The organism is Pseudoalteromonas sp. AWH4_217 (genome assembly GCF_056161105.1).
The window spans coordinates 115,344-230,686 of the sequence record NZ_JBSWYM010000008.1 but is presented as its reverse complement, the minus strand read 5'-3'; the positions used below and the strand labels follow the sequence as shown (position 1 = coordinate 230,686).

Genomic DNA, 115,343 nt, shown 5'->3' with positions numbered 1-115,343 from the left:
TGCAGCTGGGTATTTCACCGGACTTGTCTCAGGCGGCATATCGGGTTGGTGATTCCAGCTCAAACATCATTACCCCGCTGATGCCTTATTTCCCGCTGGTGGTGGTGTACTGTCAGAAGTACGTTAAAGACACGGGTATTGGTACATTGCTGGCACTGATGCTGCCATATTCAATAGCCTTTTTGGTTGGCTGGAGCTTATTCCTGTTGGCATACTGGGGTTTGAGTATTCCTTTGGGCCTGCAATCTAGCTACATCTATCCTGCGGGTTAATTACCTCTCAGGTAAAACTTACTCGCTGCTGGATGGGGCCGCTGCGCCTCATCCTTCCCTCACATCCTGCTTTGTTTTAATTCAAGCTAATATTCTGTTTGGCAGTCACAAAGAAAAAAGCCGACGTCCGCCGGCTACGTGGATTTGCTATTGGTTGGGCCAAAAGCACCAAGAGAAATTGTACTGCCTCTGTGCAGTAAATATTCAAGGGAGGCTCAAAAATCAAAGTAACCAAAAAGAGCACACATTGGTCAAGAGCGAGCGCATCATACCCATATTAAATGACTAAATTATGACAATTGATCTATGTTCAGGGGTTTAATTTTGCGTGGTCTATTCAGCTGTATGCTAACTGCACAGAAGCCGCACGCAGTGTGTGTTGATAGAGAAAAGTACTTGAATAGATTAGAATAGTTACAGGCACAGGGCCAGTACGGTCAACTAACGAGGAAGGTGAAATGTTACGAGTCACGCTTGAGCAGTGGCGTATGCTTCGCGCTGTGGTAGAACATGGCGGTTTTAACCAGGCTGCCAAGGCTATCCATAAGAGCCAGTCGAGCATTCATACGGCCGTTCAGAAAATAGAAACAGCCCTGTCAGTTAAGTTGTTCCAGGTAGAAGGACGTAAAACCCGGTTGACTGAGGCGGGCGAAATGATGTTGCGACGTGCCAACTATTTGCTGGATGAAGCCGAGAAAGTTGAAGCGGTCGGTCAGACTCTGGCCAAAGGCGTAGAAAGCCACCTGCGCATTGCGGTAGATGAAATATTTCCTCAGACATTGCTTTATAAAGTGCTGGAGGCGACTTCTCAGGCCTATCCTTTGCTGCGCATTGAACTGGTTGAATCTATCCTCTCAGGCTCCTTTGAGGCACTGCAGCACGCCAAGGTCGATATTGCAATTTCACCTATGGTATTGACTGATGGATTCAGCGAGCAGCTGTGTCAGGTTGAGTTTGTGGCCGTTGCTCACCCCAAGCATGCCCTGCATCAGTTAGACCGTGAACTGACGCTGGAAGATCTTAAGTCTTTCAGGCAGATAGTGGTCAGAGATTCTGCGCTGGGTAAAGGCACAGACAGTGGCTGGCTGGGGGCTGATCAGCGTTGGACGGTTAGCCACTTGCGCACTATGGTGGATATGGTAACACAGGGGCTGGGCTTTGCCTGGCTACCCAGAAGCGCGATAACACAGCAACTCAGTAGCGGGGCACTGCTACCATTAAAACTGACGCACAATCGTACGCGTCTGGCGCAGCTTAATCTGATCTTTAGAGACGGAGATACACTGGGACCTGCAGCCCGGGCGTTTATCGGTGAGCTCAGATACCAGTGTATGGCGCTTGAAGCGCAGGAAAAGACTTAAAGTTCCTGCATTTGATGTGTTTTGGCGAGTACCTGCTCAACCGCAACCGGACGGCTAAACCAATAGCCCTGAAACTCTTTAACGCCCAGTTCAAGCAGCTTATTTAGCTGCTGCTGGGTTTCAACGCCTTCCGCCAGCGCGGCAATCCCCAAGTTATCACACATAGTGAGGATCCCCAGCAACAGCGCTTGTTGCTTTTGATCTGAGGTGATCTGAGTCACCAAAGAGCGATCCAGTTTGAGGCGTTTAATGGGCGAAGCCAAAACCCGGGCGATGTTAGAATACCCTATCCCAAAGTCATCGATACTGAGGCTGAATCCCATTTTATCCAGCGCTTCCATGATCTGATTGTGATCGTCCGCAAAACTGTATTCTGTCAGTTCAAATTCAAACATGCGCGGGCTCAGGCCGTAACTGTGCACAATGGCGAGGGTTTTACGGGCAAACTGCTCACAGGCAATATCCCGGGAGCTGATATTGATGGCAATTGGCACGTGAATGTCCGGGTGGCTCTGAAGTGTATAACAAACCTTGTGCAAAATACGTTGCGTCAGCTGATTGACCAGGCCAAACTCTTCGGCAATAGGCACAAACTCACCGGGAGACACCCATCCCAGCAGTGGGCTGTGCCAGCGCGCGAGTGCCTCATAGCCAATCACCGAGTGGGTATTGTCGTGCTTACTTTGCAGCACAATTTGTAATTCGTCATGTTCCAGCGCTTTTTCCAGCAACAGGGCCATTTCATGGCGGGCAAGTGTCTGGCGTCGGGTGCCGTGATCAAAAATGGCCAGGTCATCGCCCGGACTGCGCAGTTCGCACGCCTGCTGCGCATTTTTTAATAAGCGCTCAGGAATGTAGCCATGCTCTGGGTAGGTTGCAATGCCCACGGCGTAGCGCGCATGAAATTGATGCTGACCCAGCTTAAGCCAGAAATCCAGGTGTTGATGCCAGCGCTGCGCGACTTCCAGCACAGGCGCGTCGGGTTCAATGATAATCGCCAGTCGGCCCGCACCAATATAAGCTATCTGGTCGAGCAGGCTGGGGTCGTGTTCTGCAACCTGGTTAATATGGCCATACAAATGTTTATGGAGTTCACCATCAATCAGGTAGTCCAGTACGTGTTTGTTGAGGTTTTCGGCGATCAGCAGAGCAAATGGCCGCCCACGGTCAATATGCACTTGTAACTGCTCAGTGAGCCAGGTTTTATTGGGCAAATTGGTTCTGGCATCAAAATACTTAGCTTGCTGATGCGCAACATCCAAAGCCAGCAGATCCTGCTGAAGTTGGTGCTGATCGGAGACATCGTTAAGGTACCAGGCACATAGCTGCTCGGAGTGATACTCCCGCGAGGCCAGTTCAATGGTCCGCTCGCCCACACGAAAGACATTCACATCTGCATCAAACAAATCGTTGTTAATAAGCAGGTAGCTCAGGTCGTCCTGTGTGACACGGGCAAAATTACAGGGCAGGGGCTGAGTCTGGATCCCCAGTAAACTGCGCGCCTTCTCATTGGCTTCTACAATATTCAAGTCTTGGTCAACTAAAGCGATGGCGTGGAAAGATTTTTGAAAGAAGCGTTGGTAGATTTGTTTTTGAGAGGCAAGCAGTTCGTTGTTACTGGCCATGTGCAGGTTGAGTCGGCTGGCCGCCAAACTGGTGCGCCACACAGCCAGTGGCACGGTACAGTTAAAAAAGAAAAACAGCAAAAAGTGAATATAGATATCGCCATCGACCAGCATGCGCTCACCCGGCGGGATCAGCGAAACATTTACCTGTTGCACTATCATCAGAAACGGCGCGATATTCAATATGGCATAAAAAATCGCAGTGCGCTTACCCAGTAACAACAAAGCCAGAATAGGCGTAATATAAACAAAAATAGACCCTAATTGAGCAAGGGGGAGCAGTGGAATAAATAACTTGATGGCCACCCCTGCGGCCACAATGGCAATCATTAGCAGGTGCGCGCACAGTTGATAGGCACTACGGCTTAGTGTAAGCAGTACACCTATGGTGAGCGTAAAGCCAGATGTCAGCGCCAGCACATAGTCAAGTTCAAATGCCAACGCAGCAGGCAAGCTGTTGACGAAGATCCCCAGACACAATAACAGTCCTGTCACCAAAATGATGCGCAGCGCACTAACACGCCAGTTAGGCACCTGACCTGGTGATTGGGTTTCTTCTTCTAGTAAGAAAAAGCGGCTTAAAGAACTCAAAACGTTACAGTTATTATTATTGTTTTTCCCGATACTAAGGCCATAAGAGCTGCAATTCAATGGGTAGAGGTAGTAAAACCTGCGCTAAATCAGCTTAACTGCGGTTTTTTTCAACATAGTGGAGGGGAATTAGGCAAACAACCTCGTAATTTCATTAACAATCTTGTCATCTGGGACGCGTGTGAGCTGAGATCTACCCAAGTACATGGCAGCAGACTCTTGTTGCGGTGAACGTGACATACGCACTCGTTGTATCATGCACAGTTCCAACTAATCACGTACCCTCTGTCATCACGGACGCATGCGAGCGGGGAACTACCCAAGTACAACGCAGCTGTATCTTGTTGCAGTGAACGTGACATACGCCCTTGTCGCATCAAGCATAATGCCAACATATCATGCACCCCCTCGTCATCCCGGACGCGTGCGAGCCGGGAACTACCCAAGTACAACGCAGCTGTATCTTGTTGCAGTGAACGTGACATACGCCCTTGTCGCATCAAGCATAATGCCAACATATCACGTACCCCTTCGTCATCCCGGACGCGTGCGAGCCGGGATCCGTCAAAACACGGCACGTAGTTTCTGGTATTAGTTTGAACCTTGGAAATACGTTTATAAAGTAACGTAACTTGATGGACTTACTATTTTCCCCTGCGATTGCCGATATTAGTAAATCAAGTTGCTTAGCATCCATTTGAGCACACCTTTTTGTTTATATCAGTTAGGATAGAGGGGGTGTGTATTAAAACTGAAAATGACACACAAAACTCAAATTTTGCTAGGCGCATGGTTTAGTTTCAATAGAGTCGCTTTGGCTTGAGCAAAGCATACAGTGGTGGTAGTTTATTGTTATTTAAAGTAATAAATGCTCGAAATGATGGTTTTTTTGAGTAAGGCGTTGAGTGGCTTTTGTATGTTTAGATTCAGTTTTTTAATCTTGGTTCTAATAAGTTTTAGCAGTATGGCGCTTCCGTATGGAGGGTACTGGAAGCCTGAATTTAAAAAGTCTGTGTGTATTCTATGGCAAAATTCAAGTGTTGAAATTTCACCGGAATTAAATGTAAGTATCTATTCCAGCTTCACTTTTAAAGGGGAAGGGTACGAGTTGTCTGAATTACAAAAAAGCAATGGTTTCCAAAAGGGGCAACATACTTTAGATTTCATTATTTCTGGGGTGGATAACACTGCATTCGTTAAAGGTGACTATCCATTTGAGCTCTATGTTGATGGAAACGAGCTCAACAAGGTAGAGAGCAAAGATGCTCAGTACTTTTATTTAACAGGGAAAAAAGTGTCTGATATCCTAGCGCGAGCTGAGAGAGGTGATGATTTTGTTGTGGCGCTGAAGTCAGCCTCCGATGAAGTTTTTACAGTAAAATTTAATAGTGAGCAAATTTCTCTGGGTACAAAAATGTATTTTACTTGTTCTGAAAACATCACATAGAAAGGGTGAAAATTTGCTTGGGGGAGCTTTCATAATTGAGGTCTCCCAGCAAATGTATCTAGCATATAAATTTGTACTTGCTTCGTTGCCAGTACTAATGAAATGAAGCGTTTTTAGCATGATTTTGAGGACACTCCAGAGGTGGGCGTTGGTAATCTTTGGTATGAGCAAAATGGTAGCACTCTCTATATTCCTACTGAGCTTTTCGGCAAATGCTGAAACTTGGCTTCAATACGATGAAAAAATTGAATGTCCCGATGTGTTAGAGCTAAGTGGTAATAACTTTATCATTTTTAATGACTGCTACGGTTTGGACCCAAAAGAACCAATAATCGAAACTGGGAAAGTTGAAATAGGTAACAACTATTTCTTTTTCTTGGATCGAAAGATTAAGCAGCAATCTTTTTTGCAAGAGAATGCCAACCGGCAGAAGCTAAAGGTTTTACTAAAAACTAAAGATGAGCTGAAGCTTCAAAGTGGTACAAAAGTATTCATGTTTAAACGTATCAAATTGCCAAACTAAACAACTAGCATGGCAACGTAAGCGCTTCCTTTGATTGCGGCACTGGTGCAGCCCCCATATTAAAAGTCCCTCAAGCATGTGTTATTATGGGGGACAATACGAATGCTTCTTTAGCTTGGAACAAATCGACGTAAAATTGTTGGCTAACACGTTTGTTATCTATAGCGGCAATCTCCGATATCCCTTTGTCAGTTAGATAAGTAAAAGTCGGTAGGCGAAATTAATGTCTATCAGGCAAAGCTTCAGTTGTCTGCACCCATGAATTAAGGCGTCTGGCATAAATCCGACGGCAGCCTTTACTAAGCATGGCGTATTGGATTGAGGCTTCTCGCATAGTATTGTAATTTGGTCAGTATTTGGCATATTAAATGGTGTTAAACAATACCATGTGCGCTTATCACGCTGACTTGAAATATTGATATCATAGGACGCCCAGAAGCAAGCGATGTATGCCATTTTAGATATGAGAAAAATTTTATTACTCTTTATTGTATTAAGCTTCAATACGTTTTCTGGCACAGTGCCGAATTGTTCTGAAAGTGAACTGTTCGGTGGTAAACTGTTTGAGCTGGAAGTCGTAACCTCTTTTCATGGCAGCTATAATTTCAAGTTTTGCTTTGATGAAACGAGTTACGTTGTGTCAGAATATATAGAGCCTGTATCAACTCGTGGCCCTTTAAAAACTACGATAACACATGAGTCATTGGCCAGGTTAGACGTCAAGACCTCCCAGTATATCAAGGATCTTTACAGAGCCGTTCAAGCTACATTAGTAACCGATAGTGTGCGTGGCATGGACGGGTCTACATGGTGCTTTAAGCCGAAAAGTGGACGCTCATATTCTGAAATCTGTCTTTGGGCACCCAACGCAGCTTGGGAAAGAAGGAATCTCGGTAAGCTAGTTGAGCTTGGTGATAAAATTTTTGAAATATCAAATTTTGCTAGTCTAGAAAACAGTGGTTAGGAATATAACAAGACACTATGGCGTTAACAGCTAGGCTCCTGTATTTGCCGCTTCTTCTCTTTTTATCAGGTTTATGTATGGCTACAGATAATAGCTCCCCACCAGAGGGGGTGTCACAAGAGGATTGGACTGCTTACCTTAATCACAAAAAAGAGTGGGCTGCAATGCTCAGACAGAGATATGACGATGAGTTAAAAAATTCGCCACCAATACCGCCTTGGGAGAAGTATCCTGAGCATGAGCCGGGTAGTCTTTTTTGGCGGATGGGTATTGGAGAGGAGTACTTAACGGACTATATCGGAGTGTATTTTGAGCACTCATCGCAAGCAGAAATTAACGCCTATAAATTAAAATACCCTGAGCCACCAGATTGGGCTGGCTGGTATAAAGACCAATAAGTTAACTTAAATAGTAAATGTAACACACCAGACAAGAGCGGCAGTGACACTCAATTGAGCCCGGTAGTTTGCGTTTCTCATGGCGGTGGTGGCAATTTTATCATTTAAAGGCGTTTTGGGTGGAAGAAGTACTAATTAGTTCTTGTTTGGTTGGAAATAAGGTGAGATACAATGCCAGTTACACAGAATCTGTTACAGGGCCCAAGTCAGTTGAGTAAAAGGAGGTCAATAGTTGCTTTGTTGGCCGTGGTGAGTTGATAGCTGCTGGCATCAATATTTACCTCCTGACGAGCTTTTACAACATTTTCAAATGCTCCAAAGTTAAAACTTGCCCAAACGTTTTCTTTGCCTGGATGGTATTAGACTCATGAAAAAGCTACTACTTTATTTAATTCTTCTCTCAATAATTATTACAGCACTCTTTAAGACTATTTATTATTGGCCTGAAACTAAGGTGAAACATTTAGTCTATGTTTACATTTACTCACATCAATATATTGATGCAATGAAGGAAGTTGAGAAAAAAGGATATGTTTCCATACAATGGTTGGGTAAATCGTCACTAAGAGAAGAGAGTTCGCTAGCTTGGGTAGCCGGCGAACCTAAATATAAAAAAGTGGACAACCCGGACTTAAGCAGAATAGTCAAGCCATTTGAAGATTCCGCTATTCATGCTCTCTGGCTACAAAATTATGGAGGGGCGTGGTTAGTTAGGAAAGCTTTTTCATACAAAGGTGAAAACGGTATAGGTGAAGGTATGTATGCGTTTGGTAACGTAAACCCCAAAGATGTTTGTTTGCCTAATACTCACTGTGTAGAGCACCTTTTTGGTCAGTGGTACGTTATAAAAAATTAGTACGAAAAAACTCAATATATAAGGCACAGTGTGTGCTTAAAAGAGCATAATTGTTATGTCTAACTGAGAAGGCTGTGGGATGCTCGATGAAAAAGTTATGATCCATGGGCAGGAATGGCTGTATTCTGATATTGAGAAAGAAGTATCTTGGTGTAAAGCCTTGGTTTGGGATTACCAACAATACCGAAAAGAAAATGACCATGAACACTGTGTAATTTGTTATTGGACTATTTTTAAAACTCACGATGTGGTTTCGGGCTTTGCATATAGTGCAAACGGTCATTGGATCTGCCAAGAGTGCTTTGATTATTTTATAAAGTAAGGCAACCAGAAATGAGGTTAAAGTCTGTGTTGAAGCCATTTGCTCTAAAACCATGGGTACCTGATAAGTAGGAAATAGCCAGGCCTAATAATGTGCAATATAACGGTTGTGTGGCTAAGCCGACTGAACGGTGTTTTCAGGTAAGAGCCGATATGGCTAGAGGCTTACGTAGGTTCGAGGCAGCGAGGCTATAAGCAAGGAAGTATAGACGGAAAATTCAAACATAATGTCGTTAATCTAGTAATTTCAACATTGGCTATCTTATGCGCTTACTGCATCGAACTGGGTAGTATTTTGTTTTGTTTTGGTTTGGGGGACTGCTAGTCATTCCTGCAATCGCCGTTTGGTTTCAGTTTAAGTTTGCGCTTTTTTGACATTAATCTGTGTACTGATTTTTAGTTAATTTACGCAAGGTTGCTCCAATCATGGGTTGGTTTAACTACGCTGTTGTCCACATCACACTCGAGATTTATCTCTCACGCTTTACCTGGTGGTTATCCGCTCCTTTAAAGTGTGGATAAAACTACGTGAGACAGGAATTCGTACATCCGTTCCTGCAAGTAGCACAAAATGTTTGCGGGCGTGATATTTAAGCTCTAAAAGCTGCGTGGCATTGATGATATAGCTGCGATGTAAACGATAAAATTGTGAACCAGGCAACTGAGTGCAAAATCCATCCAGTGTTTGCTCTGAAATAATGGTGTCTGTGCTGTGGATGCTGGCGCCTTGCGCTGTTAAATGTACTCGTCGATAACGGCCAATACTTTCAATGTAACAGATATGCTCAAATTCAATGATTTTTTGTTGTGCATGATCGCTGAGGATCAGGCGCTCTGATGAGCGCTGTGACTGATTGTGTATTTGCTGGCGAACAATTTTGCCAATGCTTTTGGTGATAAGTTCTGGCCTGGCAGGTTTAACTAAGTAGTCTATGGCATTGGTATCAAAGGCTTTCAGCGCATATTGCTCGTATGCCGTCATGAATATCAGCTGATAGGTTAAGCCTTGCGTTGCCTGTGCCACATCAAAGCCATTGAGTTCTGGCATTTCAATATCGAGAAAGACAATATCCGGGCGCCAGAGCATAATCTGTTCTATGGCCGACTTGCCATCCGCGGCCTCTGCAACAATATTTAGCTCATCAAAGCCACTTATTACATCCCTCAAGTGCCGTCTGGCAGCCTGTTCGTCATCGACGATGATCACGGTTTTTTTATTCATTTGGGGCTCGTGTGCTTACCGGGGCAGCGCGATGAATGCGCTGGTGCCCTCGTCGGTGGATACCAGTTTAAACGTCGCTTCATCTTGATAGTGCAGTGCCAGGGTTTCGCGCGTTATGCGCAGGCCTTCGCCCTGACTCACCAGAGTGTCATCGAATGGCGCGCCTGTATCCTGCACTTCAATCAGCAAAGAGCGCGTAGTCGCTTCAACAATGATACTGATATGACCTGCCTGTGAATAAGGTGCAATGCCATATTTTACTGCGTTTTCTACAACTGGCAGTAACAGTAGAGAAGGAACCGCAAGTTGCTCTAATTCACTTTGGCAATCTAAATCAAACGTGAGTCTGTCTGCAAATCTTTTTTGTTGTAACACAAGATAGAGTTCAGCCAGCTTTAGTTCTTGTTCAAGCGCTACAAATTGGTGTTTTGTCAGCTCAATGGTTTGGCGCAGTAAGTCACTCAAGTCATAAATCAGCGCCTTAGCCTTGTGTGGTTCCAGGGTGACTTCACTGGCTATCAGGTTGAGGGTATTAAACAAAAAGTGCGGGTTAGACTGCATTTTCAGCATTTGTAATTCTGCTTTTTGCGCTTGCAGCTGAGACTGAAAATAATAGGTCTGTTGTTTAAACATCAGCATCACCGCAATGTAAACCGACGTCTCGAGCAACATAATGACAATAGGCAAAAATGTAACCTGAGCAGCTAGATTGGTGGTGGGCAGGTTGACGACAGGGCCTATCAGGATGTAAAGCAGAATGATGGAAAAGGGTCTGAGCAACCAAATATTGTGATAAAGCTTTTTTGGCAAATATCGAGAAAAGACAGACTCACACAGGTTAAACAACAGATAACCTGCACAAAATCCTCCCCATATTTTTACGATAACCTGAGCGAACAAGGGCAATGTGAACAGCTCGAGTAGCAGTAACACACTGGATAACAGCAATATATTGAACCAGGGCCAAATCAGCAAAAAGATCCAGGCCTGCGTTGTTCTTTTGTTATAAAGCCCGGTTTGACTCGGTAATATTTGCTCTGTATTCACTCGGAGTTCCCGTTGTCGCTAAGTTATTAAATGGTACAAGCAATCTTGCCCTGATGATATGCCGCCAAAACACCATTGAGACAGACTTTTACACCATCTGCACACCGGGGGCTACGTTGTACTCGTATGCGGTGTTATTCCTATGCCTCAACACGACAAGCAATTGTTATCTGATACATAAGGAAAACGACTATGGTTCACAACATCCGAGAAACACAATTTAAGTTAAAGCAGTCGGTTATGAGTTTGCGTAAGGTTATTGGTATCTGTCTGCTTAGTGGCATTTTAGTGGCATGCAGTGATGGCGATGATGAAGAAATCAGTGTTGAAGATACGGTGAGCTCTGAGACATCAGCAGAGGCTCGGCCCGAAACAGGCCCGCTGAGCGCTGAATGTCTGGAAGCTGATATCGTGACGTCGAGCACAGCAAAAGGCGTAGAGTTTATCCGGACTCCGGATGCGTGTTTTGATGATTTACCCGACTATGATTTTGCAGCGAACTATCTCGATATTGAAGGACTGAGGCTGCATTACGTCGACGAAGGGCCAAAAGATGGTGAAGTGATACTCATGCTGCATGGTCAGCCGAGCTGGTCATATTTATACCGTAAAATGATCCCCATTCTGGCTGAGGCTGGCTATCGTGTGATTGCGCTGGATAATATGGGCATGGGTAAATCAGATAAACCGCTTAATGTGGCGGTGCATCAATACGAACATCATGTCGCCTGGACCAAAGCATTTATTAACCAGTTGCAACTCACCGATATCAATTTGTTTGTGCAAGATTGGGGCAGCCTGATTGGATTGAGAGTGGCTGGGAATATGTCTGAGCGCTTTGCCAGAATAGTGGTCGCAAATGGGGATATGCCCATTATTCCGACTGGTACTAACCCTTATCACGTGCCCAGCTTTGAGATAGATGAGTCGCAACCAGCAGATGCCAGCACCTTTTTTGATACCCGTTCAAGCGATCGCGTCGAAGGGTTTCAGCAATGGATCGATTATGCCGCCAGTGTACCGGAGCTGATGGCGGGGGATGTGGTACAAAAGCTCTCTGCGATTGAACTGAGTGAGGCAGAAGTCACTGCATACAATGCGCCTTACCCCAATGTACAGTACAAGGCAGCTATCCGTGCGTTTCCTTCCATGCTCTCAGGGATAGAAATGCAAACTTTACCGGCATGGCAAACACTGGGCGCTTATCATAACCCGTTTATGTTCAATGCAGGTGAATATGACACGGGACTCGGCAGCGAAGCCAATCAGCGCAAGTGGGTGGACCATGTACCAGGCTCAGACGGGGTAGATCACAGACGCTTTCAGGCCGGGCACTTTATCCAGGATGATGTAGGAGAGGACCTGGCGCTGCATGTGTTAGATTTTCTGCAAACGACCGCGCCACAGTCACCGCTGGTCACGGGTGGGCCAAGCTACAACATGCGGTATTGTGAGATCTTATTGCCTTACCTGCAAGATGACAAAATAGTTGCTCAGGTGTGGGGGACGCCGGGCGTCGATATGTGTCGCCAGGCTCAGTGGGATGCCATTGACTTTGAAGACGTTGCCGCAGAGCACGGTGCACTAAGTGCGATCCCTAACGGTCCACGTTTTTTTGTGGTGGACGAAAGTCGTGGCGCGGAGGTGATAGCGCAAGAGGCTGAAACGCAAATTCGCCAGTTCGGTGAGATAAACATGCGTTTATTAACCACCGCTGATCTGAGTGCTGAGCAGGGCGAGCAACTTCCTTACGTTGCCGGTGAGGTGTCGAGAAGCAATACCTGGCACTTTTATAAAGGCAGACGCATTTATGAGCTAACCGATAACACAGGTCAGGTTTTTGTGATGCAGTCGTTCAGTCGTATTTCGGACGTCTCATTGCAAATGGATGACCTGGCAAACCTGGGAGAACGGCTCACGCTGCCTGAAGGCTGGACGTTTTCCAGTCGTATCCTGGCGGAACCACTGGATATGACGCCTGCAGAGGGCATTGCTTATGTATTGCAGGATGAATTAGGCAATAGTTATCAGCTGGTGCAGTAGTCACCCCGGTCACCTCTTTGCTAGGGGAGGTGACCATTTGCTCAAAGTGTCTGACTTGCCTCTCGCGCATTAGCGCGGTTGTAGTTTCGGGTAAAGTTCCACATAATGATGTGGCTAATTTTGGAACGGTTATGCTGCGCATGTTTGCCAAACGCACAGGTATAAAACAGCCAGCCGAGTAATTATATTTATAAGGGCCATATGAACCGTTTTATTGATTTCAGAGTACTGAAAGTGCTCATTTTTATTCCGCTCCTTGTTTACTTCTTTTATGCCATTGCTGAGGTGTTCTTCTGGCTAGCGGCATATGACTTTATGTATACCAATAATTTTACAGACGCTGAAATGGATGAGGCAATCATTAGCTCTCCTTTGATCATTGGTGTCCTTCTGTTCATTATTGGCTTTTTCAATGCGCTCACCGCTTATCTTGTGGCAGGCTATCTGAAAGGCAATTTCGTAAAGTCTGCAGTGTTAACAATTATTGTAGTTGAAGTGATTGATGTGCTTGTCATGTATGTTTTACCAGCCGATGATACCGTCTACCCGCTCTGGCGAGATATGGTCTTTTTCGCTGTTGGCTGGGGAGCGATTGTACTTGGTGCATGGGCAGCGTGCAAACAGAGTTTACGACATGCTAAAGATCAAAGATGAACACAAATCTTAAAAATTAATCTTTTAAGTTAAAATTAATTAGCCATTGAAGTGGTCACTGATTTAGTGCTGAAAACCAACAGCAACTTTCTTTCGCATGGAAGTCCAGAATTCAAAAAAATGCCGAAAGTAGTCCCAATTTATCGCCCTATTTGTTTTACTTCCTCCATATATGCTGAAAACAGTAGCGCCCCCACTCTGGCTCACATATAATTGTACCGATTAATTAAACTTTATATCTAACTAAATTAAAAATAATTTAACAACAGTTATCGGAAGCTAACTTAATAAAATAACAAGGAGACTGTATGACAGCGATTCTACGTGCCGTCATTCTAATATTCACTGTGTTTACTTTGACCGCTTGTGGCGGTGGAAGCAGCGGTGGTGCGAGCGCAAACAACCCTTCGGAAAAAGTCGAAAAGCTAGATACAGATGGTGACGGTATCGCGGACAATACCGACAATGACGATGACAACGACGGTATTGAAGATGCAATTGATGCATTTCCACTTGATGCAAAAGAAAGCGTCGATACTGACGGAGACGGTATTGGGAACAATGCAGATAAAGACGATGACAACGATGGTGTCGAAGATGCAAATGATGCTTTCCCACTCGATCCCAATGAGAGTGCAGATTCCGATGGCGATGGTGTGGGTGATAATAAAGATGCCTACCCATTTGATAGTGAGCCTGTTTTATGGTCTACCTTTCAGCAATCAGAGAAACACCGAGGCAGTATCAAATTCGCCGTTGACCCCCAGTATTTTTCTGAATTATGGAATGTTAATTTTTCAGATAGCTGGGGCAGTGAAAAGGCGTTTCTTACGGCAAGTGAGCGACATATATTCAGAACAGTGGGTAGGCAGCTGTATACGCTCGATGCCCACACAGGCGAAGAGCTTTGGAGTGTTAGTTTCTCTACTCGGGATTCTTTAAATCCCCCTGCCTACGCAAATGGCAAAGTGTACGTGCAGACTGGTGGGCATGATAACTCATATTTATGGGCGTTCGACGAAATTGATGGCAGCCTGATCTTTAACTCTGAATATGGGAATCAGTGGAGTGAATACTATGCACCGACCATAGAAAATGAGATTGTTTACATGGCTGGTGGTTACTATGGGGGGATGTACGCATTCAGTGGTTCTACTGGTAATCAATTATGGTTTAAAGATTTAAGCCAATACGATAAGTTTACGCCGGCAATTTCAGGTGATTATGCGATTGCCTATACGGGTCCTGAATTAACCGTTGTCGATAAGCTGACGGGCGAAGAGATTTTCTCTGTGACAGATCCCGGTTACAATTGGTGGGGTTGGAGTACGGATGCTGCCCCAATTATTGGTAACCAAAATAATGTTATCGGCTATCAAAGAGGACGTCTGGTTAATTTTGACTTAAAGCGACAAAGTATTAGCTGGGCGATCAGTGGTAATTTCTATGGTGATCCTGCGGTATCTGATGCCGGGGTATATGTCGTCAATGGCAATCAAATCGAGTTATTAGATGAAGCAGATGGCAGTATTTTATGGAGCTGGCAGGCTGCTGAAAATGTAACTTTAACCGGTCACATCATTCCTGTTATTGATCATATCTTTGTCTCTACCGATAGTACGGTAGAACTTATTGATATCAAGACCAAACAAACAGTCTGGCGCTACAGTGAGACCGGAACACTCGCTCTGAGTAATGGGATCTTATATATCTCAGCCTCAAATAGAGTACATGCTGTAGATGTAGAGGGGGATCGAGATCAGGATGGCCTGCCTCAATGGTGGGAGCGTCGCTATGGTTCAGATGTTGACCCCGCTTCTGATCAAGATGGAGATGGTCTGAGCGCAGTGCAAGAGTACGCTGCAAATACGTCTCCTGTGTTGGCTGATACCGATGGAGATGGTTTGTCTGATTCTCAGGAAATTAATGAATATGGCACTTCTCCCACTGTTGCCGATAGTGATGGTGACGGTCTTAGTGACTCAATAGAGGTGCTGAAGTGGTTCACCAACCCGTTGTCGATAGACTCTGACAATGATGGTCTCAACGATCTAGCAGAGCTTAATGCTGGCCTTAACCCCAGGGATAAGGAAGATGCAGCTCTGGACAATGACAATGATGGCTATACCAATGCACACGAAGTGTATGCAGGCTCGGACCTGAATGACGCACAATCTATTCCAGTGATTGGGGACTGGGGGATGGTACAAGGTAATGCCAGCCATAATGGTTATCAGGCCATGATGTTAAATGCTGCGGATTTTGCGCCACGATGGTTACAGTCCTTTGATTATAGGCTGTCTTTACCGGCCATTGCAGCAGGCCAAGTGTTTGTGAGAGGTAATGGCAGGGTATTCTCTCTGGATATAACAACAGGAGAAGAGCAGTGGTTTAATGCTGCCGTTTCAGGTGGAATCAGCGCGCCAAGCTTTGGCAATGATCTTGTTTATGTGCACACAGGTGGACATGAAGACACTGCATTGTGGGCATTCAATGCTCAAACGGGTGAACAGGTGTTTCGTGGTGAGCATGGCTCGCAGTGGCCAAATTACAGCGCACCGACAATCTTTAAAGAGCGCGCTTACATGAATGGTGCCTATTATGGCGGTATGCAGAGCTTCAATGCATTGACAGGTGAACATTTATGGCAGGGTCCGGCTGAGTGGGCTGATTACTGGGAGCCTGCAGTCAATGAGGACTATGTGTTTGTACCCAACAATGGCGATATTACCGCGTTGGATCATAACACTGGTGATATCCTGTTTTCGATTGAAGCCAACACCAGTGCACAAACTGTTGTACTGGGATCACAAAACAATGTGATTACTTATGGAAATACGTTGGCGAGCTATGATATTGAGAACCAAAAAGCTCGTTGGACGAGCTCAGCGTCAGACATTACATATGAGATGCCTGCTGTTGGTAATGGTCTAGTGGTGGCACTCCATGGCGGTTTACTTAAAGTTTTCAATGAATTTAATGGTGAGTTGGTTTGGCATTGGATGCCAGCACAAGCTATAGAGTCGAATATTGTTTTGACCGCAAGTCATATATTCGTTGCTTCATTGAGTAAAACCTACGCTCTGAACCTGAGAACACAAAGTGTCGATTGGGTGTATGATCTCGGTGGTCAGCTTTCATTGGGTAAAGAAGGGGTGCTAGTGATTAGCAGTGATACACAGATTGCGGCCGTTGATCTTGTATCCAGTAAATGATGTTGATTAAGACTAGGGCGCAGCATGCGCTCTGAATAATGTGTAAAGGTGGTAAGAGTAGCCACCTTTTTTATTGGCGTGCTTTCAGAGTTGGTATGGCCCCAAGCCATTGTCTTTACTCGCCCGGGAACGCTTGGCAATCTGCGTATCTGGCTTGAACACAAATTTGTCGAGTGGTTTCTCCCTGGTATTTTTCCCATTGCGATTTTCATCCTGCATTGCGTATTGCAATAACGCCATTTAGTAAAATAAAAACCTTTTAAAATCAGTGTTATAAAATTGGCCTCATGCTTGCAATCTCTCTAACAGCAAATCAAAACGTTGGAGAGTCACATGAAAAAGATATTGTTCGGAGCCTGCGTGTTTTCCGCAGGACTATCAGCCGCCCCGTTCGACACATGTCCGTCCAAGGCCTTTTTGGTGCAGGGCAACACAGCAACTATGTATGGCGTTAACCTGGTCTCGGGTTCGTATACTACGTTCGCTGAAAATGTTGGTACCAATAACAAGCTCAATGGCATCGGGTTCAGCGTCCACGACCGTTACATTTACGGCTGGGACTACAGCAGTAAAGACATCGGTCGGGTGGGAAAAGACTACGTGCTTGAGCCCATCATGACATCCGGATTCCCCGATACCAACTTTTACGTGGGTGATGTCGCTATTCACGAGAATGCATTTTATGTTTACAAGAAAGGCAGTAGCTTAGGCCTGTATCGCGTATCGCTCGACGAAAACAGCGACGACTATTTGCAGGCAGAACGCATTATTGATGGTAGCGCGTTGAACCTGAATATCTTTGATATGGCGTTTGCGCCAAATGACAATGCCAGCCTGGCTTACAGCGTAGACAGCAATGGTAATCTGCACCGCATTGATGTTTCTAACGGCACCAGCACCAACCTTGGCAACGTGGGCCAGTCCGGGACATTCGGTGCCGTCTATTTTGATGTGGAGAGTAATTTTTACATCAGCAGAAATCAGGACGGACATGTTTATAAAATAGATATAAACGATACAAATAATACCCAGCTTTTCGCGTACGGTCCGGTTTCCAATACTAACGACGGCGCACGCTGTGCAACGGCCCCGATTATTGATGATACAGAAGACCCAACCATAGACTATGGCGACGCACCGGATAGCTATGGCACTTCGCTTAACGCCAATGGCGCGCGTCATAATGTGGGTGACTTATTTTTTGGCCAGAGTGTCAGCGCAGAATATGTACCTAAAGCCACAGATGACGACAACGGCATTAGCTTTTTAACTAACCTGGAAACAGGCTATGAAACGCTGGTTTCGTTCACGCTATCAAAATCAGGGTATGTGAATGCCTGGATTGACTGGAATGGTGATGGCCAGTTCCAGGAGTCAGAGCGTGTGATCAGCGAGTACCAGGGGGTTGCCGGTGAAAACCGTGTGCTCATTCCTGTGCCTGTTGATGCTGTTGCAGGCAGCACCTGGGCCAGATTCCGGGTCTCGAACACCAGTGATATTGCACCACTGGGCGGGATTGATAACGGTGAAGTGGAAGATTTGAATGTCTCTGTTGTTGCCAGTAGCCTGATCCAGAACTCGACCTCGTGGAAAACCGCCGCGTTTGAAGACTTATGGCCGCAAAAAGGTGACTATGACTTTAACGACGTGGTGGTTCGATATCGTGTGACGACCAGCCAGATTGGTAACCAGGTTGTGCGTTACAACATTGAAGGCGCGCTGATTGCAGTCGGGGCCGGTTATCACAATGCCTTTGCCATTCGTCTGAAAGACATTGCCCGTAAGCATGTGGATGAAGCCCAGGTTGAACTGACTGTTGACGGCACGTTACAGGATGGCAGTCCGCTGGAAGTCAACCGAAATGAAGCCATTGTCGTTATATTTGCCGATACCAGAGAGATGGTGCCGGTTCAGCCAGGCTGCAAGTTCTTCAGAACTGAAACAGGCTGCAGTGATATCCAACGAGCACCTTATCCGTTTGAAATCACTATCCCCTTAGCAACCAGCTACAACGCGAATATCGCGACAAACAGTAAGGTTGACCCGTTTATTTTCGCAGTAGATGGTCATTACCACGGACCATTCGTAGACCAGAACAATGGTCGAGGCTGGGAAGTCCATCTTAAAAATCATGCGCCAACGGAAGCGTTTGATAGCAGCTATCTGGATCAGGGAGATGACACCTCTTCAACCAATGGTTACTTTCAAACGTCAACGGGTTTGCCCTGGGCACTTATCATTAATTCTCAGTGGGACCATCCAATGGAGCGCGTTGATATGTCACTTGCGTATCCTCAATTTGTGGAATTCGCCCAGTCAGCAGGCGCTCAGAACGCAACCTGGTTTGAGAATCCAGTATCTGACTATCAGTACACCATCAGCAACGCAGCGCAAAACTAGGAGAGCATCATGAACAAATTAATCGTAACTCTAATCACTTTATTATTAACGGCTTGTGGTGGTGGTTCTGGAGACTCACAGGGGCAAACTCAGACAAATAATACTGCATCAAGTGCTATCAGTAACCTTGGGCAAAGTAGTGCTGCCAATACCGAGCAAACGCAAACAACTAACGCTGCTGAGCAGGATAGCAATAGCGAAACGCAGGAAGGCTCTGCAGAGGAAGCGCAGAATGACGACACGCAACCAGCGCAGGACAGTGGTAGTACAGAAGGCATGGAGGCTGTGATCGTTGATGAAGCTTTCGACTTTCTTACTGATGTGCCCGTGGCTGTGTCAATTGCGTCCAATGTTGTGAATAGCCGTGCATTTATTAATATTTGTCAACAGGATGCCCCATTAACGGACGACGACACGTGTTTTTTAAGAGCGCCTGTCGATAGTAACGGTCTTTTTGTTCAAATTGTGTTGCCACACTCAGAGCAAAAGCTCAAAGCCGAAATCTGGTATTACAGCACCGATGTTGAGCCGCTGGTGTATAATTGGGAGTTTGACGGGTCGCAACAACAGCAAACATGGGAAATAAACTAATGTGCACTAAGTAATTCATATTGTGGTGACTCACAATAATCCAACGCAAAGCATATCCCTGCCCAGAGATATGCTTTTTTCTTTAATTGGTTAAATATGCAGCTTTCAGCCCTATGCCATATACATTAAAAAGTTCATCATTCACAAATGAATTGTTGTCTGAGGCGGTAACTATTGGGTGATGGTTTTTGTTCAGTTACTATTTATTCTTACAAAGTTTAGCTAGATGATCAGCCTGAACACTTAAGCCTGCTAACAGGCGGTTAAATATTGAGGTAATAAAGGACAATTGTATGAATGACGAACCATGGGTTAATAGTGAGCTTTTTAACGGGGAAGCGATCACAGGTAATAGAGCGGGTCTGGAAATGCTGAAGGCTGCGATTGAACAAGCGCTAGGCAATACCTCTGGCTCTCAGTGTCACGATGTTTGTACCGAGAATATTGTTGTTCATCTAGCCGATAAAGAAAGCTATTACAATCAACTCAATCTGGATGAGCGCTCTGTACTTCAAAAGTTAAGGGATCAACTACTCGCAGTTACTTTTGTTATTTGGTTTTTCTTGTTGCCTTTTATTGCCGTTGGCTTAATGATTTACAACACCTATTTTGAGACAGTGAGTGAATGTCGTTGCCTGATACCCGCTCAGCCAATTCAGGGGCCCAAAATGCCCTGGTTACAGTAAATCAGGTGAGTGCTTTATGGGTTTAAAGAGAACTGTAAAAATCAGTGGAGTGATGTTACTGGCTTCACTATGCTTCGTCGGGTTTTTGATGCCTGAGTTTATCAATAAAATCGACTGTAAACGCGATACCAGCCAGCTGCATTTTCGACAACTGGGTGATGCATTAAGCATGCATAAGTTACAAACCGGCCAATATCCAACTAATAGGGAAGGGCTTGCGCATCTGACCTCTGCACACACCCATGGACATCAGGGGAAATTTATATCTACACTGCCCCAGAATAGGTGGGGGAACGACTATTATTACTTTAACCTTGAAGAGCGCCTTATTTTACTTTGGGATTTGGGGGCTGATTCCTTACCTGGTGGTGCAGAAGGAGGTCAGGACTTATGCTACCTCCTAAATCAGCATACAGATAACCCGGAGTTAACCTCACATATTGAGGCCGTTTTAGCTAAGCTACCTAAAGAAGCTGCACCTGTTTGCACCAAAATTTACTCGGGTGTTGCTCATCACTATTAACAAGAGTGCAAATAAAGCTTATCTGCACTCCTGGTCTTTCTAGAGTTTAAAGCTTTCCACCAGTTTGATGGGCTCTCCATCGACGTCCAATACAGCGACAACCTTCAGTACCCCGTTTTTGAGCTTTTCAGGCTGGCGTAAGTGCGGTTGCCAGCGCTTTTTTTCGTATGGAGATAGGGTGACGTCCTGCTGCCAAAGTGCTGGTTGAGCTGCCGGGCTCTGGTAGGGAAGAAATTGCACCGACAGTTTGCCATGTGTGTCTCCGGAATAGGGTCCGGTCAGACTTATCTGCAGATCCGAGTTGCCTTTGCTGAGCTGGGCATTCAAATACACGCCATCAAATTGCTGATTTTCCAAAGTGATTTGACCCGTTTGTGTTAGGCCCTGCCAGCTCAGGGTGTAGCCTGCCTGGCTCTGAGTTACCGACAACGGCAGTTTGTGTCTTCCCGGCGTTAAAGAGTAAGATTTTCCGCTTTGAAGCTTAATGTCGGCAGTTTGCTGACTGGGGTTGTTTACCGAAATAAAAGGCACGTCACCGTCAAACCGCAACGAGAGTTCGATACCACTGAGCGCATACAACGCATCATCAGAGAGCTGTTGTTGCCAACTTTCGAGCATGTTTTGTAAGTTTCGGTTCAGTGCTGAGTGCAGGCTTTGATTGGTTTGTTTTGCCAGCTGAGTGTCCAGTGTGGCCATACAATTCGGCAGTTGAGCCGAAAATGCGACACAGGTATTGAAGGCTCTGTGTGCCAAATCTGCGCCTGCAAAATACCAGGGGTTAGCTGTGACTATCTCAAGGTCTGGTACTTCATAGGTATGACTATACAGATATGGCGTAACAGTGTGATTCATGTTGCGACCCAGCAGGGCGACCTGTTGGAAGTCGATTGCACTCAATACGTTGTCAGGTACTGTAAAGGCAACCTTTTGTGTGCTGTTAGCTGATTTAATCTCAACTTCCAGCCCTGAACTGGTTGTGCGCAGATTGAGACCCAGTTGCAAGGTTTGTTCTACACTGCTGAGAATTGCCGGCGTGAGTGCAACCTCCTGTGTGGTGCCGCTGGTAGTGTCAATGACTGATAGTCGCGTGCCATCATTCAGTAGCACTTGCAACATCTGGTCCTGAGTAAAATCAGCTTTTTCAGTCAATCCAGCTCGTTGTGCAAGGCTGTCATTGCTAAGCTTGGTTAGCAAGCCTATCCCAATTTCACCTCGGGTCCGTTGTTCAGGTTGCAGTGTTAATAAGGCCGCGAAAGAATCTTTGCTGACCGGGTTGATTGCAGGGTGTGGCTGAGGTGCGGGGAAATCCAGTACCGGGTGGCGTGTGCTACGAAACGGCGTAATATCTAAGCGTTGAAGGGCTTTTTCATCGTTGCTGCGCAGCCAGTAGCCCGGGCCATTTTGCTCCCAGGGACCTCGTACAATATAAAAGCTCGGCTTTGCTGTTTGAACGAACTTGGCAAAGTCGTGCTCCAGCTGTGGCCAGTCTGAAAAGGTGGTTTTCAGTAAGGCATTGGCGGTTGGCAAGGTAGCGTCAGAATCTGGGTTCAATGCCATCAGGGTGCGCAGGTAGCGTTTAAAGTACTGATAGCGCAGTGGGTCACTTAACAAAAAATGCACGATGAAAAAGTTAAGGCCACGGCGCAATTGTGGGTCATCATTGATCTGCTCAAAGCTGGGTTGTCCATTCTTATGATACTGCGCCAGTCCCATGATCTGGTAGTTCATAGGGGCACGGTCGAATACCATGACTCTGAGCTGTTTTTTGTCGCTGTCATAGGTGTGGCTCGCGATTGCGTCGGCCATGCCTTCGGTGATCCAGCTTGGTGCCCAGGTTGCATGACCATTGAGCGCCATATGAAAAGCGTGCATAGTTTCGTGGATCACAATATAGCGTTGATGGTGATGTCGGTGGCTTGGAAAACTGTATCCGGCACGGTTGTAATACATGGTTTCGCCCCCGGCTGTTTTGTGTACGCCACGCAAAAAACCGTCGTCCAGCATGGCTTCACGTACACGCTCACGAGAGCTGCCGTAGACGACAGCAATGCGCTGATTATCAATGTTCGCGGGTGCCATACCAAACAGCTCAACGTAGTGGGGGTAAGACATTTCCAATAGCTCGAGATAGAGGCGGACTTTTTCCTCGCTCAAATCGCTTTTGAGCGCAAAATGTTTGCTGACCCACCAGTTATAGCCTCGGCTATTGGTTATCTTGCCATCGCTGTATGTACGCGGTATTTGTTTACCGACATAGGTAATGTCAATGTGATTAAGCGTGCTGGTTCTGCCCGCTACGTCAATATCCACACGCATCTGGGCTGGGCTCGGGATTGTCTGTTCTATCTGGCCAGAAACTCGATCCACCTGACTCTGAGGTGGTTTTTCTAACGACTGGCAGCCGCTCAGGAGTGCCAGCGCAATTAAACTCAATCGTAACATTTTGACTTTCTCTTATAGGTGTTTTATGTATATTGTATACAATAATAATCAATAGGATCCAAGTCAATGTCGATAAATACATCAACCGGACAACGAGATACAGGGAGGCAAAGTGCAGATGCTTCTGAATCAGGGTTTAGCCGTGCATTTTATGTCGCTAACCTCATGGAAATATTTGAGCGGTTAGCCTGGTATGGCTTTTTTGCGGTGTCTTCTGTGTATATGACCACGCCCAGTGCTCAGGGCGGGGTCGGATTTACCGATCTTGAGCGCGGCGCGGTACAAGGGATCATCCCGTTTTTTCTCTATCTTTTGCCGGTACTGACTGGCGCACTGGGCGATCAGCTTGGCTATCGAAAAATGTTTTTGCTGTCATTCGCCATTATGGCTCCGGGGTACTTTTTACTGGGTCAGGCGCAAAGCTTTTGGCCGTTTTTTGCTGCACTAAGCCTGGTTGCCCTGGGGGCTGCTTGCTTCAAGCCTGTGGTAGTTGGCACTATTTCTCACAGCACTAACGATAGCAATCGCGGCCTTGGGTTTGGCATTTTCTATACCATGGTTAATATTGGCGGTTTTCTTGGGCCTTTGCTTGCTGGAGCGCTCAGGGCGATAAGCTGGGATGCTGTGTTTATGATGTCGGCATGCTGGATCTTGCTGAATTTTATTCCTGTATTGTGGTTCTACCGTGATCCGCCGAGCCTTAAGCGTGAGAAAGTGTCGCTTCGTGATGTTTTGCGAGAAGCTCAGTCCGTGCTTGGTAATGGCCGTTTTGCGTTGACGTTGTTAGTCGCCGTGGTGCTCTTGATGTGTTCAGGAATCGAGGCCCTCAGCTATATTGAAGCGTTTTCACTCATTGGGCTCTGGGTGGTTATTAATGTGATTTGGGATCAGACCGCCCGCAGAGTCACGCAGAAGAAAGCTGTCTGGTGGGCACAACCCATGAGGATCAGTAATATGCGATTTGCAGTGTATCTGGCTATTCTTGCTGGGTTCTGGACAGTGTACAATCAGCTGTTTTATACCTTGCCTTTGTTTATCCGTGACTATGTAGATACCCGAGATTTACTGAACTTTATAGCCTTTTTTGGCGAGGATGTCGTTGCTTTCTTTGCATATGTAGATAGCGCGCAGCTACAAAATGCGGTTCAGGTATTACATTCACAATTACAAGCGGGCACTGTACCAGCCGTTGAAGCCCTGCGTTTGGAGTGGGTTCACCTTAAAGTAAATGTACCAACCCACGAATTGACAACCCTGATGGCTGATTTGAAAGCGTCAGAGACACTGACGAGCGCAAAGTTGCAACAGACCACGCTCGCGCTGCTTGAATATCGACAAATTAATCCCGAGTATTTGATCAACCTGGATTTCGCAGCCATTGTATTGCTCCAGATCCTGGTTAGTTATTTGTGTCAGCGGATAAAGCCGTTTTATGTACTGACAGCAGGACTGGTTGTTATGTTTGGGGCCTTTTCACTCATGGCTATAGAGCTGACAGCAACGAGTGGGGCATTAATGGTTACAGTGATCTTGTTAATTGCATTGGGAGAAATGCTGACCTCACCTAAAAGTCAGGAGTACGTAGCCAGTATCGCTCCGCCTTCACAGGCCGCCTTGTATATGGGCTACTATTTTGTGTCTATGGCTCTGGGCTTTTTGTTTGCCGGCTTCTTATCTGGGTGGAGTTATGCCACCTTGGTCCAGCAAGATGGCCGACCTGACCTAATGTGGGGGTTGTTTGGTGTATTGGCACTGGTGACGGCTATTGCTTTATACCTGTTTAACCGTTTTTTGATTCAAAAGCCTTTACAGCAGGTCTCAGTAGAGGAACAAACCGCTTTATAACGCTGTTTGTTCCGACGTTTGGCGAAGTTGGTCGCACTTAGGTTGCCTTTGTAGTCTTGCCATGACTAGACTGAGTCGACTAATTACTACAAAAAAGAAGCGAATATGTTGAAAACAACTCTGATCAGCGCCGCAGTGCTTATGGCCTGTGGCAATGCCTTTGCCGACACATTGGTACTCAATGCCGACGCTGCACTGGATGTTAACACAGGAAAACTCATCCGGCCCGCCACTGTGGTAGTCGAAGACAACACAATCGTGTCGGTATCGCGAAGCAACCGTAAAGCCTACCCAGAAGATGCCACTGTGATTGATCTCAAAGGCCATACACTGTTGCCGGGGTTGTTTGATATGCATGTGCATCTTACCGGTGATGCACAAGTTCATGGTTACAAGCGCTTGCAGCGTACTGCACCGCGCTCGGCAATCACAGGAGTGCGTAACGCCAAGCGCACGCTTGCAGCAGGGTTTACGTCTGTGCGTAACCTGGGCGCTGGCGGCTATGCTGATCTGGCGCTGCGTGATGCCATCTATGATGGTGATGTACCAGGACCTCGCATCTTCGCATCGGGTCCGGCGCTGGGGATAACGGGCGGTCACTGCGACAATAACCTGTTTACCCACGAGCACAAGGTGGTAGCGGAAGGGGTGGCCGACGGCCCCTGGGCAGTCAGACAAAAGGTGCGTGAAAACATCAAATATGGTGTGGACGTAATTAAGTTCTGTGCAACTGGAGGTGTATTATCCAAAGGCACTAAAGTGGGTGCACAGCAATATTCGTTTGAGGAAATGCAGGCGCTGGTAGCAGAAGTGCATTTACGTGGCCTAACCGTGGCTGCTCATGCGCATGGAACAGATGGCATTAAGTCAGCTATCCGTGCCGGGGTGGATTCAGTTGAACATGTTAGTTTTTTGGATGATGAAGCTATCAAGCTTGCCAAGCAACATGGTACTTATTTCTCAATGGATATTTACAATACCGAATATATCCTGAGTGAGGGAGAAAAAGCCGGTATTTTACCCGAAAGCCTGGATAAAGAACGAAAAGTTGGCGGCACTCAACGAGCCAGTTTTACGAAAGCCGTTAAGGCCGGTGTGAACATGGTGTTTGGCTCAGACGGTGGAGTGTACCCTCATGGTCAAAACGGCAAACAATTTAGCCGTATGGTCAAATTTGGCATGAATGAGCTTCAGGCGCTTCAGGCCGCGACTATCAATTCTGCGACCTTGTTAGAGATGCAGGACAAGCTCGGTTCTCTGGAAGCGGGTAAGCTGGCTGATATCATTGCTGTACCGGGTAACCCGTTAAAAGATATTCAGGTGATGGAAACCGTGACCCTGGTAATCAAAGACGGCAAAGTGGAAGTGGATAAACGTCAGTAAATTTAATTACGCCCAATTGAAAGCGGCCTGTGCGGTTTTACCCGCAGGCCGCTTAACCATACTCCAAAGGGCGAACTAACAAGTTAAGACGCTGTGTTGTGAGGCTGTTTTTTTGCATTGAGTGGATACAAGATGAGCAATGGTAGCATGAGTGCCAGCATCCACAGGTAAGCGCCAATATGTAACTGCAACAAGACCACACTTATGGAAGAGCCAATCATGGCAACGGGGTGGACGAAAAACACCACCATAATCACGGCAGTACAGAACCCCGCAATGCGACCTGATAGTTTTTCAATTCGCCTTGAATAACATGGCGTCTATTTCAGCTCGCTGGTTGCCCCCCTTAGCTGTTTCCAATATGCTACCACTTGTCGTTTTTATGTTTTTGAGAGAGCTTAAATGAGTGTGTTAGGCACGCTGATCTACTCCAGTATGCTGGGCATGCTGCTTCTGGCGTTGTTGCAGGCGGTTAATAAACCCCGGCAGAGACAAACTACTTACCTGATAGCGTTACTCGCCTTACTGATAGTTCATGTGTGCGGTGAACTGGTGGTGTATTCCGGTGCATATCGTTACGTACCGTGGCTGGTGGGCGCGCAGTTTCCCGTCCGTGTACTGTTAGGTCCGGCACTGTATTTTTACGCTTGTGCGACCATGTCTCCTAATCCTGAATTTTCGAAACGGACTTATGCATGGGCGCTATCTGGCCCGATTTTGGTGATGGCGGTGATGGCACCGTTTGTGTCCGGCCTGAGCTCTGCTGAGAAACTGGCACTGGCGGACCCGGCAACCCGAGATCCTCAGCACTACAAGCTGGCTTTATTCTCTTGCTTTGCCTCAACGCAGATCTTTGTTTTGTACACAGCGGTTTATTTTATTAGCGCTTTAAAACTTCATACCCGTCACCGGCAGCAATTAATGGAGCGTTTTTCTGACATTGAGTCGCGTTCAATCAGTTGGTTTGCCGTCATCTTATTGCTGTGGGGCTTGGTTTGGCTGTGTTATGCCACCGGTTACATTTCGGTGTTCTTGGGTTGGCGCTGGTTTGGGCAGGGGGTGATACTACCCATTTTTGAGGCTTGCGTACTACTTGCCTTCGCCTGTCTGGCACTTAAACAACCGATTTTGACTCCGGCCGACAAAGGAGAGCCGAGAGCCCGGCAGCCTCGTACATCGACAGTAAGCCTGGATAGAATGCAACGTATTTCGGCTAAACTGGAAAAAGCGATGGAAGAAGAGCAATTGTTTATGGAAGAGGATTTGTCTTTGAATAAACTTTCCAGTGCAATTGGCGTAAGCGAAAATCACATTTCAGAAACTCTGTCTCAATTAATGCAGACCAACTTCTTCCAGTTTGTAAATCGCTATCGAATATCACAAGCTGAAAAATTACTCAAAGAAACAGACATGCAGGTGTCGAGCATTCAGTTTGAAGTGGGTTTTAACTCTAAGTCGACCTTTAACACCGCGTTTAAGAAAGCCACGGGATTGACTCCTTCGTTATATCGTAAGCAACAGCATAACTGATTAGAACAGCTGAAATAAATGCCACTAAACATACTCTGGTGCTTTTGAATTGCCAGCTTTGCGCTTGACCGATTCTGTATAGGATTAACCCTGTGATAATCACGGTCGGCTCATAGAAATACCTGGGAGGTAAATCAAACGGAAAGAAAAACAGACCATGGATCAGGCGACCAAGTCCCGGAGGCAGCAGCATTACAGATGCAAGCAGTATCCAGTGTGCGTGTTTGTGTGAAGGGCCGGCGCTGAAAATTGCCCGATACATAAAGAATGCGAAGAGCGGGAAAAGGGCAATATCAAGACTCAACACCAACCTGAATATAACGCTGGTGGTGATACGTTCCAGGTATACGGTGGTGTATAAAACCACCGTTGAGACAATAAAAGCCAGCAAGACAAAAGCAAGGCAGTATCCAAGTGTTCGGTGCGGTATCAAGTGCTTTTGGTAAACCAGCGTTGCCTGGCTGAGCATACCGGCCACCCAGACAAAGGACAAAGCGCCGTGCCAGTGATGCATCGTAGTCAGTGATGAAAACTGCAGAATATAACTGGGGATAAACCCCAGCAAAATTATCAGCCCAATGACCCAAAGCCAGGTTATATAGAATGCAAAGGGTAAGTCAGGGGTCTGCGTCTGTGACGGATATTTATAATCGATTACCCAACCCATTAGTTGTTTTGCCGTGTATGGATATTTATGGTTACTTTACCATCCAATGCCTTGAGCGTGCATTGTCCGCCAATGGGAACGGTGAAAATAGGTGTTGTATGACCAAAGTCGAGATTGCACACGACTGGGCAAGATGTCAGTTGCTCAAAACTACTCAGGAGCTCTGTCAGGTCGTTAAGGTCTACTTTGCTGTCGGCTTGAAAGCGTCCGACCACTAAACCGGCAATATGCTCAGCGCCATGATGAGACAACAAAGATTGCAGGTTGCGTTCAAATTCCGTCAGGGTCAGGTCACCCAGCAGGTTATCTTCTTCGACAAATAAAACCGCTCCGGTTAAATCTGGCATGTAACGGGTACCCTGCAATAAATTGAATGAGCAAAGGTTGCCACCCAAAATGGTGCCTTCACACGTCCCTTTGTTGACAATGATGGGGCCCGGGTTGGGTATAAAAGTGCGGCTGGTTTGATCGATAAACCAAAGATCATCAGACCAAAACTCGCTGGCGCTAAGCGCATAGTCCGTGCCACCCAGTAAGGCGAGCTCAAAATGTCTGAGGGTAAATTCCAAACCCTGTTGCATGCCAAAAGAGGAAAAATGCGGACCCAGATAAGTAATCTGGCCTGTTATGGCATAAATAGCGTTGAGCAGTACGGTGATGTCGGAGTATCCGCAAAGCGGCTTTGGGTTATCCCGGAGTATGTCCCAGTTTAGATGGTCGAGCGTCCTGTTTGCGTTGTGGCCGCCAATGGTACTTAAAATGAGCGCAACTTCTGGGTCTGCAAAGGCGTCATTCAAATCTTTTGCTTTATCGAGTATCAACTGGGCTGTTGTAACTTCTCGGTGTATGTAATGGGGGGCAAAGTCGCAATGGATACCCAGCCCAGCCAGTGTTTCAATGGCGGTGGCCGTTGTTTCTCGGGACAAGATCTCAGCAGATCTGCTGGGGGATACAATGCGTGCCCGTTTTTTATATTCGTTCATATGTTTCCTTATACCTGATTACACTGCATGTTAGGGTGTCTGATTTGGTTGCAGAAAAAACTGCTGGATGATGGGGCCGACCAGCGCCGGTAACTCCTGATGAGCGGCATGGGTGGTGAAGGGAATATTTGCAAAGCTGACGTCTTTAATACGCGCTTTGAGTGCAACGGCCTCTTCCAGAGAAAAAAGAAAGTCATTGTCGCCTCGCATGATCAGGGTAGGGCAATCAATTTGTGCCACCAAATCACAAGGGTAGCCAGACTCCCTGGTATCAAGCCAGAGCGTTTTTACTGCCTCAACCAGGGCAGGAAAGTTCGGGGCTGGGTTCGATGCCTGATAATAAGCGACTCCCTCAGGAAACAGCTCAGTCCACATTTCAACGGTTAGGCCGCGCAGTGTTTCAACCGCCGGATCACCTTCTTCCAGACGCCAGGATGATCCCAGTGTCAGCAATCGAGTAACCTGAGCCGGGTTTTGCGCCGCCAGACGATAGGCGACTATCCCGCCATCGCTGAAACCAAACAGAAAGTAGCGTGAAATATCCAGCCAATCAAGCAATGCTTGCACGTCGTTTTGGTATTGTGCATAGCTCAAAGGTACATTGCCCAGGCTTGATTTTCCCTGGCCTCGCAAGTCAATGGATATCAGTCGGAAATGAGTAACCAGATACTCAGTGAGTACATCCAGATCCCGGGTTGAGCCCAAACCTCCGTGCAGCATGACCAGAGGAAAACCGTCCGGATTACCACTTTGCTCATAGTGAATCGATATGCCATTGATATCTGCATAGGCTGACTGTTTTGTCATGATAGAGTCCTTTATGTGGGGTATTGATACTGTAGCTTGTGAACAGTTTTATGAGTGGGTTCGATCTTCCACTTCGTCAAAGGTTTCAACGGAAATTCGCTCAGCCAACAGGCGCATCTTATGCATTTGTTCGGGGTTGCTGTTATCCCAAAAATGTACCCAATCTGCACGCGAACGCCATTTGGCTATAGTTAGCACTTTATTTGGGTCATCAGAGCTTTGTAGCATAAAGCTGCCCAGCGCACCCTGAACGGACTCGTGAATTGCATCCGTTGTCGCGCGCCATGTTGCCTGAAACTCGGCGATATTTTCAGTGGGTACTTGCCACCGATAAATTACCCTAAACATAGGTATGTCTCCCTGAGTTAGCCTGCTCATACTAGCGTAATATTGACACTGATATTGGTTATATCTTTGAGTTTTCAGACTATCATCAGGCGTATTGATGTGCTCGCATTTTTTGTAGGTGTGCCTATATCTGCTGACAGAGTGTGTCACAGGGCGCTCTAAATTTGGCACGAAACAGGTTACTCGGCATGCAGGGCGATACAGTTTCCTTCAGAATCTTCAAACTCCGCAACCCAGCCAAATCCGCAAACGGATGTTTTAGGGTAGAGGGTTTTACCTCCCAGAGACAGCACCTTAGCCAGTGTTGCATCGATGTCATCGGTATGAAAATACAGCCGCGTGCCCGCTTTAGATGGCACATAACTGTCTCCTGTAACCAGTGCACCGGTTATGCCGCTTGCCTGAGCATTAGATGGGAATAGTGCCATATCATGCCCATCGATGACGGCATGTTCGAACTGAAAACCAAATACGGCGTGGTAAAACGCCATCGCGCGATCCAGATCTGTGACTGGAATTTCAAAATATCCAACTGGGTTGTTCTGTGGCATTTCTTTTTTCCGCTTTTTAAAGGGTCAATTTAGTATGGCACGTTTGTGCCATACTTTTATCCTAAGCTATGTGATCACATACTTAGCTGTTTTCTCGTCAGACATACCATTGCGTCATATGTACCTGAGCGTTACTTTAATTTGGCAGTATTATTTTACTTTTTGGTGAATATCCGGGCGGTAATTAAGCTATTACTCCCTTATGGCGTCTGCCTGAAAAACGAACTGACCTTTGATATTGTTAAACCCAATCGACTCGTAAAAGCGATGTGCATCTTTTCTTAGCATGTTGCACCTAACTCTGACTGTACCCCGGTGTTGCGTACGCACATGGTTAACCAGCTTTCGGCCTATTCCTTGTCCTTGAGCGTCAGGAGATACTATTAGCCCTCCGATTTCATAGAAGCTGTCAGATGCCAGTCTTCGTGCGTAGAATACATGTACCCAGCCCACGATTAGGCCATTGCGCTCTGCAACATAGAGCTTGTCCTGAGGAGAGTTGAGTAGTGCATTCAGGTTTTCGTATGCCTCTGAGGGAGTTAATTCGGTATAACCCAAATGGCCAGAGACTTGGTGAATTGCCTCTGAGTCTGGTGCCTGCGCTTCTCTGATAATTACGGTCATATGGTTTTTCCTTAAAGTTTCAATTTCACAGTGTGATACCTGCCGTAACAGCTGCATGTTTTTATCGAGTATTTAAACATTGAGTGCGGGGAACAGGCTAAATAAGGCATAGTTAAGGATGCACCGCTGCGCCTCCAAAGGCTTCTGCCAGATAATTAATGATTGCTTCAGGTTGTGTGAGCGTTTGCTCATCGTCCAAAATAAGCACAGGCAACCACTGATTGTCCTCGCCAAGAAGTTCAACTACAGGTTTTCTTGGTTTCGCAAAATCAACGCGACGTACATCCACTTTGTCTGCCCAGTGAGGGTTTACAGTCAGTGCACCTTCAATCATGGCACAGTGGGAGCATATCCACATTTTTCCGGGCCCATCTTCAAAGGGCATGCTGAGTACAAACAAAATGGGTTTCACCTAAACTCCTTACAAAAGGTTTTATTTCGGGGACAGAGTACATCAACTAATGTCAAAAGTGTCTGTTTATTCGACGAATGACGAGTTAGGTCTTGCATCCATGATCTATTACTCATGGATTAAACAGTCGATGTAGGTGAGCAACTTAGCCAACACGACCAGCTAGCCAATCCAGTCTTGTTAAAGGAGAGTCAGTTTTGTGGCGCCTGTTAGCTGCTGAGTTTATCCAACAAGGTAGCAACTGTTTTGTGGTTTCTGGTGGTGGCTCTGACCTTAAGTTTGCGCTCAAAAAAATTGGTGTGTATTTTAGTTCTGCCATACCCGTTGGGGCAATAAACGTAAACCATAGTGCCACAGAGACGGTATTGATCTGGCAAGAAGGCTTGGTCGTCCATCTGCTCAGTCAGTTTGGTGTCAGGTATGTCATTGAGGAAGGTAAAATGGCTTTTACTTACATCCTGATCAGAAACAAATGTAGGCATCTCATCGTAAATGGCTTGCAGTGCATCAAAGTTAAACAGGAACAAATCGACATCCTGATAGTCGTAGGCATCACCAAGCAATTGTGTGATCGTGGCTTTGATCTCTGAACTGGTCAGCGAGGTGTCAAAGAGCAGATTACCAGATTGCAGATAATAGCTGACATTATCCATCCCAAGTTCAGCGAGTTGCGTACAGAGCGTTTTCATGTTTACTTTACGCTGGCCGCTGACGTTAATTCCACGCATCAGGCACACATATTTCATACGATTGATCCTTTTTTACTTATTGTTTTTAAATGGCATACCCCAATGCATGCTAACCCCGTGCATCCCTGGAGTAAATAGCCGCTTCCGATGCTGTGAAGTTAGTCTTAAATGTAAAGGCATAGGGAGTATCTCCCTCTTGTCTCAAGTGCATCAGACGCGCCAATGCTTCTTCTTGCGTCGGGATATGATCTTCCTCAATCCACCATAGCACATAGGTATCTTCGGCCAGGCGATGAAACCATTCGCCTTTTCTGCGCATAAAGTCACGATGGTGGGTCCGGAACATGAAGTTTTTAAGCGCATCAACCGACTCCCACACCGACATATTGACAATAATACTGGGGTCGTCAAACATCTGAATGTGAGTAGCGTCGCCCGATTCGTCTTTCAGACGCCAGACAAATCCCTCACTGTCTTCAGCAATACCATTGACCAGCTCTAAGTTGTCGACAAAATCTTTTATCTCGGGGGCATCCAGCGGGTATTTTGCTTTAGCTATATTTAACTGGGCCAATTTCATGTGCGTGCTCCTTGAGGTTCCTGTAAGCCTTAATGTGGCGGTTGATGTTTTTTTATTCACGACCAATGGAGGATATAAGGTTGTTTTTCAGGAACACAAGGGCGAATATTTTGGGGCCATACCAATACTGTTTTTGTAGGATTGTTAAGCAAGACAATAAAGTGGGTTGCACTTGGCCGACGAACTATTCGGGATCAGCACCGTTCAAATGCGCCAATGTTTGCGTTTATTGCATTCAGTATAGTCTGCAGTTGCTGGTTTATTATGCGAATTCAAAAACAAAGAGCTGGAAGGCACTTTGGTCTAACTGGCAAAAGCACCATTATTTATTCCTGCTTTATATAGATCTGAGGCGAGTTGTTTTATATCAGGGGCCATTGTAATGGATTCTCGCCAATCTGCTGGAATACCATTAAATCCATAAAATGCGCCGGCAATTTGACCACATATTGCTGCCGTTGTGTCGGCATCATTGCCAATATTCGCAGCAAGTAATATAGATTCCTTAAAATTATTACTATGGTAAAAGCACCAAAGAGCGGATATCAGGCTGTCGATGACATAGCCACTACCCGTCAGCATCGAGTAATCCAGCTCCTTAAAGTGAAAAGTGGTCACTGGGTCCAGTTCGCTACAGAAGTGACCGGGTATCTGTTCGAAGATGTCATTTTTACACTGAGACGTGAACGCTTTGTGGATAAGGAAGCTAAACAGCCTGCATGCATCCAGACATAGTGGGGAGCCATGCGTAGTACGAGAGCTTTCTTGTGCATATAGCATGCAAGTGCTGATATCTGAGAGGTAGTAAATCGGAATAGGTGCCAATCTCATGATTGAACCATTGCCTGACGAGTATTTGTCTGTGGCGCCACTGAACGGGATGTTAGTGATCTGGTACTGTCGCAAGGCACGGGATACTGTCATACCAGTATCAAAACACGTGCCAGTGCTGCTCATGTAACCATGGTTATGCCATTTGCAGTAGCGCTCCATTTGATCTTTTGCATCAAATCCTTGTTTTTCTAGCAGGCTATGGGCGAGACACAGTGCCATTGACGTATCATCAGTCCATTGCCCTTTATTGAGGTTAAATGGGCCACCGCCAATCATATCTGTTAATGGTTTAAATGTTCCCTTGGTTGCAAATTCCAATGTAGTCCCTACAGCATCGCCGCACGCTAGACCAACTAGTGAGCCAATGACTCTATCTTGTAAGTTATCTCTTTGTCCCTGCATCAAATTTACTTCCAACCAACGCGAATCCCCTAATCTATATGGGGATTAAATCCACAAATACCTAGGCCTTAGCCTCGTCTATTTGATGCTGTTGTAAAATAACCTTTTAGCAAAGTCTTATGTAATGAGTGGCAAGCCTTACGCCAACATAGCGATAAAAAGTGGCGGACGTAGGTCACTACCTTCGCTGGTAGGTGCACTGTAATTAAAACAAAATCCCGGCTCGGTGGCCGGGATGAGGGTATGGCTGGCTACTTGGTTTTGGGTATCACTTTATAGATCCCGCTGCCATCTATTCCCAGGTAAAGATCACCGTTGGGGTGGGTCGCTATGCTGCGCACACGGCCGGCGCCTTCGAAGATCTTACTGTGACCAACCACTTTATTGCCGTCAAGTTCAACCAGTACCAGATGGGCGAACTTCATTGAACCGACAACCAGATGGCCTTGCCATTGCGGGTATTTGTCGCTGGTAATAAATTCCATACCGGATGGTGCGATAGAAGGAACCCATACCCAGTCAGGTTGTTGCATGCCATCTCGGGTGGTTTCGTCGGTGATCTTTGTTCCGTTATAGTTAATTCCGTAGGTGATCACAGGCCAGCCGTAGTTCAAGCCCGGCTTGATGATATTGATCTCATCGCCGCCCCGAGGGCCATGCTCATGGGTCCAGATCTCGCCCGTTTTGGGGTGCATAGCCATACCCTGCGGGTTGCGGTGGCCATAGGAATACACACTTTTACGCGCATCCTTTTGTTTTGCAAATGGGTTTGAATCGGGGATAGTGCCGTCGGCATTGATACGATGAATTTTACCTGCATCATGATCTAAGCGCTGCGGGTGCACGTCCCGGTTGCCCCTGTCTCCAATCGAAAAGTACAGGTAGCCATCTTTGTCGAATTCAATGCGAGAGCCGAAATGAAAAGAAGGCTTGGTATTTGGAAAACCATCAAATATTAACTGTTTATCAACCAGCTTCATATCTTTGAGGCGAGCACGCATGATAGACGTATTGCTGCCTTTTTCTTCGCCTTCAAAGCCGGAATAAGAAAAATAGATCCAACCGTTTTCGCTATAGTCAGGGTCTATCTCGATATCCAGCAGGCCACCCTGGCGCTCAGCATGTACCTCTGGCACACCTTCGATCGGTTTGTCGACCAGCTTGCCCTCTTTGATCAGGCGAAGTTGCCCCGATCTGTCGGTGACCAGCAGCTCTTTGTCGTTTAGCCACACCATTCCCCAGGGGATCTGAATACCCCTCGCAACCAGTTCCAGTTGATAGTTATCAGCGCTCTTTGCAACCGGAATCGTTTGTGGCTCGACCGCCTGGATGCTCTGGGCAGAGATAAAAAATAAGCTTAATGCAATGTTGTTTAATGTTTTCTTCATGCTTGCTCAACTTAAGTCGACAGAAAGAGGATCACAGATTAGCGCGTTTTGGTCAAAAATGTCACCGGGTGCGGTAAGCGGCAGGTTGCCAGCGGTCAGAGCGGGTGAAAATTGTTCGATCAATTCTTCTGGGCTAAAAAGGGCTCAGAATTGCCAATAAACCGTTTACTGGTAACTATTCGCTAACTTTAATGAGGGCGGTATCTCACGAGGGGTATATAAGTAATTGATAATTAGTTTTATTCTTCTTGGTTCTCTTGATGTTTTAGGTAAGAAGATAAAACAGCATAACTGCATTTTCACTACAGAATTTACAAACTGAAACCTCCATTGCACAGTGTTTTACATCCCTTACATTCGGGCGAAATTCTTTAATTTGAACGTGTCAGCGTTGTCATATAGGCTTGCGCGAATTTTTTAGCTTTACCCCGGAATGTGTCTTTATGTCATTTAGTTCCCGACATACTATTTTGCTTTCGAGCTCCCTGATCATTGGCTCTGCCTCCTTTAATATTAATGCGACAGAGTTAGATACGCTTAAACGTGAACTTGTTCATTTGCAGCAAAAAGTGGTACAGCTTGAAGCACAACAAGAAGCAGACAATAAACCTGCTGAGCAGGGCGTAAAGGTAGGCGGTGCTATTCGCTTTAACTATGGTATGAACTCCTACGATCAGGACAGTGAGCGTCGTGGTGGTGACATCGACTTTGACCTGGCTCGTATTAATTTGTCAGGTAAGATTGCTGATATCGGTATCAATGCGGAAGTGCGATTTCATGACTACATGCGCGTTGTGAAGTATGCCTATCTGGACTACGACATCACGCCGCAGTGGCAGGCTCAGCTCGGCCTGGCTCCCGTACCATTTGGTAATACGCCGGTTGCATCACACAGCTACTTTATGACACCCAATTATTTTGTTGGCCTGGAAGAAGACTACGATTTAGGTCTGGTGTTTAAGCGTACTATGCAGGATAACTGGCAACTGGATCTGGCTTTTTTCAAAAACGACGACCACGGTGGCATAGATGGTGCGGCGGAAGATCGCAAAGACCGGTACTCGGTGGATATCGTTGGTCTGCGCACTGCGGGTGAGGGCGTTTACGACACGCCTGAACAAAAGCTGGCTGAGTATAACACTCTCGCAGGGCGCTTTGCATATCAGCTGGATCACGCTTTTGGTACTACCCAGATCGGATTCTCAGCACTGCATGGCGGTCTGGACAATGGCATCTCCCGGGCCGGCAATTATCACGCCTGGGCTATGCATGCGTCTAATCGATATCATCAGTGGTATGTCCATTTTCAACACACCGAGTATGATTATCAGGTCGATGAATTTACCCAGATTGCGGTTGCTGCAAATGCGATGTACGACACCATAGCGGCAAAGGCTTCGTCGACGACTATGGGCGTGTCCTATGACTGGCAGGTTGAGTTTGGACCGCTAACTGAGCTGACCGTTTATAATGACTTTGGCTTGATGCATGGCAAATCTGATGACAGCGCAAACACCTGGATGAACATCACCGGTATGGCTGTGGCGGCAGGCCCTGTATTTGCCTATGTCGATTTGGTACATGCCAAAAATCAACCTTTTGTTGGTGGCACGCTTGTAGGTGACAGTGAGGGTTTTGAGCGCCGTTTTAACATCAATGTAGGCTATTACTTCTAATCCCGAACACTACTGAACCTCTGAGTATTCAGCTCAGAGGTTGTGCCGTGCAGACTGAATTACAGCTTGCAGTAATCCCCAGAGCAAGCCAGTTTTGAGCACTGCTGCGAGCAGTCCACCAGCGATGTAATCACACATAACACGCCTGCAGAAATAGACGCAGCTTGCTGACCGCCAGCAACCTGAGGTGTGGCGTGCTTTGCCAATCCAGCGTGTTTATCCGATAAACGTTTTAGTTGGGTCTTTTTAACCTTTAGTTTCATGATAATTCCTTGTTGATATGGGTATGTAATCGTCTCGGGCAGCGTCTTTTTTTGGGTTGATTGGGTGCGCCGCCCACTGTATTTAATCGCATACAATTTAATTGGTCAAATATTTTTACTAAATAAAAGTATATTCAATGAATACAAAGCAGTAGTATATTTTTGAGTGAGTATTTCACGGAAAGTTGGTCGACTCACAAAGTGATTGGGAAAATCATTTACCATGACGCATTGTTTTTATTTGTGTTTAATCGCTCAATGCCATTTGAAGTGAACCTGTGTTGAGTGCGAAGACGTGTATTGATTAAAATAGGTTGGTTTATGGCGGCGCCGTTTGGAGCACGGCGCCTGAAGTTGATTAGTTACTTAACCCAAATGGATCGTCGATTGAATGTGCAGGTTGGGTAAACCACTTTGGTCCGTTCGGCGTCATATAAAAATGATCTTCCAGTCGGATGCCAAATTCACCCGGAAGGACCAGCATAGGTTCATTAGAAAAGCACATACCGGCCGCCAGCGGCTGCGGATTGTCTTTTACCAGATACGGCCATTCATGAATGTCCAGACCAATACCATGACCGGTTCGGTGTGGACAGCCAGGTAACTGATAATCCGGTCCCAGTTCTTGTGCTGCGAGATAGCTGCGTGCGGCAAAATCGACATCGCCACAAGGAGTGCCAATTTGCGCGGCCTCGAATGCGGCGAGCTGGGCATTTTTTTCGTGTTGCCACATGGTGCGTTGATGTGCTGTTGGTTCACCGAATACATAGGTCCGGGTAATATCACTCAGATAGCCATGGAGCTTACAGCCAGTATCTATTAATACAACATCGCCCTGTTTTAGCGTCTGTGGGTCTTTTACACCATGCGGAAAAGAGGTGGCTGTGCCAAATAACACAATGCAAAAATAACTGCCGGTTGCCCCCACTTTACGGTGCGCTTCATTGATAAAGGCTTCCACCTCCGTGGTGGTGATCCCTTCATGAAGTATCGAGGCCGCTGCTTTGTGCACTGCGAGCGTCATGTCCATTGCCCGCTGGATAAGGGCCAGTTCTGAGTCAGACTTATGCATGCGACAGTGGGCCGTGACGCACTTGGCGTTGATCAGGTTGAGCGCCGATCCGGCCTGACGAATGCCATCGGCGATAAAAAAAGCGGCGCTTTCATCAATGCCCAGCGTCGCATCCGGTGAAATGCCCAGATCAGTCAGCACCTTGGTCAACAGGCTGTAGGGGGACTGCTCTTCCTGCCAGGTATGCATAGGGCCTTCTATCACCTGATAGTCCTTGACCGAACCGACTTCGAAAAACGGTACTATAAATTGTATTTCGCCTTGCGCTGGCAAAATGGCGCCGACCATACGCTCGCTCGGATACCACTGTAAACCCGTAAAATACTTTAAATTGGTGCCAGCATTCAGATAAACAGCTGCTATTTTGTGCTGACGCATATAGGCTTGCGCTGTTTCTATGCGATGCAAATACTCCTCGGGTTTAATAGCAACCACATCCTGCGTCATATCTGTCAGTGCGGCCAGTGCGGCTTCACGATTTTGGTAACCTATGCCTTTCATAATGATTCCTGTTTATTTTTCGTTATTGAAAACGCGCAATACTGTAGGGGCCAATATCCAGCGTTGTTGGTTGATTTGCAATGCACTGTGCGATGAGCTCACTGGTGATTGCGGCCTGAGTCAGGCCCAGATGCTGATGTCCCAGGGCAAAGTAAATGCTCGGATGATGCGGAGCTTGTCCTATCACCGGCAAAGAGTCGGGCAGTGAGGGCCGCGGTCCCATCCAGTGTTCGCCCTGTTGCAAAGTGTTGTTGTCCATGAGTATGGCCCGGGCATGGGTCAGTAACATCTCTGCACGCTCATAATTAGGGCGGGTGTTCAGGCCTGCAAACTCCACGGTCCCTGCCAGACGCAGACCATGTTGCATGGGGGTCATGATAAACTGGCGATCGGCAGAGGCCACCGGGCGGCTCAGGCCACAGGAGACCGATAGCATAGTGTGGTAACCACGCTCTGCTTCGATTGGGAGTTTATAGCCAAGCTGAGCACACAGAGTTTTGCTCCATGCCCCGGTGGCCAATACAAGCCGGTCAAAAGTGCGGCAACCTTGTGTCAGTGTGGTTAGCTTTACCTGAGCCAGGTCAGGGCTGCTTGAACACTCACCCTGGGGGGTGATTGCACATACTTCGGACTTAACGAAGGTTCCTCCCAGTGCTGTAAACTGCTCAAATAAAGCCTGACTTAGCTGATAAGGGTCGGAGGTATGGCCCACTTCGGTAAAGTACAGCGCGTAGTGAATACTGCGACTCAGGCCTGGCTCCAGCGCAAAGAGTTGCGTGCGGTCCAGCAACTCAACGGCAACCCCTTGTTGCTGGTATTTATGCTGTATGGCGCGGATCTCTTTGATTCTGTCATGTTCAAAGGTCAGCAGGCTGCCACGCAGGCTGATGTTGTTCTCAAAGTCCTCCTGCAAAAGCTGCCTGAACGCCGGTAAGGCTGCTTCGTTTAGTGCCCGCAAAGCCTGGGTATGGCGTTTAAACCGGCCCGGCAGCATATTCAGGCAAAAGCGGCTCAGCCAGGGAAGTGCTTTAATAAAGTATTTGTGATCAATGCGCAGGGGACTGAGCTTATCGAGCAGCATCATGGGTAAGCGAGGCAGCAGGGCCTTGTCAGCCAACGGAAATACTTGCTCGGTTGCGAAGTGACCGGCATTACCTCGCGAACATTGCTCACCAATACCTGCCGGGTCATACAGCGTGACACTGTGTCCCTGACGGGCGAGTTGTAAGGCATTACACAAGCCAATTACACCAGCTCCCACAACTGCAATTTGAAGTGAATGTGTCATTGTTATTCTCGTTTGTCAGATTGCATGTTATCAACCAGATGCCACTGTAAAGCTAACCAAAAAATAAACCGTATAGTTTTCATTGGTTTACTAATTTGTGTGCCGCAATTTTTGACGTTCTGGCAATTTTCTTAAATTTGGATATTGATTATTGTATACAATATACCTATGATGGCAAGCACAAACTAAGCAGAGGACTTATCATGAAAGTAGATTGGCAGGGTGTTTATCCCGCAGTAACGACCCAGTTTAATGACGACGAAAGCATCAACTTTGACACCACCAAAGCGATGATCAACACCCTGATTGAAGAAGGGGTGCACGGTATTATTGTATTAGGCACAGTGGGTGAAAACTGCTCGCTACGTGCTGAGGAAAAACGCGATGTATTGCGTGCAGCAAAAGAAGTGGTTGCAGGACGAGTACCCGTTATTTCGGGTGTGGCCGAAACGACCACAGCACTGGCTGTTGAGTTTGTGCGCGACGCTGAAGAAATCGGTGTTGACGGTTACATGGTACTGCCTGGCATGGTTTATCGTTCTACAGAGCGAGAGGCCATCCACCATTATCAGCAGGTTGCACGCAACACCACCTTGCCTGTCATGATATACAACAACCCGGTGACTTATGGCGTGGATGTCTCAATTGAAGGCATGAAAACCCTTGCTGAAGAAGCCAATATCGTGTCTGTGAAGGAAGCAACAGAAGACACTCGCCGGATCAGCGAATTGTTCTCGGCCTTTGGTGATCGCTATGTGGTGTTCGGCGGGGTAGATGATATCGCACTGGAAAGTTTAATGCTGGGTGCAACCGGGTGGATCTCTGGCCTGACAAATGTATTTCCCCGTGAATCCGTTGCTATCTACAAGCTGGCTCAGCAGGGCCGTTACGAAGAAGCGCGTGAGCTGTGGCGCTGGTTCTTGCCTTTGCTACGTCTGGACACTATCCCAACTTTGGTACAGTGCATCAAATATGCAGAGCAACTGGCTGGACGCGGCAGTGAAGTGACTCGCTCTCCGCGTTTACCGCTGACCGAAGATGAGAAAGCCTATGTTCGTCGTTTGTATGATGAGGCACTGACTAACCGGATTGATTTAAGCAAGTTTAATCTGGATTAAGCCTATGAATAAGGGAACATTTTTCTGCATTGACGGGCACACCTGTGGCAACCCGGTACGGCTGGTAACCAGTGGACATCCACAGCTTCAAGGCGCGACCATGAGTGATAAACGCCAGCACTTTTTGGCCGAATTTGACTGGATCCGTCGTGCACTGATGTTTGAGCCCAGAGGGCACGACATGATGTCGGGGTCATTCTTGTATCCACCTACCACAGCAGACGGTGACGTAGCTATTTTGTTCATCGAAACCTCTGGCTGTTTGCCCATGTGCGGGCACGGCACCATAGGTACCGTGACATTTGCGCTGCAGCAGGGGCTGGTAACACCAAAAGAGCCAGGACGTCTCAGGTTAGATACCCCTGCCGGGCGGGTCGACGCTTATTATTCGATGCGCGATGGCAAGGTGGAATGGGTCAAGCTGTTTAATGTTCCCGCATTCTTGGCACACAGGAATGAGGTGGTCTCAGTTCCCGGAATAGGGGAGCTGCAGATCGACATTGCCTATGGGGGGAATTTTTACATAATTGTTGAACCTCAGGGCAATTTTAAAGGCACGCATGCGACGAGCGCCGCTGAGCTGCTGGCGATGAGCCCTAAAGTCCGTGATGCCGTCAATGCGCAGATTGCCTGTGTACATCCACTCGATCCGACGGTATGCGGTGCCTCTCATGTGTTGTGGACAGGTGACCCCAAACAGCCTGATTCCAGTGCCGCCAACGCGGTGTTTTATGGTGACAAAGCGATAGATCGCTCTCCGTGTGGCACCGGTACCAGTGCGCGTATGGCTCAGCTGTTTGCAAAAGGCGCACTGCAAAGTGGCGAGGACTTTATTCACGAAAGCTACATTGGCAGCCAGTTTATTGGTCGCATCGAGGGCACCACAGAAATCGCCGGTCACAGTGCCATATTGCCCAGCATTCAGGGTTGGGCCCGTGTGACAGGGCATAACTGTATTACCGTGGATGACGACGACCCATACGCATTCGGGTTTCAGGTGCTTTAACCGTGAACAGGCTGATGCTAGCCTGTTCACACCATTTGTCTTAAGGAGACAGCCATGACTTTGACAGGACAGAGTTTTATTGCCGGACAATGGTGCGGCAATGCAGACAATGGGCAGTTTTTTGCGTTTTGCCCGCAAACTAATGAAAGACATCATCAGCCATTTTTTAATGCCGATCATGCGCAGCTGAACGACGCAATTTCCAAAGCGCAAACCGCATTTAAAACCTATCGCCGTATCGCGTATGCACAGCGTGCAGCCTTTTTACGTAAAATTGGCGAAGAGGTCCTTGCGCTGGGCGATGGTCTGATTGAAACCACAATGCTGGAAACCGGGCTACCCAGAGCCAGACTGGAAGGCGAGCGGATGCGCACGGTAAATCAACTCAACGCATTTGCAGCAGCGCTTGAGCAGGACCTGGCACCACTGGCACTGACACGTCAGGACCCCGCAGATCCAGACCGAGCACCCTTACCTAAACCTGCCACTGAGTTGCGTTATTTGCCTGTCGGCGTGGTGGCGGTTTTTGGTGCATCTAACTTTCCTTACGCTTTTTCGACGTTAGGTGGTGATACGGCCGCTGCACTGGCCGCGGGTTGTCCAGTGATTGTGAAAAGCCACACCGCACACCCGGGTACCAGCGAGTTAATGACGCGCGCCATTGAGCGTGCCATTCGCGAGTGCCAAATGCCAGATGGCGTGTTTTCGATGATCCAGGGCGCAGACTATGCACTCTCCCATCAACTGGTTGGTGCTGCGGCGGTTAAAGCGGTCGGTTTTACCGGCTCGCTGAATGTGGCAAAAGCTTTGCTAGAGACCATTCATCAGCGTGAAGAAGTGATCCCCCTGTATGGTGAATTGGGCAGCGTTAATCCGCAACTGATTTTGCCTGAGTATGCACTAGAGCAGGGCACAACACTGGCCACAGCATTAGTACAGTCTTTGCTGATGGGTAATGGTCAGTTCTGCACCAGCCCGGGACTGTGGCTGCTTCCTCATGGACAAGCTCAGTTTGAAGCGACGGCCGCAAGGGCAATTGAAGCCGCACCATCGGATACTTTGTTAACGCCAAGAATTTTGAGTAGTTTTGACAAAGCCATGGATGAATTGAAGCGCAATCCTCATGTCAGCACACTGGCTTGTGCTCAGCAGAGCCAGCCTTTTCATGCCAACGCCCATTTGTTTGCCTGTGAGGCGGAAGACTTCATCAAGGATGCCAGCTTGCACGAAGAAGTGTTTGGTCCCAGTGCTCTGATCGTTCGATATCGTGATGAAGCACAGCTGTTGCGTGTTGTGGAGCAACTGGAAGGCCAGTTAACAGCCAGTGTGCATGCCACTAAGGCGGAAGCCGCGGTGCAGGAAACGCTTTTGGATGAATTGAGCTACAAAGTAGGCCGTCTCATCTTTGGCCAGATGCCAACCGGTGTTGAGGTGTGCGGGTCGATGAATCACGGCGGACCGTATCCGTCATCGACGGATGTCCGTTCGACTTCTGTCGGGATACAAGCGATGACGCGGTTCTTACGACCATTATGTGTACAGAGTTAGGCAATCACAGAAGATAGAACGTCTGTAACCCCCGTGGAGTGCGGTTGCATAAGCTTGTTCCTTAGCTTGTGCAATCGCCTATTTGATCATGATATCATCTCATAGAGCGCGAACTATGTGCCTCACAGCGTGCAATTTATGGCAATGCACGTATAATGTATCCCAATGATAATAATTAATTAACCCTATGGCGATTGTACATAAAACCCGAACTCAACTGGTTGCGGAAGCGATCCGAGAAAAAATCCTTTGTGGCGAAATTAAAGCCGGAGAACCTTTACGTCAGGCCGCACTGGCCGATGAACTGAATGTCAGCCGGATCCCTGTCAGAGAAGCACTGTTGCAGTTAGAAGCGGAGGGGTTGGTAAACTTTGAAGCACACAAAGGGGCTACCGTGACCCGATTGAGCGCAGAGCAAATTGATGAGATTTTTGATTTGCGCGCGATTTTGGAAGCGGAGTTACTGAGCCATTCAATTGAAAATCTGACCAAACGAGACCTGCTTGAAGCTGAAGCCATTTTGGCCGATCTGGAAGAAGCGACCGATGCTGGTGATACGCAGTTGGCAACGGGTAAACTCAATGCCGAATTTCACAGCAAACTGTATAGCCGAGCTGAGCGCCCTCAGACTCGTGAGCTGGTCGACGTGTACAGTAAAAATTCAGAACGGTATGTTCGTATGCATATATTGCTTGCTGGTGGTTTGAAAACGGCGCCAGAAGAGCATCGCACTTTACTTAAGTTGTGCCACGAAAAAGACAAAGCCGGTGCCTGCGAGTTTCTGAAAAAGCATATTATAGGTGCCAAAGACGACATTAAAGCCCTGCTGTTGCGCCTTGAACAGGAAGCGAAGTAAGTCCACAGACATTTAACCCAGCACTTAGCGGGTAAGCAAAAGATGCACTCTAGCCAGGGCACTATGCACGCTGGCTAGCCTTCATATTCAAGTCAGAATAAGATCCCTTGTTCATTAAGAAATAACTTGGCTGCATCGGTATGAGGCGCAAAGCGTTTCCAGCGCCCGATTGCCCGGCGGTTGAGTGGCTCTCGTACTTGTACTTTACTGGCCGTCGATACCGGCGCATCGTTAAGGTGAAAGTGCATACAGCTGTCTTGCCAGGGGAGCTCGCAATAAGCCAAAAGCTTTGAGATTTCTTGCTCCGGATTATCGACCAGCGATTCGTACTGCATCATATAAAACTGCTCGCCATGGAGCTGTTTCCAGTGTTGCATTAAGTGATTAAAGCGGGCATAGAATCGTGCCGTATCCATGAGATCCAATGAGTAGGCGTAGTAGGGGTTATTGATGGTAAAAAGCTGGCGGAAATTACCAATACAGGTGTCCATAGGATCACGCATCAGACAGACTATTTTGGCATTAGGCAGTGCCCGGCGGATCAAATCAACATAGAAAAAATTAAAGGGTAACTTGTCAACAAAATGGGCGTGACTACCTGTGACTACCCGGGTCGCATCCAGATAAGTTTGTCCAAGTTGCTGCGCACAGCATTTATAGGCCTGCTCCAGGGTGATGGGATCCAGTACGGTTTGGCTGGTCGTCTGAGCCAGACGTTTCACACTGATCCCAAAATCTTGTAGCTCACCGGCTGACATCACCTCACTGTGACTGGACAAGATCCGCTCAACCAGAGTGGTGCCGGAGCGCGGCATACCCAGTACAAAGATGGGCTCACGGCTTGAGTGGCCGGCGTTCTGATCATAGGGCTCAGCCTGACTGAGACTCTGAATGCGCTCAAAGAGTGCTTCATTGCCTTTGTGGTCAAATGGGCGTGCCGCATGCAATGCTGCTTTGCCCTGCTGTAGTGCATGATAGGCGTCATTAAATTTGCCAAGATCCTGATACTCTTTGGCCAGAGCATGACCCAGGTGCAACCTGGATTCAGGGGAGCTTGCCCGCTCGAAGGCTCCCTGTAAACGTCCAATATGATGTGCATCAGGGGTCGCTTTTTTTAGATCTGACAGCGCAAAGTGGGCTCTGTGGTGATCAGCGTTCAGTGCGAGTGCCTGCTCAAACGCTTGTTCAGCCTCATTAAACAGTCCGACAAATTTCGCACTTACGCCAAAGTTATAATAATACTGGGGATTATTCTGGGTCAGTTGCAGAGCCTGGCGGAAAAAGGCCAGTGCGTTTTCATGCAAACCCACATGGCTGAGCGCCACGCCAAAGGTGTCGGCATCGAGTGCTCGGGTGAGTGACCCCGGGTTTGTCTGCTCTGCGGTTTTGCGGGCCAGCGACAGCTCTCCTTGTAAGGCATAACATTTAGTTAATTGCGCACGGTACTCATCGCTGCTGTGCAACCCCAGGGCTTTTTCAAACAGTCTGACAGCCTTTTTTAACTGCCCGACCTGAAGGTTGATCACACCAAGCAGAAAGTATCCGTCGGCATAGTCGGGTGCATCGCGCAACAGGTGTACAAGGTGCTGATGGGCCGTTTCCAGCTGGCCCTGATTCAGAGCTGCCACGGCGCTTTTATGTCGTTGCTGGATTGATATCATCCTGATTGGTCACTTTTAATAACATAAAGGCTCATCACTATGGATGAGCCTGGGAGTGGGAGAGTTAAATTTACTAAAGTTCAAATTGATAGTCGAACTTAATCCCGACTGTCAGAGGCTTATTGAGGTAATGGCCATAGTTACGCTGGATCTCAGCACCATTGGAGGTGGTGATATCCCGAACATCCCGGCGCACAGAGGTAAACGCATACTTATTGAATAAATTGTTTACGTACAAAGTGGCAGACCACATATCGCCGGTCAGCTTGGCAGAGAGGTTACTGATCCCATAACCAGACAGGGTTTCGCCGCTATCGCGCAAACCAACTTTGGAAATGATATCGCTCTGTGCGGTTAAACCATAGTTGATATCTAAGGTCTTATCGCCCATCACTTCTGTTGAATAGTTTACGCCCAACGAGAACTGATGTTCCGGAGAACCTGGCAGCCTGTCGCCATCTTTGGCGCCATCTGTGCCGTCGACATTAAACAGGAAAGGTGCATCTGCGGTTAACTCAGCCTTAGTGTAGGCATAGGTTGCATACATACTGATAAAATCATTCACAATAGCACGCGTGGATATCTCAACCCCTTTGGCATTGGCAGAACCTGCATTGGATGTATAAGGTAGCTGCCCGATAACAGTAGCACCAGAGATTTGGGCATTGTCCCAGTCAACGTTAAACAGTGCCGCATTAAAGTGTAAGCGGTTTTTTAACCAGGTACTCTTCAGACCCACTTCATAGTTTGTTGTTGTGTCAGCTTCATAGAGCATCTCATTTGGCATAGCACAGCCAACCTGAGTTTTAGAGTCACCTTCTTCACAAGCCGAAATACCATTAGAGCCGCCAATTCTAAGCCCTTCACTGGCAGTAATATAGGCCATGACAGAATCTGTAAACTGGTAGTTAGCATTAAACTTGAACAAGTTACCGCTATCATCTTGTGGCGCAACCGGATTAACGTTTATCTCGATTGTATTGGGATCTGCGCCGTTAAATAAGGTGTTACTCAGCGGAAAATCAACCCCTGACTCTGCACTGACCTTATATTTATAAGCACGCGCCCCAAGGGTGATTGTTAATTTGTCGGAGACCTGATAGCCAACTTCACCAAACAGTGCCTGTTCGGTTACTTCACTTCGGTCAATAGAAAAGTACTCGAGATTGTCAGGACGGGTTTGCTCACCACCAAAATTGGCAACGGCAAATTCACCAAAACCTGGGGTAAATTCTTTACTGCTGGCATCACTTTCAAATTTGTTGTAGAAACCGCCAACAATCCAGTTCCAGTCGGAGTCGCCCTGCGATACCAGGCGGATTTCCTGAGTGAAGGTATCTTCCTTTTCTTCTTCGCGGGTAAATGCTGAGAAAGAGGGGAATTCTTCATAGCCGTAATCAAGGCGGATCAGCAAGTCAGTTTGATCGCGTTGACCGTCGGCTTCAAAGCTGGACCAGCCTGATGCTGAGACCAGCTCTGCAAAGCCCAGATCGGCTTTCAGCTCCAGGCTTAGCAGATCGTCTTCTTTGTCTCTGGGCTCTTCATAACGATAGCCAGATTCGTACTTACCGATACGATCATTCAGTCCGTTTGCTGAATTGAGCGCCTGATAATGTACAATAGAGCGGCCTTCACTTTCTTGTTTCTGATAAAAGTAGTTGAGCGTGCCGTCAAACCAGTCGTTTGGTTTCCAGCGCACAGAGATGCGCCCTGTGGTGGTAGTCTCGCCGTTTGCGTCGGCAACCCGTCGAAGGTTGTTATCTACCGCACTCTGATCTGTCCAGTCGGGATCGGCTTTTGATACACCGGCTTCGCGTACCACATAGTTGTAATCGATAAACCCCGGGTCGTTATAGTGATTCAGGCTGGCACGCAGCGCCAGTTCATCTTCGATGATGGGAGCATTAAAGACAAAACCGCCTTCACCACCTACAGAGTCGCTTTCTTTGTTCTGAAACATATCACCATACAGCTGAACCGTGGTGATATCTAACTCAGGGGCTTTAAGCATGTAGCGAATGGCACCACCTAAGGTGCCCGCGCCATACAGGGTACCCTGCGGGCCGATCAATACTTCGACTCGCTCTACATCAGTCAGGCGCATATCCAGTGACACCGGTATTTCATTGATATAGGTAGCAACTGTGCCGCCATCTGAGCCGGGGCCTGATGAGTTGGTGTTGAGACCTCGTACTATGATAGGTGAGCCTGAACGACCCCCCTGATCCGTCACTGTCAGCCCCGGTACCCAGCGTGCAACATCGGCCAGCTCACCGATGTTCTGATCTTTCATAACGTCCGCATCAAGCGCAGTAATGTTGAGCGGAGCTTCTTGTACAGAGCCACTGCGTCGGGTTGCCGTGATCTGAATAACTTCGAGTGATTTTTCTTGCACACCGGCTTCGTCGGCATTAACTGCGGATGACAGCAGCAGCGAGCCTGGCAGCGCACCGGCGATGGCCAGAGAAATGAGTTTAGGTTTTAGCATTGTAGCGCATCCTGAAATGTACTGGTTGTTGTTTTTATGCAAACTAAGAAAGCATAAAGTGAATCAGGTAACAAGATCATTGAAAAAGGTACGTGAATTAATATTTATTATATTTGCAAATATATTCACTATCAACGGGTTTTTAGGCGAATTCATGCATGAAATTTCAATAAAAAAATTTTCACGATAATTTGTGATTTTGTGGGTTTGTTTATCTTTTATCTGGTCTTTCTATGCAGTTATTTGAATTAATTATGCGATTTATGTTTTGCTTGTTTGTTGTTCAGTCTTTGTGTCAGCGGAAAAGTATGCACTGAGTGTAAAACCTCACCGTTTCACATACATTGTTGAAAGGCTTGATGTATGGTTATGCCAGCACAAAAGGTCGCGGCTGGTTTAGATGGTTAATTTTAAATGAAAGGTGAATAAGTATGCCAGCGAGTGCGCCTGCGTTAGCATTATTGCTGAATAGGATTGCAAAACGACTATGCACGTTAGGATGAGTTGGGAGGCAAGGTTGTACTCAGCTGACTTTGCTCCTCTGACGTCAGCGTATCGCGTACATGGGCACTGTCGTAAAAAGAGTGGATCTGACTAATGGTCCCATTTTTGACCGTCAGCCAGTCACAAGAAGGAATAACCCCTGCTGGAGTGTGGTTCTCGAACCAGATGGCAGACTTATCTGGTCCGGCAATCACCGAAACTATGGTCAACTTTTGCACACTTTTAGCCGCCAGAGGTGCCACTGTGTTCAGGTAGTGATCGCGACCAGCTAACCGGCCAAATGGACTAATATGCAGAAAGTCTGGAGCAAGATAGGTGTTCAACCACGCCATATCCTGGTCTATCCAGGCTTGTATCCAGCCGCGCGCTAATTGCTCGGATGTAAGCGTGTGTGCCATAGCATATGCTTATTGTGATTGTGTTCGAAAGTGGTGTCCCAAGTATAGTCGGGTTTTAACGGCCTGCATCAAGTGAGCATGCGAATAACACGACAAAGACTTGGTTGTATTGATATTTGGCGGCATACTGAAAATCCGTGTTTCTATTGATGATCTTACTATGCGATGTCTATTTTTATGTTTGCTCATTGTCTGTTCCTTTCATTTAAAAAGCGCCGAGCTCTACTTTGGGGCACCCGCAGCAGCCAGCGACTACGCGTTTTTGATAGGACAATGGCAGTGCCGGTATGAGCAGCTGGACCCGCAAGGGAAGACACTGTTCTCAGCGCCATGTCGCTGGCATGCTCACTATGCCTTTGACAATAAAATGGTAGTGGACGATTTCAGCCTGCTGGATGAACAGGGCAAGGTAACCTACGCAGGCAGAACACTCAGAACCTTTTCACTTCAGGACAAACGCTGGCATCAGGTGTTCTTACCCGTGCAAATGAGCGCAACCCTGAACCCATTTACTGCACACAGAGATAAAGAAGGTGTTCACCTCGAAGTTGAACAGCGCCTGCCAAACGGCGAGCTACAACCCGCACGCTTTCGCTTTAGTCAGATAAGTGACAAGGGGTTTGTTTGGGAAAGTAGCAAGCAGCTTGAAGGTAGCGACAAATGGTATATTGATATGCGGATAAGTGCGCATTGACTACCTTTGAACTGAAGAGCGAATGAGTGATCGTCATAAGCTTAAACGATGTTGCTGATATTCATCGCGAGTTAAAGAGACGTTGAGTGTGCACGCTCAAATTAAGGCAGAAAGGCAGCGACTGCTGCCCTTGAAAGAACATTGAGGGTATTGCGTATCAATGTATCACTTGGGTATTACACTTAGCGCTAAATCATCCAGCAGGACAGTTGCATCTTGTTGACTTTGAGTATAAATAAACTTCAAGTTCACAAGTTTCACCGTTCTGGTCTCGTCCAATGGTAAGTGGACGTCAAATGGCGTCACGGCATTACCGTTCCCAGATAGCGTTACCCGCTCATAAGTGTAGGGGTACTTACCGTCACGCTGATAAGTGACATGTGCTTCTGCAATCACAGATTCAGTGTCAAAACCGGAAAGCATTTGTAAAAGCCCACTAAAATTCAAACTCTTTAAATTGGTATTTTCAGGAAATACGTAGGTATAGTAGTAAGGGCTGTATACACTAAAGTTTGTAAATTGAACTTGTACACTTTGTTCACCACTAATGGGTGCTTGGTTTGTTAAATGGGCAACGCCATCACTGTTTGATGGAAATATAAATAAATTTTCATTTTCGAAGTCGCCGTGAGGAATTAGATTAAGGCGCTCTTTATGAACGACATGAAGGGCAAGTTCGTCAAGAAGCACGGACATGTCTTGGCTGTTTTTGTAGTGCATGAACTTTAAGTGTACCAACTTGATCTTTCTTGTTTCATCCAGTGGCAGGTTAACACTAAATGGCGTAACTGCGCTGCCATTTCCGGATAGTGTTACACGCTCATAGGTATAAGGATATTGATCGTCTCTATGATAGGTAACATGTGCTTCAGCAACTATAGACTCAGTATCAAAACCAGCGGTCATTTGTATTAGACCACTAAAGTGTAAACTTGAAAGCTGTGTGTTTTCTGGGAAAACATATCTGTGGTAGTAAGGGCTATAGACACTGGAATCAGTAAAGTGCACTTCTGCACTTTGTTCGCCAATTATAGGGGACTGGTTGGTTATATAAGCTGAACTATTACTATTTGAAGGAAATTTGAATAAGTTTTCACTTTCAAAATCACCATGAGGGATCAAGTTATCATACCCTTTGGGAACTGTATGAAGTGCCAGGTCATCAATAATTACAGACAGGTCGCGTTGATTCCTGTTATGCATGAATTTTAAATGCACCAGTTTGATCTTTCTGGTTTCATCCAGTGGCAAATTGACATTGAAAGGTGTGTTATAGTTATTGCCACCGGAGAGTGTTACTCGTTCATAAGTGTAAGGGTATTGTCCATCGTTATGATAAGTGACATGAGCCTCGGCAATTATAGATTCTGTATCGAACCCGGAGATCATTTTTATTAAACCACTGAAGTGTAAGCTTGAGAGCTGGGTATTTTCAGGGAAAACATATCTGTGGTAGTAAGGGCTATAGACGTCAATGTCTGTAAAATGAACCTCTACACTTTGTTTTCCGCTGATTGGAGTTTGGTCTGTTAAATAGGCAACGTTGCTGCTGTTAGAGGGGAATCTGAATAAATTCTCACTCTCAAAGTTACCATGCTGAATTAAGTTGCCCAGAACCTGAGGTTTTAATAGATTACTACTACTTTCATTTCCAGTTGCATATGAAATGGAGGTGAAAATAGCAAATATTAGGGTTATAAACCTAGCTAAAATCATTTAAACTTTCCTTTTTGGTTGTGGTTATAATAACCTTTTACTCAATATGTATTTTGCGTCTAATAAATTATTTATCAATCAAATAGGAGTGAACTCCGTCCAACGATAGTACCTAAATTGTGTGGTTATGTAACCAAAAAGTAAGCAGATTTTTTCAACCAGTAAAAACATTCGTTTGGCAATTTCGTATATCACTTTCGGCAGCTCCAGCCCTGAGCGCAATATTCTTACTCCATATGTACTTTTGTTCGAAGTTACCCATGCTACCATGCACTATGAAACGGGTTGGTGTATCAGGGACTGGGGATGAGAACTTGAGTTTTAAAGGGTAATGTCAAAGGTAAAATAAACTATTGGCGTATAGAATCGTTACAGTCCATTGAACACTGAATGAAAGCTCGCTCTAGTGAAGCCTCAATAGTAACGCTGAACCAAAGTTTGCATTTTACTGTGGCTGACGACGATAAATGCAAATTGCGCGTTGGTACCCTCCGCCACTTGGTGATAAAATTTGGCCCACAAGCATTGAGGTCACCATAAGCACAAACTGTGACCAACACTGAGACCAAAAAGTAAGAAAGAGAATGTCTCAGATTAGTATTATGATATTTAAAGGCTTTTTATTCTATGTGTGAACTTTTGGGCATGTCTGCCAATGTACCCACAGATATTTGTTTTAGTTTTTCCGGGTTGCTGGAGCGTGGAGGGAATACCGGGCCGCATAAAGATGGCTGGGGGATCACGTTTTATGAGGGGAAAGGGTGTCGGACGTTTAAAGACCCTGAGCCAAGCTGTCAGTCGGAAATTGCTAAGCTGGTTAAAGCCTATCCGATCAAAAGTGTGTCGGTGATCAGCCACATTCGCCAGGGCAACCGGGGCAGAACCTGCCTTGAGAATACCCACCCTTTTACCCGCGAGCTGTGGGGCAGGGAGATCACCTATGCTCACAACGGCCAGTTGTCTAATTATAAGGACCTGACTACCGAGTTTTATAAGCCGGTGGGCAACACCGACAGCGAGCTGGCGTTTTGCTGGATTTTGGACAAGATCCGTGAAAAATACCCGAAACGGCCAAAAAACATGGCGACCGTATTTCGCTACGCCGCTAAGCTGGCAAAGACCCTGATGGACAAAGGAGTCTTCAATATGCTGCTGACCGATGGCGTATTTGTACTGGCGTATTGCTCTAACAATCTGCACTGGATCACGCGTCGTGCACCTTTTGGTAAGGCAACACTCATTGATGCGGATATGGTGGTGGACTTTCAAAAAGAAACCACCCCGGATGACGTAGTGACCGTGATTGCCACCCGGCCACTGACGAATGATGAGCAGTGGAATAAGATGGAACCTGGAGAGTCTGTGTTGTTTAAGCTTGGAGAGAAAATATAGCGCCGACCTGTCGAGCCGGCTTTCTGAATTAACGACACAAAAAAGCCCTGACTATCAGGGCTTCCCATGTTACTGAGCCGGCTGCTCTGCATCAAAGCTTTTTAGCTGGATCATAAACTGCTCCACGCCATCTTTACCTTTAAACATTTGCACAACCGAGTAGTGGTATGCTGGTGCCAGCCACGCCATGGCCTGGCGCTTGTCATTATCGTACAGACGCTTAATTTTTATGGTTTCTACATTACCGATAGGCAGTGTGATGGCCTCGGTGCCAAGCACTTCAAAATCATAGCTGCGGACATTGCCATTTTTATCCACAATGGGGTAGCTCATTTTGGTTTTACCGGCTTTCACATCATTGCGCAGCGCTATCTGGTATGACAAAACATCCTGGCGCTTTTCGTTCCAGTCGGCATTGATGGGATACTTTTCATCGTCTTTAAAGAGTTGCTTATTTTCTCTGTCAAAGCGGATCTTGTAATTTTTATCGGGGCCAGTGCCTTCGCGCTTTAGCGTATACAACAAAGGTTTTGGCACTTTATCATGATAAGTAAACAGAGAGTTTTCAGTTCGCTCGTCTGAGAAGATCATCCATTCGATATTGCTTTCGTAGTTGAGTGAGTAGGTGTCGTTTGAGACTTTCGAAAGCTCTCTGATGGCGTTGCCATGAACCTCGCCTTTGCGCAATACGTCATATTCAGCGCGGTAGGGTACAATGTCACTGGCAAATAGGGAAGATGAACAAACAGCGCTTAAACCTAATAGTAAAGCGCTGTATTTTTTATTCTTCTGGGTAAGTTGCGCCTTGAGCTGGAAGGGGTTGATTGTCAAAAACGGCATAGTCTGCTTCCATCGTTAGTCTGTGTTCGCTGAACCACTTGACCACCAAAGGATAGATTATATGTTCTTGTTCATGAACCCGCTGTGACAGCGTTTGCGCAGTATCATCAGCCAGGATTGGCACCTTGGCTTGTACGATGACCGGTCCACCATCTAGTTCTTCTGTCACGAAGTGAACACTGGCGCCATGAAACGTTTCTTTTGCATCAATCGCTCTTTGGTGGGTATTCAGCCCTTGGTACTTAGGCAACAAAGAAGGATGAATGTTCAACATTTTTCCTTTAAATTTTTGCACTAAGTCTGCAGTTAGAATACGCATAAATCCAGCTAATACAACTAAATCTGGATTATAAGAGTCAATTAATTGCGCCAAACGTTGGTCATAGGCTTCGCGGCTGTCAAAGTCTTTATGACTTAACACTTGCGTTTCAATGTCCGCTTGTTGGGCTCTTTGCAGCCCGTACGCGTTGGCTTTATTACTGATGACGGCACAGATCTCGCCATTGATGTCGTTGCGTTGACAGCCATCCATAATGGCCTGTAAATTGGAGCCACTACCAGATATCAACACAACAATACGAATTGGAGATCGGTTGGGTGCCATTACTCGGCACCACCCAGGATTTCAACTTGTTCTTCGCCTGCATTTGCAGCCTGAATTTCACCAATGTGCCAGGCGTTCTCGCCCTGTGCTTTTAGTATCTCCAGACTCTGCGTTAGCTTGTCGGCTGGTACTACCAGGATCATACCAACACCACAGTTGAATGTACGGTACATTTCGTGGGTGCTGATGTTGCCGTTTTCTTGTAGCCAGTTGAATACTGCAGGCCATTCCCAGCTATCGCCTTTTACAACTGCTTTGGCTGACTCTGGTAATACGCGTGGGATATTTTCCCAGAAACCACCGCCTGTGATGTGTGACAGGGCATGTACGTCTACCTCTTTCAGCAGTTCCAGAATCGGCTTAACGTAGATGCGTGTTGGCTCTAGCAGGTGTTCAGACAGGGGTTTGCCTGCAAACTCTTCGCTGGTATCTGCACCAGATACTTCCAGTACTTTGCGGATCAGCGAGTAACCGTTTGAGTGTGGACCGCTTGAAGCAAGTGCGATAAGTTGGTCACCTTCGGCAACTTTAGTACCATCAATGATCTTAGACTTTTCTACTACACCGGTACAAAAACCAGCCATGTCATAGTCTTCGCCTTCGTACATGCCTGGCATTTCAGCTGTTTCACCGCCGATCAGGGCGCAGCCCGCCAGCTCACAGCCAGTACCAATGCCTGTGACCACGTCGGCAGCAGTGTCAACATCCAGCTTTCCTGTTGCGTAATAGTCAAGGAAAAATAGGGGTTCAGCACCTTGAACTATCAAATCGTTTACACACATGGCAACCAGGTCGATACCTACGGTATCGTGCTTTTTAAGATCGATGGCCAGACGCAGTTTAGTACCCACACCATCTGTGCCAGCAACTAAGACAGGCTCTTTATATCCGGTTGGTAGTTCGCATAATGCACCAAAGCCGCCAATACCGCCCATCACTTCAGGGCGACGTGTCTTTTTAACTACCCCTTTAATGCGCTCAACCAATGCATTGCCCGCATCGATATCAACGCCTGCGTCTTTATAGCTAAGAGACTGTTTTTGTTCGCTCACAGGTTTTCCTCAAAAATAACAGAATGGATTTGCTTAGAAACGCGCGTATTTTACATCAAATGCGCCAGTGCGGCTAGTCGATTTGGTTGGCATAAGTATGGATAACCCAGGTAGCTGATGGTGCTAAATATTCACTTGTCAGGTCGATGTACCTTGTATCTGCAACGCGCGATAGTGATTTGTTCACTATACTCAGTACATTTCAGTCAGTGTGAATGTGGTAGATGTGGAAAACCTGAGCTTAGGCCTTATTTTGACTGGGTTCCTGCTGTTGGTAGCAGCGTTATTCCCTGCAACACATATCTGTCGGATTGCGCAAAACAGAGGCTGGCAGGTGTTATTTGCGTTGGTGTTATTTTTTATCTGTGGTTATCTGGCCTTTGCACATCAAGTATATCGCACTGAGAACGACTCCCCTTTGGTATTAGGTTTGTCAGTGATCCTGATGCTCGGTGCTGTCTTTGTTGTTGTGGTGGTTCGGCTTAGCCGTGCCAGTCTGCTTCAGCTTCAGGATATTGCTGAGAGTGAACGCTATCAGGCCCGCCACGACTCTCTGACACAGCTCGAAAACCGTCAGGAATGTACCAAGTACATTGAGCAGTGTATTGCCAAAGGTAGTGCATTCAGTGTGTTACTCATGGATATCAATAACTTTAAACAAGTAAACGATGCGCTCGGGCACTTTTTTGGTGATAAATTACTCATTGCATTTGCAGTCAAAATGCGGTCTTTGAATCCCCGTGGGTGCAAGGTCTTCAGAATGGGTGGAGATGAGTTTGTCATCGTCACGCATTCGGCAAGCGAGACAGAGTTATTTGGACTCAATAATGCACTGCTCAAAACATTTAATGACGGTCTGGTGATTGATGATGTTCAGGTCGACGTATTCTACAGCGCAGGTGCCTGTATCTTTTGTGTAGAGGAAAAGCTCTCCGTTACCCAACTGCTTAAGCACGCCGACATCGCAATGTATGCAGCTAAAAGCAGCCGTCAAAGCCTGGTGATATTCGACCAAACTTTACACGATGACGTGGAAGCCGAGTTTGAATTGTTTAACGCGCTAAAAATGGCGCTTAATAACAATCAGCTCGAGGTGTACTATCAGCCACTGGTGTGTGGGCATAATAATGAAGTGCATGGACTAGAGGCTTTACTTCGCTGGCGCGGTAACGATGGCGCTTTTATCAGCCCGATGACCTTTATTCCCATTGCCGAAAAAAACAATTATATAAAACAGGTCAGCGCATTTGTGATTGAGCGTGTATTCAGCGAGTTAAGCCACTTTCTGACCATAGAGCCAAACGTGACTGTACATATCAATTTATCCTGCCAGGACTTTCATGGTCGTTATCTCATTAATCAACTTGTTGAGCTTCAATCAAAGTACAATATCCGAGCAAGCTGTATCGTATTTGAGTTAACAGAGAGTATGGTTATGGTCGATGTTGATCAGGCTAAGTATATGATAGGCATGTTGATTGATATGGGGTTTTCAGTCAGTATCGATGATTTTGGCACTGGATTCTCGTCTTTTTCTATGCTCAGGGAGTTGCCGATCTCTCAGATTAAAGTAGACCGTTCATTTATTACGAATTGTCTGAGTAACGACAAGGATCAGGCAATCGTTGAGACGACCATTTATCTGGCGAACCGACTGGGTTGCTCTGTGGTGGCTGAGGGAGTTGAAGATAGCAAAACCGCGGCCTACCTTAATAGTAAAGGGTGCCAGTACTTGCAGGGGTATTATATTAGTGAAGCGCTTGAGCGAGAGAGCGCAAAACAATGGCTGCATTCTCACCGGGTGGTTAAGAAAGTACTTAAACGTTAAATAGAGATCATCTGTGCGCTTCTGTGCACACTGGGTTAACCTGACCTGTTCCTGAATTTGAACGATTTCCATACACTTTTTCACACACTCAACATGACTTTAGCGTTACAGTTAATAGCACACCATCTGACTCTATGCTCTGCGCTGGAGCTAGACCAGGAAGTCAACTAATAAAAGTATCGAGGAACGAACGTGAACAAATTACTTGTCGGAATTTTCTTATTGCTGTTTTCATCCCTGACATGGGCCTCTAAAGCACCCTTGGCGCTCATCAATGAGGTGGGGGAAACCCTGTTTTCAGATATCAAACAAATCAATCAGGATGGTCAGGCGAGCCCACAAGAAATGCGTAAATTAGTGAGGGCACACCTGATGTCACATATTGATATTCGGTTTGTGTCCTATAAGTTGCTGGGCAAACACATTAAAGGTCTTACAAAACCGGAGGCTGTTGCGTTTATTTCGGCGGTTGAACATTATCTGGAAGTGAGCTACGCAAGCGCGCTGATGCAATACAAAGGCCAGCAGGTAAAGTTTGAGTCTATGCCCATGGATGAACAAAGCAAGTATGCAACCGTCAAAGCGATAATTAAGCAACCTGCGGGCCCTGATATCGATATCCATTTTAAGTTTCGCAAAAGTAAAAAAGGGCAATGGCGGGTGTATGACCTGGTTGCGGAGGGAATTTCTTTACTAAGTGCGAAACAAAAAGAAATCTCGGTGCGTATTTCACAGGTCGGTCTGGCTGAGGTGACGGCTGAGCTGAATGCCAAAAGCTAATTGAGTAGCCATTGCTAGCTACTCAGGCTGATATAAATTTGTATGACGTTAGAAATCTCTCGGGGAGAGAAACTCACCATTGCTGATCTCTTCCCAGGTTTTTGCGGCCAGAGTATCCAGAGCACCTAAGTCTTTGCCGCTTGAGGAAAGCTTATGTTCTACCGGCAGAATATCAATGTGTTCAAAACCAGATAGCTGCGCCACGCGGGCAAAGGTGTATGCATGCTTATATTTCTGCTGCTTATAAAAAATACTCACCAGGCTGGCAAATACTTCGGGATCCGGTGTTTCTCCCGCTTTATTTAGCTCAAGCACTCGATACAGAATATCAATGGTTTTATCGTCGTCAATTTTCGCGTAAAAAGTAGCAAGAAAAAGCTGTATTTCCGGGTCGCTTTTTACATTGTCCTGATCTTGCATATTCAGTAGCTTGTTCAGCGCAAGTCGATTGTTCCGTCTGGACCAATGATAGTAAAGCAGGCCGGGGTGCTCCGTGTTGATTGTGTCCTGGTAGATACGAGTCATTTCCTTAAGGCTGGTCAGATGACCTTCAACGCGTGACGTGGTTTTTTCTTTTAGTTTGATATGCTCAATTTGCGCGGCCAGAGAAACACACTCGTTATATTGTTCAAAATTTTTCAGCAAAGTGTATCGATTGTCATCTGTCGGCGCTTTGTATTCTTGATAACGCGCAAATATCACCTCTGCGCGCTCCTCTTTACAATGGCTATCTTTGTTGAGATCTTCACAAAACCCAGGGGTCTCAGTGCAGATTTTATTCAGCGTGATTGTGTCATCGCAGCCACTGAGCAACGCTGTCGTAATACACAGGCCTGATATTAGCCACCACCTCATTGTTGTACGTACTCCAAGTCTTTGTTGTTGCGCGTGTATAGTACCAATTTCGACAATTCTGGCCACCCTTTATTTACCTCAAGTGTAGCAAGGGATTGCAACCAAAGCGCGTCTCAGCTGTTTTTCTTATATTTTAATGCTCATGTGGCAGGTCAATCTGTGTAAGGTAAACTGTGGAGTTAATTTTACAGTAACAATTCTCAGTAAGTGGTGGAGAATTGCAGCCATTTCAATTAAAATGTCGCTGCCTTGGGGCCTGTTGACTCTCAAATTATGCAATACATCAGGCTCGGTTAGGCTATCCGTTCAAAAATTGTTTATTAGGCAGAAAAAATGACCTTATCTCACGAGCAAGAATATCAAAACAGCTGGCAAGAACGTCAAGACTACGCAGAAAGCATGCAACCGATCATTGGTCGTTTGTACCGTAATCTGGGTGTTGAAATTGCGGTTTATGGCCGTCCTCTTGTAAATACCAGCACCATCGATGTTATTAAAGCCCATAAGACAGTCGCACGTTTCGAAGAAACTAAACTGCGTTTGCGCGAGAGCTTTCCTTTCCTGGAAGCCATCAGCAAGATGGAACTGGCTCCTGGCCGTGTTGACTTAGGTAAACTGGCATATGCTTACATTTATAAAAACGCAGGTGAAGGTCGTTCAATCGAAGAATACCTGAACGCTGAGCTTGCTGATCTGCTTAATACAGGCAACCGTCCGGCCCCTCGCGACGTTGTTCTGTATGGTTTTGGCCGCATCGGTCGTCTGTTGGCGCGTTTGTTGATTGAACGCGGCGGTTCTCACGCTGACCTGCGACTGCGTGCAATTGTGGTACGTGGTGGTCGTGATGGTGACCTTGAAAAACGCGCAAGCTTACTTCGTCGCGACTCAATTCACGGTCCATTCAACGGTTCAATCACTGTTGACCATGAAAAAGGCGCTATTAAAGCAAACGGTAACTACATTCAGATTATCTATGCAAACTCTCCTGAGGAAGTGGATTACACTCAATACGGTATCGAGAATGCACTGGTTGTAGATAACACGGGTGTATGGAAAGATGAAGACGGCCTTGGCAAACACCTGAAGTCTAAAGGCGCTTCTAAAGTACTTCTGACTGCACCAGCTAAAGGTGACATCAAGAACGTGGTTTATGGTGTTAACAATGGAGATATTCTGTCTGAAGACAAAATTGTGTCTGCTGCAAGCTGTACTACTAACGCCATCACGCCTGTACTTAAGGCACTAAACGACAAGTTTGGTATCAAGAATGGCCACGTAGAAACAGTTCACTCTTACACCAACGACCAAAACCTGATCGATAATTACCATAAAGCCGAGCGTCGTGGTCGCAGTGCCGCACTGAACATGGTTATCACTTCAACAGGTGCTGCTAAGGCTGTAGCAAAAGCATTGCCTGAGCTAGCTGGTAAACTAACGGGTAACGCAATCCGTGTTCCTACACCAAACGTATCAATGGCTATTTTGAACCTGAACCTGAATGCTGAAACAACGGCTGAGGAACTAAACGAGTTCCTGCGCGAAACATCTTTGCATTCTGAGCTTCGTGACCAAATCGATTACACTGCGTCGACTGAAATTGTATCAACTGACCTGGTTGGTAGCCGCTACGCCGGTGTGGTTGACTCGCAAGCGACTATTGTTGACGGCGACCGTGTAGTACTTTACGTATGGTACGATAACGAATTTGGCTACAGCTGTCAGGTTGTACGTGTAATGCGCGATATGGCTGAGGTGGAATTCCCGAGCCTGCCGCGTTAATTCACGCTTTGTCCAAAAAAGCCAGCGATTGCTGGCTTTTTTTGTTTTTGTCTCGCACCAGGTGTGTTAGGCTTGCAGCAGATTTATTGCTACAAATCACTAACAAAAATCATCAAGGTTAAAACAAAATACCTTGACTGTGTGACGTGCCGTCAGGCGCTTTGCTCATAACATCTGGCGCAATGAGATGGTTTTTTTATTTAGGGTATATGATGAAGATCACCAGTAATTTTGACAGCGGAAATATCAAAGTAATTTCTGCTGAGGCTCCACTAGATATTCAGCTGGAAATTAACCACGATAACGATTCTGAATTTTTTCAATGGTTCCACTTCCGTCTTGAGTCGACGCCATTTGTAGAACACAAGCTTCATATTAACAATCTGCAAAACTCGGCTTACCCAGAAGGGTGGGATGACTATCAGGCTGTGGCCTCTTATGACAGACAAACCTGGTTCCGGTTGCCGAGCACCTATCAGGATGGTCAGTTGGTGATCGACTTTGAACCTGAGTGTCATCATACTTACTTCGCTTATTTTGCTCCGTATAGTTATGAGCGTCATTTGGATCTGGTGTATTGGGCACAGAGCCATGATGCATGTCGCGTAGAAACACTGGGTGAAACTCTGGATGGCCGTGATATCAGTTTGCTGTGTGTCGGTGAGCCGGGAGATGAAAAGAAAAAAATCTGGATCACCGCACGTCAACACCCTGGTGAGACGATGGCAGAGTGGTTTGTAGAAGGCCTGCTGCACAAGTTGCTGGACGACGAAGATCCGCATGCTGCAGCTCTGTTGTCGAAAGCGGTGTTCTACATTGTGCCAAATATGAACCCGGATGGCAGCGTGCGCGGTCATTTGCGTACCAATGCCAAAGGGGTGAACCTTAATCGTGAGTGGCAAACGCCGTCGCTGGAAAACTCGCCTGAGGTTTTTCATGTGTTAAACAAAATGCATGAAACCGGCCTGGATTTGTATCTGGATATTCACGGTGACGAAGCGTTGCCCTACAACTTTGTTGCAGGTAGCGAAGGGATCCCAAGTTATGATGCCCGTCTGGCTTCGCTGGAAGAGCAATTTAAGCAGGCTTTGTTGACTATTACACCAGAGTTTCAGGATGAGTTCGGCTACCCGAAAGACGAGCCAGGTCAGGCTAACCTGACTGTTGCATCTTGTGCTGTGGGCGAAGCCTTTAAAGCCCTGGCATATACCATTGAGATGCCATTCAAGGACAATGCAAATTTACCTGATCCACATTATGGCTGGTCTGATCGCCGTTCATATCAGTTTGGTCAGGATACGTTAGCGGCCATCGTCAACGTGGTCGATAATCTAAGATAATCATCATCACAGGCAACCTCATGGGTTGCCTGTTTGCATATAATAACAACGAAGAAGAGGAAGAGTCGTGGACGCGTTAGGAAGTTTTCTGGATAGTCTGGATGCCTTGTTAGGGGGCTCCTGGTGGTTCCCCTATGTATTACTTGGAGTGGGTCTGTTTTTTACCCTGTATTTAAAGTTCCCACAGATCCGGTATTTCAAGCATGCCTGCAAAATTGTCACCGGTAAATACGATAAGAAAAGTCATGAAGGGGACACGACGCACTTCCAGGCCCTGTCAACTGCCCTGTCAGGGACGGTTGGTACTGGTAACATCGGTGGTGTGGCACTGGCAATTTCAATTGGTGGTCCGGCTGCCTTATTTTGGATGTGGATGACCGCATTTTTTGGTATGACGACCAAATTTGTTGAAGTTACCTTATCGCACAAGTACCGTACTAAAGCAGAAGACGGCACTATGGCCGGTGGTCCCATGTACTATATGGACCGTCGTCTTAACATGAAGTGGCTGGCGGTATTGTTTGCAATTGCAACCGTGATTAGCTCATTCGGTACAGGTAGCTTACCGCAGATCAACAACATCGCACAGGGTATGGAAGCCACTTTCAACATTGAACCTATGGTCACCGGCGCGGTGCTATCTATCTTACTTGCCCTAGTTATTCTTGGTGGTATCAAGCGTATTGCAGCGATCACCTCTCGGGTCGTACCTTTGATGGCGGCTGTTTACATCATCGGCGCATTGGCCGTTATTCTGTATAACGCTGAGAATATTATCCCGTCTTTTGCTGCAGTATTTATGAATGCATTCAGTGGCTCAGCTGCTGTGGGTGGCTTCCTGGGTGCCTCCTTTGCTTATGCCTTTAACCGTGGTGTAAACCGAGGTCTGTTTTCCAACGAAGCCGGTCAGGGTTCAGCACCCATTGCACACGCGTCAGCCAAAGCTGATGAGCCGGTTTCTGAAGGTATGGTGTCTATCCTGGAGCCCTTCATTGATACCATAGTGATCTGTACGCTGACCGGTTTGGTTATCTTGTCCTCTGGTGTGTGGACAGAGAAGTTCGAAACGACCTTTGAGCGTTCATCAATGACCATAGTGCACGGCAACTATGTTGAATCGAACGACAGTGACCGGGAAGAATTATACAAATACCTCAATGGGATTGATGGTCATAGTGTTGAGGCATACAGTGGTAACATCCGTGTTGTCGAAGGTGTCGCGGTCAACAAAGACTTTACTGTCATTCACTCGCGCTCAATCGGTGAAGATATCCGTTTTGGGATCACGGCGAAACACCGTTATACCGGAACTGTTGAAGTCGACAAGGGCATGTTGGTCGATACCAGTATTAGCATTAAAGGTAAGTCACTGGTTCACTCTGCTGAGCTGACAACCAAGGCATTTACGCGAGGCTTCTTTGGGGAAAATGGCCAGTATATAGTTTCTATTGGTCTGCTGTTATTTGCATTTTCTACGGCAATTGCCTGGTCATACTATGGTGACCGAGCAATGACGTATTTGTTGGGCTCACGCTCGGTAATGCCATATCGCGTTTTTTATGTAGCCGGGTTCTTCTGGGCATCATTTGCAGATACAACCTTGATCTGGAAGTTGGCAGCGGTCGGCATTGTCGTAATGACGCTGCCAAACCTGTTCGGGATCATGTTGCTGCGTAAAGAAATGAAAGACTCTGTTGATGAGTATTGGGACAAGTTCGATAAAGAGCAGAGCCAGTCTGAAGGAAATACCAGGGTACAAAAAGACAATTCAATGCATTTCCAAAAAGACAAACCTTAATAAACCAAGTAGAATAGGGCGCCACATGGCGCCTTATTTTTTGGTCTTACTCTTTATGAAGCAGTCGTACCACAGGGGCTTACTATTGCTTGATTTGACAGCAGCTTTTTGCTCAGTCAGCGCGATTCTAAGTACTCAGGTATCAGCACTCTAAAGGTGGCCGGCGTGTAAATGCTAGTTTTTCGTTAGGAGTCACTCGAGTATGGCAATTGCCCAATGCCCCAGTTGTAACAAGCCCATTTCTTCTATGCACAAAACCTGCCCAAATTGTCATTTTGATCTTGCGAATATGGATGAGGAATCTCTGCACAGAGAAACAGTTCGCAGACGAATTAAGAAGCAGCAAACTATTATGAATTATTCATTTTTGGCGCTGATCTTATTTCTCGGAGGGTTCTTATACCTATACTGGCAGCAGCCTGTAGAAGGGACATGGGAAATGTTGGCTGCCAAGGGCGCAATTGGTGTTGGCCTGGTTTGGTATTTGGTAAACCGAGTGATTTTAGTGGTACTGAAAAAGAAAAAGTGAACATGAATATAGACAGTTTAGTTAAAAATATAACGCCGGAACTTTATGAGCGACTACAGTATGGCGCCGCTACCGGACGCTGGCCGGATGGTACCGAGCTCAGTGATGCGCAAAAAGAACAAACCGTTCAGCTGGTCATGTTATATCAGGCAAAAGTGGCCAAAAGCACAGAGCAGTTCACTATCAATGAGCAAGGTGAAATGGTGCAAAAATCCAAACGCGAGTTGCAACAAGAATTTAAAGCAGACAATGAAATAGCCAGGTTTAGCGAAAATGATCTTTAAAAACCTTTTTACCCCTAAATGGAAGCACCCGAAAACACAGGTGCGATTAGCCGCTGTGGACAAACTGGACACAAGCAAAGACGCCGACGTGTTACAAACACTCGCGCTGGAAGACGACTCAAGTCAGCTCAGGAAAAAAGTCCTGGATAAAATGAATGATTTGAGTTTGTGGTGGAAGGTGTATAAGCAAGATCAGGAATTGAAAGAACTGGCAGAGCAGCACATCTCTCAGGCTGTGTTATCAGGTTCCAATTCCCTGAGTCAGGAGATCCGTGACGAGTACATTGACCGTTATGCACCCGCAAAAACGTTGGAAAAAGTCGCTTTCAGTGATATCGCTAACGAGCAAAAGGCAAAACTACTCAAGCGCCTCGCCAATGCAAAGTTGATTGAAAAAGCATTTAAAGAAGGTGGTGAATCATTACAGGTACAGTTACTGCCCTTGATCGCTCAGTACCAACTTGAAAAGGCTGTACTTAAGGCAGCCTCAGGGGAGGCGCGTACTGCGCTTGAGCAAACGCTGGAGCAGCAACGTTTGAGCCAGATTATGCCAGCACAGGTGACTCAGGAGGCCAAGTTGGTTCTGGCCAAACTGAATGCGCTGCGTGACAAACAGGATTATGAAGTGGTTGCCAGCCAGTCTGATACATTGACGACACAATGGCAGGCGCTTGAAGTACAGTGGCTGAGCGAAGAAGCACGGCAGGCTAACCAGGAAAAGTTTGAATCTATCTTGGCAAAACTGAGCAAGCACCGTGCGGTATTGCAGCGTGCGTTTGAACAGGCACAGCAGCAAGCTGAGCAGGCTGAAGCGAAAGCGAGCGCAATAAATGCGTTTGAAACTGGGTATGACGAGTTAGAGCAGGCACTTTCTGATGCAGTGACAGCTCTGGACCTGACCGCTCAGGATAAGCTGCATACACAGCTGACCCAGCTTAAAAGTGATATCGAAGCGTCTGACTACCATGATGAGCCTGAACTAAAGGCGTTACTTGATAAGGTGCGTGACAGTGCCAGACAGCTGGAAAGTTTACCTGAGCTTGTAAGCGCAAAGGAACAATTCGATAAGGCATTGAGTGCACTTAAAGAGGTTGCGCCAAGCGAAGAGCTGGCGCAGCTTGATACTGTGTTGGCAACTCAGAAGCAGGCTTATCAGCATGCTCAAACACAACTTCGCCAATTACCTGCGGCTTTGAAGAAGCATGCCTCAGAACAACTCAGGGAAATCAGCACTCAGTTCAATCAGACTATGAAACCTTTGGTTGATGTGCAGGAAAAACATCTCAAAGAAGCGCGCAAAAAAGCGCGTGATGTACAAAGATTGCTTGACCAGGGTCGTTTTAATGTTGCGTTTGGCGTGTTTAATGGCTTTATGGAAAGCTATGAGCAGCTGAGTGAAGGCTTTAAACAGCAGCTTGCAAAACAGTTCACAACTTTGAGCGAAGCCCTGCAGGAGCTTAAAGACTGGCAAAAATATGCGTCACAACCTAAGCGTACTGAGTTATTGCAGCAGCTAGATGAGATGCTGACGGAGCAGGAAGTCGATCCTAAAGCCCGTGCAGCACAGGTTAAATTGTTGCGAGTGCGCTGGAATGAACTCGGACGCGTTGAAAGCGACGAGGAGAAAGCGCAGGCAGCTCAGTTTGATGAGAAAATTGAGTTGTTATTCGCCCCTTGTCGTGCTTATTTTGCTGAGCAAGATGAACAACGTAAAAAGGTAATTGAACAGCGCGAAGAACTCGTCGGACAGATGGCCGCACTCATCTCGTTGACGCAACAGCCTGAAGCTGACTGGCGTCAGGTCGAAAGTGTGTTCAATCGGGTCAACAAACAATGGCGCGGTGCAGGTAGCCTGGATGCGGCAACCTATCAGGCACTCAATAAACGTTATCGTGACGCTTATACTCAGGTTAATGAGCAATTGAAAGCCCGTCATCAGGCCAATGCACAGTTGAAGCAAAAGTTGGTGGCGGAAGCGCAGGAGCAACTGGAGCTGGAAGATGTCGGTCAAGCCTGCGATACGTTGAAAACCCTGCAAAAACGCTGGCAAGAAATTGGCTTTGCCGGCACTAAGCAGGAGCACACCTTATGGCAGGAATTCAGAAAGCACAACGATGCGGTATTTAGCAAACGTCAGGAGCAGAAAAACGCGGAACGTGAACAGGCTCAGGCGCAGGAAGCACAGCAACGTCAGTTGCTGGCTGAATTGGACAGCCAAATGATAGATGCTAAAACTCAGTCAGAGCTGCTGTCGGTCAAAGAGGCAGTGATTAGCACAGAGGTGCTTGCATCGCTGAGAAAAACCAAACAGCAGTTGTTAGAACAGATAGAAGCAAAGTTGAATGAGCTATACTCGGCGCAGAGTCGCGAAAAGTTTAATGAGCTGGTTGAGGCCGTTCGTGCCGGAGATACACCACCAGGCAACTGGCTGAGTGGGAATGATTCAGGACTAACTGCTGAGCAATTATTGCTGCGACTTGAAGTGATGACGAACAATGATTCTCCTGCAAGCTTTCAACAAGCTAGAATGGCAGAGCAGGTAGCGTTACTGGAAGCCAAGTTACAGGGTGGCGCCCAGTCACTGGAGTATTACCTCACTTGCTACCTGTCACAGGTCGTGAATGATACTCAAAATGTTGAACAGGAAAGACTCATTAAAGTTTTGACTGCATAAGCAGGCTTATATGTAAAAAGCGCCGTAAGGCGCTTTTTTATTGTCTGCAATAAGCCAAGTTATACCTCTTTGCTCCTCAAATTGAACAGGCATTAAGTGAAATGCGTATTAATGTAAAAGCTGCTGTAATGCTTCTTCAAGGTTTGGATAACGAAAACGGTAGTTGGCCTTGAGCGCGCGTCTTGGCAACACACGCTGGCCATAAATAAGTAGCTCTGACATCTCACCAAACATAGCTTTAAGCACGAATTCAGGCATAGTAAACATGGCCGGTCGCCTGAGTGTCAGCGCCAGACGCTCTGCAAATTCTTTGTTCGACACGGGAGCCGGGGCTGTGGCGTTAAATACGCCGGACAGCTCCTGATGCTTGAGTAAGAATAAGAGTAACTGCACCATATCGTCGATGTGGATCCAGGACATCATCTGTGTTCCGCTGGCCATCGGACCGCCCATCCCAAATTTAAATGCGGGTAACATTTTTTTCAGGGCGCCACCATGTTTCGACAATACTATGCCCGTTCTGACAATACAGACTCGCGTTTTTTCGCTCTGAGCATGATTAGCCTGTTCTTCCCACTCCCTACACAGCCGGTGACTAAACTCCTGGTAGGGCTCGTCGAAATCTTCCCCCACTTTGACGGTTGCACTTTGCCTGCCGTAATAACCAATGGCGCTACCTGATATAAAGGTATGTGGTGGGGTTTGGCAGTCTCGGATCCGCGCACTTAGTTCACGCGTCAATAAAACTCGACTGTCCACAATGCGTGCTTTTTGTTTGTCCGTCCAGCGTTTGTCTGCAATGGGTTCTCCTGCTAGGTTAATCACGACATCCAGCTCATTGAAATTAACCTGATCCAGGCTATCTATGGGTTCAATCTTGCTGTCCAGCTTGCGTCTGGCTCCAGATACATTACGTGTTAAGACGATTATTTTGTGTTTGTTGACCAGGAACTTGCAAAGTTCTGAGCCTATCAGTCCGGTGGCGCCGGTAATTAATACATTCATGTATAACCCATTTTTAATAATTTAGTCTCTTATACTCAGTGCAGTGTATTGACGATCAATTTAATAGTTGTGCGTGCTTTGATGTAAAATTCCGTTACAATGAAGCACCCGGACGGCCATTTTTTATCAGAAATTGCCCAATGCCCGGGTCATATACCGGGAATAATCACCGGTTTCGCACAGTTAATGTAAGGAAAAGTCGTGTCTTCATTGTCTGGGATCACTAAAAGCTTAGTCGTTATCGCATCATTGTTCATTGTTTTAGCCGGAATAAAACTGGCCAACGAAATTGTTGTCCCTTTTGTTTTGGCAGCCTTTATTGCCATTATTTGCAATCCACTTTTGAAGTTTTTCGCAAATTACCGGATCCCTAAGGGGCTGGCAATTGTCCTGATTATTATGCTGGTCATGCTGATGGGCATGAGTTTGACAGGTCTGGTTGGCCAGTCGCTCAATGATTTTTCCAGCCAGCTACCCCAATATCGTGAAGCGCTGAGAAGCAAATTTATCTGGTTTGTCGATATGGCGGCTCAGTACAATATTTTGGTAGACAAACAACAACTGATTGCACTTTTTGATCCGGGAAAAATGATTGATGTTGCAACCAATATGCTCACTGGTTTTGGCGGCGTCATGGCCAATATTTTCCTGATCCTCCTGACTGTGGTATTTATGCTCTTTGAAGCACCAATGATCAGCACTAAAGTGCACCTGGCGCTGGATGACCCGGATATGAAAATGAAACAGATTGACCGCTTTCTGGATTCCATCAACAGTTATCTGGCAATTAAGACCTTGGTATCACTGGCAACGGGCGTGTTGGCTGCGGGCTTTCTGTGGGTACTTGATATTGATTACTTTATCTTGTGGGGCGTCTTTGCATTTTTACTAAATTATATCCCCAATATCGGTTCTATCATCGCCGCTGTTCCTCCGGTATTGCTAGCGCTTGTCACTCACAACCCTATGGTCAGCGCCATAGTTGCAGCGGGGTATATCAGTATTAACACCATTATGGGCAATATTATTGAGCCTCGTTTCATGGGCAGAGGTTTGGGCCTCAGTACTTTAGTCGTGTTCCTGTCTTTGATTTTCTGGGGGTGGTTGCTCGGCACGGTAGGCATGCTACTGTCTGTACCACTTACTATGGTCGTTAAGATAGCGCTAGAGAACAGCGAGGACGGTCGTTGGCTGGCGACTATGTTAGGTGGTGAAGAGCAACATAATGCCAGATAGCGAAGGCTATCTGGCAACTCAATCAACTTAAAACCAATCTTGAAGCAAGGATATGTTGATTATCACTATCCGATACAGGCTGGCCTGTACTATGAGTTTTGGGCAAAAGAGTTAGGGTTACTGGAGCAGAAAATCTGCTTGTAACTCATGTGTATGCTGTTTAATAAACTCGATTTTACAGCGTTTATAGACTTTTGCTGCCATGGTTGCGTTGGGCATCTGTTTTAAATAGCGCCAGCGGCAGGCATCTTCCATATACCGTTCCTGATTGATAAAACTACGTTGAATAATGGGCAGCAACTGGGAGTTGCCGGTTTCTTTTTGCAGGTTTTCGGTGTCCATCACCAACTTGGTTATCCAGGTTTTCCTTTCGCGCTCAAGCAACTCAATATTACCATCCAGGCACATTAGGTAACGTTTGGCTTTTTCAGGGTGATCTGAATTGAGGTGGTCGCACTGCTGCAGGGTTAGCCTGGCGGCGTGTGCAGACACGCTGAGCGTTAACAGGGTAAAAAAGCACAGTGTTTTATTGGTTCTGTTCATAACTAAATTCTATTGTAAACTGAGCGCCGCCCAGCTGGCTGTAATCAATGTCTATGCTTCCATGGTAGGAAGAGACGAGGTCAGACACAATGGCCATCCCTACACCATGACCACTTTCGTAGGTGTCGAGTCGTGTCCCTCGTTGTAGCAAGGTCTCTCTGTTTTGTTCGGGTATCCCGGGACCGTCATCACTAATGATAAAACGTACACCTTTGCTTTGATTATATTTCACTTCTATATCGACCTGAGAATTACAGGCTTTACAGGCATTGTCGATCAAATTGCCCAAAATTTCCATCAGATCGGTCTTATCTCCCAAAAAAGCCGCCTCTTGCGGGCACTCAGAGCTAAAGTTAATATGCTTATCGTGATAGACCTTGGTCATAGCATTTAGAATAGAACTAACCACAGGCTGTACGCGAGTTTGCTTTTTCCAGGCATCAGAGGCGCCGGATGCCGCCCGCTTTAACTGGTGTTCAATCATAGCGTTGATACGGTCAAGCTGTTCCTGAGCCTCATCGTTCTTTGCCATCGGGCTCGATTTTAGCACTGCCAACGGGGTCTTAAGCGCGTGCGCCAGATCGCTCAGTGAGGCACGGTAACGTTCTTTCTGGCGTCTTTGCGAGTCCAGCAGTAAATTGAGATCCGCTTTAATGGTATTCAATTCAACCGGGTAGAGGCCACTGATCTTATCTATTTCACCGGCTTCAACCGCCTTTATTTCCCTGTCCAGCCTTTGCAGTGGGCGAGCGCTCCAAATAAAACCAAACGCCATCAGTGCCGCGATCATAACGCCCATAACCAGCATCCAGTTCACCAGGGTGTTGCGAAACTGCGCCATTTGCGCAACCAGAGCCGAATTCTTCTTTAGAAGTATAAATTTAGCTTGTTGTGAATGGCTGGCATTGCCAAGAATGACGGTCATACTCAGCTGCCAATAAAGCTCCTGGTTGTATTCAACCCGCTCGAATTCCGCCGCCCCGGCTTTACTTTGCGAGATGTCTGGCGTTACGGTTAGATTCATTGCTGACTCTGAGTGCCATACCAGCGCATTCTGCTGATAAATAAGTGCGTAAGTATCTGAGTTAAGACGGTTCAGTTCAGGTGCTAGAATGCTGTTTGGCATTTCCATCGTCACAAAGTCGACTTCGGAAATCAATGAGTAGAGGTGGGCTTCCAGCGTTTTTTCTGTGGCGTCTACCAAAGTGGCATAGTAGGCACGGCCAATCGAGAAAAACAACGCGGGGAGGGCTACAATTAAAACAAAGACAAGGATAAATCCTTGCCTTATTTTTAGAGAGATCTGAGCGCGATTTACCACTGGTTTTTAAACCTATAACCTCGACCTCTGAGTGTTTCTACTGGGTTCAGTGTGCCGTCCGGGTCCAGCTTCTTCCTTAACCTGAGCACGAAGACTTCAATTACATTCGAGTCCAGATCAAAATCCTGATCGTAAATATGCTCAGTCAGCTCCGATTTTGAGATAACCTTGTGCGGGTTGACCATCAGGTATTCAAGCACCTTGTACTCATAAGCTGTCAGTGTCAGCTCCCGATCTTCTACCCAAACTTGCTGAGAGCGAGTGTGGATTTTAACCGGGCCAATACTAATCTCAGGATTCGCTTGTCCGGCACTTCTGCGGATCAAGGCATTGCACCGAGCGATCAACTCCTCTGTGTGGAATGGCTTAGTAAGATAGTCATCGGCACCGGCATCCAGCCCTTCGACTTTTTCCTGCCAGCGATCCCGAGCGGTCAAAATTAAAATGGGTAATTTAATATCTTTTGCTCGTGCTTGTCTGATGAGTTCAATGCCATCGAGCTTAGGTAAGCCCAGATCAACCACTGCCAGATCAAGCGGATATTCAGTTAAGTGAAAAAGACCGTTTTCTCCATCGTGGCACAGGTCCACACTATATTTTTCTTTCTCCAGCGCGGTACGCAGGTTCTCAGCCAGTTGTATATCATCTTCTATTACAAGAATTCGCATTGTTTAGTCCTTCTTCACTTCGCCCGTAACCTGGTGAACTTTTAAATCTATGATCCGACCATCGTCGCGTAAAATGCGCACAATGTAATAGTCTCCCTGCTTGGAGATTTTGAGGGTTTTACCCGCATACTGATCGATTGCAAGTTTAACAGCTTGTTTTTTGCTTATTGTGTCTTGCTTCTCGGTGGCCTGCGCAGAGTGTAACCCCAGTAAACAACAGACCAGCGCTGTAGCAAAACATCTTGGCAACTGCATTTAATAAGCTCCACGGTTAGGGTTGCTTAACATCTTGTAGCACAGGCTAAGGCTGATCGACTTAACCCATGCTGAACTTGTTAAGGCAGTACTTTTTTGTATGGTTTAACCACGCTGTTAGCATAGACACCAGCTGCGATGTAGGGGTCTTCCGCAGCCCAGGCTTGGGCCTGTGGCAGGGAGTCAAATTCAGCGATGACCAACGATCCAGTGAATCCGGCTTCACCCGGATCCGGGCTGTCAATGGCGGGCAACGGACCTGCTGCAAACAAACGTTGTTGCTGTGCAAGCTCGTCTAGTCTTGCCAAATGCGCAGGGCGTGCTGCCAGGCGCTTCTGTAAAGAGTTTTCAACGTCAGTTGAATAGATCATGTATAGCATAAGGTGCTGGGGATTATTGAGTAATTTGAGGCTATCATAGACCGAATCTCCCCTTGGTGTAAATGCTATGCGCTCTTGTGAAGTATTAACCAATAAGCTGTCTGGCATGGATAAGGCCATTCGGTTTACGCTTCAGCGCGACGGATTAGACGTTTATACTTGAAATTCCTTGCGGATGGCTGGTAGAGTCCTTCGACTATTCTTATAAAATAATAATAAGGTTTTTCTTGTGAGCGCAAATCGTGAGCACTTCAGCTCGCGGCTAGGATTTATCCTTGCCGCAGCGGGTTCCGCAGTAGGGATTGGTAACCTGGTTGGGTTTCCTGTGTCCGCAACAAAAAATGGGGGCGGTGCTTTTTTGCTGACTTACGCCCTGTTTGTTATCTTTATCTGTTTGCCAGTCATGATGGCAGAAATGGCGATGGGTCGAAAGGCACAAAAAGACCCTTATGGCTCTTACAAATCGCTGACGCAAGGTGATAAAAAGTGGTCTCTTGCGGGAGCAATCGCTGTACTAACGCCGTTTATGATTGCGGTATTTTATATGGTGATCACCGTCTGGATTTTCGGTTATTTGGTACAAACAGTAATAGGTAACCTCGACCTGTTAGCAAATCCGGGCCACTTTGATGCATTTGTGAACCAGTATTCTATGTTCATTTACATGGTATTTGTTGGCATTATTGTCAACTTAATACTGATGGGGGGTGTAAAAGAGGGGATTGAAAAAGCTGCCAGGTTTATGATGCCGGCACTATTCGTCCTACTGATAGGATTGGTCGCTTATGTACTGACACTGGATAATGCCATGGTCGGGGTGCGTTACTACTTGGTGCCTGATTTTTCCAAAATGAATGCCAGCGTACTCAATGGTGCCTTATCTCAGTCATTCTTTTCATTGTCTTTGGGCATGGGTATCCTAATCACTTATGCGTCATATATCTCCAAAACAGATGACATTGTTGCCAGTTCTAAAATGGTTGCGATTACCGACTCTTTTGTTGCATTTATTGCTGGTCTGATGGTTCTGCCTGCAATCTTTAGTTTCAACCCGAATACGGATCCCGCGCAATTAAGCGATTCATCTGTATCAATGATTTTTGTTTATTTGCCAAAGTTATTGCTGGCACTGCAATCTGATATCGGTTACTTCGGTGCGTCTGCGGTGGCTTCAGTGTTTTTCTTGTTAGTGTTCTTTGCTGCAATCACTTCGTTAGTGTCCATTATTGAAGTACCAACCGCGGCGCTGATGGAAGAGAAAGGCATCAGTCGCAAGAAAGCACTGGGTCTGTTGGCGTTGACTACGGGTGGCTTAACCGTGTTATGTGCCATGTCTTTTGGTATGGTTGGCTGGCTGACTGATTTTATTAATTATGGCGGTGCCAGCAAGAGCATGTTTGCGTTGGTTTCTGATGTATTCTACGAGACCATTTTGCCATTTAATGGTCTGCTGGTTTGTTTATTCGTTATGTATCGCTGGAAAAAACACAACCTGTCTGAAGAGTTGGCACAGGGCTCTCCCAATTATAAAGGCAGTTTAATGGAAAAGTACGTGAACTTCTCTCTGTCCACCTTTATTCCGGTTATCCTGTTGCTGATTTTTGTTAACACAGTAACCACTAAGTTCCTCTCTTTCAGTCTGTTTGGTTTTTAATTACAGGCGCGACATTCATTCTCGGGCGTCAGCAAAAAAGTGGCGCCCGAACTCCCTAGAAAGTGATTCCTGAATCCAGGTAATGACCTAATCCCAGTGTAAACACCCACAGGCCCCAGAGGCTATGCTCAAGCACGCATACCGCTAAAGAGCGACTGTGTGCATAGGTATAGGCAAACAACAACCCACCTGCAAAAGACAGTGCTATCGCAACCCAATTATCATAGACACAGTGAGCCAGGGCGAAGACAGCGGCACTGAGTACAACCCGAGCAGTTTTCTGAGGCAAAATGCGTTTATAGCGGTGGAAAAAGTAACTTCTAAACACGAGTTCCTGGGGTAGCACCGATAAAATTGGATAAGCTATCAAAAGTATCAACCAGTCATCGGTGGAATTGAGTGGCATATCAAACCAGCTCTCCTGGTTGACCAGACCATAGAACATAGCCGAAAACAATGCCCCGATAAAAAATGTTGAAAACAATCGCCGTTTAACCGTCGAGAAGGTTCCGAGGCTGGTGAGGCGAAAACGTTTGAAATGAGGATCGGTCAGCAACAAATATGTACACACAGCTGTGAGTATAATAAGTGCCGGAAATAACCAATTGGCGAGTTGATGGCGAAATGCATAGGCAATAACGGGTAACAGAAAAAACACCAAGAATAGTTCGCACCAGCGATATTGGTTTGCGTTCAATGTGACCTCTGGGTAAGTCTGAAAGCGTTAGCCTAACTATAGTCAAGGCAGCTCAACTCGGGTATGGCAGGGCAAGGAAAACTTTGTTTAATCCGCTCAAGATTGACATTTGTGACAGAAGTCCTTAGCCTGCCTCGCTTTGTTGTATAAAGACGGATTGCATGATGAATAAAAGTGAACTGGTTGCTGCCATGGCGGCACATAGCGAATTGACCAAAAAAGACACTCAGGCGGCACTAGGGAGTCTGTTGAAGCTTATCACCAAACGTCTGTCCGAAGGGGATCAGGTCCAGCTCAATGGAATGGGAACATTTACTTTAAGTTATCATCCGGCTAAACCGGGCAGAAACCCGAGAACCGGCGAAGAGATCATGATTGAAGGGCAAAACAAAGTGCTGTTTAAGCCAGCCAAAGCATTCAAGGATGCGCTGGCTGACAAATAACGTGTTAACGCTGGGTCGCGGCTTTCATGTCGCGCACAAACGCACATAGCGCCTGATACATAGCAGGTTTGTCATCCAGGTGCTGTTCAATGATTTTGACTACGGCAGAACCAGAGATGGCACCTGAGGCACCAGAGTCCAATGCGGCTTGGACATGCTCCGGGGTTGAGATCCCAAAACCAAGCAAGGCCGGCGCAGCATGGTATTCGGTGAGTTTGGTAATGATCTCTCCCGTGGGCATCTGTACCTGACTTTCTGTGCCTGTAACTCCGGCGCGAGAAAGCAGGTAAGTATAGCCTCTGCCATAACTGGCACATTCACGCAGTGTATCGTCACTGGCATTAGGCGTTGCAATGAAAATCGGCTCAATACCGGCATCTACTGCTGCTCTGCGGAACAGTTTGGATTCATGTAGTGGCACATCAGCAACCAATACTGAATCGACACCCGCGGCTTTGGCTTGCTGGTAAAAACTCTCCAGACCTCGTGCGAAAATCAAGTTAGAGTACAATAACAACCCGATTGGAATATGGGGATATTGCGCTCTGATGGCACTTATCACCTCAAAACAGTCCTCTGTGTTGATGCTTTGCTCCAGCGCACGAATATTTGCGGCCTGGATCACTGGACCATCGGCAATGGGGTCTGAAAATGGGATCCCTAATTCCAAAGCGTCAGCGCCGCCTTCAATCAGGCTTTTAATGATCGCCAGGCTAGTTTCCTTGTCGGGGTCGCCGATGGTCACAAACGGCACAAAGGCACCTTGTTGCTTGTCTTTTAGCTGCACAAACATGTCATTGTAACGGCTCATAGCTCACCTCGCGCTTCTAATACCTGATGGACATGGGCCAGGTCTTTGTCGCCGCGGCCGCTTAGATTTACAACAATCACAGTATCCTGCTCCTGTGCTTCTGCATATTTCAGGGCATAAGCCAGAGCATGGCTCGACTCCAGCGCCGGAATGATCCCTTCGTGTTTGGCCAGTGACTGGAACGCCGCCAGCGCTTCATCATCGGTAACGGCAACATACTGTGCACGGCCGGTTTCATGCAGGTAGGCATGTTGAGGGCCGACCGCAGGGTAGTCCAGACCTGCCGATACAGAGTAAGACTCTTCAATCTGACCATCCGGATTTTGCATAATGTAAGTGTAAGCGCCATGCAAAATGCCTTTAGTGCCTTTACACAGTGCAGCACCATGCTCTTCGGTATCCAGGCCTTTCCCGGCGGGTTCGATACCAATCAATTTAACACTTGTCTCGTCAATAAAGTCGGCGAACATACCAATGGCATTTGAGCCGCCGCCGACACAGGCCATTACCACATCTGGCAATTGACCTTCAGCCTCCAGGACCTGTTGCTTCGCTTCTTCACCAATCATTTTCTGGAACTCACGCACCAGCGTTGGGAAAGGGTGGGGACCTGCTGCCGTACCGAGCAGGTAGTGGGCCGTTTTATAATTGGCAGACCAATCGCGCATGGCTTCATTTACAGCATCTTTAAGTGTACCAGAACCCGCAGTAACCGGAATGACTTCGGCACCCATCAGGCGCATGCGGAATACGTTCGGTTGCTGACGTTCAACGTCTTTTGCGCCCATGTAAACACGACATTTCAGACCCAGCAGCGCACAGGCCAGTGCTGTTGCAACCCCATGTTGTCCGGCACCCGTTTCTGCGATAACTTCCGACTTACCCATACGTTTGGTAAGCAGCGCCTGACCCAGTACCTGGTTTGTTTTGTGGGCGCCACCATGCAATAGATCTTCACGCTTGAGGTAAAGTTTCACTTTCGGGTTTTTAACCAGATTTCTGGTCAACGTGAGTGGGGTCGGACGCCCTGCAAATTCATTCAGCAGCTGATAGAACTCTTGCTGAAAAGCCGGATCGTTTTGTGCCTTGTTAAACTCCTGCTCAAGCTGTTTGAGCGCAGGAACCAGCAATTCTGGGACAAACATGCCGCCAAAATCGCCGTAATAGCCTGTATTAATCATTTCCACCTCAGTATTTACGAATTGTGTTAAAAGCTTTGTTCAGTTTATCTGCGCACTTTTTGCCTGGGCTGCTCTCCACGCCAGAATTCAGGTCGAATCCGGCAGCGCCCAGGAATGTCGCGTGTGTTAAATTGTCTGCGCTCAGGCCGCCCGCCAGCATAAAATCGCCGGACGTATTGCTAAGCAATTGCCAGTCAAACGTTTGACCTGTACCACCAGTCTGACCTTTGACTTTGGTGTCGTACAGGTGTTTGTCGACGCCTTGTAAAGGTTCTGGCAGGCAGTCCGTGATCCCCTGTGCTTTCCAGATCTGGCAGTTAACGGGCAGCTGTTGACGCAATTGTTCGATATAAGTTTGTGACTCAGTGCCATGCAGCTGTACAGCACTGAGTGTAAGAATACGGACATGTTCAACAACGTGATCAAGCGGCGCGTCAACAAAGACACCCACATAATTTAGCGGTGCGCTGTCTACGACGGCTTTGGCGCAGTCAATGTCCACATAGCGCGGTGACTTGGGATAAAAAATTAACCCACCATACACGGCACCGGCCTCGTAAGCAGCAATGGCATCCTGACTGCGGGTCAGGCCACAGACTTTGTTTTCTCCGAGGATCAGCTTGCGGCAGGCAGTTTCCAGGTCCTGCTCCGCCATCAGCGAGCTGCCAACCAGGAAGCCGTTGCAGATAGGGGCCAGGCGCTTGACATCGGTATGCGTGTAAATACCAGACTCGGAGATCACGGTTGTATCGTCAGGGATCAACTTGCGTAAACGCTCGCTGGTAGCCAGGTCGGTACTTAAGTCTCTGAGGTTACGATTGTTGATGCCAATCAGCTGAGCGTCCAGTGCCAGTGCCCGATGTACTTCTTCTTCGTTGCTCACTTCAGTCAGCACGGCCATGTTCAAGTTGTGAGCCAACTCTGCCAGTGCCCGGTAACGCGCATCATCAAGTACAGATAGCATGAGTAAGATGGCGTCACCACCGCTTAAACGGGCAAGATAAACCTGATACTCATCAATAAAAAAGTCTTTGCAAATGAGTGGCTGAGAAACCTGAGTGCGTACATAGCTAAGGTAGTCAAAACTACCTTGAAAATACTTTTCGTCGGTCAGTACACTGATACAAGAAGCGTAACGGCCATAGACGCTGGTGATCTCGTCCAGATCGAAATGCTGACGGATCAAACCTTTCGACGGTGAGGCTTTTTTACACTCCAGGATAAATTGGGTGCCGGGCTGGCTGAGTGCGCCGTAAAAATCACGATCACTTGGTGTTATCTGCTCAATAAAGCTAACCAGAGGGCGAGTCTGCTTTCGTGCCGCGACTTCGACTGCTTTGTCTGCAACAATTTTTTCTAACACATTAGCCATGACTGACCTCCACAATATCAGCGAGTTTTTCTACGCAGCGTCCCGATGCCAGTATTTGTGCAACCCGGGCGCTGGCTGATTTAAGATCCGATGCTTTATTTGTCATTACCATCAGTGCGGCCACATTGGCAATGATAGCCGCATTGTGTGCCTCTTTGCCGTTTCCACTCAGGATATCGCGCGTCGCTTTAGCATTAAACTCGGGTGTGTCGCCGGCGATGGCATCGAGCGGGTACTGTTTTAGTCCAAAGTCTTCCGGTGTGAGAGTATATTCTGTCAGCACTCCCTGGTTTAGCTCAGTCACCAATGTTTCGCCGTGTAAGGCAATTTCGTCACATCCTGAACCATGCACCACCATAGCCCGTTGTGTGCCCAGCTTGTTCAGCGTTTCGGCCATGGGGCGACACAAATTGGGGTCATACACACCCAGCAGCTGTACCTGAGGTTTGGCAGGGTTTGCCAGCGGCCCGAGAATATTGAACAGAGTACGGGTTTTTAATTTAGTGCGTACCGGCATCGCGTGTTTAACACCTGTGTGATAGTGCGGCGCAAACAAAAAGGTAAAATTGGTTTGTTGCAAACATCGCGCGCCTGCCTGTGGGTCCATATCCAGATTAATTCCGAGCGTTTTTAACAAATCGGCAGATCCAGACTTACTGGACACACTGCGGTTGCCATGTTTAACCATAGGTATGCCACAGGTCGCAGCCACGATAGCCGCCGTGGTGCTGACGTTAATGGTGTTGGTACCATCGCCTCCTGTGCCACAGCTGTCGGCGCACAGCAGGCCTTGTGTATCAAATGCGATGGCATGGTCGCGCATCGCTTTTGCCGCCCCGGCTATTTCTTCGGCTGTTTCGCCTTTGATTTTCAGCGCGACCAGGGCTGCAGTGAGTTGTACTTCATCAAGTTGCCCTTGCATAACGGCGCCAAAGAGCTCAGTGGCGGCGGTAAAATCCAGCGATTTTTGTTCTAGTAATAAATTTAAACTTTCCATGTCTACTCCTGGGAAGTGAGGTAGGCGATGCTTTGCTTTAATAGCTGGGCGCCGCATGGGGTTAAAATTGATTCGGGGTGAAACTGATACCCGATCACCTTATCATTCGGGTGGAAAATCGCCATGGGGATTTCTTCATACTGGGCGATGACCTCTAGGCAATCGGGGACCTGAGTCGCCATCAGTGAGTGGTAACGCGCTACCGGAAACGATTTCCCCAGTCCGTCAAAAACAGGGTGTGGCGTCACGGAAATATGAGATGACTTGCCGTGCACTGTTTCTCCGGCGTGGCCGATTGTGCCGCCATAGCTTTGCGTTAGTGCCTGCTGGCCCAGGCAGATCCCCAGCATGGGATATTTGCCTTTGCACAGGGCTATCAGCTCAAGCAAACAGCCTGCATCTTTCGGCGCTCCCGGACCCGGAGACAATACCAGGATCACCGGGTCGGCTTCTTGTTCCATCTTTGCAAAAATAGTTTCGGCGTCCAGGTGATTACGATACACCACCAGTTCAGCGCCAAGGAGCGACAGTTCATCCACCAGGTTGTAAGAGAAGGAGTCAAAGTTATCAAGAAAATATATCTTAGGGATCATGCCTGCTCTCCTACATAAGTCGATTGAATTGCTTTGATCACGGCGCTGGCTTTGGCGCGGGTCTCATCGGCTTCGGCTTGTGGGGTTGAGTCATAGACGACACCAGCTCCGGCCTGTACCAGAGCCTGGCCGTCTTTTACAAAGGCTGAACGGATCACAATACATGAATCCATTGCACCATCGCCTGTCAGGTAGCCAACCGCGCCGCCATAGCTGCCACGTCGCTGCTGCTCTGTATGTCTTACCAGCTCAGCCGCTTTGACTTTTGGTGCGCCAACCAAAGTGCCCATGTTCATACTGGCCTGATAGGCGTGCAGTGCATCCAGATCCGGCTTAAGCTGGCCGACTACACGAGAGACCAGGTGCATCACCTGAGAATAGCGGTCAACTTTAAGCAGTTCTTTGGCGTGGCGGGTGCCCGGTATGCTGATCCGCGCCACATCATTACGAGCCAGATCTACTAACATCAGGTGTTCGGCGCGCTCTTTCTGGTCGTCTCTGAGTTCCAGTTCGATACGGCTATCCAAATCCGGGTTAATGCTACCGTCGGCAAATTTTCCGCGTGGGCGCGTGCCAGCGATAGGGTAAACTTCAACCTGATTGCTTTTTTCGCAGTATTTCAGTGCAGACTCGGGAGAAGCACCGAATAATACAAAATCTTCGTCACGCATGTAGAACATATACGGGCTTGGGTTTTGTTGCTTGAGCGCCATATAGGCCGACAAAGGATTTGCACAGGGCAAAGTAAATGTTCTGGAAGGAACAACCTGAAAGATGTCGCCATCCACGATATGTTGCTTCAGTTTGATAACCTGTTCTTTATACGCTTCATCGCTGATATCAACATTGACGTCGCAGTGGCCTTTGACTGGCTCTGGCGCAAAGGCTTGTAGATCATCGCACTGACGGTTAAGTACTTCCAGCTTACGGCCGACTTCAAAACAGTTGGCGTGAACATCAGGCCCATTAAACACATTGCCGATAAGCTCTGTGGTTTGCGCCTGATGATCTATGATCAACAAGGTTTCAGCAAGGTAGAATACATAGTCTGGACAGCTGTTGGCGCCATCGGCAACGTCGGGAAGTTGCTCGAAGTTGGCCACCATATCGTAGGCAAATACACCACCCAAAAACAGCGAAAACGGTGTTTCTGAGTTGCACTTTATTTGGTTTATACAGGTTCTGAGTGCACTAAATGCGTTATCAGCCTTGAGTTTCGCGTATTCATCCAGATCCGCCGGTGTATCCTGGTAAGTAATAGTTAGCACTGAGTTACCAAGTTTTACATCACAGTTTTCGACTTCCTGTGCCAGGTAGGGCAGCAGTTGTTCACCATTATTTGATAGAGCACGGACTATCACGCTTTTACCCTGGCACTCAAAGCGCAGTGCCGTGTCGACCAGAATAATGCTTTTCACATTATCCTTGGAGTCTATTTCGGCAGACTCCAGTAACAGCGAATTGGGTTTGTCCAGCGCGGCGTACAGTGACAGGGGACTGGCGATATAGTCTCGCCGTAACCGAATGCTGGTTACTTCCCCGGGTTGTGTCGTTATATGACTAAAAATCACACCTCATTCCTCGTAATTTTTATAAAATAAGCCAAAAAAAACCCCCGTAAGCGGGTTGCTTGCGGGGGTCTGTTTATTAGATACAACAATGCCGTCCCGCTAATTCAGGCACCACCACCAAGACATAGATACTGTGAGGTTTATTGTATTGTTGCTCATTTTAAAACTCTTAATTAATCGAAAAAAAACTATAAAAAAACCCGCGGGTTTAGCGCGGGTTTATAAAATCTTGCATGCACAACGATTCACCCGCTAATTACGAGTGCCACCACCAAATGTTTAAAGTTGTTTGCGTTTTCATTTGTTAAGTCATCGTTATGTCAATTCAGTGCCAACAGTAAACCGTACTAAGGGACAAAGTGTCAAGGGCAAAGTCGAAAAAATCCACTGTGTACCTAAAAATGGTTATTTTGACTGACTAATAAGCTGCTATCTCGCCGTTTGGTGTCATGAGATAAACACACCTGACAGTGAAGAACATGATATACTAAAACCTGCAAATTTTTATGAGGTTATGAGAGTTTGATAAAATACGACTTACACAGTCACAGTACTTTTTCGGATGGTCGTTTGGCAGTGAGCGCTTTACTTGAACGGGCAACCGAAAGAGGTGTGGACGTACTGGCCATTACGGATCACGACACGGTGGCTGGTCTTGCCCCGGCGCGTGCCTATATTGCAGATAAACAGCTGCCGTTATCTTTGGTCTCGGGCGTTGAAATCTCAACCAAATGGGAGAGTTTCGAAATCCACATCGTTGGTCTGAATATCGATGAAAACGCTGATGGGTTAAACACACTGCTTGCCAGTCAGCAGCAAAAGCGCCGGGAGCGTGCCAAAGAAATTGGTGCGCGGCTTGCTAAGCGTGGCTATGAAGGCATATACGAAGAAGCACAATTGCTGGCCGAAAACGCCGAAATTACCCGCGCTCATTTTGCCAAAGCGCTGGTGGACAGAGGCGTTGCCAAAAACATTCAGGGCGTTTTTAAGAAGTATCTGGGACGTAACAAAATTGGTTATGTCCCCAGCAGCTGGTGCAGCATGGCACAAGCCATTGAGGCGATACACAGTGCCGGTGGTGTAAGCGTACTGGCGCATCCCGGACGCTATCAAATGTCGAATAAGTGGCTCAGAAAGTTACTGGACGAATTCAGTGCAGCCGGCGGAAAAGCAATGGAGGTGGCACAGCCTCAACAGGCACCCTCTGAGCGGCAGTTTTTGGGTCAGTTGAGTCGGGAATACAACTTACTGGCCAGCCAGGGATCTGACTTTCATTATCCAACAAACTGGTTGGATCTTGGAAAAAACCTATACTTACCAAAAGATTGCCAAGGGGTTTGGCAGTTCTGGGGCGCGACAGAGGAGTGACAGCGTGAGCCAATTTTTTCATATTCATCCCGATAATCCACAGGGCCGTCTTATCCGTCAGGCCGTTGATATCATTCAGCAGGGCGGAGTGATCGTCTATCCAACTGATTCGGGCTATGCCATCGGCTGCAGCCTGGGCAATAAACAAGCCAAGGAGCGTATCGAGCGCATTCGTGGCATCGAAAAGCACCATAACTTTACCCTGATGTGCCGGGATTTATCTGAGTTGTCGACGTATGCACGCGTCGATAATCAAATGTTTCGGATGATTAAAAACAACACCCCTGGTCCGTATACCTTTATTCTTAAAGGGACGAAGGAAGTACCGCGACGTTTGCTCAATGAGAAGAAAAAAACCATCGGGATCCGGGTGACTGAGCACCCTATTACGTCCGCTTTACTGGCCGAGTTGGGTGAGCCTTTGATGTCTTGTTCGCTGATCCTGCCTGATGAGCAATTTACAGAGTCGGATCCGGAAGACATCCGGCTGCGTCTGGAGAAGCATGTTGATCTGATCATTCATGGTGGTTATCTGGTAGAGCAAGCGACCACGGTAATTGATATGTCTGACGACGAGGTGGTGATCCTGCGCCGTGGCTGCGGTGATACGGCCCCGTTTGAATAATCATGGGTGACCAACCAGCTCAAAAAAAGCTGCCACTGGCATTTTTACACGGGGAGGCCGTACTGGAAAAGCCGGAGGATCTCTATATTCCTCCGGACGCGCTGGAAGTGATACTGGAAACATTTGAAGGTCCGCTTGACCTGCTACTGTATCTGATCAAACGCCATAAATTAGATATTCTCGAATTGCCTATTCTGAGCATCACACAACAATATGTGCGGTATGTGGAGATGATGCAGGATATACAGCTTGAACTGGCCGGAGAGTATCTGGTGATGGCTGCTTTGCTGGCACAGATAAAGTCTCGTCTGCTATTACCTGTACATGAAGAGCTGGAAGACGAAGAAGACCCTCGCGCGGAGTTGGTCAGAAGACTTCAGGAATATGAACAGTTCAAAAAAGCCGCCGAAAACTTAGACCAGTTACCTCGTGTTGATCGGGAAATTTTTGTTGCTCGCGCTTTGATGGAGGAGTCTGAGGAGCCTCAGGCGCGCCTGCCGGATATAGAAATGGCAGAGCTGTTGCTGGCGCTCAGTGACGTTATGGCCCGGGCAAAAACCTTTGAGCATCACCAGATCAGTGCTGAGGTGCTATCCACTCGGGAGCGTATGGCGGCCATCCTTCAGTTTTTGTCGGAACAGTCGGAGCCAGTAGAATTCACCCGGCTGTTTACTCTATCAGAAGGACGTAGTGGCGTAGTGGTGACGTTTATCGCCATGCTGGAGCTTTTAAAGGAGCAGTTAATTAATTGCTTACAGGTAGCACCAGCCGTTACACCTGCCAGTGCAATTTATTTGTCATTAAAGCTACAAGAGTGACGCGGGCTCTGTCATAATACGCCGCTTTAGACTAGCCTTATCCTACTTGCATGAAACGTCGTATCAGTGATGAACAATTGGTTGAACTGGTGGAAGCTGCCATATTCGTTGCTGACAAGCCTTTATCACGCAAACAACTGAAAGAGACCGTTTTACTGGACATCAATGTATCGGATAAACGGCTTCGTGATGCACTGGACACCCTGAGTGAACACTATCAGACCAGAGGCGTCAAACTGGTTGAAGTTGGCACCGGTTATCGTTTTCAGGCTTGTGCCAGTTTAAGCCCCTGGCTCAGTAACTTGTGGCAGGAAAAAGCACCTAAGTACTCCCGTGCCACACTTGAAACATTGGCCCTGATAGCTTATCGACAGCCTATTACGCGGGGCGAAATCGAGCAAGTACGTGGCGTGACCGTCAGCTCTAACATCATTAAGAGCTTGCTGGAGCGTCAGTGGATAAAAGTGGTGGGCTATAAAGAGGTGCCGGGCAAACCGGCATTGTATGCAACGACCAGACAATTTTTAGACTACTTTTCGCTTAACGGGCTGGATATGCTCCCGGAGCTGCCGCCACAACAAGGCGAAAAGCTAGATCAGATGTTAGATGATCCTTCTGTGAGAGAACCATCAGAATGAGTGAGAAGTTACAAAAAGTTTTAGCACGCGCAGGCGTTGGCTCGCGTCGTGAAATGGAAAAATACATCGAAAGCAACCGCGTCAGTGTTGATGGCAAGGTGGCTAAACTGGGTGACCGCGTAGAAGAAAACGCAGTGATCCGGGTCGATGGTCATATTGTTAAGGTAGAGCAACAGGAAGAGCGTATCTGCCGTGTGCTGATGTACCATAAGCCGGAAGGCGAGCTGTGTACACGTAAGGACCCTGAAGGGCGTCGCACTGTGTTTGATCGCCTGCCGCGCATTGAAGGTGATCGCTGGATTGCCATAGGTCGTCTGGATATCAACACGTCAGGTCTGCTGTTATTCACCAATGATGGTGAACTGGCCAATCGCCTGATGCACCCCAAATACGAAGTAGAACGCGAGTACTCAGTTCGGGTGTTTGGAGATGTCACCAACGAGCACCTGCGCAATCTGAAAAAAGGCGTAGAACTTGAAGATGGCCCGGCAAAATTCCTGAAATTGGTGCCTCGCGGTGGTGAGGGTCTTAACAAGTGGTTTAACGTCACACTAACGGAAGGCCGTAACCGTGAAGTGCGCCGTTTGTGGCAATCACAGGAGCTGGAAGTATCCCGTCTTATTCGCGTTCGTTACGGAAAGCTTGAGTTAAGCAAGCGTTTGCCTCAGGGCGGCTGGGAAGAGCTCAAGCTGGAAGATGTAAACTATTTGCGCAAGTCGGTAGGTTTACGCCCTGAGACTCAGACCAAACTGTCTGTGATGCCTGAAAAGCGCAAAGATAAGCGTGCTAAAATCAACCGCATTCGAAAGGCAGTAAGTAAACACAACCAGCGCCTTAAACAGAGCAAACGCCGTTAAAACAGAAATTAAAAAAGCCGCTTTTTGCGGCTTTTTTAATAGGTATATGTCAATTTGATCTTTCAAATTGAACAGGTATCAAGTGAAATTGGTATCACTTAGGTTGGGCGTCGAGTGACTGGCCGTTGACCTGAGCAGAATCGTCAGACATCAGGTAGAGATAAGTCGGCATCAGATCCTCTGGTGTTTTTAACTTATCTTTATCTTCACCCGGATAGGCGGTAGCACGCATGCTGGTGCGAGTGGCACCCGGGTTAATACAGTTTATACGAATGTTGGTTTTGCCCACTTCCGCCGCCCAGGTTTGCATCATGCCTTCAGTGGCGAATTTAGAAATTGCGTAAGCGCCCCAAAATTCGCGGCCCTGACGACCTACGCCTGATGAGGTGAACACAATAGACGCACTGGGTGCTTTGCGCATCACCGGAAACAGGTATTTAGTGATCATTGCCTGTGCGGTCACGTTCACCTTCATGATATTTTCGAATGTAGAAACACAAAAGTGCTCAAGCGGGCCCAATGAGCCCAAAATAGAGGCGTTATTTAACAGTCCGTCAAGCTTGCCAAATTGTTGTTCGATCGTGGCGGCAAGGTCGCGGTAGTGTTGTTTTGTGGCACCTTTCAGATCTAAAGGAACGATGGCAGGCTGTGGGTACCCTGCGGCAACGATTTCATCGTATACACATTCCAGTTTCTTGGTGGTTTTACCCAGCAAAATTACCGTGGCACCATGTCTGGCATAGGTCAGTGCAGCAACACGGCCAATGCCATCTCCTGCACCTGTGACCAAAATCACTTTGTTTTCTAAAGCATTCTCAGCTGCTTGATAAGTATGCATTGTGAACCTCTGAACTAAATTTTCAGCATATTTTACCACATACCACAGCCAAGTTATCGAATTTATTGTAAATATGGCTGGCGAAACGCTACACTTTGCGTTAACTTAAACTGGTCTAATGTCTTATTAAAAGCAGATTTACCTTTAAGTACCTTTTTGCAAAGGTTTTAACTAAAAATTCTCTGATCGCTCAATTTATCAGCTAAATTAAGCAGTTAAGTTGGATTCAGGGCTAAGAATAATAATAAGATTATGTCGGAGCCAAATAAATGAAAAAAATGCTACTCTCACTCGCGGTTTCTGCAGCCTTAGCTGGTTGTGGTGGCGGTGAAACCCTTGATGACGTAAAACAAGAAAGCACGGCTGTAACGCCCAGCGCCTCGATTAAGTTCGACCCCTCAAATGGCGTGATCTCAGTGCCTAACGACTTGCTGCTTAGCGGTACAAAAGACGGCACACTCAATATTCCAGGAGAGCTCAATAGCGACGGAGCTCCTAATCTCCAGCGCGCTCAGTATGCCGACCCATCTTTTGCGCTGGGAGCTCTGGATGGCTGGTCAACGCAAATGCCTTTTGCTATTGACTTGACCGTTCCTGCTGGTGTTGAAATTGATGCTGCCAGTGTTGCAACACCTGGCTCCGTGCGTATTTTTGAAGTGGTGATGGGCGCAAGCCAAACCGTTGAAGAGTGCGCTCAGGTGCCAGCAGGCGCTGCTTGTAAAGCTGTCGCTGAACTAACCTTCGGTCCAACCGGTGACTTTGTTACTCAGTTGGGGGCTGATGGTAAGAGCATCAATGTTATCCCAATGAAACCGCTCAAGTCGGCAACAACTTATATTACGGTGTTAACAACGGGCTTAAAAGACAGCTCGGGCAGTGTTGCGCCTTCATCAACCTACACGCTGCTTAAGCAAGAAGCGCCGCTGGTTACACCTACGCAAAAGAGCTTGCAGGGTGTGATCAACAGTTATGAAAATGCTGTAACGGCGCTGGGAACGGTGACGAAGGAAGAAATCATATACTCTGCAGCGATGACCACTCACTCAACTTTTGAAGTGATGGGAGCGGTTAAGCAGTTGTTGGCAGGTTCTTTGACAACTGCGCAAAGGCCTGTTTTGAGTGTGGGTGAACAACCTGCGGACGGCTTAACAGTCGCCGATATACTGGGTGATGCTTTGCCAGAGCAGGTACGTCCTTTATATCGCTCGGTCCGATACCTGAAAGGCAGCATTTTATTACCTCGCTACCTGGGAGAGCCACAAGCAGCAGCAGATACAGCGCTGGCGGACACCTACTGGCAGGCACAGTGTGACAATGCGTTGGCTGTCATTGCGTACAAAACAGCAACAGGGACAGATCCTGACGCAGAGCCAGGCACGAACGATGAGCTGTGTAAAACCTTGTCCAAAGATAAGCTGAGAGACTTTGGGCTGGATCAGCAGAGATTTGTCAGCAGATACAACCCGCTTCCCAAGGCTCAGGGAGTGAATAATATCCCTGTTCAGATAACCATGCCTGCCGATGAAACAAACCGTCCTGAAACAGGCTGGCCGGTTGTTATTATGCAGCATGGTATCACCAGTAAAAAAGAAGATATGCTGGGTCTGACGCTGGCGCTAACCCAGGCTGGTTTTGCAACAGTTGCAATCGACCACCCGCTACATGGTGAGCGTGGTATCGATGTAGACGGCGACGGTGAAGATGACTTCAATGCGTCGACTAAGAGTGTACTGCATTATATGAATCTGCAGTCACTGCTGGTTGCACGTGATAACCTGCGTCAGTCGACCGCTGATTTATTAGGTCTGCGTTTGGGTCTGAACTTTATCAACCAGGCAACAGCGGTCCCATTATTATTCAACACGCAGGATGTAAGCTTCATCGGCCATTCTTTGGGTTCTGTGGTAGGCCCGGGCTTTATCGCTATGGCAAACACACCATTGGATGAGCAAGTTGATGCTTTGTTCAACGTAAAAGCAGGCGCCTTATCAAGTGGTGGCTCAGGTATTGCCAATTTCCTGGTTGAGTCAGCTTCATTTGGCCCGGTAGTGAAAAGTGCGGTGCTTTCTGCTGCAACCGACCTTGCGGTATCTAAGCAATTTAACGCTTACATGACAGAAGGTGCGATTAGCGACTGTGGTCAGTTTGCAACAGATGCTGGCGCATTTACCAACTGTGCTTACTCGACCTTTACCGCTCAGCTTGAAGCAAATGGTGATGCGGTTGCACTTGGCGCGATTAATGCGACAGTTACGCAGTTTGCCTACGCTGCACAAAGTGTACTGGGCAGTGCTGATGCAGCCAACTTTGCTGGCGCGGTGAAAGCACTGGGCACACCTATGTATATGGGCGTGGTTGTGGGTGGTGAAAACGGCAACAAGAAAGATCAGGTCATTCCGCCGTCAACTGAAAGTAACCCGCTGTCGGGCAGCTTGCCAATGGCAGCACTGATGGGGCTGACGCCGGTGAGCGAGTCTCAGATGTCGACCGATGGCACTCCGGGCAGCTATGTTGTTAGCTTTAGCCAGGGCCACCACAGTTCATTACTCACTACGGGCTTTGATGAGCGCTCGGGTGGTACTGCTGAAGGTCATGCGGCAGCAACGATGGAGATCCAGCAGCAGCTGGCCACCTTCCTGGCATCTAAAGGTCTGACGCTACCGATCACTAACGATGCTGTTATTGCAAAATAATCGCATTTAAGAGATTATGGAAAAGCCGCTGTTTCAGCGGCTTTTTTTTACTTAAATTTCAGGAGTAGAAAGTTGGCATTTTTATACGAGTATGGATTATTTTTGGCCAAGGCTGTGACACTGGTCGCTGCGCTTGGCGCAATCATCGCAATGATTGTTGCTGCAAGCCATAAACCAAAGTCTCAATCAGGTGAAATCGAGCTGACGGATCTGTCAAAGCGTCTGGACGAAGCGAAAGAGCAGTTTCTGGCGCAAACACTAGACAAAAAAGCGCTCAAATCTCATGTCAAGCAACAAAAAAAGGCTGAGTCGGAGCAGTCCGGTGATATCCAAAAGCGGGTCTTTGTGGTTGAATTTTGCGGCAGCATGGATGCCCATGAAGTGGAAAACCTCAGAGAGGAAATCACTGCGATTCTGACCATTGCTGATACTAAACAGGATCAGGTGGTGGTGAATCTGGAAAGTGGAGGCGGGGTTGTACATGGGTACGGACTGGCAGCTTCTCAGCTTCAACGTGTAAAAGATGCTGGCCTGCCACTGACAGTGTGCGTAGATAAAATTGCCGCTAGTGGTGGCTATATGATGGCCTGTGTGGCGGATAAAATTATTGCCGCACCTTTTGCCATTGTCGGTTCTATTGGGGTAATTGCCCAGATGCCAAACTTCAATAAGTTGCTGAAAAAGAACGACATCGACTATGAGCAGATTACGGCTGGTGAGTTCAAGCGGACCCTGACTCTGTTTGGCGAGAACACGGACAAAGGACGCGAAAAGTTTCGTGAGGAAGTTGAACATACCCACGGCCTGTTCAAGCGCTTCGTCAGTGACAACCGTCCCGATATGGATATAGATAAAGTAGCGACAGGTGAGCACTGGCTGGCCAGCCACGCCCATGAGTTTGCTCTGGTAGATGAACTGCGTACCAGTGATGACTTGTTGCTTGATCTGAATAAAGCGCATCAGCTTTATCAGGTACGTTTCAAGCTTAAGAAGCCACTGGCAGAAAAGCTGGGTGTAGGATTAAGCCTGAGCCTCGAGAAAGGGGCAATGCGCCTGCTTTCTAAGTGGCAAAAATCAAGTTATTAAGTGTCGTAAGCGCCAGATTAGCACGCTGCGATTTGGCGCGATAAGACGGCCCTTCATGCGAACTCTGTTTGCCAAAAAGGGCAAGTGGCAGACGTGTCATGCTCAGAGCAGCATATTTCTAAACTACTTTTCAGGGCGAAAGATAACTTGCTGCAAAGAAACTGTGTCTGTCGCCAGTTTATGCCACTTCGTTACTGTTACCTGTAACTCGATGTAACCTGCGGTCACTATGTTATCGAACTGGCCCGTAATCAGGTGATTAACCAGAATCGTTATAGCCGGGCTGTGGCATACTACTGTGACGTCATTACACTCATCGGGTAACAGGTGCAGGCAGTCCATCAGGTCCTGTGCGTCAAAGGTATAGAGCGCCTGAATTATTTCAATCGGTTTAGTCATATTACAGTGGGAATGTAGTATGCGAGCAGTGTCTTGGGCACGCTTTGCCGGGCTGGTAAAGACATGCGAGTCAGGCAGTGGACCCAGTTGCCGGGCAAGTGCCTGGGTGCGACGAACACCCTTAGGCTTGAGCGGGCGGTCAATATCGTGCAGTGTTGGCTCCTGCCAGCTCGATTTAGCATGGCGAATAAGTCTGAGAGTTTTATTCATAGAAGCCCTGATCGCATATAAACCCAATTTCACTCAATAGCTTGTTCAATTTGACGGAGCAAATGTGACGCTAACTGTGTTAAAAGCTTCTCATTTAGAGCCTATACCTTAGATATACTCGCCTATATGGACGCAGCTGCTTCAGCGCCAGCAGGATGCGAGAGCGGTGTTATCGACCCTATTTGCTCGCCTCAAAACAGAACACTTAATTAAGCAAGTTAGTATCACTTTTTCTAGTGTAGCCTATGGTGTGGCAAACAGCTGGTTTTCGAGTGTATTGCCGTTGATCAACTGTTTATATACCCAGCCGTGATGATGGCAAAGTTCAAGTAGCGCGATATCCAATGCTACTTGGTGAGTATCGTATTCAATGACAAACTCATCAGGCTGTGACTGACGAACGTGTTTCACACCGTCTAGCCGGGCAATATGTGACTGCATCTGGCTGTCTGGTTGCTTCACTTGCAAGGTTAGGTATGCGGTGTCTGAGCCATTTTGTCCGTACCTCTGGTGACTGGTGAGTTTTCCTTGCTTCAGATACAGGACTGTATCGCACAGGCGTTCCAGTTCGCTCAGGTCATGAGAGCTCAGTATAAACGTCATGTCTTTACTCAAATCGGCGACCAATGTTCTGATTGCTTTAGCATTGATGGGATCCAGACCCGCCGTTGCTTCGTCCAATAGTACAATTCTAGGCTTCCCAATCAAAGCTTGCGCAATACAGATGCGTTTTCTCATACCGTGGGACAGCTCTGAGGCTTTTGCATTGATTTGATTGCTGAGGTCGACTTGTTCGAGGACCCGTGCTGTCTCATGCTGAGCTTGTGCACGACTTAAGCCCTGTAACTGGCCATAAAACGTTAACTGCTTACCCACTGAAAAACGCGGATCAAGTTGAGCATCCTGTGGCAAAGCACTGAGTACACCAAACAAGGAGCTATCGCCGGGTGTGTGGCCCAATACGCGAACGGCCCCTGAGTCAGCTCTTAAAAAGCCGCACAAGATACTAAACAGCGTGGTTTTGCCTGCTCCATTGGGACCAACCAATGCAATAGTATGGCCCTGATCTATGGTGAAGCTCACTTTATCCAGCGCACACTTGCTGCCAAAGTGCTTGGTCAGTTCGTTGACTTCAATGACGAATGACGTTGACGTACTCATAGATCTTTCCTTTTCATTAGCCAGTATGCGGCGCTCAGTAGTGCCAAAGATTGCAGCAGAGGTATCACAATGGCGTGCCAATCGATATTGTGCCAGGGCGCAATACTACTGATATGCACTCCGGGCAGCAGATAATATAACCAGCCAGCCAGTTCAATGTGAGATGCCAGATATCCAATCAATAAGTTTCCTACCGTGAATAACAAACTGGCATAGATGATACTCAGACGTGCAGAGCTTGCCAGCAGGTTGAGTAAACTCATCAGGGCGATAAAGGGCAGTGTGGTCAGCACCAGAAGCGCGATAATTGAGGTCAATTTACCGAGTCCACTGAACGCCAGCGCAGTGTCTCGTGTTAGCATAAGGACCCAGGTTGCAAGGGCTGAGGTCAGGATTAATGCCAGTAGAATGAGCGCCTGTCCTGCAAATCGACCGAGCATGATTTCACTGCGAGTGGCCCGTAATGTCAAAAATCTGAGCGTACCACGCTTGCTGTCTTCTACGGTCTGATCAGCGCTGACGAATAAGGTAAAAACCGGAAAGCTGAACAAAGCTATGATCCAGTAGACCGACAGCTCTGCCTCGGGCCAGCGTGCGAGCGAATATAATCCCACTGAGCCGGCTATTTGAACGGCAATATCGGAAAACTCGGGGCTATTTAGTACTGAAACCGAGTGATAGATTGGGTAGCGTAAGATCATCAGCCACACCATAATAAAGGCCGCCAGTGCCAGCCAGCCACGTTTTGTGGCAAACAAGCGCGTCAGTTCAAACTGACTTAATAACATGATTCTTTTTAGTGACATAGTGCACTCCTTTTGCGGATACCTTAACGCATAAGTGAGTGATTGGAAAAGCTGAGAATTGTTTCAGAGTGTGGCGCGTTTAAAAAAGGAGCCGATTGGCTCCTTTCAAAAGTGTTTAAGCTAACGGATTACCAACCGCACTGGCGGTTTTTGTTTTGCTCATCCAGATAGGTCTGAAGTGGTGCAAAGTAATCCAGGATTGCGGTGGCATCCATCTGCTGGCTACCAGTGACGCTCTCCAGCGCTTCCTGCCATGGACGGCTGCTACCCATTTCGAGCATCGCGTTCAGGCGCTCGCCAGCTTCTTTTGAGTTGTAAACAGAGCAGCGGTGAATGGCTTCTTTGTTACCTGAAATTTCGCACAATGCCTTGTGGAATTCAAATTGCAGAATATGCGCCAGGAAGTAACGTGTGTAAGGGACATTACCCGGAACGTGGTATTTTGCACCTGGATCAAAGTCATTTTCAGTACGCGTAACTGGCGCCTGAAGACCTTGATATTTCTCACGTAATTCCCACCAGGCTTTATTATATTCAGCCGGGCTGATCTCACCTGAGTATACTTTCCAGCGCCATTGGTCAACTAGCAGACCAAAAGGAATGAAGGCAATTTTGTCCAGTGCCATCTTCATCAGCAGACCAATGTCTTTTGACTCGTCAGGGACTTGTTCCAACAGGCCGATTTCTTTTAGGTAGCCAGGTGTAACCGACAGGGCAATCGTATCACCGATTGCTTCATGGAAGCCGTCGTTGGCACTTTCCTGATAGTACAGTGGTAGCTTGTTATAAGCGCGTTGATAGAAGTTGTGTCCTAACTCGTGGTGGATCACAGAGAATTCTTCACCAGTGCGCTGGATACACATCTTGATACGCAGGTCGTCTTTATTATCCAGGTTCCAGGCAGAAGCGTGACACTGTACGTCGCGATCCTGTGGCTTAGTGAACAATGAGCGCGTCCAAAATGTTTCAGGCAGTGGTTCAAAGCCCATCGAAGTAAAGAACTTCTCTGCACCTTTAACCATTTTGATTTCGTCGTAATTGTGCTTTTCAAGCAACTCGGTCACATCATAACCCGGATCAGCGTTTTCAGGCGCAACCAGGTCATAGATGTTGCCCCATTGCTGGGCCCACATATTGCCTAGCAGGTGAGCCGGAATAGGCTGATCCTGAGGGACTTTATCTTCACCATATTTTTCGCCTAACTTGGCACGTACATGACAGTGCAGTGAGTCATAAAGTGGTTTGACCTGGCCCCAGATACGATCTAGTTCTTTGGCAAAGTCATCAGCAGGCATATCGTACTTGCTGCGCCACATGGCTCCCGTATCACGATACCCTAGTTCCTGTGCCCCTTCATTTGCTAAAGATACGAGATCTTTATAAAGCGGGCGCATTTGTGGAGAGACCTGGCGCCAACCTTGCCAGATATCCAACAGTTCTTCGTAGTTACGACTGTTAGCCATTTTAGAGGTCATGTCACCCAGGCTCATGCATTTGTCGTCTTTACAATACTTGCCCTTACCGTACATGCCGTCAAGCTCAGCAGATAGCTTAGCGAGATCGGCTGTTTTTTCTGCATCTTTAGGGGCTGGTAAAGTCAGGTTCAGTTTAAGCTTATCCAGTTTGCGACGGTTATCATAGCTCAGCTCCAGCTCATCAAACTTTGCAGCTTCATTAGCCAGTGCAACCAGCTTTTCGGTGTACTCCTGACTAACATCGGCTGCCAGTGACGCGGTGTCTTCGGTGATAAAGTTAGCGTAGATCCAGGCTGAACGTGCACTGCGATAGCTTAAATCCTGGAGCTCTTTTTCTGCTTTGGTCAGAAACGCTTTCGCGTCTTTTTCCGTTAAGGTTGAACTGGTTGTTGAGTTACATCCACTCAGAGAGAGTGCCCCGGCAACCACTAAGGCGCCCAGGCTGAGTTTGAATTGTAGTGCCATCATTGTTCCAATTATCGTTATTAGAATGTTGATGATACCAGTGTCGAATGAATGCGACAATTCACACCAGACAAGCGGTGTAAAAATATTGAGATAAGTGGCATTTGTTCCATACTTAAAGCGCCATTAACTGGAAGGTGCTCATACCATGTGGTTACTGATACTCGTCATTGTTGCAGTGTGTTTCATTTTTTATATCAAGGAAGTCAGGCTGAAAGTCGTGTCGGGCCCGGCCATGGCGTACTTCAAGCGTGCGCTCCCACAATTGTCACAAACCGAGCGCGAAGCGATGGAAGCCGGGGATACCTGGTGGGACGCCAGTTTGTTCAGTGGCAAACCAAACTGGTCGCACTGGTTACAAACGGGTAAGCCTGCACTGAGCGAACGGGAGCGGGACTTTATCGAGCATGAGCTGGCTGAACTCATGACGATGTTGGATGAAAGTCAGATCTGCGCTGCTGGCGACTTGTCGCCAGATGTTTGGCAGTTTTTGAAAGAAAAAGGCTTTTTTTCTTTTATCATTCCCGAAAAATTTGGTGGTAAAGCGTTCAGTGCTCAGGCAAATTCGGCCATTGTCGCGCAAATTGCGACCCGAAGTTTATCGGCGGCAGTGACAGTGATGGTGCCCAACAGCCTTGGGCCTGCTGAGCTGCTACTTCATTTCGGTACAACGCAGCAACAGCAGAGTTGGTTGCCCAGGCTTGCCGATGGCTCCGCCTTGCCTTGCTTTGCACTCACGTCGCTGGAGGCGGGATCCGATGCTGGGGGGATCACGGATTTTGCTGTTGTGTGTAAGCAAGAATTCAATGGCGAAATGACCTTAGGTCTCAAGGTAAGTTGGCAGAAGCGTTATATTACGTTAGCACCCGTGGCGACCGTATTGGGACTGGCTTTTAAAGTATACGATCCCGACCAATTGCTGTCTGAACAAAGTGAATTAGGTATTACCTGTGCTCTGATACCGACTGATCATGAAGGTGTTAAGGTTGGCCCCAGGCATGATCCTATGGGTCTGGCGTTCATGAACGGCACGACTGAGGGGCAGGGGGTGTTTATTCCGCTAGACTGGGTCATCGGTGAGCAAGAGGGCATAGGAAAAGGGTGGCGTATGTTGGTGGCTTGTCTGAGTGCAGGGCGGGGTATCTCTTTACCTGCGTTGAGTGCCGGTACAGCACAACTGAGCGCCAGAGCAACGACGGCGTATTGCAGTGTAAGGCGACAGTTCAAACAACCTTTATGTCGATTTGAAGGAGTTCAGTCAGTCTTAGCCCGAATTGCCGGGCTGAGTTACAGCATAGAAGCGACGCGGCAAAATACTGCTTTGGCGATTGATTTGAATAAGAGCCCGGCGGTCATTACGGCAATTGCTAAGTACCACCTTACTGAAATGGCACGGATAAGTGTCAATGATGCAATGGACTTACATGGCGGCAAGGCGATTCAAAGAGGCCCTCTAAACTATCTGGCTCTGCATTATCAGGGTATGCCAATTAGCATTACGGTTGAAGGGGCAAATATCTTGACGCGTAACCTGATGATTTTTGGTCAGGGGGCGACCCGTTGCCACCCTTATGTGTTGAAAGAAATGGCGGCAGTACAAGAACAAGATGCGGAAATAGCGTTGCAGCAGTTCGATAAAGTTTTGACAGATCATCTGGCACACAGTTGTAAGACATTTCTTAAAGCGTCTTTTAATGGGCTGACCTTAGGTTTCTTTGCAACGTCACCCGTTGGCGGCGAGGTTGCGACGTACTATAAGACTTTAACCTGGTATAGCCAAATCTTAGCGATTCACAGTGATCTTGCGATGCTTGTACTCGGCGGCAAGTTAAAACTACAAGAAATGCGTTCAGCCCGATTAGGGGATATGCTAAGTCACCTCTACCTGGGTTCTTGTGCACTGAAAAAGTTTGAGGATGATGGTCGACAGTGTAGCGATTTACCTCTGTTGCATTACGCGATGCGCTATCACCTGAGTGCGTTTGAGCAGGCCTATAAGGGCTTTGTCGGCAACTTTGCACCAGACGGACTTAAAACAATTGCAAGAAGGTGGTTTATGCCTTTTGGTAGTGGTTTTTCGGGGCCTTCGGATAAGCTCGTGATTGAGTTGTGTGACAGCTTGTATCGCAATAAACTGACTCTTGCTCGCGTTAGCAGTTTGTGCAGTACCTCTGGACATGCCGGGCTGGATGCACTAGAGCAGGCGTTTAAGCTGTTTCCAAAATGTGAGCAAGGGTTACACAAGTTTGAACGTTGGCAGAAAGCTCATCAAACAAATTTGCTGGCTTTAAGTACCGATGAACAACTTGCGATGGCAGTCGCTGAGTGTGTTCTCGATGAAGAAGAACGCGAATTACTGGTCGATTGGTTTCGATTGAGTCGCAAGGCTTTGAGTGTGGATGAAAACGTCTGATGCAGTTAGCTGCGTGGTAACCAGACTATGTCATTACTGAATTTTTTTGTGTGGGCCACCTTTGTTGGACTCACACAAATGAAACTGTTACCACTTGATAGCGAAATTAAGTTGAAGTAGTGAGTTAACGGGCAAAAGGGTCTGCATTAATTTTATCAACGTACCACTCGCCCTTGCGCCTGATAAGTTGAACGCTGCGCATGTCGTCAACCTGCTCTCCATGTAACATGCCGGTGAAAATCAGGTTGATCCTGGCTTCATTACCATACTGTTCTCGCAGGCTCTGGTTGGTCATATCCACCTCTATGGTCACCTGATCGTACTGCATGTTTACCAGATTCCTGGCAAACTGAGATGGCGTGCCGTATGAGCGCATAATCCTGCCCATACGAGGGGTGGAGCGACTTAGCGCCAGTTCCATGTCTTTCTTATTGTACAGTGCGTCAAAAAAAACCGTAGCTGCATATCCCGGGGTATTTTTATCTCCACGCGCCGCATCATCATCACCACAGCCGGACAACATCAATAGGATTACAGTTGAAAAAGTAAGTAGTAATTTCATATTAGTAGTGATTAAGGTGATTATGACTTTAGTTTGTCTTCTAATCGGACTTTTGTAAAGTATTGGTCGGCAAAATACAGCGTGTATGAGAGGGAATCGCAACAGATCAGAGACTGGTGATAAACAGTTGCGGTATTTTACCGCAACTGTTTGAAAGATAACTTACTCAATGTCGCAATTGAGAATATTGACGTCTGTTCGGTAGCAGACTTCACGGCTAAATAAAGTTAAATCGCGTGGGAATGCATCTTCAATTAGCCTGGTCTGAGTCTCGCCGTCATAGCATGCGATGTCCTGATTGCTTGCCAGGCAGGTATGTGTGTCGTTTGCCAGAACTTTGTGAACGATAGCGTGTGCAGCCAGTAACTCAGTGAGTTCAGTGCCCCGACTTCCCCAGCAACGCCAGCTGGCATCACTTAACTGAGCACACACGTTGCTGGCATCAACGGCATTGAGCTTTGTGGCAAGCAATTGAGCCGGTACGTATTTTACTGGATTATCGCCTTTGGCATTACATACAATCGCTCCATAGTTGCCAAGTAAGCAGGCATAATCTCCCCGCGTAATTACTTGCTTGAGTTCTGCCGGGGCGACCAGATGGAGGTTCCGAGTGGATCTTCTCTCCCGACAGTATTCCAGTTTACTGTCTGAAATTTTACAGTAATAGGTATCACCCTGGACCAAGAATGTATTGTCAAACTTCAATCTGACTTCGCTTTGTGATGAATTGTCGTACTCATCTGTTGCGTGAAACTCCAATGTCACATTGCCACTTGTGTCACCACCGTATTTTACGATGGTGCTGGTGTCTGAAACTTGCTTAAGTGTCACGCTATCTTCGTAGCTCCTGATTTGCCAGTGACTTGGCATGTCAGTCTTGTCATTAAGGTGAAATACCTGACCAAAGACCTGTGCCTCACTTCCCAGTACGTAGGTTTCATCTACACCGCCATAGGGGGCCACCAATGCGCTGTGAGTCGTTCCCATGATGAAACTTTCACGCACAACGTCACCAGCTTTGGCTGTGATACGAATTGAAGTCAGCCCTTTTCGGGTGATTGTTTTTTTGCGCAACTTTAGTGTCAAATACTGGCCATCAAGAGACCATTCAAGACTTTCATAAGGGTCGTTGTCATTACTTGTGACTGTTACTTCATCGACATCAATGGGGCCGCTAAATTCCAGAACTAATGTGGCGCTCAGATCTGGGTAAAGTGAAAATGGGTCGGGATCTTTAATCTGCAAGAGGCTTTTGGCTGCTGAACTGCTGATGTAGCCGAATTCGGCAAATGCTGTTTTTTCTGAACCATCTTTAAGCGTTACTGTATATTCTATTTGTTTAGATGTTTGGAAGGTGCTTTCATCAGGTATGGTAATAATCAGTTTATTATTGGATTTTTGTAGTAAATCGTCACTAAAGTCGTGAATATTCCAGGAAACGCTATCTACATCATCAAAATTGGTTAAGCTAGAGGTCACAGTGATTGTCTGCCCGGGCACAGCTGACAAGCGATCCATGGTAAGTTCAATGCCATTCAGATCCGTAACATTTTGCACTGTTACAGCTGTCTCAGCGGTTTTTTTGATATTACCTTTCATGGTCACTGTGAGCAGAAGTTTAAACGTTTGGCTTTCGTTCACTTCAGGTGCTTTGAATGTATAGTAAAGCTGGCCCTGAGTGTGCTGAGAAGGCTGAGGGGTTCCTTGCCATTGCCACTCATAAGCGATGATTTCATCGCTATTGGCAATATCCGGCTTAATGGTGAGTGAGCTTCTTTCTTTGACGCTAAACTGCTCAGGCAGAGAAACACTCAAAGCGGGTTCAGTACTCGATGATAAGGTCACTTTAATGGTTTTACTGAGTACTTTGTCTGAGGTTGTGATTTCAAATTCGATGTCAAACTGCTGAACCTGTGATACATCAGGTAAATCAATACTAAATGTACTGCTGCCCGCGCGCGTGTCATGGTTAGAACTGGTACTCTGGTTAGCCAACTCAATGCCGTTTGTCCGCCACTCAATTTTCTCTATATCTGATGACATAGCAAAGTTGGCAGTGATGGTGGCATGGCCTCCACTGTAAAGTGTCAGGGTGTCGGCAAGTTCTATGTATCCAGCTGTAGAGTTGGGCATTACAGTGACTTGCCAGGTTTTACTGACTCGGTTTTCGTGACTGTCTGTCACGGTATAGGTCAATGTGACCTCCGTTTGTTCATTAACATCCGGGAAGATGACATGATGTAAGGTATTGCTTGCTGCGACGAACTTCACACCTGGTAGTGAGCTTGTCCACTCCCCAGTGACTGTATCGTTTTCTGGGTCCGATACTGAGGTGGTGAGAGACAATGTGTCACCGGCATTAATAAGCGTGTTGCCTTGTAGGCTGATTGAGGGGGCTTGATTGACGCTTGTTTGTGCACGGTCTGAAGTCGGGGTTTTTTCGCTGCCAGATGAGCCGCCACAGGCTGCAAGGATCCCAAATGTAGAGAGCAGTAGGTAGTTTCGCATTATTCATTCCTTTATATTGCGTTTTTATGTCGCAGATAAGTCTAAGCGAGAACGGTGCAATTTTAGAAACGTTAATTTGTTAATTTGTGTTTATATTCTAATCGACAAATTTAAACGAATTTGCTGTCAACTGACGTGAAAATAAAAGCCCAGTGCAATACCGGGCTTAGTTGGTTGGGTAGAACTATGAATTGTGATTGTTAGTTTTGCTGCAACGCTTCCGTGTTTGTGGGCTGCTTTTTGAAGCGTTTCATCAGGCGCTTAAGATCTTCCAGCGCGACGTATTGGCAGGGGATCAGAATTAACGTAATCACCGTTGCGAACAACACGCCAAAAGCTAAAGAAACAGCCATAGGTATAACAATTTGTGCCTGCAGACTGGTTTCCAGAAGAATTGGGACCAGGCCTATAAAGGTGGTCAGTGACGTCAGTAAAATTGCTCTGAAACGTCTGCAGCCAGCCTCAACTACAGCTTCTTTAATGCTCATACCTTGCTCACGAGCCTTATTCACAAAATCAACCATCACCAGTGAGTCATTGACGACCACACCTGCGACAGCGATGATGCCGAAGAACGACAGGCTACTCATGGTCATGCCCAGTACCATATGGCCAAATACCGCGCCAACAACACCGAATGGGATCACAGACATGATCAGTATCGGCTGAGAGTAAGAACGTAAGGGGATAGCCAGTAGTGCAAAAATAATCATTAATGATAAAGCAAAATCACGAATTTGCTCGGCTACACTGTCCATTTCTTCCTGAATACGGCCTGCAACACTGCTGCTGACACCCGGGTAGTTCTGAAGTAGTGATGGCAGGTATTCATCACGGATCTCTTCAGCTATTTTGAATGGTTCAGCCTGATCTGTGTCAACGGACGCCCAGACATTGATGGTACGTTTAGCATTTTCACGACGTATCCGGTTAACCCCTTCGACCAGGTGGATATCGGCGATTTCTCCAAGCGGCACTTCTGCGCCACTTGGCGTAATGATCCTGACCGCCTGAATATCGCTGATTGTGTTACGCTGTTCTTGCGGGTAGCGGATCATCACTTTGATTTCTTCACCACGGCGCAGTATACGCTGTGCTTCCAGACCGTAGTAACTGAAGTTTACCTGAGAGGCAACATCAGCCAGTGTCAGTCCCATGCTGTAGGCCAGTGGTTTAAGCTCGAGCTGTACTTCTTCGGTGCTCGATTGCATCGAGTCATTGACATCACCAACCCCTGCAATCGTACGTAGTTTCTCTTTAAGTTTGCCCGCTACTTCCTGTAAAGTTTCTTTATCTTTACCCTCCAGGCGGAAGCTGATATCACCGTCATCCCGTCCGCCATTCATAATGCTGTCCTGAATGTTTAGCGACTTCACACCTGGCAGGGGAGGCATGTTTTCACGCCATAAAGCACTGAGCGCAAAGGTATCGATTGGGCGTTTGTGGGGTTCAACCAGAATAGCCATGATAGATGCCGTAGTACGCCCGCGCAGGTTCACAGACAGATCTTTGATCATCTTAGTGCCATATTCAGCCTCAAGCTGTTTCTCAACATCCAGAATTACCTGCTCAACTTTTTTAGCTGTAGCCAGTGTTGCTGACTCGGAAGATGACAGGTTCATATCAATTGTGATGCGAGGGAAGTCATGGGGGATTTTCGGGTTCGCAACGAACTTAACCAGACCGCCTGCAAACATACCACCACTCACAATGATGATAGACAAAAATGCCACAATCACTGTGTATCGGTAATGAATACATTTTTCTATAAACGGGCGATAGAGATTTTCAATGAAGTTTTTCAATGCACCATCTATGAGTGCTCTGGCGCGATGTAAAGGGTTTTTCGGATTGTCGGGGCGGTCCTTCATGGCTGCAAGGTGTGCTGGCAGGATTAGTTTAGACTCAACCAAAGAGAACAGCAGGCATAAAATGATGACGCCGCCGATGGCCTTTGAAAATGCAGCCGCCGGGCCCGTTGCAAAAGTCTGAGGTAAAAATGCCGCGACCGTGGTCAGTACGCCAAATGTGGCTGGGATTGCTACACGCTTCACACCCCGAACCACATTGTCCAGACTGTGGCCGTGTTTCTCAATCTCGGCATGAGCGGACTCCCCGACAACAATCGCGTCATCAACGACGATGCCAAGCACCAGAATAAAGGCAAATAGAGAGGCAAGGTTAATTGTGACGTCCAGCATGCCCATTGGCATAAACAAGAACGCCCCCAAAAATGATACAGGCAGGCCCATCATGACCCAGAAAGCTAAGCGGACACGTAAGAACAAAGCCAACATTAGCATCACCAGAATACCACCCCACATCATGTTTTCTATCATCATGTTGAGGCGGCCTTCGAGATAGTAAGTCAAATCAATAAAGGGCTCCAACTCAACGCCCTGGGGTAGTTGGGTTGCTTTATCAGCCAGGTAAGTTTTCATGACCTGAGCGACTTTGGTGATATCTTGATCTTTTGACGCCCGAACCTCGAATACCAGTGAATTTCTGCCGTTATAGCGAGAGTAAAGCAGGCCTTCCTCAAAGCCGTCGGTGACTTTCGCAACATCGCCTAATTTAATTTGTGCGCCATCTGCAAGTGTCAGTAAAGGGAGCTGTTCAAACTCATGCCCACGGTAGGCCTGATTTTCAACCCGCATAGAAATATAACCATTGTCAGAGCGGATCTGTCCGGCGGACATGTTTGCTGAAAAGTTTTTAACAGCTTCAGAAATATCTCTGAATGTCAGGCCATACTCACGCAGGCGATCTGGACTGATTTCGATACTGATCTCGTAGTTCAGGCCGCCATTAAAGTCGACCAGGTTTACGCCCGGCAGGGCAAGCATCTCATCGTGTATTTCGTTCCCCAGTTGTTTTAGCTGGTGGAAATTCATCTCACCATTGAGTGACAGCCACATCACTTCCTGCTCAAACTTATCACGTCGAACGATAGGTCGTTCCATCCCGGCCGGAAAGGTCGAAATGGAGTCAACCTGCATTTTTACTTCATCCAGCACTTCCTGTGGATCATACTTTTCTTCGACTTCGATCCAGGTTTGTGAGAATCCGCGGTTGGAATAGGTGATCAGGCGCTTGATGCCTTCCAGCCCTTCCATGGATTCCTCTACTTTGATGGTGATCCCTTCTTCCACTTCCTGTGGCGCAGCCCCTGGGTAGACTGCCTGCACACTCAACCAGTTATTCTCAAACTGGGGAAACATTTGCTTGCGGATAGTAAAGGCGCTGAGTAAGCCACCCACCAGAATAAAAATCATCAACAGGTTGGCTGCAACTGGGTTGCGAGCAAACCAGGCAATTAAGCCTTTTTCGCGAGAGCCTTCCATAGGTTACTCCTCCTTCAGTGCCAGTTGTGTATCTGGTGCAATGACAGGCGATGAGTCAAGACGCAGCTGCATTCCCTCTGAAGGGTATTCCAGTGCGGATGTGATCAATTGCTGACCGTCAGTCAGGCCCTCAGTTGCTATCGCATATCCGTCGACTTCGCGGATAACAGAAATGGGCTTAAAGGTAAGCTGCTGGTTGTTGTCGAGCAGCGCAACTTTCCCTTCGTGGATCAGATGACGTGGAATACGCATTGCATTAGCCACGGAGATCCCCTGAATTTGCGCTGTCAGGTAAGTGCCAAAGCGCAGCGGCTGTGCCTGATCCTGATAAGGCGCATTCACCTGAGCAACCAGATAAGTCATCCGGCTTTTGTTATCAACAACGCCTTCGCTACGTACGATTTTTCCTTGCCAGGAAACGGGTTGCCCAGCCACTTTTGCAGATAAAGTTACCGCAGCATCAATGCCATTGTTATTCAGGTACCTAAGTTCATGGTCTGCAACGGGCAAACGGATTTCTGCCACTGATGTTGCATTCAGGACACCCAAGGTACTACCTGGGTTGACAACACTACCCAGACTTAAAGAACGGCTGGTAATAATTGCGTCATAAGGGGCTTTGATATAGGTGCGCTCAAGGTTACGTTTTGCTCGTTTAACACTGGCCTGAGCTGCTTTGAAACGTGCCAGTTTTTCTGCCAGCTGTGGTTTACGCAAATAAAGCTCAGAAGGGATCGTAGATTGCGCATTGTCTTTAATACGTTGCCACTCTGTTTTTGCAACATGTGCCTGAGCCTGTTCGATTTCCAGCGCAGAATGCGCCTGAGCCAGACTGGCCTCGGCCTCTATCAGCGCAGCCTCATAGTCATTGGGGTCAATGCGAGCCAGGGTTTCTCCTTGTTGCACAAAGCCGCCTTTGACGAATTTGTCTGACAGTGCAATAAGCTGCCCACTGACCTGAGCGACCAGCTCGGTACTGTATTTAGGAGCAACGAGCCCGTATGAGTCCACCATCAATTGCATGGGAGCCATATCAATTGGCTGGACTTCAACCAATGGATGAATGACTTTTTCGGGTTTTTCTTCGGGCGGTTGCTTCATTGCTGAAAATGCAAAAGCGGTAGCCAAGCCACCCACGAGCACCGCAACGGGTAATAGGATTTGTTTTTTACTAGCCACGAGTTATTCCTTCCATCAATAACGGTTGAATCGATTTCTCTAACCTGATTAAGGATACGCGAACAGATGTGTCTGGGTGTTTTAAACATTTCAAATTGTGTAACAAGGCATTGCAAGGATGTCAGCTTGCTTACGTCTGGCAAGATAATGACCTTAGTGTTTTAGTTGATGAGTTGTCGTATAATGATGCGCTTTATTATTCACCAAAACTAAATTGTGAAGGGTCAGATGGAGTGTCGTTTAGGCTGTGGAGCCTGTTGTATTGCACCAAGTATCAGTTCGCCAATCCCAGGGATGCCGCAGGGCAAACCTGCGGGAGAGCGCTGTGTACAACTAAATGATAACAACTTGTGTAAATTATTTGGCGATCCGCGTCGGCCCAAAGTATGTGGTGACTTCATGCCCTGCGAAGATGTCTGTGGTACGGATAACGCGCATGCTATGTGGCTTATTACTGAGCTTGAGCAGTGTACTTAGCACCAATCAGCATGAGCAGATAATACACACTAGAGACTAGCTCTCTAGCTAATTGCAATAGATGCTCCCTTCTTGGACCAAAATCAGCAAGTTCTTCATTTGTAATGGCCTGCACTCAATGACCTCTGGGCTGAGGTTTAATTGGATTGACTGATATTGGCTAACAAATCCGCTGCATTTTCCTCTTCTCTGAGGGTCAGAACATCGCATCCGCCGGGCGTCACCAGAATAGTGTGTTCTGCCTGAGCCGACAATGCGCGATCTCGTGTCACTACGGTCCAGCCATCTTTGAGTGTCTTAACTTTGTGACTTCCCTGATTGAGCATAGGTTCAATGGTGAATGTCATGCCTGGAACAAGCTTCATCCCAGTGCCCGGTCGTCCGAAATGCAACACCTCTGGCGCCTCATGCATCTCAGTACCAATTCCGTGGCCGCAATATTCCCGCACGACACTCAAGCCCTTAAGCCGGGCGAAGTCCCCAATCGCATAGCCAATATCGCCTAGGGTAGCACCGGGTTTCACCTGATTGATCCCGCGCCAAAGTGCGGTGACGGTGTCGTTCACCAACGCCCGGGCCGCGTCACTGGCGTTCGGCATCACATACATTTTACTGGAGTCAGCGATATAACCTTGGTGCTTGAGAGTGATGTCTACGTTCAGAATGTCCTGTTCGCTTATGATGTGACGTGCACTGGGCATACCATGGCAGACGACTTCATTCACCGATGTGTTGATGGAGTAGGGGTAGCCATATTGCCCTTTGCTTGCAGGTATAGCTCCCAATACGTCCACTATATAATGTTCAACAAACTCATCCAGTTGTAACGTTGTCACGCCGGGTTTTACTTGCTCATCCAGGGCTTTAAATACTTGTGCTAACAGCGCACCGGATTCGCGCATTTGCGCGATCGCTGCCTTATTTTTGATCGTGACCTGAGTCAATGGTGTCACTCCTTGCGTGATTAAGCTGCTGTTTGATTATTTGTGCAAAGGTCTTGTCGGGATTCAGTTCTGCCAGCCGACCCATTTTGATCCAGAACTCTGCTTGTGCATTGATAGAGCGGGACATAACCTGACTTGCCTGTCGCAGCTCTTCGTGTATTTCGTCTGAAATTTTAACGATACCCATGGTTAATTATTGTGTATATGTTTCGTATATAAATCATATAATGATATTAAGCAAAGACGCAATACTATTCTTCGTGGTTCTGATTGTGACAGATGAAAAGCAGGTTGAGCTTAGTGTCAGCACCGAGTTCATTGGGTGGATATTGAGATAAAAAGCAGCTGGTGTTAGAGCTTGTTGTGGTAGACGCAATTCCGAGTGTAACGAACAGTCATTTTTGTACAATCGTACAGATAAAAAAACGCCCGACTCTGTGTGAATCGGGCTTAGGGAAAGGCTCAAATTCGGAGCCGTGCGCTAACTTAAAAACACCTTCTAATTACAAGGGAGAAGTAGAAAGTCATTTAAGTGTAGCTAAGGCTTCATAAAATTTACAAACATTTGAAATATTAATTATTTCAATAAAAACAATGCATTAATTTCATATGAACGAATCGTCTTAAAATTATCAAAACCTTTTGTTCAGGTTATACCCAAGTTATCAACTGGCCATTTAGGACTAAATCCCGCGGAAGCTTGTTCTTGATTTTAGCCTTCTGCCATTTGCCAAGCCCGACAGGTGCACCACATAGCGTAAGTACCACCTCACCTTGGGCAGGACCCACAGCGTCAAGACGAATATCCTGTCCCTGAAAGTAAGCCTTTGCCTGACTGGCATTCAGTGCGAAAGTGTTGTTGGTTGCCAGGTGGCCCAGGCACGTAGCGAACTCATGCTCCAGTTTTACGCCATTTTTGTGAGTCGTGGCGACTTTGATGCCAATACGAGAGTACTTTATCTTTTCCTGTAACGTTTCCATGCATTGTGGAAACAACCATAGCTCTTTATCCCGGCTCATCAGTTGCCCCGGCAGGGCTTTGATCCCAAACTGTTGTTTGATACTGCTCTCAAATACTTGTAAGTCTTTCTTGGCGCAGGGCGAGAAAGGGAATTGTCCTTTCTTTTTCTTCTGTTGTGGGTTTACAGCACTGGCTGTTTTTTTGAATTTGGCGATGAAAAAGCCTTCACTGTCGTAGATTTGAGGCCACACATGCAGATAACCTTGCTCAGTCGCTGCTTTATTGGCCTCGGGGAACAGGTCATGGAGTGATATGATCTCGACATCGCCTGCGAAGGTGTCGAGCAGATGATCACAGACCTGCTGGTTTTCCAATGGGGTCAGGGTACAGGTCGAATACACCAAGGTTCCACCAGGCTTAAGTGCCATAAAAGCGCTGCGAATTAGTGTTTTTTGTACCTCCGCAATCTCCTGATTGGATGCCAGCGACCAGTTTTTAAGTGCGTCAGGGTCTTTACGGACCGTGCCTTCTCCAGAGCAAGGCGCATCGAGTAAGATATGGTCAAAACTTTCATACATGTAATCACCAAACACCTGACCATCAAAATGCGACAGTGCACAGTTTGCAACGCCCATACGTTTGAGGGTAGCAGCCAGTGTTTTCAGTCGGGATGAGGAAAGCTCATTTGCGATCAGTATTCCCTGGTTATCCATTAAAGCGGCCAGCTGGGATGTTTTTGACCCTGGCGCTGCCGCCATATCCAGTACAGTGTCTCCGGGTGTCAGCGATGTGGCCAGTGCCATAGGAGGTAGCATGGAGCTTGCCTCCTGAACATAAATACAGCCGCTAAGGTGCAGCGCTGTATTGCCGATAGGCAGGTTCTTTTCTTCTTCATCAGGGCGGGTCAGCCAGTAGCCGTGTTCACACCAGGGGATAGGCTCAATTTGCCAATGCAGTTGTGCTGCCTGATGTTCAAATTCTTGTTGTGACATTTTCAGCGTATTGAAACGAATCGCACGTCTTAAGCCCTTGCGGCAGCTGGCGATGAAATCGTCCATAGTCAGATGCGCAGGTATGTAGCTGGCGACATCATCAATAAATTCATCGGGAATATAAGTTTTATTGTCCAAAGTCATTATCTCTTGCACTTTATGTGACTAGTTTATCACTAATTGACATCACACGGGGATAGACTCATCTCTACAGGCTATATTCTTTGTTGCGAGGATGTACTAGCCTATTTGTCTTGAATATATGAAAAAACATATATAATATAATTCGCATATTTAGAAGTATGGGATCTGAGGTTTCTTCTGAGGGGGCTTAGAAGAGGTCAGCTTTATTAAAAAAGGTAATTCACATGACTATTAAAGTAGGTATCAATGGATTCGGACGCATGGGCAGGCTCACCATGCGAGCACTATGGCAAACTACAGGCATTGAAATTGTTAAAATCAATGACCCAGGCGGCGATGCGTACACACTGGCTCACTTGATGACTTTTGATTCAGTGCATGGCAAATGGGAGTGGGAAGCCGAGGCCAGCGATGAGAAAACCATGGTGATTGCAGATAAACGCATCGCGGTGGAGCAGCAAACTCAGCTGGAAAAAATTGACTGGTCAGACTGTGATTTAGTGATTGAAGCCAGTGGTAAATTGAAAAGCAAAGAAAAGCTGGCTGGCTATTTTTCTCAGGGTGTAAAGCAGGTGGTTGTAACTGCGCCTGTGAAAGAAGAGGGGGTTCTGAATGTCGTGATGGGCGTTAACCATCAGCTATTTGATGCTGACTCTCACCCAATTGTCACAGCGGCCTCATGCACGACTAACTGTCTTGCGCCTGTAGTTAAAGTTCTGCAGGACAACATCGGCATTAAACACGGCTCAATGACAACCATCCACGACATCACAAACACCCAGACAATTATCGATGCGCCACATAAGGACTTGCGCAGAGCGCGCGCCTGCGGCAGCAGTTTAATACCGACAACAACAGGGTCGGCAACAGCAATTACCCATATTTTCCCTGAGTTGAAAGGCAAGCTGAATGGTCATGCCGTTCGAGTGCCACTGACTAATGCATCAATCACAGACTGTGTGTTTGAAGTCAATCGTGAAACTACAGTGGAAGAAATCAATGGCTGGATGGAGCAGGCTGCACAAGGGGAGCTTGCAGGTATTTTGGGCTATGAAACGCGCCCTCTGGTGTCTGTCGACTATAAAACAGATCCTCGCAGTGCCATTGTAGATGCACTGTCTACCATGGTTGTAAATGGTACTCAGGTTAAACTTTATGTGTGGTATGACAATGAATGGGGTTACGCCAACCGTACCGCAGATCTGGTTCGCCATGTCATTGCACTGCGCTGGGGGTAAGCGTGTTACAGCAGCTTTCTGCGCCCATTAAGCAGTATCTGGTTATAACTGGCAATTATTGGTCGTTTACCCTGACCGATGGGGCATTACGTATGCTGGTGGTGTTGTATTTCCATCAGCTGGGGTACAGTCCTATCGCAATCGCCTCGTTATTTTTACTTTACGAAGTGTTTGGGGTCGTGACTAATTTGGTTGGTGGCTGGCTGGGTGCCAGAATGGGCCTGAACAAGACCATGAATGTGGGCTTGTTCCTGCAAATTGTGGCCCTCCTTATGCTGGTTGTGGACCCGCAGTGGCTTAGCGTCGCGTATGTGATGGTGGCTCAGGCGCTATCCGGTATTGCCAAAGACTTGAATAAAATGAGTGCCAAGAGCGCCATTAAGCTGCTGGTGCCTAAAGATCAGGATGGTGTACTGTTTAAGTGGGTTGCTATTCTCACAGGGTCGAAAAATGCGCTAAAGGGTGTGGGATTCTTCATGGGCGGCCTGCTCCTGACACAGCTAGGCTTTCAGGGCGCGCTGTGGTTTATGAGCACTATGCTGCTGGTAACTTGGGTACTCAGTTTACTATTACTCAAGCAAGACCTGGGTAAGAAAAAGCACAAGCCTAAGTTCTCAGAAATGTTTTCGACCAGTAAGCAGGTAAACTGGTTATCCGCCGCGCGGTTATTTTTATTTGCTTCCCGTGATGTCTGGTTTGTAGTGGCTTTGCCGGTCTATCTGGCCAGTGTATTTGGCTGGGATCACTGGTGGGTTGGCGGTTTTATGGCAAGCTGGGTCATAGCTTATGGGCTGGTTCAGGCCAATGCCCCTAAGCTGCTTGGTAATAAGCGCTCAAACACGCAACAAGCTTTTATCTGGGTGGCTCTGCTGACTCTGATGCCTGCACTTATTGCCCTGGCATTGTGGTCCCAGTGGTATGTACAAGTGTCGATTGTCGCGGGTTTACTGATATTTGGTGCCGTGTTCGCAGTGAACTCTTCTTTGCACAGCTTTTTGATTGTGCATTTTGCTGATGAAGATGGGGTGTCAATGGATGTTGGCTTCTATTATATGGCGAATGCGATGGGTCGCCTTGCGGGAACCATATTATCGGGCCTGGCCTATCAGTATGGCGGGCTAGTTAGCTGCTTACTGATATCAAGTGTTTTACTCATGCTTGCGACTGCGCTTACCTATGGGCTTAAACGCCACACCAGGTAGGGCTGTAAAAGTAAGACAAACCAGGAGGTTTGTCTTACTTTACGAGCGCATTGAGATGTTTATGGCAACTTAAAGCTTGCGGTGATTTGCTTGAGCTTTCTTGACTGTTTATCCAAATCCAGGCTGGCACTGGCCACCTGATCTGCGCCTGCCGCGTTATCCAGTGCGGCTTGTTTAATAGCGTCAATATTGTAACTGATCTCTTCAGTGGTTGAGGTCTGCTGTTGTGCTTCCTGAGCGATACGTTTTGCACTTGCCGAAATTTCCTGAATTTGTGCGAAGCTGGTTTGCAGGCTGGCAGCACTCTCATTGGTTGCTGAGATGGATGCTTGAGCAACTTCGGCAGACTGATGCATTTTATCAACCGCTTGTGCGGTCGCACTTTGTAGCTCCTGGATCATGGTTTCTATGTCACCGGTAGACTGTTGAGTTTTGTAGGCAAGCTGGCGTACTTCGTCTGCAACGACGGCAAAACCACGGCCATGCTCGCCAGCTCTGGCTGCCTCTATGGCGGCATTGAGCGCCAGCAGGTTGGTCTGCTCGGTGATAGCCTGGATCACCTCAATGACTTTACCTATGTTCTGAGCACCTGATTCTACCTCTTTGATCGCTTGCTCAGAGTCGCTGATCACCTGATCGAGAGTTGTCATTTTAGAAACGCATTCCGCCAATGTCTGGCTCGCAGCCTGAGTACTGTCTTGTGTGTCGACGCTGAGCGCTGCAACCTGATTGGCGCTATTCGCGACACTTTCGACTGACTGAGCTGTGGCGGCTATGGCAAGGGCGACTTGCTCAATGTTTGCATGTTGCTCCTGCAAGCTGGTGTTGGCCTGCTCACTGGCGGCACTGGTCTGGCTGGCCGTAACGGCAAGCTGAGAAGTTGTTTCACTGATAGTCCCGATCACGCCGGTGAGATAGCTGGTCATTTGCCTCATAGCGCCGTACACGCCGGTCACATTGGTATCCTGGCTAAAATCCTGGCGCAAATCACCTGAAGCAATACGCTCACTGATGTCGCGCATTGTGCTGGGCTCTCCACCGAGTGGGCGTAGTACCGAGCTTGCGATCAACCAGGTTGCTACGCTGATTGCGATAATTGCAATAGCACCAATTAGGGCAATAAACCAATACAATTGATAAATTGGCGCAAATGCCTCAGCTTTGTCAATCTCACTGAGTAACACCCAGTTCAGGTCGGCAAATTGAAATGGCATATAGGCCGACAAAACGGGGTTACCATTGTAATCAATAATCAGCTCTGTCTCAGAAAAGCCTTGCAGGCCGCGCCTGACTGCATAGGTATCAACGCCATTACGCGCTACCGAGCCGGCAAAACTGGCTGTTACACTATGCGCAGTAGGATCCAGATAGGAGTCGGAACGCATTCTTAAATCTGAGCCTACCAGATAGGATTCGCCTGTTTTGCCCATACCATCACGTTGTTGCATGATGTCGTTAATCGTATCTATGGCGATTTGTAACGCAATAACGGAGTGAATTTGCCCGTCAACCTGAACCGGCACACCGATAAATGCTGCGGGCTCGTTATTACTCGGAGCGTATTGTTGGTAATCTGTGATGGAAAACTGGCGACCATTGAGTGCGTTGCGAAATAGCTGAGCAAGTCCTGAATCGCGATAAGGCCCGGTTCTCAGGTTGGTCTGATAGTCACTCTCTTTAGCGACGGTATAGCTAATAAAACCGTTAGTCTCGATGATAAACAGGTCATAAAACCCTTTTTGCTCGATAAAATGCTTGAACAGAGCGTGATTATCTTGGGCAAGCTCAGCGGTGCCTGAGCGAGTCTTGGTGCTGGCCATTTGCTGCCATTGTGCAGCGATCAGGCTCAGATCTGCCTTACGGGCCTTGAAATAATCGTCGATTTGACGGTGTTTAATGTGTTTGATGGAGGTCAGCTGGTTATAAGCCTGGCGCTCTAATGCATCTGATGCGGTCATTAAGGATGTGATTGCCATAAACGCAGCGGGCAGCAAGCCAACGAGCATGAATGAAATCAGCAAACGGAGTTTGGTGGACATGGGGTACCTGACTTAAGGTTATTTTGCTAAATGCAATTAAAAATGATTATTATCACATATTGTAAACAAAAATCCCTTTAGTGGGAACTCTGACATCTGAAAAGTTAAAAAAAAGAAACTAAATTCTTATTTTTGTTTCCGTTCCAAGAGTGTTTACGCTTTTGATTGTGACTCTAAATGGCAGGGTTCTGCGAGGGCAGACACCGGACGCTGGCGCATCCGGCCTGTAACAACGTTTACTTAACTAAGCTCTATTGCCTGGATCTGAACGGTTTGCTCGTCTTCATCTTGCTCTGCGTTTGCAGGAACGCTTGGAAACTCTGGCTTATCGAGTGCAATATCGCCACCATCAATAACGTCGTCTTTTTGCAAAGTACGGAAATCGAACAAAGCATGATCTGCCAGG

100 protein-coding genes (2 of these 100 cut by a window edge) are annotated in these 115,343 nt (G+C 47.1%); 47 read left to right on the top strand and 53 right to left on the bottom strand.

Features of this window, described 5'->3' with window-relative positions:
* Positions 1-272, top strand: partial view of an AbgT family transporter gene (locus ACXAH1_RS12240; protein ID WP_475196998.1) — the final stretch only. Its footprint begins 1,282 nt before the window's first position; 272 of the gene's 1,554 nt are visible here — the last part of the coding sequence; its start codon lies off the left edge, out of view; the stop codon is at positions 270-272.
* Between the two features lie 458 nt (positions 273-730).
* The gene (locus ACXAH1_RS12235; RefSeq protein WP_475196997.1) at positions 731-1,633 is read left to right on the top strand and encodes a LysR family transcriptional regulator; all 903 of its coding nucleotides are present in this window, start codon (positions 731-733) and stop codon (positions 1,631-1,633) included.
* Here ACXAH1_RS12235 and ACXAH1_RS12230 read toward each other — a convergent pair.
* On the bottom strand, positions 1,630-3,849 hold the full coding sequence (locus ACXAH1_RS12230; RefSeq protein ID WP_475196996.1) for an EAL domain-containing protein: 2,220 nt from the start codon (positions 3,847-3,849) through the stop codon (positions 1,630-1,632). The two genes, ACXAH1_RS12235 and ACXAH1_RS12230, sit on opposite strands and share 4 nt — an antisense overlap.
* A gap of 964 nt (positions 3,850-4,813) precedes the next feature.
* On the opposite strand from ACXAH1_RS12230, the gene ACXAH1_RS12225 reads away from it, so the two are divergent.
* The 6 genes from ACXAH1_RS12225 (at position 4,814) to ACXAH1_RS12200 (ending at position 8,359) form a co-directional block, all read left to right on the top strand.
* Positions 4,814-5,296, top strand: coding sequence for a hypothetical protein (locus ACXAH1_RS12225; protein WP_475196995.1), 483 nt, complete (start codon positions 4,814-4,816; stop codon positions 5,294-5,296).
* Between the two features lie 163 nt (positions 5,297-5,459).
* A complete protein-coding gene (locus ACXAH1_RS12220) occupies positions 5,460-5,819 on the top strand; it encodes a hypothetical protein (RefSeq protein WP_475196994.1) in 360 nt (119 codons plus the stop codon).
* A gap of 445 nt (positions 5,820-6,264) precedes the next feature.
* Complete coding sequence (locus tag ACXAH1_RS12215) at positions 6,265-6,783, top strand: hypothetical protein (protein WP_475196992.1); 519 nt, start codon at positions 6,265-6,267, stop codon at positions 6,781-6,783.
* A gap of 77 nt (positions 6,784-6,860) precedes the next feature.
* Positions 6,861-7,181, top strand: coding sequence for a hypothetical protein (locus ACXAH1_RS12210; RefSeq protein ID WP_253044330.1), 321 nt, complete (start codon positions 6,861-6,863; stop codon positions 7,179-7,181).
* Positions 7,182-7,548: 367 nt separating this feature from the next.
* Positions 7,549-8,037 (top strand): hypothetical protein, encoded by a 489-nt coding sequence (locus tag ACXAH1_RS12205; protein ID WP_475196991.1) that lies wholly within the window; start codon positions 7,549-7,551, stop codon positions 8,035-8,037.
* Positions 8,038-8,116: 79 nt separating this feature from the next.
* Positions 8,117-8,359, top strand: coding sequence for a hypothetical protein (locus ACXAH1_RS12200; protein WP_475196990.1), 243 nt, complete (start codon positions 8,117-8,119; stop codon positions 8,357-8,359).
* 483 nt (positions 8,360-8,842) lie between these two features.
* Here ACXAH1_RS12200 and ACXAH1_RS12195 read toward each other — a convergent pair whose 3' ends face one another.
* Complete coding sequence (locus ACXAH1_RS12195; protein ID WP_475196988.1) at positions 8,843-9,580, bottom strand: LytR/AlgR family response regulator transcription factor; 738 nt, start codon at positions 9,578-9,580, stop codon at positions 8,843-8,845.
* Positions 9,581-9,595: 15 nt separating this feature from the next.
* The gene (locus ACXAH1_RS12190; protein WP_475196987.1) at positions 9,596-10,627 is read right to left on the bottom strand and encodes a sensor histidine kinase; all 1,032 of its coding nucleotides are present in this window, start codon (positions 10,625-10,627) and stop codon (positions 9,596-9,598) included.
* Positions 10,628-10,867: 240 nt separating this feature from the next.
* Here ACXAH1_RS12190 and ACXAH1_RS12185 point away from each other — a divergent pair, with 240 nt between their 5' ends.
* The 7 genes from ACXAH1_RS12185 to ACXAH1_RS12155 all read left to right on the top strand — a co-directional run bounded on the left by ACXAH1_RS12185 (position 10,868) and on the right by ACXAH1_RS12155 (position 20,739).
* On the top strand, positions 10,868-12,670 hold the full coding sequence (locus tag ACXAH1_RS12185) for a haloalkane dehalogenase (RefSeq protein ID WP_475196985.1): 1,803 nt from the start codon (positions 10,868-10,870) through the stop codon (positions 12,668-12,670).
* A gap of 201 nt (positions 12,671-12,871) precedes the next feature.
* On the top strand, positions 12,872-13,324 hold the full coding sequence (locus tag ACXAH1_RS12180; protein ID WP_475196983.1) for a hypothetical protein: 453 nt from the start codon (positions 12,872-12,874) through the stop codon (positions 13,322-13,324).
* A gap of 308 nt (positions 13,325-13,632) precedes the next feature.
* Entirely contained in the window at positions 13,633-16,539 is a 2,907-nt protein-coding gene (locus ACXAH1_RS12175; protein WP_475196981.1) for an outer membrane protein assembly factor BamB family protein, read from the top strand.
* A gap of 333 nt (positions 16,540-16,872) precedes the next feature.
* Positions 16,873-18,939, top strand: coding sequence for an LruC domain-containing protein (locus tag ACXAH1_RS12170; protein ID WP_475196980.1), 2,067 nt, complete (start codon positions 16,873-16,875; stop codon positions 18,937-18,939).
* A 9-nt stretch (positions 18,940-18,948) separates the two neighbouring features.
* The gene (locus tag ACXAH1_RS12165) at positions 18,949-19,530 is read left to right on the top strand and encodes a hypothetical protein (protein WP_475196978.1); all 582 of its coding nucleotides are present in this window, start codon (positions 18,949-18,951) and stop codon (positions 19,528-19,530) included.
* A gap of 293 nt (positions 19,531-19,823) precedes the next feature.
* Positions 19,824-20,216 carry a hypothetical protein gene (locus ACXAH1_RS12160; RefSeq protein ID WP_475196977.1) on the top strand — a complete coding sequence of 131 codons (393 nt, stop codon included), beginning with the start codon at positions 19,824-19,826 and terminating at the stop codon, positions 20,214-20,216.
* 16 nt (positions 20,217-20,232) lie between these two features.
* Positions 20,233-20,739 carry a type II secretion system protein GspG gene (locus ACXAH1_RS12155; RefSeq protein WP_475196976.1) on the top strand — a complete coding sequence of 169 codons (507 nt, stop codon included), beginning with the start codon at positions 20,233-20,235 and terminating at the stop codon, positions 20,737-20,739.
* Between the two features lie 39 nt (positions 20,740-20,778).
* On the opposite strand, the gene ACXAH1_RS12150 is transcribed toward ACXAH1_RS12155, so the two are convergent.
* Positions 20,779-23,181, bottom strand: a complete 2,403-nt coding sequence (locus tag ACXAH1_RS12150) for a hypothetical protein (protein ID WP_475196974.1) — start codon at positions 23,179-23,181, stop codon at positions 20,779-20,781.
* A gap of 66 nt (positions 23,182-23,247) precedes the next feature.
* On the opposite strand from ACXAH1_RS12150, the gene ACXAH1_RS12145 reads away from it, so the two are divergent.
* The 3 genes from ACXAH1_RS12145 (at position 23,248) to ACXAH1_RS12135 (ending at position 27,939) form a co-directional block, all read left to right on the top strand.
* Positions 23,248-25,026: an MFS transporter gene (locus tag ACXAH1_RS12145; protein ID WP_475196972.1), complete on the top strand. Its 1,779-nt coding sequence runs from the start codon at positions 23,248-23,250 to the stop codon at positions 25,024-25,026.
* A 105-nt stretch (positions 25,027-25,131) separates the two neighbouring features.
* On the top strand, positions 25,132-26,409 hold the full coding sequence (locus ACXAH1_RS12140; RefSeq protein WP_475196971.1) for a Xaa-Pro dipeptidase: 1,278 nt from the start codon (positions 25,132-25,134) through the stop codon (positions 26,407-26,409).
* Positions 26,410-26,811: 402 nt separating this feature from the next.
* Positions 26,812-27,939 carry a helix-turn-helix domain-containing protein gene (locus ACXAH1_RS12135; RefSeq protein WP_475196970.1) on the top strand — a complete coding sequence of 376 codons (1,128 nt, stop codon included), beginning with the start codon at positions 26,812-26,814 and terminating at the stop codon, positions 27,937-27,939.
* On the opposite strand, the gene ACXAH1_RS12130 is transcribed toward ACXAH1_RS12135, so the two are convergent.
* The 11 genes from ACXAH1_RS12130 to ACXAH1_RS12080 form a co-directional block, all read right to left on the bottom strand.
* A complete protein-coding gene (locus ACXAH1_RS12130; RefSeq protein ID WP_475196969.1) occupies positions 27,884-28,606 on the bottom strand; it encodes a hypothetical protein in 723 nt (240 codons plus the stop codon). The genes ACXAH1_RS12135 and ACXAH1_RS12130 overlap by 56 nt on opposite strands.
* Positions 28,606-29,589: a S66 family peptidase gene (locus ACXAH1_RS12125; protein WP_475196967.1), complete on the bottom strand. Its 984-nt coding sequence runs from the start codon at positions 29,587-29,589 to the stop codon at positions 28,606-28,608. Before ACXAH1_RS12125 ends, ACXAH1_RS12130 begins: the two co-directional genes overlap by 1 nt.
* A 30-nt stretch (positions 29,590-29,619) precedes the next feature.
* Positions 29,620-30,396, bottom strand: a complete 777-nt coding sequence (locus tag ACXAH1_RS12120) for an alpha/beta fold hydrolase (protein WP_475196965.1) — start codon at positions 30,394-30,396, stop codon at positions 29,620-29,622.
* Between the two features lie 48 nt (positions 30,397-30,444).
* A complete protein-coding gene (locus ACXAH1_RS12115; protein ID WP_138552649.1) occupies positions 30,445-30,744 on the bottom strand; it encodes an antibiotic biosynthesis monooxygenase family protein in 300 nt (99 codons plus the stop codon).
* A 179-nt stretch (positions 30,745-30,923) separates the two neighbouring features.
* The gene (locus ACXAH1_RS12110) at positions 30,924-31,295 is read right to left on the bottom strand and encodes a VOC family protein (RefSeq protein WP_475196963.1); all 372 of its coding nucleotides are present in this window, start codon (positions 31,293-31,295) and stop codon (positions 30,924-30,926) included.
* Positions 31,296-31,487: 192 nt separating this feature from the next.
* Positions 31,488-31,919 carry a GNAT family N-acetyltransferase gene (locus ACXAH1_RS12105; protein ID WP_475196961.1) on the bottom strand — a complete coding sequence of 144 codons (432 nt, stop codon included), beginning with the start codon at positions 31,917-31,919 and terminating at the stop codon, positions 31,488-31,490.
* A 112-nt stretch (positions 31,920-32,031) separates the two neighbouring features.
* On the bottom strand, positions 32,032-32,331 hold the full coding sequence (locus ACXAH1_RS12100; RefSeq protein ID WP_475196960.1) for a DUF3088 family protein: 300 nt from the start codon (positions 32,329-32,331) through the stop codon (positions 32,032-32,034).
* A 209-nt stretch (positions 32,332-32,540) separates the two neighbouring features.
* The gene (locus ACXAH1_RS12095) at positions 32,541-33,077 is read right to left on the bottom strand and encodes a DUF1697 domain-containing protein (protein WP_475196958.1); all 537 of its coding nucleotides are present in this window, start codon (positions 33,075-33,077) and stop codon (positions 32,541-32,543) included.
* Positions 33,078-33,129: 52 nt separating this feature from the next.
* Positions 33,130-33,600 (bottom strand): DUF3291 domain-containing protein, encoded by a 471-nt coding sequence (locus ACXAH1_RS12090; RefSeq protein WP_475196956.1) that lies wholly within the window; start codon positions 33,598-33,600, stop codon positions 33,130-33,132.
* A 303-nt stretch (positions 33,601-33,903) separates the two neighbouring features.
* Positions 33,904-34,836, bottom strand: a complete 933-nt coding sequence (locus ACXAH1_RS12085) for an ADP-ribosylglycohydrolase family protein (protein WP_475197101.1) — start codon at positions 34,834-34,836, stop codon at positions 33,904-33,906.
* 251 nt (positions 34,837-35,087) lie between these two features.
* Positions 35,088-36,224, bottom strand: a complete 1,137-nt coding sequence (locus ACXAH1_RS12080; protein ID WP_475196954.1) for a PQQ-dependent sugar dehydrogenase — start codon at positions 36,222-36,224, stop codon at positions 35,088-35,090.
* A 443-nt stretch (positions 36,225-36,667) separates the two neighbouring features.
* Between ACXAH1_RS12080 and ACXAH1_RS12075 the strand changes: the two genes are divergently transcribed.
* Positions 36,668-37,900 carry a carbohydrate porin gene (locus tag ACXAH1_RS12075; protein ID WP_475196952.1) on the top strand — a complete coding sequence of 411 codons (1,233 nt, stop codon included), beginning with the start codon at positions 36,668-36,670 and terminating at the stop codon, positions 37,898-37,900.
* Positions 37,901-37,959: 59 nt separating this feature from the next.
* On the opposite strand, the gene ACXAH1_RS12070 is transcribed toward ACXAH1_RS12075, so the two are convergent.
* The 3 genes from ACXAH1_RS12070 to ACXAH1_RS12060 form a co-directional block, all read right to left on the bottom strand.
* On the bottom strand, positions 37,960-38,163 hold the full coding sequence (locus ACXAH1_RS12070) for a hypothetical protein (RefSeq protein ID WP_253044360.1): 204 nt from the start codon (positions 38,161-38,163) through the stop codon (positions 37,960-37,962).
* Between the two features lie 358 nt (positions 38,164-38,521).
* On the bottom strand, positions 38,522-39,736 hold the full coding sequence (locus ACXAH1_RS12065; protein ID WP_475196950.1) for a M24 family metallopeptidase: 1,215 nt from the start codon (positions 39,734-39,736) through the stop codon (positions 38,522-38,524).
* Between the two features lie 22 nt (positions 39,737-39,758).
* Complete coding sequence (locus tag ACXAH1_RS12060; protein WP_475196948.1) at positions 39,759-41,024, bottom strand: NAD(P)/FAD-dependent oxidoreductase; 1,266 nt, start codon at positions 41,022-41,024, stop codon at positions 39,759-39,761.
* A gap of 203 nt (positions 41,025-41,227) precedes the next feature.
* Here ACXAH1_RS12060 and ACXAH1_RS12055 point away from each other — a divergent pair, with 203 nt between their 5' ends.
* The 4 genes from ACXAH1_RS12055 (at position 41,228) to ACXAH1_RS12040 (ending at position 45,552) form a co-directional block, all read left to right on the top strand.
* Positions 41,228-42,142, top strand: a complete 915-nt coding sequence (locus tag ACXAH1_RS12055; RefSeq protein WP_253044362.1) for a dihydrodipicolinate synthase family protein — start codon at positions 41,228-41,230, stop codon at positions 42,140-42,142.
* A gap of 4 nt (positions 42,143-42,146) precedes the next feature.
* Positions 42,147-43,148, top strand: coding sequence for a 4-hydroxyproline epimerase (locus ACXAH1_RS12050; RefSeq protein ID WP_475196945.1), 1,002 nt, complete (start codon positions 42,147-42,149; stop codon positions 43,146-43,148).
* 54 nt (positions 43,149-43,202) lie between these two features.
* The gene (locus ACXAH1_RS12045) at positions 43,203-44,696 is read left to right on the top strand and encodes an aldehyde dehydrogenase (NADP(+)) (protein ID WP_475196944.1); all 1,494 of its coding nucleotides are present in this window, start codon (positions 43,203-43,205) and stop codon (positions 44,694-44,696) included.
* A 187-nt stretch (positions 44,697-44,883) separates the two neighbouring features.
* On the top strand, positions 44,884-45,552 hold the full coding sequence (locus tag ACXAH1_RS12040; RefSeq protein ID WP_253044365.1) for a GntR family transcriptional regulator: 669 nt from the start codon (positions 44,884-44,886) through the stop codon (positions 45,550-45,552).
* Between the two features lie 92 nt (positions 45,553-45,644).
* Here the strand turns inward: ACXAH1_RS12040 and ACXAH1_RS12035 are convergent, their stop codons facing one another.
* The 3 genes from ACXAH1_RS12035 to ACXAH1_RS12025 form a co-directional block, all read right to left on the bottom strand.
* Positions 45,645-47,213 carry a tetratricopeptide repeat-containing sulfotransferase family protein gene (locus ACXAH1_RS12035; RefSeq protein WP_475196941.1) on the bottom strand — a complete coding sequence of 523 codons (1,569 nt, stop codon included), beginning with the start codon at positions 47,211-47,213 and terminating at the stop codon, positions 45,645-45,647.
* Positions 47,214-47,286: 73 nt separating this feature from the next.
* The gene (locus ACXAH1_RS12030) at positions 47,287-49,701 is read right to left on the bottom strand and encodes a TonB-dependent receptor (RefSeq protein ID WP_475196940.1); all 2,415 of its coding nucleotides are present in this window, start codon (positions 49,699-49,701) and stop codon (positions 47,287-47,289) included.
* 494 nt (positions 49,702-50,195) lie between these two features.
* A complete protein-coding gene (locus ACXAH1_RS12025; RefSeq protein WP_475196938.1) occupies positions 50,196-50,603 on the bottom strand; it encodes a nuclear transport factor 2 family protein in 408 nt (135 codons plus the stop codon).
* Between the two features lie 160 nt (positions 50,604-50,763).
* Between ACXAH1_RS12025 and ACXAH1_RS12020 the strand changes: the two genes are divergently transcribed.
* Entirely contained in the window at positions 50,764-51,297 is a 534-nt protein-coding gene (locus ACXAH1_RS12020; protein WP_475196937.1) for a hypothetical protein, read from the top strand.
* A 165-nt stretch (positions 51,298-51,462) separates the two neighbouring features.
* Here the strand turns inward: ACXAH1_RS12020 and ACXAH1_RS12015 are convergent, their stop codons facing one another.
* Positions 51,463-53,013, bottom strand: coding sequence for a hypothetical protein (locus tag ACXAH1_RS12015; protein WP_475196935.1), 1,551 nt, complete (start codon positions 53,011-53,013; stop codon positions 51,463-51,465).
* A gap of 627 nt (positions 53,014-53,640) precedes the next feature.
* Here ACXAH1_RS12015 and ACXAH1_RS12010 point away from each other — a divergent pair.
* Positions 53,641-54,405 carry a class II glutamine amidotransferase gene (locus ACXAH1_RS12010; RefSeq protein WP_138543777.1) on the top strand — a complete coding sequence of 255 codons (765 nt, stop codon included), beginning with the start codon at positions 53,641-53,643 and terminating at the stop codon, positions 54,403-54,405.
* Positions 54,406-54,474: 69 nt separating this feature from the next.
* Here the strand turns inward: ACXAH1_RS12010 and ACXAH1_RS12005 are convergent, their stop codons facing one another.
* Genes ACXAH1_RS12005 through purM form a run of 3 tightly spaced genes read right to left on the bottom strand, consistent with a single transcriptional unit; the run spans position 54,475 to position 56,901 of the window.
* A complete protein-coding gene (locus ACXAH1_RS12005; RefSeq protein ID WP_475196934.1) occupies positions 54,475-55,245 on the bottom strand; it encodes a DUF3108 domain-containing protein in 771 nt (256 codons plus the stop codon).
* Positions 55,187-55,849 (bottom strand): phosphoribosylglycinamide formyltransferase, encoded by a 663-nt coding sequence (gene purN, locus ACXAH1_RS12000; protein WP_475196933.1) that lies wholly within the window; start codon positions 55,847-55,849, stop codon positions 55,187-55,189. The genes ACXAH1_RS12005 and purN overlap by 59 nt, the downstream gene beginning before the upstream one ends.
* Positions 55,849-56,901 carry a phosphoribosylformylglycinamidine cyclo-ligase gene (gene purM, locus ACXAH1_RS11995; RefSeq protein WP_253044376.1) on the bottom strand — a complete coding sequence of 351 codons (1,053 nt, stop codon included), beginning with the start codon at positions 56,899-56,901 and terminating at the stop codon, positions 55,849-55,851. Before purM ends, purN begins: the two co-directional genes overlap by 1 nt.
* 226 nt (positions 56,902-57,127) lie before the next feature.
* On the opposite strand from purM, the gene ACXAH1_RS11990 reads away from it, so the two are divergent.
* Entirely contained in the window at positions 57,128-58,729 is a 1,602-nt protein-coding gene (locus ACXAH1_RS11990) for a putative bifunctional diguanylate cyclase/phosphodiesterase (protein WP_475196931.1), read from the top strand.
* A gap of 192 nt (positions 58,730-58,921) precedes the next feature.
* Positions 58,922-59,509, top strand: coding sequence for an MlaC/ttg2D family ABC transporter substrate-binding protein (locus tag ACXAH1_RS11985; RefSeq protein WP_475196929.1), 588 nt, complete (start codon positions 58,922-58,924; stop codon positions 59,507-59,509).
* 48 nt (positions 59,510-59,557) lie between these two features.
* Here ACXAH1_RS11985 and ACXAH1_RS11980 read toward each other — a convergent pair whose 3' ends face one another.
* On the bottom strand, positions 59,558-60,364 hold the full coding sequence (locus ACXAH1_RS11980; RefSeq protein WP_475196928.1) for a DUF2989 domain-containing protein: 807 nt from the start codon (positions 60,362-60,364) through the stop codon (positions 59,558-59,560).
* Between the two features lie 333 nt (positions 60,365-60,697).
* Here ACXAH1_RS11980 and ACXAH1_RS11975 point away from each other — a divergent pair, with 333 nt between their 5' ends.
* The 6 genes from ACXAH1_RS11975 to ACXAH1_RS11950 all read left to right on the top strand — a co-directional run bounded on the left by ACXAH1_RS11975 (position 60,698) and on the right by ACXAH1_RS11950 (position 68,768).
* Positions 60,698-62,143, top strand: coding sequence for a glyceraldehyde-3-phosphate dehydrogenase (locus ACXAH1_RS11975; RefSeq protein ID WP_475196927.1), 1,446 nt, complete (start codon positions 60,698-60,700; stop codon positions 62,141-62,143).
* Positions 62,144-62,355: 212 nt separating this feature from the next.
* Positions 62,356-63,483, top strand: coding sequence for a M14 family metallopeptidase (locus ACXAH1_RS11970; protein ID WP_475197097.1), 1,128 nt, complete (start codon positions 62,356-62,358; stop codon positions 63,481-63,483).
* Positions 63,484-63,550: 67 nt separating this feature from the next.
* The gene (locus ACXAH1_RS11965; RefSeq protein ID WP_475196925.1) at positions 63,551-65,281 is read left to right on the top strand and encodes an alanine/glycine:cation symporter family protein; all 1,731 of its coding nucleotides are present in this window, start codon (positions 63,551-63,553) and stop codon (positions 65,279-65,281) included.
* Positions 65,282-65,483: 202 nt separating this feature from the next.
* Positions 65,484-65,810 carry a hypothetical protein gene (locus ACXAH1_RS11960; protein ID WP_475196923.1) on the top strand — a complete coding sequence of 109 codons (327 nt, stop codon included), beginning with the start codon at positions 65,484-65,486 and terminating at the stop codon, positions 65,808-65,810.
* 2 nt (positions 65,811-65,812) lie between these two features.
* A complete protein-coding gene (locus ACXAH1_RS11955) occupies positions 65,813-66,094 on the top strand; it encodes a YeaC family protein (protein WP_138552677.1) in 282 nt (93 codons plus the stop codon).
* Positions 66,084-68,768: a DUF349 domain-containing protein gene (locus ACXAH1_RS11950; protein ID WP_475196922.1), complete on the top strand. Its 2,685-nt coding sequence runs from the start codon at positions 66,084-66,086 to the stop codon at positions 68,766-68,768. The genes ACXAH1_RS11955 and ACXAH1_RS11950 overlap by 11 nt, the downstream gene beginning before the upstream one ends.
* A gap of 108 nt (positions 68,769-68,876) precedes the next feature.
* Here ACXAH1_RS11950 and ACXAH1_RS11945 read toward each other — a convergent pair whose 3' ends face one another.
* Complete coding sequence (locus ACXAH1_RS11945; protein WP_475196920.1) at positions 68,877-69,773, bottom strand: TIGR01777 family oxidoreductase; 897 nt, start codon at positions 69,771-69,773, stop codon at positions 68,877-68,879.
* A gap of 201 nt (positions 69,774-69,974) precedes the next feature.
* Here ACXAH1_RS11945 and ACXAH1_RS11940 point away from each other — a divergent pair, with 201 nt between their 5' ends.
* The gene (locus ACXAH1_RS11940; RefSeq protein ID WP_253044385.1) at positions 69,975-71,009 is read left to right on the top strand and encodes an AI-2E family transporter; all 1,035 of its coding nucleotides are present in this window, start codon (positions 69,975-69,977) and stop codon (positions 71,007-71,009) included.
* 117 nt (positions 71,010-71,126) lie between these two features.
* Here ACXAH1_RS11940 and ACXAH1_RS11935 read toward each other — a convergent pair whose 3' ends face one another.
* The 5 genes from ACXAH1_RS11935 to ACXAH1_RS11915 all read right to left on the bottom strand — a co-directional run bounded on the left by ACXAH1_RS11935 (position 71,127) and on the right by ACXAH1_RS11915 (position 74,176).
* A complete protein-coding gene (locus ACXAH1_RS11935) occupies positions 71,127-71,552 on the bottom strand; it encodes a hypothetical protein (protein ID WP_253044386.1) in 426 nt (141 codons plus the stop codon).
* On the bottom strand, positions 71,536-72,873 hold the full coding sequence (locus ACXAH1_RS11930) for an ATP-binding protein (protein ID WP_475196918.1): 1,338 nt from the start codon (positions 72,871-72,873) through the stop codon (positions 71,536-71,538). Before ACXAH1_RS11930 ends, ACXAH1_RS11935 begins: the two co-directional genes overlap by 17 nt.
* Complete coding sequence (locus tag ACXAH1_RS11925; RefSeq protein ID WP_475196916.1) at positions 72,867-73,541, bottom strand: response regulator transcription factor; 675 nt, start codon at positions 73,539-73,541, stop codon at positions 72,867-72,869. The genes ACXAH1_RS11930 and ACXAH1_RS11925 overlap by 7 nt, the downstream gene beginning before the upstream one ends.
* A 3-nt stretch (positions 73,542-73,544) precedes the next feature.
* On the bottom strand, positions 73,545-73,796 hold the full coding sequence (locus tag ACXAH1_RS11920; protein WP_475196914.1) for a PepSY domain-containing protein: 252 nt from the start codon (positions 73,794-73,796) through the stop codon (positions 73,545-73,547).
* Between the two features lie 80 nt (positions 73,797-73,876).
* The gene (locus ACXAH1_RS11915) at positions 73,877-74,176 is read right to left on the bottom strand and encodes a YciI family protein (RefSeq protein WP_475197094.1); all 300 of its coding nucleotides are present in this window, start codon (positions 74,174-74,176) and stop codon (positions 73,877-73,879) included.
* A gap of 229 nt (positions 74,177-74,405) precedes the next feature.
* Between ACXAH1_RS11915 and ACXAH1_RS11910 the strand changes: the two genes are divergently transcribed.
* Complete coding sequence (locus tag ACXAH1_RS11910; protein ID WP_475196913.1) at positions 74,406-75,830, top strand: sodium-dependent transporter; 1,425 nt, start codon at positions 74,406-74,408, stop codon at positions 75,828-75,830.
* A gap of 55 nt (positions 75,831-75,885) precedes the next feature.
* On the opposite strand, the gene ACXAH1_RS11905 is transcribed toward ACXAH1_RS11910, so the two are convergent.
* Positions 75,886-76,527: a lysostaphin resistance A-like protein gene (locus ACXAH1_RS11905; RefSeq protein WP_475196911.1), complete on the bottom strand. Its 642-nt coding sequence runs from the start codon at positions 76,525-76,527 to the stop codon at positions 75,886-75,888.
* A gap of 164 nt (positions 76,528-76,691) precedes the next feature.
* Between ACXAH1_RS11905 and ACXAH1_RS11900 the strand changes: the two genes are divergently transcribed.
* Positions 76,692-76,970: an HU family DNA-binding protein gene (locus tag ACXAH1_RS11900; protein ID WP_138543859.1), complete on the top strand. Its 279-nt coding sequence runs from the start codon at positions 76,692-76,694 to the stop codon at positions 76,968-76,970.
* A gap of 4 nt (positions 76,971-76,974) precedes the next feature.
* Here ACXAH1_RS11900 and trpA read toward each other — a convergent pair whose 3' ends face one another.
* Genes trpA through ACXAH1_RS11870 form a run of 6 tightly spaced genes read right to left on the bottom strand, consistent with a single transcriptional unit; the run spans position 76,975 to position 83,495 of the window.
* A complete protein-coding gene (gene trpA / locus ACXAH1_RS11895; protein WP_475196910.1) occupies positions 76,975-77,781 on the bottom strand; it encodes a tryptophan synthase subunit alpha in 807 nt (268 codons plus the stop codon).
* Positions 77,778-78,962, bottom strand: a complete 1,185-nt coding sequence (trpB, locus tag ACXAH1_RS11890; RefSeq protein WP_253044392.1) for a tryptophan synthase subunit beta — start codon at positions 78,960-78,962, stop codon at positions 77,778-77,780. Before trpB ends, trpA begins: the two co-directional genes overlap by 4 nt.
* A 7-nt stretch (positions 78,963-78,969) precedes the next feature.
* Entirely contained in the window at positions 78,970-80,334 is a 1,365-nt protein-coding gene (trpCF, locus tag ACXAH1_RS11885) for a bifunctional indole-3-glycerol-phosphate synthase TrpC/phosphoribosylanthranilate isomerase TrpF (RefSeq protein WP_475196908.1), read from the bottom strand.
* Positions 80,327-81,331: an anthranilate phosphoribosyltransferase gene (gene trpD / locus ACXAH1_RS11880; protein WP_475196906.1), complete on the bottom strand. Its 1,005-nt coding sequence runs from the start codon at positions 81,329-81,331 to the stop codon at positions 80,327-80,329. Before trpD ends, trpCF begins: the two co-directional genes overlap by 8 nt.
* A 2-nt stretch (positions 81,332-81,333) precedes the next feature.
* Positions 81,334-81,924 (bottom strand): aminodeoxychorismate/anthranilate synthase component II, encoded by a 591-nt coding sequence (locus ACXAH1_RS11875; protein ID WP_475196905.1) that lies wholly within the window; start codon positions 81,922-81,924, stop codon positions 81,334-81,336.
* Positions 81,921-83,495, bottom strand: a complete 1,575-nt coding sequence (locus ACXAH1_RS11870) for an anthranilate synthase component 1 (RefSeq protein WP_475196903.1) — start codon at positions 83,493-83,495, stop codon at positions 81,921-81,923. The genes ACXAH1_RS11875 and ACXAH1_RS11870 overlap by 4 nt, the downstream gene beginning before the upstream one ends.
* Positions 83,496-84,017: 522 nt before the next feature.
* Here ACXAH1_RS11870 and rnm point away from each other — a divergent pair.
* The 5 genes from rnm to rluB are packed head-to-tail and all read left to right on the top strand — an operon-like array spanning position 84,018 to position 87,801.
* Positions 84,018-84,863 (top strand): RNase RNM, encoded by an 846-nt coding sequence (gene rnm / locus ACXAH1_RS11865; protein ID WP_475196902.1) that lies wholly within the window; start codon positions 84,018-84,020, stop codon positions 84,861-84,863.
* 4 nt (positions 84,864-84,867) lie between these two features.
* Positions 84,868-85,488 (top strand): L-threonylcarbamoyladenylate synthase, encoded by a 621-nt coding sequence (locus tag ACXAH1_RS11860; protein WP_138552690.1) that lies wholly within the window; start codon positions 84,868-84,870, stop codon positions 85,486-85,488.
* A 2-nt stretch (positions 85,489-85,490) separates the two neighbouring features.
* Entirely contained in the window at positions 85,491-86,306 is an 816-nt protein-coding gene (locus ACXAH1_RS11855; protein ID WP_475196899.1) for a segregation and condensation protein A, read from the top strand.
* A 50-nt stretch (positions 86,307-86,356) separates the two neighbouring features.
* Entirely contained in the window at positions 86,357-86,944 is a 588-nt protein-coding gene (gene scpB, locus ACXAH1_RS11850) for an SMC-Scp complex subunit ScpB (protein WP_054013868.1), read from the top strand.
* Positions 86,941-87,801: a 23S rRNA pseudouridine(2605) synthase RluB gene (gene rluB, locus ACXAH1_RS11845; protein ID WP_138543753.1), complete on the top strand. Its 861-nt coding sequence runs from the start codon at positions 86,941-86,943 to the stop codon at positions 87,799-87,801. Before scpB ends, rluB begins: the two co-directional genes overlap by 4 nt.
* Positions 87,802-87,895: 94 nt before the next feature.
* On the opposite strand, the gene ACXAH1_RS11840 is transcribed toward rluB, so the two are convergent.
* The gene (locus ACXAH1_RS11840; RefSeq protein ID WP_054013866.1) at positions 87,896-88,639 is read right to left on the bottom strand and encodes a YciK family oxidoreductase; all 744 of its coding nucleotides are present in this window, start codon (positions 88,637-88,639) and stop codon (positions 87,896-87,898) included.
* A gap of 269 nt (positions 88,640-88,908) precedes the next feature.
* Here ACXAH1_RS11840 and ACXAH1_RS11835 point away from each other — a divergent pair, with 269 nt between their 5' ends.
* Together ACXAH1_RS11835 and sohB are read left to right on the top strand one after the other, a co-directional pair.
* Positions 88,909-91,332: a VolA/Pla-1 family phospholipase gene (locus ACXAH1_RS11835; protein WP_475196898.1), complete on the top strand. Its 2,424-nt coding sequence runs from the start codon at positions 88,909-88,911 to the stop codon at positions 91,330-91,332.
* A 72-nt stretch (positions 91,333-91,404) separates the two neighbouring features.
* Entirely contained in the window at positions 91,405-92,418 is a 1,014-nt protein-coding gene (sohB, locus tag ACXAH1_RS11830; protein ID WP_475196896.1) for a protease SohB, read from the top strand.
* Positions 92,419-92,541: 123 nt separating this feature from the next.
* Here the strand turns inward: sohB and ACXAH1_RS11825 are convergent, their stop codons facing one another.
* From ACXAH1_RS11825 to ACXAH1_RS11810, 4 genes are all read right to left on the bottom strand, one after another.
* Positions 92,542-93,027 carry a SixA phosphatase family protein gene (locus tag ACXAH1_RS11825; RefSeq protein ID WP_475196894.1) on the bottom strand — a complete coding sequence of 162 codons (486 nt, stop codon included), beginning with the start codon at positions 93,025-93,027 and terminating at the stop codon, positions 92,542-92,544.
* Between the two features lie 243 nt (positions 93,028-93,270).
* A complete protein-coding gene (locus tag ACXAH1_RS11820; protein WP_475196892.1) occupies positions 93,271-94,188 on the bottom strand; it encodes an ABC transporter ATP-binding protein in 918 nt (305 codons plus the stop codon).
* Positions 94,185-94,994: an ABC transporter permease subunit gene (locus ACXAH1_RS11815; protein ID WP_475196889.1), complete on the bottom strand. Its 810-nt coding sequence runs from the start codon at positions 94,992-94,994 to the stop codon at positions 94,185-94,187. The genes ACXAH1_RS11820 and ACXAH1_RS11815 overlap by 4 nt, the downstream gene beginning before the upstream one ends.
* 128 nt (positions 94,995-95,122) lie before the next feature.
* On the bottom strand, positions 95,123-96,934 hold the full coding sequence (locus ACXAH1_RS11810; protein WP_475197092.1) for a M2 family metallopeptidase: 1,812 nt from the start codon (positions 96,932-96,934) through the stop codon (positions 95,123-95,125).
* A gap of 148 nt (positions 96,935-97,082) precedes the next feature.
* Here ACXAH1_RS11810 and ACXAH1_RS11805 point away from each other — a divergent pair, with 148 nt between their 5' ends.
* On the top strand, positions 97,083-99,347 hold the full coding sequence (locus ACXAH1_RS11805; protein ID WP_475196888.1) for an acyl-CoA dehydrogenase: 2,265 nt from the start codon (positions 97,083-97,085) through the stop codon (positions 99,345-99,347).
* A gap of 124 nt (positions 99,348-99,471) precedes the next feature.
* On the opposite strand, the gene ACXAH1_RS11800 is transcribed toward ACXAH1_RS11805, so the two are convergent.
* From ACXAH1_RS11800 to ACXAH1_RS11785, 4 genes are all read right to left on the bottom strand, one after another.
* Positions 99,472-99,909 carry a hypothetical protein gene (locus tag ACXAH1_RS11800; protein WP_049863006.1) on the bottom strand — a complete coding sequence of 146 codons (438 nt, stop codon included), beginning with the start codon at positions 99,907-99,909 and terminating at the stop codon, positions 99,472-99,474.
* Between the two features lie 162 nt (positions 99,910-100,071).
* Positions 100,072-102,417, bottom strand: coding sequence for a hypothetical protein (locus tag ACXAH1_RS11795; protein WP_475196885.1), 2,346 nt, complete (start codon positions 102,415-102,417; stop codon positions 100,072-100,074).
* Positions 102,418-102,617: 200 nt separating this feature from the next.
* Positions 102,618-105,761, bottom strand: a complete 3,144-nt coding sequence (locus ACXAH1_RS11790; protein WP_475196882.1) for an efflux RND transporter permease subunit — start codon at positions 105,759-105,761, stop codon at positions 102,618-102,620.
* Between the two features lie 3 nt (positions 105,762-105,764).
* Positions 105,765-106,940 carry an efflux RND transporter periplasmic adaptor subunit gene (locus ACXAH1_RS11785; protein WP_253044409.1) on the bottom strand — a complete coding sequence of 392 codons (1,176 nt, stop codon included), beginning with the start codon at positions 106,938-106,940 and terminating at the stop codon, positions 105,765-105,767.
* A 228-nt stretch (positions 106,941-107,168) separates the two neighbouring features.
* Here ACXAH1_RS11785 and ACXAH1_RS11780 point away from each other — a divergent pair, with 228 nt between their 5' ends.
* Positions 107,169-107,417 carry a YkgJ family cysteine cluster protein gene (locus ACXAH1_RS11780; RefSeq protein ID WP_475196880.1) on the top strand — a complete coding sequence of 83 codons (249 nt, stop codon included), beginning with the start codon at positions 107,169-107,171 and terminating at the stop codon, positions 107,415-107,417.
* Between the two features lie 137 nt (positions 107,418-107,554).
* On the opposite strand, the gene map is transcribed toward ACXAH1_RS11780, so the two are convergent.
* The 3 genes from map to rsmF form a co-directional block, all read right to left on the bottom strand.
* Entirely contained in the window at positions 107,555-108,361 is an 807-nt protein-coding gene (gene map / locus ACXAH1_RS11775) for a type I methionyl aminopeptidase (RefSeq protein ID WP_475196878.1), read from the bottom strand.
* Positions 108,336-108,548 carry a ParD-like family protein gene (locus ACXAH1_RS11770; RefSeq protein WP_253044412.1) on the bottom strand — a complete coding sequence of 71 codons (213 nt, stop codon included), beginning with the start codon at positions 108,546-108,548 and terminating at the stop codon, positions 108,336-108,338. Before ACXAH1_RS11770 ends, map begins: the two co-directional genes overlap by 26 nt.
* A 464-nt stretch (positions 108,549-109,012) precedes the next feature.
* Positions 109,013-110,452: a 16S rRNA (cytosine(1407)-C(5))-methyltransferase RsmF gene (gene rsmF / locus ACXAH1_RS11765; protein WP_475196875.1), complete on the bottom strand. Its 1,440-nt coding sequence runs from the start codon at positions 110,450-110,452 to the stop codon at positions 109,013-109,015.
* 230 nt (positions 110,453-110,682) lie between these two features.
* Here rsmF and ACXAH1_RS11760 point away from each other — a divergent pair, with 230 nt between their 5' ends.
* Together ACXAH1_RS11760 and arsJ are read left to right on the top strand one after the other, a co-directional pair.
* Positions 110,683-111,696: an ArsJ-associated glyceraldehyde-3-phosphate dehydrogenase gene (locus ACXAH1_RS11760; protein ID WP_475196872.1), complete on the top strand. Its 1,014-nt coding sequence runs from the start codon at positions 110,683-110,685 to the stop codon at positions 111,694-111,696.
* Between the two features lie 2 nt (positions 111,697-111,698).
* Positions 111,699-112,898, top strand: a complete 1,200-nt coding sequence (arsJ, locus tag ACXAH1_RS11755) for an organoarsenical effux MFS transporter ArsJ (protein ID WP_475196869.1) — start codon at positions 111,699-111,701, stop codon at positions 112,896-112,898.
* Between the two features lie 59 nt (positions 112,899-112,957).
* Here the strand turns inward: arsJ and ACXAH1_RS11750 are convergent, their stop codons facing one another.
* Entirely contained in the window at positions 112,958-114,937 is a 1,980-nt protein-coding gene (locus tag ACXAH1_RS11750; RefSeq protein ID WP_475196868.1) for a methyl-accepting chemotaxis protein, read from the bottom strand.
* A 240-nt stretch (positions 114,938-115,177) separates the two neighbouring features.
* Positions 115,178-115,343: the 3' end of a tRNA 2-thiocytidine(32) synthetase TtcA gene (ttcA, locus tag ACXAH1_RS11745; protein WP_475196866.1), read on the bottom strand. The gene runs 752 nt beyond the window's last position; 166 of the gene's 918 nt are visible here — the last part of the coding sequence; its start codon lies off the right edge, out of view; it ends in the stop codon at positions 115,178-115,180.

Coding starts and splice junctions, on each gene's coding strand:
- ACXAH1_RS12035 (WP_475196941.1), bottom strand. CDS start 47,213: ATGATATCAATCCAGCAACGACATAAAAGCGCCGTGGCAGCTCTGAAT.
- ACXAH1_RS12220 (WP_475196994.1), top strand. CDS start 5,460: ATGAGCAAAATGGTAGCACTCTCTATATTCCTACTGAGCTTTTCGGCA.
- ACXAH1_RS12130 (WP_475196969.1), bottom strand. CDS start 28,606: ATGGGTTGGGTAATCGATTATAAATATCCGTCACAGACGCAGACCCCT.
- ACXAH1_RS11920 (WP_475196914.1), bottom strand. CDS start 73,796: ATGCAGTTGCCAAGATGTTTTGCTACAGCGCTGGTCTGTTGTTTACTG.
- ACXAH1_RS12005 (WP_475196934.1), bottom strand. CDS start 55,245: ATGCCGTTTTTGACAATCAACCCCTTCCAGCTCAAGGCGCAACTTACC.
- ACXAH1_RS11835 (WP_475196898.1), top strand. CDS start 88,909: ATGAAAAAAATGCTACTCTCACTCGCGGTTTCTGCAGCCTTAGCTGGT.
- ACXAH1_RS11855 (WP_475196899.1), top strand. CDS start 85,491: ATGGGTGACCAACCAGCTCAAAAAAAGCTGCCACTGGCATTTTTACAC.
- ACXAH1_RS12200 (WP_475196990.1), top strand. CDS start 8,117: ATGCTCGATGAAAAAGTTATGATCCATGGGCAGGAATGGCTGTATTCT.
- ACXAH1_RS12225 (WP_475196995.1), top strand. CDS start 4,814: ATGGCGCTTCCGTATGGAGGGTACTGGAAGCCTGAATTTAAAAAGTCT.
- ACXAH1_RS11770 (WP_253044412.1), bottom strand. CDS start 108,548: ATGGGTATCGTTAAAATTTCAGACGAAATACACGAAGAGCTGCGACAG.
- ACXAH1_RS12055 (WP_253044362.1), top strand. CDS start 41,228: ATGAAAGTAGATTGGCAGGGTGTTTATCCCGCAGTAACGACCCAGTTT.
- ACXAH1_RS12010 (WP_138543777.1), top strand. CDS start 53,641: ATGTGTGAACTTTTGGGCATGTCTGCCAATGTACCCACAGATATTTGT.
- trpB (WP_253044392.1), bottom strand. CDS start 78,962: ATGATTAATACAGGCTATTACGGCGATTTTGGCGGCATGTTTGTCCCA.
- ACXAH1_RS12140 (WP_475196971.1), top strand. CDS start 25,132: ATGTTGAAAACAACTCTGATCAGCGCCGCAGTGCTTATGGCCTGTGGC.
- ACXAH1_RS11760 (WP_475196872.1), top strand. CDS start 110,683: ATGACTATTAAAGTAGGTATCAATGGATTCGGACGCATGGGCAGGCTC.
- ACXAH1_RS12025 (WP_475196938.1), bottom strand. CDS start 50,603: ATGGCACACACGCTTACATCCGAGCAATTAGCGCGCGGCTGGATACAA.
- ACXAH1_RS11875 (WP_475196905.1), bottom strand. CDS start 81,924: ATGATCCCTAAGATATATTTTCTTGATAACTTTGACTCCTTCTCTTAC.
- ACXAH1_RS11915 (WP_475197094.1), bottom strand. CDS start 74,176: ATGCTATACATGATCTATTCAACTGACGTTGAAAACTCTTTACAGAAG.
- ACXAH1_RS12065 (WP_475196950.1), bottom strand. CDS start 39,736: ATGAAAGGCATAGGTTACCAAAATCGTGAAGCCGCACTGGCCGCACTG.
- ACXAH1_RS11815 (WP_475196889.1), bottom strand. CDS start 94,994: ATGTCACTAAAAAGAATCATGTTATTAAGTCAGTTTGAACTGACGCGC.
- ACXAH1_RS11780 (WP_475196880.1), top strand. CDS start 107,169: ATGGAGTGTCGTTTAGGCTGTGGAGCCTGTTGTATTGCACCAAGTATC.
- ACXAH1_RS12115 (WP_138552649.1), bottom strand. CDS start 30,744: ATGTTTAGGGTAATTTATCGGTGGCAAGTACCCACTGAAAATATCGCC.
- ACXAH1_RS12135 (WP_475196970.1), top strand. CDS start 26,812: ATGAGTGTGTTAGGCACGCTGATCTACTCCAGTATGCTGGGCATGCTG.
- ACXAH1_RS12070 (WP_253044360.1), bottom strand. CDS start 38,163: ATGAAACTAAAGGTTAAAAAGACCCAACTAAAACGTTTATCGGATAAA.
- ACXAH1_RS12060 (WP_475196948.1), bottom strand. CDS start 41,024: ATGACACATTCACTTCAAATTGCAGTTGTGGGAGCTGGTGTAATTGGC.
- scpB (WP_054013868.1), top strand. CDS start 86,357: ATGAAACGTCGTATCAGTGATGAACAATTGGTTGAACTGGTGGAAGCT.
- ACXAH1_RS11970 (WP_475197097.1), top strand. CDS start 62,356: ATGAAGATCACCAGTAATTTTGACAGCGGAAATATCAAAGTAATTTCT.
- ACXAH1_RS12040 (WP_253044365.1), top strand. CDS start 44,884: ATGGCGATTGTACATAAAACCCGAACTCAACTGGTTGCGGAAGCGATC.
- ACXAH1_RS12150 (WP_475196974.1), bottom strand. CDS start 23,181: ATGTTACGATTGAGTTTAATTGCGCTGGCACTCCTGAGCGGCTGCCAG.
- ACXAH1_RS12105 (WP_475196961.1), bottom strand. CDS start 31,919: ATGACCGTAATTATCAGAGAAGCGCAGGCACCAGACTCAGAGGCAATT.
- ACXAH1_RS12180 (WP_475196983.1), top strand. CDS start 12,872: ATGAACCGTTTTATTGATTTCAGAGTACTGAAAGTGCTCATTTTTATT.
- ACXAH1_RS12110 (WP_475196963.1), bottom strand. CDS start 31,295: ATGCCACAGAACAACCCAGTTGGATATTTTGAAATTCCAGTCACAGAT.
- ACXAH1_RS11925 (WP_475196916.1), bottom strand. CDS start 73,541: ATGCGAATTCTTGTAATAGAAGATGATATACAACTGGCTGAGAACCTG.
- ACXAH1_RS12045 (WP_475196944.1), top strand. CDS start 43,203: ATGACTTTGACAGGACAGAGTTTTATTGCCGGACAATGGTGCGGCAAT.
- ACXAH1_RS11950 (WP_475196922.1), top strand. CDS start 66,084: ATGATCTTTAAAAACCTTTTTACCCCTAAATGGAAGCACCCGAAAACA.
- ACXAH1_RS11840 (WP_054013866.1), bottom strand. CDS start 88,639: ATGCATACTTATCAAGCAGCTGAGAATGCTTTAGAAAACAAAGTGATT.
- ACXAH1_RS11795 (WP_475196885.1), bottom strand. CDS start 102,417: ATGCGAAACTACCTACTGCTCTCTACATTTGGGATCCTTGCAGCCTGT.
- trpCF (WP_475196908.1), bottom strand. CDS start 80,334: ATGGCTAATGTGTTAGAAAAAATTGTTGCAGACAAAGCAGTCGAAGTC.
- trpA (WP_475196910.1), bottom strand. CDS start 77,781: ATGAGCCGTTACAATGACATGTTTGTGCAGCTAAAAGACAAGCAACAA.
- ACXAH1_RS11750 (WP_475196868.1), bottom strand. CDS start 114,937: ATGTCCACCAAACTCCGTTTGCTGATTTCATTCATGCTCGTTGGCTTG.
- ACXAH1_RS12095 (WP_475196958.1), bottom strand. CDS start 33,077: ATGAAATATGTGTGCCTGATGCGTGGAATTAACGTCAGCGGCCAGCGT.
- ACXAH1_RS12235 (WP_475196997.1), top strand. CDS start 731: ATGTTACGAGTCACGCTTGAGCAGTGGCGTATGCTTCGCGCTGTGGTA.
- ACXAH1_RS11800 (WP_049863006.1), bottom strand. CDS start 99,909: ATGAAATTACTACTTACTTTTTCAACTGTAATCCTATTGATGTTGTCC.
- ACXAH1_RS11900 (WP_138543859.1), top strand. CDS start 76,692: ATGAATAAAAGTGAACTGGTTGCTGCCATGGCGGCACATAGCGAATTG.
- rluB (WP_138543753.1), top strand. CDS start 86,941: ATGAGTGAGAAGTTACAAAAAGTTTTAGCACGCGCAGGCGTTGGCTCG.
- ACXAH1_RS12170 (WP_475196980.1), top strand. CDS start 16,873: ATGAAAAAGATATTGTTCGGAGCCTGCGTGTTTTCCGCAGGACTATCA.
- purN (WP_475196933.1), bottom strand. CDS start 55,849: ATGGCACCCAACCGATCTCCAATTCGTATTGTTGTGTTGATATCTGGT.
- ACXAH1_RS12155 (WP_475196976.1), top strand. CDS start 20,233: ATGGGTTTAAAGAGAACTGTAAAAATCAGTGGAGTGATGTTACTGGCT.
- ACXAH1_RS11810 (WP_475197092.1), bottom strand. CDS start 96,934: ATGGCACTACAATTCAAACTCAGCCTGGGCGCCTTAGTGGTTGCCGGG.
- ACXAH1_RS11825 (WP_475196894.1), bottom strand. CDS start 93,027: ATGAATAAAACTCTCAGACTTATTCGCCATGCTAAATCGAGCTGGCAG.
- ACXAH1_RS11790 (WP_475196882.1), bottom strand. CDS start 105,761: ATGGAAGGCTCTCGCGAAAAAGGCTTAATTGCCTGGTTTGCTCGCAAC.
- ACXAH1_RS11945 (WP_475196920.1), bottom strand. CDS start 69,773: ATGAATGTATTAATTACCGGCGCCACCGGACTGATAGGCTCAGAACTT.
- ACXAH1_RS12205 (WP_475196991.1), top strand. CDS start 7,549: ATGAAAAAGCTACTACTTTATTTAATTCTTCTCTCAATAATTATTACA.
- ACXAH1_RS12090 (WP_475196956.1), bottom strand. CDS start 33,600: ATGAAATTGGCCCAGTTAAATATAGCTAAAGCAAAATACCCGCTGGAT.
- ACXAH1_RS12160 (WP_475196977.1), top strand. CDS start 19,824: ATGAATGACGAACCATGGGTTAATAGTGAGCTTTTTAACGGGGAAGCG.
- ACXAH1_RS12185 (WP_475196985.1), top strand. CDS start 10,868: ATGAGTTTGCGTAAGGTTATTGGTATCTGTCTGCTTAGTGGCATTTTA.
- ACXAH1_RS12165 (WP_475196978.1), top strand. CDS start 18,949: ATGAACAAATTAATCGTAACTCTAATCACTTTATTATTAACGGCTTGT.
- trpD (WP_475196906.1), bottom strand. CDS start 81,331: ATGGAAAGTTTAAATTTATTACTAGAACAAAAATCGCTGGATTTTACC.
- ACXAH1_RS11980 (WP_475196928.1), bottom strand. CDS start 60,364: ATGAGGTGGTGGCTAATATCAGGCCTGTGTATTACGACAGCGTTGCTC.
- ACXAH1_RS11805 (WP_475196888.1), top strand. CDS start 97,083: ATGTGGTTACTGATACTCGTCATTGTTGCAGTGTGTTTCATTTTTTAT.
- ACXAH1_RS11820 (WP_475196892.1), bottom strand. CDS start 94,188: ATGAGTACGTCAACGTCATTCGTCATTGAAGTCAACGAACTGACCAAG.
- ACXAH1_RS12030 (WP_475196940.1), bottom strand. CDS start 49,701: ATGCTAAAACCTAAACTCATTTCTCTGGCCATCGCCGGTGCGCTGCCA.
- ACXAH1_RS12075 (WP_475196952.1), top strand. CDS start 36,668: ATGTCATTTAGTTCCCGACATACTATTTTGCTTTCGAGCTCCCTGATC.
- ACXAH1_RS12050 (WP_475196945.1), top strand. CDS start 42,147: ATGAATAAGGGAACATTTTTCTGCATTGACGGGCACACCTGTGGCAAC.
- ACXAH1_RS11955 (WP_138552677.1), top strand. CDS start 65,813: ATGAATATAGACAGTTTAGTTAAAAATATAACGCCGGAACTTTATGAG.
- ACXAH1_RS12145 (WP_475196972.1), top strand. CDS start 23,248: ATGTCGATAAATACATCAACCGGACAACGAGATACAGGGAGGCAAAGT.
- ACXAH1_RS11975 (WP_475196927.1), top strand. CDS start 60,698: ATGACCTTATCTCACGAGCAAGAATATCAAAACAGCTGGCAAGAACGT.
- ACXAH1_RS12210 (WP_253044330.1), top strand. CDS start 6,861: ATGGCTACAGATAATAGCTCCCCACCAGAGGGGGTGTCACAAGAGGAT.
- ACXAH1_RS12175 (WP_475196981.1), top strand. CDS start 13,633: ATGACAGCGATTCTACGTGCCGTCATTCTAATATTCACTGTGTTTACT.
- ACXAH1_RS12085 (WP_475197101.1), bottom strand. CDS start 34,836: ATGCAGGGACAAAGAGATAACTTACAAGATAGAGTCATTGGCTCACTA.
- ACXAH1_RS12020 (WP_475196937.1), top strand. CDS start 50,764: ATGCGATGTCTATTTTTATGTTTGCTCATTGTCTGTTCCTTTCATTTA.
- ACXAH1_RS12125 (WP_475196967.1), bottom strand. CDS start 29,589: ATGAACGAATATAAAAAACGGGCACGCATTGTATCCCCCAGCAGATCT.
- ACXAH1_RS12195 (WP_475196988.1), bottom strand. CDS start 9,580: ATGAATAAAAAAACCGTGATCATCGTCGATGACGAACAGGCTGCCAGA.
- ACXAH1_RS12215 (WP_475196992.1), top strand. CDS start 6,265: ATGTATGCCATTTTAGATATGAGAAAAATTTTATTACTCTTTATTGTA.
- ACXAH1_RS12015 (WP_475196935.1), bottom strand. CDS start 53,013: ATGATTTTAGCTAGGTTTATAACCCTAATATTTGCTATTTTCACCTCC.
- ACXAH1_RS12120 (WP_475196965.1), bottom strand. CDS start 30,396: ATGACAAAACAGTCAGCCTATGCAGATATCAATGGCATATCGATTCAC.
- ACXAH1_RS11935 (WP_253044386.1), bottom strand. CDS start 71,552: ATGAACAGAACCAATAAAACACTGTGCTTTTTTACCCTGTTAACGCTC.
- ACXAH1_RS11960 (WP_475196923.1), top strand. CDS start 65,484: ATGGCAATTGCCCAATGCCCCAGTTGTAACAAGCCCATTTCTTCTATG.
- ACXAH1_RS12080 (WP_475196954.1), bottom strand. CDS start 36,224: ATGAAGAAAACATTAAACAACATTGCATTAAGCTTATTTTTTATCTCT.